The organism is Devosia geojensis, assembly GCF_000969415.1.
Taxonomy (GTDB): Bacteria; Pseudomonadota; Alphaproteobacteria; order Rhizobiales; family Devosiaceae; genus Devosia; species Devosia geojensis.
This window is the reverse complement of sequence record NZ_JZEX01000108.1, coordinates 55,827-162,662: the sequence shown is the minus strand read 5'-3', so window position 1 is coordinate 162,662 and position 106,836 is coordinate 55,827. Positions and strand designations below refer to the sequence as shown.

General features: G+C 65.3%; 96 protein-coding genes (1 of these 96 cut by a window edge). 57 read left to right on the top strand and 39 right to left on the bottom strand.

Translation table 11 applies throughout. The annotated features are described in order from the left end of the window. The first annotated feature begins 190 nt into the window (after nt 1-190). Nucleotides 191-913 (top strand): AbiU2 domain-containing protein, encoded by a 723-nt coding sequence (locus VE25_RS22740; protein ID WP_152664593.1) that lies wholly within the window; start codon nt 191-193, stop codon nt 911-913. Between the two features lie 75 nt (nt 914-988). On the opposite strand, the gene VE25_RS11540 is transcribed toward VE25_RS22740, so the two are convergent. Next, nucleotides 989-2,125, bottom strand: coding sequence for an MFS transporter (locus VE25_RS11540; RefSeq protein WP_046108782.1), 1,137 nt, complete (start codon nt 2,123-2,125; stop codon nt 989-991). Nucleotides 2,126-2,411: 286 nt separating this feature from the next. On the opposite strand from VE25_RS11540, the gene VE25_RS11535 reads away from it, so the two are divergent. From VE25_RS11535 to VE25_RS11490, 11 genes are all read left to right on the top strand, one after another. Next, complete coding sequence (locus VE25_RS11535; protein ID WP_244466909.1) at nt 2,412-3,995, top strand: ABC transporter substrate-binding protein; 1,584 nt, start codon at nt 2,412-2,414, stop codon at nt 3,993-3,995. Beyond that, complete coding sequence (locus VE25_RS11530; RefSeq protein WP_046108749.1) at nt 3,995-5,035, top strand: ABC transporter ATP-binding protein; 1,041 nt, start codon at nt 3,995-3,997, stop codon at nt 5,033-5,035. The genes VE25_RS11535 and VE25_RS11530 overlap by 1 nt, the downstream gene beginning before the upstream one ends. Further along, complete coding sequence (locus VE25_RS11525) at nt 5,032-5,874, top strand: ATP-binding cassette domain-containing protein (RefSeq protein ID WP_046108781.1); 843 nt, start codon at nt 5,032-5,034, stop codon at nt 5,872-5,874. Before VE25_RS11530 ends, VE25_RS11525 begins: the two co-directional genes overlap by 4 nt. A gap of 35 nt (nt 5,875-5,909) precedes the next feature. Further along, a complete protein-coding gene (locus VE25_RS11520) occupies nt 5,910-6,635 on the top strand; it encodes a glycerophosphodiester phosphodiesterase (RefSeq protein ID WP_046108748.1) in 726 nt (241 codons plus the stop codon). Continuing rightward, a complete protein-coding gene (locus VE25_RS11515; RefSeq protein ID WP_046108747.1) occupies nt 6,632-8,068 on the top strand; it encodes an alkaline phosphatase family protein in 1,437 nt (478 codons plus the stop codon). The genes VE25_RS11520 and VE25_RS11515 overlap by 4 nt, the downstream gene beginning before the upstream one ends. Next, on the top strand, nt 8,065-9,006 hold the full coding sequence (locus VE25_RS11510; RefSeq protein WP_046108746.1) for an ABC transporter permease: 942 nt from the start codon (nt 8,065-8,067) through the stop codon (nt 9,004-9,006). Before VE25_RS11515 ends, VE25_RS11510 begins: the two co-directional genes overlap by 4 nt. Next, nucleotides 9,003-9,902, top strand: coding sequence for an ABC transporter permease (locus VE25_RS11505; protein WP_083988884.1), 900 nt, complete (start codon nt 9,003-9,005; stop codon nt 9,900-9,902). Before VE25_RS11510 ends, VE25_RS11505 begins: the two co-directional genes overlap by 4 nt. Further along, the gene (locus VE25_RS11500) at nt 9,899-10,684 is read left to right on the top strand and encodes an HAD-IIA family hydrolase (RefSeq protein ID WP_046108745.1); all 786 of its coding nucleotides are present in this window, start codon (nt 9,899-9,901) and stop codon (nt 10,682-10,684) included. The genes VE25_RS11505 and VE25_RS11500 overlap by 4 nt, the downstream gene beginning before the upstream one ends. 99 nt (nt 10,685-10,783) lie before the next feature. After that, the gene (locus VE25_RS21865; protein ID WP_052731911.1) at nt 10,784-11,449 is read left to right on the top strand and encodes a TetR/AcrR family transcriptional regulator; all 666 of its coding nucleotides are present in this window, start codon (nt 10,784-10,786) and stop codon (nt 11,447-11,449) included. Between the two features lie 98 nt (nt 11,450-11,547). Further along, nucleotides 11,548-11,901, top strand: a complete 354-nt coding sequence (locus tag VE25_RS21860) for a hypothetical protein (protein ID WP_152664592.1) — start codon at nt 11,548-11,550, stop codon at nt 11,899-11,901. Next, complete coding sequence (locus VE25_RS11490; protein WP_052731909.1) at nt 11,898-14,024, top strand: pyrroloquinoline quinone-dependent dehydrogenase; 2,127 nt, start codon at nt 11,898-11,900, stop codon at nt 14,022-14,024. The genes VE25_RS21860 and VE25_RS11490 overlap by 4 nt, the downstream gene beginning before the upstream one ends. Before the next feature lie 67 nt (nt 14,025-14,091). Here VE25_RS11490 and VE25_RS11485 read toward each other — a convergent pair whose 3' ends face one another. Next, nucleotides 14,092-14,892, bottom strand: a complete 801-nt coding sequence (locus VE25_RS11485; protein ID WP_052731908.1) for a CpsD/CapB family tyrosine-protein kinase — start codon at nt 14,890-14,892, stop codon at nt 14,092-14,094. Nucleotides 14,893-14,900: 8 nt separating this feature from the next. Then, on the bottom strand, nt 14,901-16,451 hold the full coding sequence (locus VE25_RS11480; protein ID WP_046108744.1) for a GumC family protein: 1,551 nt from the start codon (nt 16,449-16,451) through the stop codon (nt 14,901-14,903). A gap of 149 nt (nt 16,452-16,600) precedes the next feature. Between VE25_RS11480 and VE25_RS11475 the strand changes: the two genes are divergently transcribed. After that, nucleotides 16,601-17,896, top strand: a complete 1,296-nt coding sequence (locus tag VE25_RS11475) for a polysaccharide biosynthesis/export family protein (RefSeq protein ID WP_046108743.1) — start codon at nt 16,601-16,603, stop codon at nt 17,894-17,896. Between the two features lies 1 nt (nt 17,897). Here VE25_RS11475 and VE25_RS11470 read toward each other — a convergent pair whose 3' ends face one another. Beyond that, a complete protein-coding gene (locus tag VE25_RS11470) occupies nt 17,898-18,572 on the bottom strand; it encodes a sugar transferase (RefSeq protein WP_046108776.1) in 675 nt (224 codons plus the stop codon). Nucleotides 18,573-18,770: 198 nt separating this feature from the next. Here VE25_RS11470 and VE25_RS11465 point away from each other — a divergent pair, with 198 nt between their 5' ends. After that, entirely contained in the window at nt 18,771-20,288 is a 1,518-nt protein-coding gene (locus tag VE25_RS11465) for an O-antigen translocase (RefSeq protein ID WP_244466908.1), read from the top strand. 141 nt (nt 20,289-20,429) lie between these two features. Here VE25_RS11465 and VE25_RS11460 read toward each other — a convergent pair whose 3' ends face one another. From VE25_RS11460 to VE25_RS11435, 6 genes are read right to left on the bottom strand one after another with little or no spacing between them, the layout of a single operon-like run. Next, nucleotides 20,430-21,656: a DegT/DnrJ/EryC1/StrS family aminotransferase gene (locus tag VE25_RS11460; RefSeq protein WP_083988881.1), complete on the bottom strand. Its 1,227-nt coding sequence runs from the start codon at nt 21,654-21,656 to the stop codon at nt 20,430-20,432. Then, nucleotides 21,653-22,633: an NAD-dependent epimerase/dehydratase family protein gene (locus VE25_RS11455; protein ID WP_046108742.1), complete on the bottom strand. Its 981-nt coding sequence runs from the start codon at nt 22,631-22,633 to the stop codon at nt 21,653-21,655. Before VE25_RS11455 ends, VE25_RS11460 begins: the two co-directional genes overlap by 4 nt. After that, nucleotides 22,630-23,349, bottom strand: a complete 720-nt coding sequence (locus VE25_RS11450) for an acyltransferase (RefSeq protein WP_046108741.1) — start codon at nt 23,347-23,349, stop codon at nt 22,630-22,632. Before VE25_RS11450 ends, VE25_RS11455 begins: the two co-directional genes overlap by 4 nt. Continuing rightward, nucleotides 23,339-24,442: a DegT/DnrJ/EryC1/StrS family aminotransferase gene (locus VE25_RS11445; RefSeq protein ID WP_046108740.1), complete on the bottom strand. Its 1,104-nt coding sequence runs from the start codon at nt 24,440-24,442 to the stop codon at nt 23,339-23,341. The genes VE25_RS11450 and VE25_RS11445 overlap by 11 nt, the downstream gene beginning before the upstream one ends. Further along, nucleotides 24,439-25,476: a Gfo/Idh/MocA family protein gene (locus VE25_RS11440; RefSeq protein WP_046108739.1), complete on the bottom strand. Its 1,038-nt coding sequence runs from the start codon at nt 25,474-25,476 to the stop codon at nt 24,439-24,441. The genes VE25_RS11445 and VE25_RS11440 overlap by 4 nt, the downstream gene beginning before the upstream one ends. Continuing rightward, entirely contained in the window at nt 25,473-25,976 is a 504-nt protein-coding gene (locus VE25_RS11435; protein ID WP_046108738.1) for an acyltransferase, read from the bottom strand. The genes VE25_RS11440 and VE25_RS11435 overlap by 4 nt, the downstream gene beginning before the upstream one ends. Before the next feature lie 253 nt (nt 25,977-26,229). Here VE25_RS11435 and VE25_RS11430 point away from each other — a divergent pair, with 253 nt between their 5' ends. Beyond that, on the top strand, nt 26,230-27,222 hold the full coding sequence (locus tag VE25_RS11430) for a glycosyltransferase family 2 protein (RefSeq protein WP_244466907.1): 993 nt from the start codon (nt 26,230-26,232) through the stop codon (nt 27,220-27,222). 10 nt (nt 27,223-27,232) lie between these two features. Then, nucleotides 27,233-28,348, top strand: coding sequence for a glycosyltransferase family 61 protein (locus VE25_RS11425; protein WP_046108736.1), 1,116 nt, complete (start codon nt 27,233-27,235; stop codon nt 28,346-28,348). Here VE25_RS11425 and VE25_RS11420 read toward each other — a convergent pair. Both VE25_RS11420 and VE25_RS11415 read right to left on the bottom strand, forming a co-directional pair. Further along, a complete protein-coding gene (locus VE25_RS11420) occupies nt 28,273-29,274 on the bottom strand; it encodes a glycosyltransferase family 2 protein (protein ID WP_052731907.1) in 1,002 nt (333 codons plus the stop codon). The genes VE25_RS11425 and VE25_RS11420 overlap by 76 nt on opposite strands. Nucleotides 29,275-29,279: 5 nt before the next feature. Then, nucleotides 29,280-30,734 carry a glycosyltransferase family 4 protein gene (locus VE25_RS11415; RefSeq protein WP_052731906.1) on the bottom strand — a complete coding sequence of 485 codons (1,455 nt, stop codon included), beginning with the start codon at nt 30,732-30,734 and terminating at the stop codon, nt 29,280-29,282. Nucleotides 30,735-30,897: 163 nt separating this feature from the next. On the opposite strand from VE25_RS11415, the gene VE25_RS11410 reads away from it, so the two are divergent. Further along, nucleotides 30,898-32,280, top strand: coding sequence for an O-antigen ligase family protein (locus VE25_RS11410; RefSeq protein WP_052731905.1), 1,383 nt, complete (start codon nt 30,898-30,900; stop codon nt 32,278-32,280). Then, a complete protein-coding gene (locus VE25_RS11405; protein WP_052731904.1) occupies nt 32,277-33,179 on the top strand; it encodes a glycosyltransferase in 903 nt (300 codons plus the stop codon). The genes VE25_RS11410 and VE25_RS11405 overlap by 4 nt, the downstream gene beginning before the upstream one ends. Before the next feature lie 7 nt (nt 33,180-33,186). Here the strand turns inward: VE25_RS11405 and VE25_RS11400 are convergent, their stop codons facing one another. From VE25_RS11400 to VE25_RS11390, 3 genes are read right to left on the bottom strand one after another with little or no spacing between them, the layout of a single operon-like run. Continuing rightward, complete coding sequence (locus VE25_RS11400; RefSeq protein ID WP_046108735.1) at nt 33,187-34,086, bottom strand: glycosyltransferase family 2 protein; 900 nt, start codon at nt 34,084-34,086, stop codon at nt 33,187-33,189. Beyond that, complete coding sequence (locus VE25_RS11395) at nt 34,087-35,043, bottom strand: glycosyltransferase family 2 protein (protein ID WP_046108734.1); 957 nt, start codon at nt 35,041-35,043, stop codon at nt 34,087-34,089. It abuts the gene before it with no gap. Beyond that, nucleotides 35,040-36,149 carry a WecB/TagA/CpsF family glycosyltransferase gene (locus VE25_RS11390; protein WP_046108733.1) on the bottom strand — a complete coding sequence of 370 codons (1,110 nt, stop codon included), beginning with the start codon at nt 36,147-36,149 and terminating at the stop codon, nt 35,040-35,042. Before VE25_RS11390 ends, VE25_RS11395 begins: the two co-directional genes overlap by 4 nt. 216 nt (nt 36,150-36,365) lie before the next feature. On the opposite strand from VE25_RS11390, the gene VE25_RS11385 reads away from it, so the two are divergent. The 19 genes from VE25_RS11385 (at nt 36,366) to VE25_RS11295 (ending at nt 57,703) form a co-directional block, all read left to right on the top strand. Continuing rightward, nucleotides 36,366-37,115, top strand: coding sequence for a helix-turn-helix transcriptional regulator (locus VE25_RS11385; protein WP_052731902.1), 750 nt, complete (start codon nt 36,366-36,368; stop codon nt 37,113-37,115). A gap of 47 nt (nt 37,116-37,162) precedes the next feature. Further along, the gene (locus VE25_RS11380; protein WP_046108732.1) at nt 37,163-38,821 is read left to right on the top strand and encodes an FAD-dependent oxidoreductase; all 1,659 of its coding nucleotides are present in this window, start codon (nt 37,163-37,165) and stop codon (nt 38,819-38,821) included. 13 nt (nt 38,822-38,834) lie between these two features. Then, on the top strand, nt 38,835-39,407 hold the full coding sequence (rfbC, locus tag VE25_RS11375; protein WP_046108768.1) for a dTDP-4-dehydrorhamnose 3,5-epimerase: 573 nt from the start codon (nt 38,835-38,837) through the stop codon (nt 39,405-39,407). After that, complete coding sequence (gene rfbB / locus VE25_RS11370) at nt 39,407-40,477, top strand: dTDP-glucose 4,6-dehydratase (RefSeq protein ID WP_046108767.1); 1,071 nt, start codon at nt 39,407-39,409, stop codon at nt 40,475-40,477. Before rfbC ends, rfbB begins: the two co-directional genes overlap by 1 nt. Beyond that, nucleotides 40,477-41,382 carry a dTDP-4-dehydrorhamnose reductase gene (gene rfbD / locus VE25_RS11365; protein ID WP_046108731.1) on the top strand — a complete coding sequence of 302 codons (906 nt, stop codon included), beginning with the start codon at nt 40,477-40,479 and terminating at the stop codon, nt 41,380-41,382. The genes rfbB and rfbD overlap by 1 nt, the downstream gene beginning before the upstream one ends. Continuing rightward, nucleotides 41,383-42,270, top strand: coding sequence for a glucose-1-phosphate thymidylyltransferase RfbA (gene rfbA / locus VE25_RS11360; protein ID WP_046108730.1), 888 nt, complete (start codon nt 41,383-41,385; stop codon nt 42,268-42,270). Between the two features lie 162 nt (nt 42,271-42,432). After that, on the top strand, nt 42,433-42,990 hold the full coding sequence (locus VE25_RS11355) for a cyclophilin-like fold protein (protein WP_160299981.1): 558 nt from the start codon (nt 42,433-42,435) through the stop codon (nt 42,988-42,990). 226 nt (nt 42,991-43,216) lie between these two features. Further along, a complete protein-coding gene (locus tag VE25_RS11350; protein ID WP_046108728.1) occupies nt 43,217-44,233 on the top strand; it encodes a zinc-dependent alcohol dehydrogenase family protein in 1,017 nt (338 codons plus the stop codon). Between the two features lie 269 nt (nt 44,234-44,502). Then, nucleotides 44,503-46,131, top strand: coding sequence for an ABC transporter substrate-binding protein (locus tag VE25_RS11345; RefSeq protein WP_160299980.1), 1,629 nt, complete (start codon nt 44,503-44,505; stop codon nt 46,129-46,131). Between the two features lie 67 nt (nt 46,132-46,198). Beyond that, nucleotides 46,199-47,230 (top strand): ABC transporter permease, encoded by a 1,032-nt coding sequence (locus VE25_RS11340; protein WP_046108726.1) that lies wholly within the window; start codon nt 46,199-46,201, stop codon nt 47,228-47,230. Then, complete coding sequence (locus VE25_RS11335) at nt 47,214-48,119, top strand: ABC transporter permease (protein WP_046108725.1); 906 nt, start codon at nt 47,214-47,216, stop codon at nt 48,117-48,119. Before VE25_RS11340 ends, VE25_RS11335 begins: the two co-directional genes overlap by 17 nt. Nucleotides 48,120-48,122: 3 nt before the next feature. Next, nucleotides 48,123-49,085: an ABC transporter ATP-binding protein gene (locus VE25_RS11330; RefSeq protein ID WP_046108724.1), complete on the top strand. Its 963-nt coding sequence runs from the start codon at nt 48,123-48,125 to the stop codon at nt 49,083-49,085. Continuing rightward, nucleotides 49,082-50,092, top strand: coding sequence for an ABC transporter ATP-binding protein (locus VE25_RS11325; protein ID WP_046108723.1), 1,011 nt, complete (start codon nt 49,082-49,084; stop codon nt 50,090-50,092). Before VE25_RS11330 ends, VE25_RS11325 begins: the two co-directional genes overlap by 4 nt. After that, complete coding sequence (locus tag VE25_RS11320) at nt 50,089-51,096, top strand: DUF6282 family protein (RefSeq protein ID WP_046108722.1); 1,008 nt, start codon at nt 50,089-50,091, stop codon at nt 51,094-51,096. Before VE25_RS11325 ends, VE25_RS11320 begins: the two co-directional genes overlap by 4 nt. Nucleotides 51,097-51,107: 11 nt before the next feature. Continuing rightward, on the top strand, nt 51,108-52,100 hold the full coding sequence (locus VE25_RS11315) for a DUF6282 family protein (RefSeq protein WP_046108721.1): 993 nt from the start codon (nt 51,108-51,110) through the stop codon (nt 52,098-52,100). Then, nucleotides 52,100-53,515 carry an allantoinase AllB gene (gene allB, locus VE25_RS11310; RefSeq protein WP_046108720.1) on the top strand — a complete coding sequence of 472 codons (1,416 nt, stop codon included), beginning with the start codon at nt 52,100-52,102 and terminating at the stop codon, nt 53,513-53,515. The genes VE25_RS11315 and allB overlap by 1 nt, the downstream gene beginning before the upstream one ends. Beyond that, complete coding sequence (locus tag VE25_RS21855) at nt 53,506-55,764, top strand: GAF domain-containing sensor histidine kinase (RefSeq protein WP_052731901.1); 2,259 nt, start codon at nt 53,506-53,508, stop codon at nt 55,762-55,764. The genes allB and VE25_RS21855 overlap by 10 nt, the downstream gene beginning before the upstream one ends. Further along, a complete protein-coding gene (locus VE25_RS11300) occupies nt 55,761-56,399 on the top strand; it encodes a response regulator (protein ID WP_046108765.1) in 639 nt (212 codons plus the stop codon). The genes VE25_RS21855 and VE25_RS11300 overlap by 4 nt, the downstream gene beginning before the upstream one ends. An 83-nt stretch (nt 56,400-56,482) precedes the next feature. Then, nucleotides 56,483-57,703: an MFS transporter gene (locus VE25_RS11295; RefSeq protein WP_046108719.1), complete on the top strand. Its 1,221-nt coding sequence runs from the start codon at nt 56,483-56,485 to the stop codon at nt 57,701-57,703. A gap of 53 nt (nt 57,704-57,756) precedes the next feature. Here the strand turns inward: VE25_RS11295 and VE25_RS11290 are convergent, their stop codons facing one another. From VE25_RS11290 to VE25_RS11270, 5 genes are read right to left on the bottom strand one after another with little or no spacing between them, the layout of a single operon-like run. Next, nucleotides 57,757-58,497, bottom strand: a complete 741-nt coding sequence (locus VE25_RS11290) for an ABC transporter ATP-binding protein (RefSeq protein WP_046108718.1) — start codon at nt 58,495-58,497, stop codon at nt 57,757-57,759. Continuing rightward, the gene (locus VE25_RS11285) at nt 58,494-59,336 is read right to left on the bottom strand and encodes an ABC transporter ATP-binding protein (RefSeq protein WP_046108717.1); all 843 of its coding nucleotides are present in this window, start codon (nt 59,334-59,336) and stop codon (nt 58,494-58,496) included. Before VE25_RS11285 ends, VE25_RS11290 begins: the two co-directional genes overlap by 4 nt. Then, entirely contained in the window at nt 59,323-60,225 is a 903-nt protein-coding gene (locus tag VE25_RS11280; RefSeq protein ID WP_083988876.1) for an ABC transporter permease, read from the bottom strand. Before VE25_RS11280 ends, VE25_RS11285 begins: the two co-directional genes overlap by 14 nt. After that, entirely contained in the window at nt 60,222-61,250 is a 1,029-nt protein-coding gene (locus VE25_RS11275; protein ID WP_046108716.1) for an ABC transporter permease, read from the bottom strand. Before VE25_RS11275 ends, VE25_RS11280 begins: the two co-directional genes overlap by 4 nt. Before the next feature lie 14 nt (nt 61,251-61,264). Further along, nucleotides 61,265-62,863 (bottom strand): ABC transporter substrate-binding protein, encoded by a 1,599-nt coding sequence (locus tag VE25_RS11270; RefSeq protein WP_046108715.1) that lies wholly within the window; start codon nt 62,861-62,863, stop codon nt 61,265-61,267. Nucleotides 62,864-62,991: 128 nt separating this feature from the next. Between VE25_RS11270 and VE25_RS11265 the strand changes: the two genes are divergently transcribed. The 3 genes from VE25_RS11265 to kdgD all read left to right on the top strand — a co-directional run bounded on the left by VE25_RS11265 (nt 62,992) and on the right by kdgD (nt 65,680). Further along, on the top strand, nt 62,992-63,699 hold the full coding sequence (locus VE25_RS11265; RefSeq protein ID WP_046108714.1) for a FadR/GntR family transcriptional regulator: 708 nt from the start codon (nt 62,992-62,994) through the stop codon (nt 63,697-63,699). A 71-nt stretch (nt 63,700-63,770) separates the two neighbouring features. Then, nucleotides 63,771-64,751 (top strand): mannonate dehydratase, encoded by a 981-nt coding sequence (locus VE25_RS11260; protein WP_046108713.1) that lies wholly within the window; start codon nt 63,771-63,773, stop codon nt 64,749-64,751. A 26-nt stretch (nt 64,752-64,777) separates the two neighbouring features. After that, nucleotides 64,778-65,680 (top strand): 5-dehydro-4-deoxyglucarate dehydratase, encoded by a 903-nt coding sequence (gene kdgD / locus VE25_RS11255; protein WP_046108712.1) that lies wholly within the window; start codon nt 64,778-64,780, stop codon nt 65,678-65,680. A 17-nt stretch (nt 65,681-65,697) separates the two neighbouring features. Here the strand turns inward: kdgD and VE25_RS11250 are convergent, their stop codons facing one another. From VE25_RS11250 to VE25_RS11230, 5 genes are all read right to left on the bottom strand, one after another. Further along, nucleotides 65,698-66,303, bottom strand: coding sequence for a histidine phosphatase family protein (locus tag VE25_RS11250; RefSeq protein ID WP_046108711.1), 606 nt, complete (start codon nt 66,301-66,303; stop codon nt 65,698-65,700). Beyond that, nucleotides 66,300-67,328, bottom strand: a complete 1,029-nt coding sequence (locus VE25_RS11245) for an ABC transporter ATP-binding protein (RefSeq protein ID WP_046108710.1) — start codon at nt 67,326-67,328, stop codon at nt 66,300-66,302. The genes VE25_RS11250 and VE25_RS11245 overlap by 4 nt, the downstream gene beginning before the upstream one ends. A gap of 13 nt (nt 67,329-67,341) precedes the next feature. Beyond that, nucleotides 67,342-69,087, bottom strand: a complete 1,746-nt coding sequence (locus tag VE25_RS11240) for an ABC transporter permease (RefSeq protein ID WP_046108709.1) — start codon at nt 69,085-69,087, stop codon at nt 67,342-67,344. Nucleotides 69,088-69,146: 59 nt separating this feature from the next. After that, nucleotides 69,147-70,286 (bottom strand): ABC transporter substrate-binding protein, encoded by a 1,140-nt coding sequence (locus tag VE25_RS11235; RefSeq protein ID WP_046108708.1) that lies wholly within the window; start codon nt 70,284-70,286, stop codon nt 69,147-69,149. Between the two features lie 122 nt (nt 70,287-70,408). Next, nucleotides 70,409-71,248 carry a MurR/RpiR family transcriptional regulator gene (locus VE25_RS11230; RefSeq protein WP_046108707.1) on the bottom strand — a complete coding sequence of 280 codons (840 nt, stop codon included), beginning with the start codon at nt 71,246-71,248 and terminating at the stop codon, nt 70,409-70,411. Between the two features lie 286 nt (nt 71,249-71,534). Here VE25_RS11230 and VE25_RS11225 point away from each other — a divergent pair, with 286 nt between their 5' ends. The 6 genes from VE25_RS11225 to VE25_RS11200 all read left to right on the top strand — a co-directional run bounded on the left by VE25_RS11225 (nt 71,535) and on the right by VE25_RS11200 (nt 78,787). Then, nucleotides 71,535-73,139 carry a peptide ABC transporter substrate-binding protein gene (locus VE25_RS11225; protein WP_046108706.1) on the top strand — a complete coding sequence of 535 codons (1,605 nt, stop codon included), beginning with the start codon at nt 71,535-71,537 and terminating at the stop codon, nt 73,137-73,139. A gap of 64 nt (nt 73,140-73,203) precedes the next feature. After that, complete coding sequence (locus VE25_RS11220) at nt 73,204-74,958, top strand: ABC transporter ATP-binding protein (protein WP_052731899.1); 1,755 nt, start codon at nt 73,204-73,206, stop codon at nt 74,956-74,958. Nucleotides 74,959-74,971: 13 nt separating this feature from the next. After that, nucleotides 74,972-75,901, top strand: coding sequence for an ABC transporter permease (locus VE25_RS11215; protein WP_046108705.1), 930 nt, complete (start codon nt 74,972-74,974; stop codon nt 75,899-75,901). After that, the gene (locus VE25_RS11210) at nt 75,898-76,782 is read left to right on the top strand and encodes an ABC transporter permease (RefSeq protein ID WP_046108704.1); all 885 of its coding nucleotides are present in this window, start codon (nt 75,898-75,900) and stop codon (nt 76,780-76,782) included. The genes VE25_RS11215 and VE25_RS11210 overlap by 4 nt, the downstream gene beginning before the upstream one ends. Before the next feature lie 3 nt (nt 76,783-76,785). Continuing rightward, entirely contained in the window at nt 76,786-77,985 is a 1,200-nt protein-coding gene (locus tag VE25_RS11205; protein ID WP_046108703.1) for an aminotransferase class V-fold PLP-dependent enzyme, read from the top strand. 70 nt (nt 77,986-78,055) lie between these two features. Next, nucleotides 78,056-78,787: a FadR/GntR family transcriptional regulator gene (locus tag VE25_RS11200; RefSeq protein WP_046108702.1), complete on the top strand. Its 732-nt coding sequence runs from the start codon at nt 78,056-78,058 to the stop codon at nt 78,785-78,787. Nucleotides 78,788-78,933: 146 nt separating this feature from the next. On the opposite strand, the gene VE25_RS11195 is transcribed toward VE25_RS11200, so the two are convergent. Genes VE25_RS11195 through VE25_RS11175 form a run of 5 tightly spaced genes read right to left on the bottom strand, consistent with a single transcriptional unit; the run spans nt 78,934 to nt 84,622 of the window. Beyond that, nucleotides 78,934-79,779, bottom strand: coding sequence for an ABC transporter ATP-binding protein (locus tag VE25_RS11195; protein WP_046108701.1), 846 nt, complete (start codon nt 79,777-79,779; stop codon nt 78,934-78,936). Next, a complete protein-coding gene (locus VE25_RS11190; RefSeq protein WP_046108700.1) occupies nt 79,776-80,795 on the bottom strand; it encodes an ABC transporter ATP-binding protein in 1,020 nt (339 codons plus the stop codon). Before VE25_RS11190 ends, VE25_RS11195 begins: the two co-directional genes overlap by 4 nt. Nucleotides 80,796-80,799: 4 nt before the next feature. Then, nucleotides 80,800-81,657, bottom strand: a complete 858-nt coding sequence (locus VE25_RS11185; RefSeq protein WP_046108699.1) for an ABC transporter permease — start codon at nt 81,655-81,657, stop codon at nt 80,800-80,802. Beyond that, nucleotides 81,657-82,661 (bottom strand): ABC transporter permease, encoded by a 1,005-nt coding sequence (locus tag VE25_RS11180; RefSeq protein WP_046108698.1) that lies wholly within the window; start codon nt 82,659-82,661, stop codon nt 81,657-81,659. The genes VE25_RS11185 and VE25_RS11180 overlap by 1 nt, the downstream gene beginning before the upstream one ends. A gap of 59 nt (nt 82,662-82,720) precedes the next feature. Next, nucleotides 82,721-84,622, bottom strand: a complete 1,902-nt coding sequence (locus VE25_RS11175) for an ABC transporter substrate-binding protein (protein ID WP_439328907.1) — start codon at nt 84,620-84,622, stop codon at nt 82,721-82,723. Between the two features lie 327 nt (nt 84,623-84,949). On the opposite strand from VE25_RS11175, the gene VE25_RS11170 reads away from it, so the two are divergent. Further along, nucleotides 84,950-86,551 carry a GH39 family glycosyl hydrolase gene (locus VE25_RS11170; protein ID WP_046108696.1) on the top strand — a complete coding sequence of 534 codons (1,602 nt, stop codon included), beginning with the start codon at nt 84,950-84,952 and terminating at the stop codon, nt 86,549-86,551. A 56-nt stretch (nt 86,552-86,607) separates the two neighbouring features. Here the strand turns inward: VE25_RS11170 and VE25_RS11165 are convergent, their stop codons facing one another. Both VE25_RS11165 and VE25_RS11160 read right to left on the bottom strand, forming a co-directional pair. Continuing rightward, complete coding sequence (locus VE25_RS11165; RefSeq protein ID WP_046108695.1) at nt 86,608-87,264, bottom strand: GntR family transcriptional regulator; 657 nt, start codon at nt 87,262-87,264, stop codon at nt 86,608-86,610. 39 nt (nt 87,265-87,303) lie between these two features. Continuing rightward, entirely contained in the window at nt 87,304-88,290 is a 987-nt protein-coding gene (locus VE25_RS11160) for a Gfo/Idh/MocA family protein (protein ID WP_244466906.1), read from the bottom strand. 224 nt (nt 88,291-88,514) lie between these two features. Between VE25_RS11160 and VE25_RS11155 the strand changes: the two genes are divergently transcribed. The 9 genes from VE25_RS11155 to msuE all read left to right on the top strand — a co-directional run bounded on the left by VE25_RS11155 (nt 88,515) and on the right by msuE (nt 97,729). Next, nucleotides 88,515-90,215 carry an IlvD/Edd family dehydratase gene (locus tag VE25_RS11155; protein WP_046108693.1) on the top strand — a complete coding sequence of 567 codons (1,701 nt, stop codon included), beginning with the start codon at nt 88,515-88,517 and terminating at the stop codon, nt 90,213-90,215. After that, a complete protein-coding gene (locus VE25_RS11150; protein ID WP_046108692.1) occupies nt 90,208-91,068 on the top strand; it encodes an amidohydrolase family protein in 861 nt (286 codons plus the stop codon). The genes VE25_RS11155 and VE25_RS11150 overlap by 8 nt, the downstream gene beginning before the upstream one ends. 22 nt (nt 91,069-91,090) lie before the next feature. Continuing rightward, nucleotides 91,091-92,023 carry a dihydrodipicolinate synthase family protein gene (locus tag VE25_RS11145; RefSeq protein WP_046108691.1) on the top strand — a complete coding sequence of 311 codons (933 nt, stop codon included), beginning with the start codon at nt 91,091-91,093 and terminating at the stop codon, nt 92,021-92,023. Continuing rightward, on the top strand, nt 92,020-92,805 hold the full coding sequence (locus tag VE25_RS11140; protein WP_046108690.1) for an SDR family oxidoreductase: 786 nt from the start codon (nt 92,020-92,022) through the stop codon (nt 92,803-92,805). Before VE25_RS11145 ends, VE25_RS11140 begins: the two co-directional genes overlap by 4 nt. A 184-nt stretch (nt 92,806-92,989) precedes the next feature. Further along, nucleotides 92,990-94,018, top strand: coding sequence for an ABC transporter substrate-binding protein (locus VE25_RS11135; protein ID WP_046108689.1), 1,029 nt, complete (start codon nt 92,990-92,992; stop codon nt 94,016-94,018). Nucleotides 94,019-94,050: 32 nt separating this feature from the next. Continuing rightward, nucleotides 94,051-94,929, top strand: coding sequence for an ABC transporter permease (locus VE25_RS11130; RefSeq protein WP_046108688.1), 879 nt, complete (start codon nt 94,051-94,053; stop codon nt 94,927-94,929). After that, a complete protein-coding gene (locus VE25_RS11125; protein WP_046108687.1) occupies nt 94,905-95,642 on the top strand; it encodes an ABC transporter ATP-binding protein in 738 nt (245 codons plus the stop codon). The genes VE25_RS11130 and VE25_RS11125 overlap by 25 nt, the downstream gene beginning before the upstream one ends. Nucleotides 95,643-95,705: 63 nt before the next feature. Further along, nucleotides 95,706-97,070, top strand: a complete 1,365-nt coding sequence (locus VE25_RS11120; protein ID WP_046108686.1) for an LLM class flavin-dependent oxidoreductase — start codon at nt 95,706-95,708, stop codon at nt 97,068-97,070. 29 nt (nt 97,071-97,099) lie between these two features. Continuing rightward, nucleotides 97,100-97,729 carry an FMN reductase gene (gene msuE / locus VE25_RS11115; RefSeq protein ID WP_244466905.1) on the top strand — a complete coding sequence of 210 codons (630 nt, stop codon included), beginning with the start codon at nt 97,100-97,102 and terminating at the stop codon, nt 97,727-97,729. Here msuE and VE25_RS11110 read toward each other — a convergent pair whose 3' ends face one another. The 7 genes from VE25_RS11110 to VE25_RS11080 all read right to left on the bottom strand — a co-directional run bounded on the left by VE25_RS11110 (nt 97,730) and on the right by VE25_RS11080 (nt 105,645). Beyond that, a complete protein-coding gene (locus VE25_RS11110; protein ID WP_046108685.1) occupies nt 97,730-99,076 on the bottom strand; it encodes an MFS transporter in 1,347 nt (448 codons plus the stop codon). Nucleotides 99,077-99,162: 86 nt separating this feature from the next. After that, the gene (locus tag VE25_RS11105; RefSeq protein ID WP_046108684.1) at nt 99,163-100,245 is read right to left on the bottom strand and encodes an ABC transporter ATP-binding protein; all 1,083 of its coding nucleotides are present in this window, start codon (nt 100,243-100,245) and stop codon (nt 99,163-99,165) included. 15 nt (nt 100,246-100,260) lie between these two features. Next, nucleotides 100,261-101,247 (bottom strand): glycoside hydrolase family protein, encoded by a 987-nt coding sequence (locus VE25_RS11100; RefSeq protein WP_046108683.1) that lies wholly within the window; start codon nt 101,245-101,247, stop codon nt 100,261-100,263. Nucleotides 101,248-101,270: 23 nt separating this feature from the next. Further along, the gene (locus VE25_RS11095) at nt 101,271-102,146 is read right to left on the bottom strand and encodes a carbohydrate ABC transporter permease (RefSeq protein WP_046108682.1); all 876 of its coding nucleotides are present in this window, start codon (nt 102,144-102,146) and stop codon (nt 101,271-101,273) included. Beyond that, the gene (locus tag VE25_RS11090) at nt 102,146-103,231 is read right to left on the bottom strand and encodes a carbohydrate ABC transporter permease (protein WP_046108681.1); all 1,086 of its coding nucleotides are present in this window, start codon (nt 103,229-103,231) and stop codon (nt 102,146-102,148) included. The genes VE25_RS11095 and VE25_RS11090 overlap by 1 nt, the downstream gene beginning before the upstream one ends. A gap of 75 nt (nt 103,232-103,306) precedes the next feature. After that, the gene (locus VE25_RS11085) at nt 103,307-104,563 is read right to left on the bottom strand and encodes an ABC transporter substrate-binding protein (RefSeq protein WP_046108680.1); all 1,257 of its coding nucleotides are present in this window, start codon (nt 104,561-104,563) and stop codon (nt 103,307-103,309) included. Beyond that, complete coding sequence (locus VE25_RS11080) at nt 104,560-105,645, bottom strand: LacI family DNA-binding transcriptional regulator (protein ID WP_046108679.1); 1,086 nt, start codon at nt 105,643-105,645, stop codon at nt 104,560-104,562. Before VE25_RS11080 ends, VE25_RS11085 begins: the two co-directional genes overlap by 4 nt. A 387-nt stretch (nt 105,646-106,032) precedes the next feature. On the opposite strand from VE25_RS11080, the gene VE25_RS11075 reads away from it, so the two are divergent. Then, a protein-coding gene (locus VE25_RS11075) for an ABC transporter substrate-binding protein (RefSeq protein ID WP_046108678.1) crosses the window boundary here: on the top strand, nt 106,033-106,836 show its 5' portion. 684 nt of this gene lie beyond the right edge of the window; only the first 804 of its 1,488 coding nucleotides appear in the window; its start codon is at nt 106,033-106,035; the stop codon falls past the right edge of the window.

Genomic DNA, 106,836 nt, shown 5'->3' with positions numbered 1-106,836 from the left:
ACACAGGGCTGCTGCGCGCCGAAGCGCAGATGAAGGGCTACACCGGCGACCAGTGCACCGAGTGCCACAACTTCACCATGGTGCGGAACGGCACGTGCCTGAAGTGCGACACATGTGGGACGACGACGGGGTGTAGCTGAAGTAGATGGTCCACAGGACGCCCGCAGAAGCACTCGCTGAGGATCAGCGAGTGCTGGGTATTAAGTATGGCTCCGCATACTACCATTGCCTGCAAGAGTTTTGGCGCGTTTCCTCAAATTGGGACCGCTACGAAGCTCTGTTTGGCTCGGAAGAACGCGTCGAACTGCTAAATAGTAGTAGTGGCCATTTCTGGTACACGGTGCAGGACATGCTTTTTGACCATGTTCTACTGGGTATTTGCCGTTTAACTGATCCAGCCCGGATGATGGGACGGGAAAATATCTGTGTTGAAACACTGGCCCAACTGGATCCCACAAAGCACAAAGCGGAGCTAGTGCGCCGAGCGGCAAAAGCTCGTCAGAAAACTGAATTCGCACGCACTTGGAGGCACAAACGAATTGGTCACAACGACCTGGAGCAGCTTAGTGGTGTCGCCAACCTGTTAGCCCCAGCTACTCGGCGAAAAGTTTCTGATGCCTTGGTGGCCATTCATGATGTCTTACGCTGGGTGCGGGGACGTTATTTCGACGGCGATCTGTTACTCACGGAGATTGGCGATGACGACGCCAACCAACTTCTTATCGCGCTAGCGCGCGCTAAATCCCTACGTGAAACGGAACGCCATGAAATAGAGACCGGGAACTACAAAAGTGTACTTGATCGCAGAGCGCGATATCCATCGGCTGACTACGGCAGGGAACGACGATACGTGGACAGCACAAGACTTAAACAACCTCGAGCCTATCGCGGAAAGCTACCGCTTCCGACTTAGTATCATCCCATAAACAGTCGTGGATGCCGATGGGAAGAAGCATTACGATCGAGATTAGCCGTCAATCTATCATCGCTACCTCACCTTCCCCATGTCCGGCAGGAACACGGTGAGCAATCCGGCGAGGGGCAGGAAGGAGCAGAGCCAGAAGACGTGTTGGATGCTGGTGGTGTCGGCGAGGGCGCCGAGGGCGGCCGCCGCGATGCCGCCGGCGCCGAAGGCGAAGCCGAAGAAGATGCCGGCGATCATGCCTATGCGGCCCGGCATCAGCTCCTGGGCGAACACCACGATCGCCGAGAAGGCGGACGAGAAGATCAGGCCGACGAGAATGGTGAGGACCACCGTCCAGGTGAGGTCGGCATAAGGCATCGCGAGGGTGAAGGGCAGCACGCCGAGGATCGAGAACCAGATCACGAACTTGACCCCGAACCGGTCGCCGATCGGCCCGCCGAGGAACACGCCCACCGCCGATGCGCCGAGGAACACGAAGAGCAGGAGCTGGGCGTCCTGCACGCTGACCTGGAATTTATCGATGAGGAAGAAGGTGTAGTAGCTCGACAGGCTCGCCATATAGGCGTTCTTGGTCAGGGTGAGGACGGCGAGCACGGTCAGCGCGATGATCGTGGTGCGCTTGTCGAAGATCAGCGCGGTGCTGGCCGGCGCCCTGCCCGCATTGGCCCGCCGATGCTCGGCATACCAATTGCCGACGCGCCACAGGATGAAGATGCCGACGAGCGAGCCGACGGCAAAGAGGCTGACGCTCCATTGCCCGTGCCGCAGCACGACGAACGCGGCGAGCAGCGGCCCGATGGCCGAGCCGACATTGCCGCCCACCTGGAACAGCGATTGCGCCAGCCCGTGCCGCCCGCCGGACGCAAGGCGCGCCACGCGGCTCGATTCGGGATGGAAGATCGCCGAGCCCAGCCCGACGAACGCCGAGCCGACCAGCAGCAGCCAGTAGCTCTGCGCGAAGCCGAGGATGATCAGGCCCACCAGGCTCGAGGCCATGCCGACCGGCAGCGAATAGGGCAAGGGGCGCTTATCGGTATACATGCCGATCGCCGGCTGCAGGAGCGAGGCCACGCACTGGAAGGTGAGGGTCAGGAGCCCGATCTGGACGTAGTCGAGCCCGTAATTGTCTTTCAGGATCGGGTAGATCGCCGACAGCAGCGACTGCACCACATCGTTGATGAGGTGGCAGACGCTGACCATGATGATGATCGAGAGCGTGGTCTTGCCGGCGATGCTGGTCGCCGGGGCGCTGGCTATGGCGGTCAATCGAGCTGGTCCGAAAAGGCTGGAAGTAAAGGCGTCGGTATAGCCTTCAATAGCATGCCGGCCGCGGCCTGTCGTTATCACCTGCGGCGCAAAGCGTTCGGCGCGAACCGACACGACTTGGCGTTCTCCCCCGCTTTCACAGAACTGACATCGCTTCGTTGTCGAAGCGCAACATGCATGGCTTAGCCAGCCCCCCAATTCATCATCGAAGGGGCTCCAAGTGCCATTTTCCCGCTATCTCCCACGCAACCTGACGAAAGCAATGGTGGCGCTCCTCCTGGCCGCCAGCTCCTCCTTCGCGATGGCGCAGGAGCGCCGGGACCTGGTCGTCGGCGTCGCCGACCTGCCGGCAACGCTGGAGCCGGGCAAGGAGCTCTCCAATGTGGGCACCCGCGTCAACTACAGCATCTTCGACACGCTGATCCGACGCGATTTCCTCTCGGCCGAGGGCGGCGGCGGTTCCGCGCTGGTGCCGAGCCTGGCTGCCAGCTGGACGCGCCTCGACGACGTGACGCTGGAAATCAAGCTGCGCGACGACGTCACCTTCCACAACGGCGCGCCCCTTACCGCCGAGGACGTGGTCTTCACCTTCTCGCCCGAGCGCCTCAGCGGCGAGGATGCGCTGCTGCCCGAGGGCCCGGCCTATTTCTCGGTGCTCAAGGAAGTGAAGGCGATCGACGACACCACCGTGCACTTCGTCACCAAGGCGCCCGATCCGCTGCTCGAGCAGCGCCTCGCGTCCTGGGCGTCGTGGATCGTCAACAAGCAGGACTGGCTGGAGAAGGCCGAGACCGACGGCGGCGTGCCGATGTTCCCGGTGGGTACGGGTCCCTACATGCTCGACAGCTACAAGGCCGACGAATCCATCCGGCTCGTCGCCAATGACGACTATTTCGGCGGCACCCCGACGGCCGCATCGGTGACCTTCCGCGAAGTGCCCGAGCCCTCGACCCGGGTCGCCGGGCTCGTATCCGGCGAGTTCGACATCATCACCAATGTCGCGCCCGACCAGATCGGCCAGATCAACAGCTATGACGACATCGAGACCCGCTCGGTGGTGCTCGCGAACTCGCACGTGCTGGTCTACACCGTCACCGACCCGGCGCTGAGCGACGTGCGCGTGCGCCAGGCCATGAACCTCGCCATCGACCGGCAGCTGCTCAACGAGGCGCTGTGGGGCGGACAGGCCGTGGTGCCCAATGGGCACCAGTATCCGGAGTTCGGGGAGATGTATAACCCCGACCATGTCGGCCTCGAATACGATCCGGAACGCGCCAAGGCGCTCCTCGAAGAGGCCGGATACAACGGCGAGCTGATCCGCTACACCACCCAGCCCTACTACTACCTCAACGCCCTGCCGGCCGCGCAGGCGATCGTCGAGATGTGGAAGGCGGTCGGCCTCAACGTCGAGCTCAACGTGGTCGAGAGCTTCTCGGGCGTCGATTTCAAGACCCTCCAGGTGCGCACGTGGTCCAACTCCACCCGCTACCCCGACCCGGTCGGCGGCCTCTGGAACCTCTGGGGTCCGTTCGGCGGCCCGCAGCGCACCAACGAGAGCTGGATCGGCACCGAGAACCTCGCGCGCTTCAACGAGCTGGGGGCAGTCCTCGAAAGCACCGTCGATCTCAAGACGCGTCAGGACGCCGCCTGGGAAATGCTGGAAATCTGGAAGGACGACGCTCCCGGCACCATCCTCTACCAGCCGCTCGAGACCTATGGCGTGGCCAAGGACGTGAACTGGCAGCCCTACACGTTCTACTACATGGACCTGCGTCCCTATAATCTCAGCTTCGCCGGCAACTGATGGCCGAAGCAACGACCCAGGCAAGAGGCGGCATCCATGCCGCCTCCCATCCGCCGGCAGGCCGGCACGCAACCGAGCCGGTGCTCGAGATCGCCGGCCTCACCGTGTCGGCCGGGCCGGTCGACCTGGTGGAGCAGGTGAGCCTTTCCGTCATGCCCGGCGAGACGCTCTGTCTCGTCGGGGAAAGCGGCTGCGGCAAGAGCCTGACCTGCATGTCGGCGCTGGGGCTTCTCGACGACGGACTCAAGGCCACGGGATCGGTCCGGCTGTTCGGCACGGAAACGATGGGCGCGCCGGAACGCGTCATCAACGCCGTCCGCGGCCGCGACGTGACGATGATCTTCCAGAACCCGATGGCGGCGCTCAATCCGGTCAAGCGCGTCGGCGCGCAGATCGCCGAGGCGATCGGCGAGCATACGGAGCTGCGCGGGGCCGCCGTCGACCGGCGCGTCATGGACCTTCTGGAGCAGGTCGGCATACCCAAGGTCGAGCGCCACAAGAACTACTATCCGCACCAGCTTTCCGGCGGCATGTGCCAGCGCGTGATGATCGCCATGGCCCTCGCCTGCCGGCCGAAACTGCTCATCGCCGACGAGCCGACCACGGCGCTGGACGTCACCATCCAGGCGCAGATCCTGCGGCTGCTGCGCGACCTGCAGTCCGAACTCGGCCTCGCCATCGTCTTCGTCACCCATGATCTGGGCGTCGTGGCGGAAATCGCCGACCGGGTGGCGGTCATGTATGCCGGGCGCATCGTCGAGGCGGGACCGGTCGACGACCTGTTCGACGACCCGCGCCATCCCTATACGCGTGCGCTGATGGATTGCCGGATCGGCTTCAGCCGTGAACCGGGAACGATGCTGGAGGCGGTCAAGGGCACGGTGCCCGCGCCCTCCGCCCGCCCCGTCGGCTGCAATTTTGCGCCGCGCTGCCCGACGGCCGATGCGAGGTGCCAGGCGGAGCCTTCGCTTTCCTCGGACGGAGCGAGAGCCGTCGCCTGCCATTTCTTCGATCCGAGCGCCGGGGCGGTGCGGCAATGATCCCGGCCACGACTGAGGGGCTCGTCGCCACCGGCCTGGTGCAGACCTATCCGGTCGGACGGCGTCTTTTCGGTCCGGTCGAACATTTCCGCGCGGTCGATGGCGCGAGCTTCCACATCGCGGAAGGCGAGACGCTGGGGATCGTCGGGGAAAGCGGCAGCGGCAAGTCGACGCTCGGCCGCATGGTCGCCGGCATCGAGGCGCCGGCCGGCGGCAGCATCTCGTTCTGGGGCGAGAGCTATGCGCCGGTGGGTTCGCCCCAATGGCGCCGGCAGCGCCGCCAGGTGCAGGTCGTGTTCCAGAACCCGGCGGCGGTGGTCGACCCGCGCTGGACCATCCATGCGCAGGTGCGCGAAGCGCTGACCACCCATGAGACGCTGGCGCGTTCCGAAGCCGACGACCGGGCGCAAGCGATGCTCACGATGGTCGGGCTCGCCACCTTGGGCAAGCGCCTGCCGCACCAGCTCTCGGGCGGGCAGTTGCAGCGCGCGGTCATCGCCCGGGCCCTGGTGCTGCGGCCCCGGCTCGTCATCTGCGACGAGGCGGTCAGCGCGCTCGACGTCTCGGTGCAGGCGCAGATCATCAACCTGCTGCTCGAGCTGCGGGAGAAGCTGAAGCTGTCGCTGATGTTCATTTCCCACGACCTGTCGGTGGTCCGGCACATCAGCCACCGCGTCGGGGTGATGCATGCCGGCAAGCTCCTCGAAATCGGCGACTCCCGGACGCTGTTCGAGGCGCCGCAGCACGACTATTCCCGCCGACTGCTCGCCGCCATTCCCGCAGATACGCCGCGCCAGCGGCGCGAGCGCGACCTGCGCACCTTCGGCGCCCTGCCGTAGCGGCCAGGCGCCATCTCGTTTTCAAGGCTTACGACATGAAGATCATCGCACACCGAGGCGACAGCGCCAATTTCCCGGAGAACACGCCCGCCAGCTGGGATGGCGCGTATGCGGCCGGGGCGTTCGCCATCGAGACCGACATCCGCCTCTCCAGAGACGGGGTTTGCGTGTGCGCGCACGACCCCGACCTCAACCGCCTGTTCGGCCGGCCGGAGCCGGTGAGCGAGCTGACCCTTGCCGAACTCATGGAGCTCGGCAACGCGCAAGGCGGCCGGATAGCGCCCGCATCCGAGGCGCTCGCCTATGCACGCGACGGCAAGGCGGTGCTGCTCGACATCAAGGACGAAACGCCCGAAGCGCTGGCGCAGCTGTGGCAGGCGATCGCGGATGCGGTTTCCGGCCCGCAGCGGCGTCTGGTCTTTGCCGGGTGCCACACGCTCGATGCGGTGCGATTCTTTGCGGTGCAGGGCGAAGTCGAGATCCTGGGCTTCATTCCGACGCCCGACGATGCGGTAGGCTTCTGGGTGGCAGGTGCGAAAACCATCCGGCTGTGGGAGCGGGACGCCTCGCGCGAGCGAGTGGCGGAGCTGCGCGGGCTCGGCGCCGACGTCTGGGTGACCGTCGGGGGGCGCGGCACCGACTTCGAGGTCGGCGGCGAGACCTCGGCGGCAAACCTGACGAAACTGGCAAAATTCGGCGCCGGCGGCGTGCTCGTCAACGACGTCAAGTTCGCCGTGGAGACGATGGAGGGCCTGCAATGAGCACCGGATCGACGCTTCTCATCACGTTCGACGGACTGCGCCGTGACCGCGCAACGGCCGAACTGATGCCGAACCTTGCCCGGTTCATGGCCGAGGGCAGCAATTTCGTGAATTCGCGGTCGATCTTTCCCAGCGAAACGCGCGTCGCCGTCACCTCGACGATGACCGGGTGCCCGCCGGGTGACCATGGGGTCGTCGCCAACCAGTTCATCCACCCCGTCCGGCCTGAGGGTCTGTTCAGGACGGCGGAATGGGAGGACCTGGAACTGGCGGCACAGGCCGGGCAACTGCTCGACCGCGAAACCATGGGCCAGCGCATGGCGAACGCGGGGCGCACCATGGCAGTCGTCAGCACCGCCACCAAGGGCGCCTCGCGCATGATGAATTCGAGCGCTCATGATCTCGCCCAGCCGGTCTTCTCGATGCACGGCGCTCCGGTTTCGAGCCCGGACCTGCATGAAGCCGTCCTCGCCCGTCTCGGCGATATCCCGGAGCCCGGCGCGCCGAACGGCTCGCGCATGACCTATGCGACCAGTGCGCTCATCGAGGTGGTCTACCCGCGCCACAATCCGGACTTCTGCGTGTTCTGGATGAACGAGCCGGACATGAGCTCGCACCGTTTCGGCGTCACCGCGCCGGAAACGCAGGAGGCGCAGCGCATCTGCGACGAGAATTTCGGGCGCATACTCGAGTGGTGGAAGGCCGGGAACGGCCCGGAAAACATCCTGGTCATGTCCGACCACGGACAGATCACAGGGCGGCGTCAGCTCGAAACGCTGGACATCATTCCCGCCGAGTTCGGGCGCGTAGCGATCGGCTCGTTCAGCAGCATCTATCTCGATGACCGCTCCGATGCCAACAAGGCGCGTGTCGTCGACTGGCTGGTGCAGCAGGATTTCTGCGGCCTCGTCTTCGTGACGGGGGAAAATGGCGAGGCGACTGCGGGCGCCCTGCCCTGGGCCGCGGTGCGCAACAATCATCCACGCGGCGCCGACGTCGGGTTCACACTGCGCGCCACCGACTGCTCGCAAAGCTGGGGCCCCACGGTCGACAGCTGCCGCTTTGCGGCCTGGATATCGGACGGCGGCGGCATGCATGGCGGGTTGAACCGGGGCGAGCTCTCGACCGTACTGGCGGCCCAGGGGCCGGCCTTCCGCGCCGGTTTCGTTTCAGAAACGCCTTGTTGGCTGCCTGATATCGCCCCCACCATCTTGACCGCCATGGGGTTGCCGCTCGACGGCACCGAGGGCCGGCCACTGGTGGAGGCGCTGGTGGGCGAGGATCCGCGCTTCGGCATCGCGCCGCAGGTGGAAATCCGCACCTTGCAGGCCGAACATCGCGGCCATGAGCAATATCTGCGCCAGTGGGTGGTCGAGGGACAAACCATCGTCGACTGCGGCTGGACCGCCGGCACGGGAGCCTGGGACAGGTGAACCCGCAATTCGTCATCACCAAGCTGGTGCGCGGCACGCTCACGCTGCTGTTGACCGTCACCTTCGTCTTCATCGTGCTCCGGGCCTCGGGCGATCCGGCCCAGATCATGCTCTCGGACGAAGCTTCGCCCGCAGCCGTGGCCGCATTCCGCGAGCGCTGGGGGCTCGACCGCTCGTATATCGAGCAATACCTGGCTTATCTGACGGCCATCATCCAGGGCGACTTCGGCACCTCCTTCCGCGATGGCCGGCCAGCGCTCGAGGTGGTGATGGAGCGGGTGCCGGTGACGCTGCTCCTGGGGTTCACCGCGCTGCTGATCACCCTCGCACTGGGCATTCCCTCGGGCATCATGGCGGCGCTGTTCCGCGGCCGATGGGTGGACCATGCCACCATGTCCTTCACCATCCTCGGACACAGCATTCCCAACTTCTTCCTCGGCATCATCCTGATCCTGGTATTCTCGATGACGCTGCGCTGGCTGCCGAGTTCGGGCACGGGCAGCATCTGGCACCTGCTGATGCCGGCGGTGACGCTGGGCACGGCAGCCGCCGCTACCGTCGCGCGCTTCACCCGCTCCTCGGTGCTGGACGTGCTCCATCAGCCCTTCATGCGCACGGCCAAGGCCAAGGGCATACCCTATGACCGGCGGATCCTGCGCCATGCGCTGCCCAACGCGGCCATTCCGGTGGTGACCGTCGTCGGCATGCGAATCGGCGGTCTGATCGGGGGCGCGGTGACCATCGAAACGGTCTTTGCCTGGCCGGGCGTCGGCATGCTCCTCGTCAACTCGGTCAACCAGCGGGACCTCGCCGTCGTGCAGGCCGTGGTGCTGCTCATCGCGCTCACCATGGTGCTCGTCAACCTCATCGTAGACCTCACCTATGGCTGGCTCGACCCGCGCATCGAGCTGCACAACAGGCGGGCGGCGAAGACATGACGACCACCGATCTCTCCTCGGCACCTCTCAGGCGGCGCGGCTGGCTCACCAGGATCTGGAAATCCAGGCCGCCGCTGGTGATAGGACTGTCGCTGTTCTGGCTGGCCGTGGTGGTCCTGATGGCCCTCTTCGCCGAGTTCCTGGCCCCGTACGGCTATGCGGAGCAGAGCCTGCTGAAGCGCCTGCAGCCGCCGGGCTTCCTCGGTGGACTGCCCGAATACCTGCTGGGCACCGACAATCTGGGACGCGACGTGCTCAGCCGCGTCATCTACGCAATGCGCACCAGTATCCTCATCGCCTTGATGGGCACGGTGATCGGCGCGAGCGTCGGGACGGTGCTCGGCATCGTCGCGGCCCATTTCCGCGGCTGGGTCGACGACGTGATCATGATGCTGGTGGATTTCCAGGCGGCCATCCCGTTCCTCATCGTGGCGCTGGCGGTGCTGGCGTTCTTCGGCAACAACTTCGTGCTGCTGGTGGTGCTGATCGGCCTCTTCGGCTGGGACGGCTATGCGCGCATCGCCCGCGGTCTCGTGCTTTCCACTAACGGCCAGGGCTATGCCTTCGCCATCCGCACGCTTGGCGTGCATCCGGCAAAGGTCTACATCCGGCACGTCCTCCCCAATATGATGGGGGTCATCATGGTGCAGATCACGCTCAATTTCCCCGAGATCATCCTGCTCGAAACGTCGCTCTCGTTCCTCGGCCTCGGCGTGCAGCCGCCGGGCACCAGCCTTGGGCTGCTGCTCGGCGAAGGGCGCAACTACCTGGCGACGGCCTGGTGGATCGGCATCCCGGCCGGTGTCGTCATCTTCCTGACGACGCTGGCCATCAGCCTGCTGGGGGACTGGCTGCGCGACATGCTCGACCCGAACCTGAAAGGCAAGGATGCATGACCGCACTCGTCTCTCCCGTGCGTCTTGCCTCCATCGAGGAGCTCGAATTCTCCGCCGTGCTTTCAGATCTCGACGGCATCGTCTATCGGGGCGAGGAAGCGGTGCCGGGCGCGGCCGAGCGGTTCAACCGCTGGCATGCGCAGGGCGTGCCCTACTGCTTCATCACTAACAATGCCGAGAAATCCCCGATCGACTTCGCCGACAAGATCCGCCGGCTCGGCATACCCTGCTCCTCGCAGCAGGTGGTGACCTCCGGCGACGTGGCCCTCGACTTCCTGCGTTCGCGATATGGGGCGGGCGCCCGGCTCTATGTGATCGGCTCGCAATCCCTCAAGGATCGCGTGGCCGACGCCGGCTTCATCCTTGCCGAAGAGGCAACGGAGGCGGTGCTGGTCGCGCTCGACCGGCGGTTCGACTACGCGATGATGAAGGCGGCGGTGCGCAATGTCCTGGCGGGAGCGGAGCTGATCGGCACCAATCCAGACCTCATCCGTCCGATCGCGGACGGCTTCGAGCCCGGCGCCGGCGCCATCGTTCAGTCTATCGCGGCCGCGGCCGGCGTTTCGCCAATCTTCATGGGCAAGCCGGCTCCGACGATCGTGCTCACCGCGATGGAACGCCTGGGGGTCCAACCCGGCGCCGCGATCATGCTCGGCGACCAGCTCGACACCGACATCCTGGCCGCGCAGCGGGCGGCGGTCCGGGCCGTATTCGTGGAAACGGGCGTGCCCATCAACCCGCGCAGCATCGTGCGGGCGGACTATGTCCTTCGCCGGCTCTAGGGGGGGCACGACCCGGCCGGCAGCGGATTTAGTGAATTGCGCTCCCGCGTGGTGCATACATAAAAGCCCATGCGATTGTCGCGATGAAGGGAATGCTGCGTGCCGAACACCGTTGGCTCCGTGCGGAAAGACCTGTCGGATGGGAAGAAGCGCCGAGGGCGGCCCAAGGATGCCGACAAGGGCGCCATCCCCCTCCTCATCCTCCAGGCCGCGCTCCTGATGTTCAAGAAGCAGGGCTTCGATGCAACGTCGGTCGAGCAAATCGCCGCGGCCGCCGGCGCTTCCAAGACCACCATCTACCGCCATTTCCGGACGAAGGAGGCATTGGCGGAAGCCGCCGTGGTCCAAGACGGGCAAAACGTGCTCGAAACCATCCGCGCCATCGACAATGCCGATCCGGACCCGCTGGTGCGGCTGCGCACCCTGACGTTCGGCATTGCCGATTTCGCGGCCCTGCCGAACAACGCCGATCTCTATCGGCTTTCCCTTGCTGCCGTGCCGCGCGTGCCGGCGATCGGCCGCGCCTTTGCCGCCACCGGCGCGGCCCTGCGGGCGCTGATGCAACCGCATGTGGAGGCGGCACAAGCGGCAGGCCTCCTGCGCCAGGGCGACTCCGAGCAACTGGCGCGCCAGCTCTACGACGCCGTCGTCAACCCGATCTGGAGCGACGCCCTGCTGCTGACGCCTTACGTCGACGACGAAGCGCAGCGCGCCGCGGTCATGCAGGCGAACTGGGAGAGTTTTCTGCGCGGGGCCAGAGCCTAAGTCTCCAACCACAAAGAAACGAAACGGTATCGTTTCATTCTTGTCCAGCTCGATGCGATCTGCCATCACAGGGATGTCATCTGGCATGGAGGAGTGAAATGCCTACTGCATCCTTGCAGCGTCCAGTTCCGCTGAACTGGGCGGTCTGGATCGCCATAATCCTTTTTATTCCCATCGGTCTTTTCCTGTTCGGCGGCGGCATCTGGCTGATCGCGCTTGGAGGCTCCTGGTACTACGGCATCACCGGTGCCGCCGTGCTCGCCAGCGCCTTCCTGCTTTGGCGCGGCAGCCGGCTGGGCCTCTGGGTCTATGCGGCCATGATCGTCTGGACCGTCGCCTGGTCCATCTGGGAGGTCGGATTCGATTTCTGGGGCCTGCTGCCACGTATCGCGGGCCCGGCCGTCCTCGGCCTCTGGCTCTGCCTGCCGCTCGTCTGGAGGAAGCTGAAATGAGCCGCGCGCTTATCCATCCCGCCCTGCCGGGCCTGATTCTGGCCGCACTGGCCTCGACCGCCCTGGTCGCGCAGGAAACCACCATTCCGCCCGCCGAGCAGACGCCACTGCCGACAGCGCCCGTCGAAGCGCCGACCGCACCGGCCGAAACCGCGCCGCCGGCCGACGAGCCGAGCCCGGCGCCCGAGACCGCCGCGGAGACGCCCACGGTGCCCGCGAGCAATGTCGACCCCGGCTACCAGGGCTACGCGATGGTGCCCGAGAGCGGCGATTGGGTCGACTGGGGCCGCGACATGGGCGGTACACGCTACGTGCCCTATGACGAGATCACCCCGCAGAACGTCGGCGACCTGGAGGTGGCTTGGACCTTCCGCACCGGCGGAGCCGGTCCCAACCAGGCCACGCCGCTCCAGGTGGGCAACACGCTCTATGTCTGCACCCGCGACAACCGCATCTTTGCGCTCAATGCCGAAACGGGCGAGGAGCTGTGGAACTTCGACCCGGTGCTCACCAACCTCGCCAATGGCGGCGGCTGCCGCGGCGTTTCCTACTTCCAGGCGTCCGAGGGCGAAGAGCTCTGCGCGGCCCGCGTCATCACATCGACCCGCGATGCACGCCTTGTGGCGGTCGACGCACGCACCGGCGAACGCTGCCCGGGTTTCGGCACTGACGGCGAGGTCGACCTGCGCGTCGGCATGGGACCCGACGAAGCCGGTTTCCAGTACAACACCTCGCCCGCCAAGGTCGTCAACGGCATGATCGTGGTCGGGGCGGCTATCTTCGACGGCCAGTCGGTCGACGAGCCCTCGGGCGTGATCCGGGCCTATGACGCCGTCGACGGCAGCTTCCGCTGGGCCTGGGACATGGGTCGTCCGGGCATCAACACCGAGCCAGCCGAGGGGGAAATGTACACGCCCGGCACGCCCAATGTGTGGAGCGTGATGAGCGCCGACCCGGAACTGGGCATGGTCTACCTGCCGATCGGCAACGCCACGCCCGACTATTTCGGCGGGCATCGTACCCCGGAAATGGAGGAATACTCCTCGTCCGTGGTCGCGCTCAACGTCGCCGACGGAAGCGTCGCCTGGCATTTCCAGACATTGCACCACGACATCTGGGACTATGACGTGGCATCGCAGCCGGTGCTGATCGATTTCCCCAGCGCAGACGGGCCGATTCCGGCCCTCGTGCAGCCGACCAAGCGCGGCGAGCTCTTCGTCTTCAACCGTGAGACCGGCGAGCCGTTGACGGAGATCGAGGAGCGTCCGGTAACGCAAGGGGCGGTCGAAGGCGACTACACGGCCGAGACCCAGCCCTTCTCGGTCGGCATGCCACGGCTCGGCTCCAACCATATCGAGGAAAGCGACATGTGGGGGCTGACCCCGCTCGACCAGCTGATCTGCCGCCTGCAGTTCCGCCAGTCGCGCTACGAAGGCACCCTCACCCCGCCGTCCGATCAGGCCTATACCATCTTCACCCCGGGCTATTTCGGCGGCTCCAACTGGGGCAGCGTCTCCTACGATCCGGAGCGCAACATCCTCATCGGCACCTCGGTCGACGTGCCCAACCGCATGCGCCTCATTCCCACCGATTCTCCCGAAGCTGCCCGCTTCCACGAGGTCGACGAGCGGGGCATGCCGATCATCGGACCGGGCGTCGGCGCGCCGCAGCGCGGCACGCCTTATGTGCAGGACGGCGGCACGTGGCTTTCGCCACTTGGCGTGCCCTGCACCCGTCCGCCCTTCGGCAACATGACGGCCATCGACATGGAAACCCAGGAAGTGGTTTGGGAACGCCCGATCGGCACCGCCCGCAACGGCGGTCCGTTCGGCTGGAAGCTCGGCCTCGACATCGAGATGGGCATGCCGCTCAATGGCGGCTCGCTCGTCACCGGGTCCGGCCTCGTCTTCTTTGCCGGCTCGCAGGACGGCTACTTCCGTGCCCTCTCCACCGAGACCGGCGAAGAGCTGTGGCGCATCGACATGCCGACGGGCGCGACGGCCACTCCGATGTCCTATATCGGGGCCGAAAGCGGCGACCAGTTCATCGCCCTTACGGCAGGCGGGACGTTCCAGACGACGGAACGGGGCGACTACATCATCGCCTACCGCCTGCCCCGGTAGCAGCCCATCCCCTGCCCTCCGTGCCGCCGGGATCCGTTCCGGCGGCATTTGTTTCATCGGAGCCGGGTCAGAACCCGTATCGGGCCGGGCCGTGCCGGCACTTGTTGAGCACGATGCCCAGCAGGTTGGAGCGTTCGGACAGCTCGCGCTCGCACACATCGATCTCGCCGAACGAGGTCTTTTCGGCCTCGGCCACGAGCATCATGCAATCCACCAGCGGCAGACAGGCGAGCACCCCGTCGCTGCCGATCATGGCCGCCAGGTCGAGGATCATGATGTCGGGTTTGAGCTGCCGGCGAACGTCGGCCAGCGCCAATTGCACGCCGGCATCGAGGAGCAGTTCGGATGCCCGGCTTTCCGGCCGCGTATTGCAGCCGATGGCAAGGCTGTTGCTCACGCGTATGAAGCTTTGCTGCACCTTGGTCGCTCCCGAGAGGAAATCGGCGAACGGAAGGCTACGGTCGACCTGCAGCAGAGCCGCCATGCCGGCCTTGCGCAGATCGAAATCGAGCAGCACCACCCGGCAGTTGTTTTGCCGGGAAAGGCCGAGGGCGAGGTTCAGGGCTACGGTGGTCCGCCCGCACCCCGGCGTGGGTGAGGTAATCCCCAGAACGCTCCAATGGTTCTGCGCCATGGTCAGGGCCGTGCGCGTGCGCAGCTCGTCCCACGCCGGCGAGGGTGCGCGTTTGGCGTCGAGGACGATGCGATGGTCCCTGCCGATCGACTGCTTGGGCGCCATCAAATGCAGCCCCTGCCACACCGCGTCGCCTTCGATCTCGCCTGCCGGCGCATCGGATAGATGCGGCGGAGCCAGGATATCTGCCGGGCCCGGATCGAAGGTCATCAGGTCAATGCGCGTGTTCTTCATCTTCGACCTCAGGGATTGCCGGATCGCGCCGCCGAGATCGAATTTGTCAGCACGCTGCCGAGCTCGTTCAAGGGCGGATTGAGGCCGACAAGCATGGGCGTGATCGCGAGAGCTGCCGTCACCATCACGGAAGCGGCCACCACAAGGCGCCTGCGGCGGCGATCGGAAGCGCCCCGGACATAGGGGATGGTCACCATCGGCTGGATATCGAGGCGCCGCTCGAGCTCGACCGGGCGGCGGACGCGCCGGTTCAGCACTTCCAGCCCCAGGATCAGCGCCAGCGCTGCGACGAGGCCGCCCGCTAATGCGCCACCGACGATCAGCCGGCGCTTGGTCGGCAGGGGGTTTTCAGGCGGCAACGCAGCTTCCACGAGCAGGAGCCGCTCGCCCTTGAAACGAGCTTCGATCTCGGCGCCGGTCGTTGCTTCGGCAAGGCGCGCCAGGGCAAGGGCGTGCAGAGCCTGCACATTGGTGCGGTCGCGCTCCAGCACGTCGAGGGCGGTTTCGTTCTGCGGGGTTGCTTCGATGGAGGCCGCGAGCTCGGCGAGCGATCGCTCGATCGCGTTTTTTTCAACAGCAATGGCGGCCAGTTGATCCTCGACGTCGGCAAACTGCAGCTCGAGGTCGGAAACGGGGCGCGGCAGCGCTGCGCCGGCGGCCGCGGTGGCCGCGTCGGCACTCGGTTGCAGCGCGGCGATGCGCTGGCCGAGGGCCCTGACCGAGGGGCTATCCGGCCCAAAGACGGTGCTCTGCGCAAGCAGGGCCTGCTGCAGCTCCGCGAGGAGCTTGCCCTGGGGTGTTTCGATATCTCCGCCCGGAAATTGCTCCTTCGTTTCCAGCACCAAGGCGAGATTGGCGCGCCGGCTGCGCAGGGTGACGGCCTCACGCTCGAGCAGAAGCAGACGCTCCTCGAGGTTGCCCTGCCGCAGCCGGCGGAACTCCAGGCTGTCGGGCAGGTCTTCGAGATGCTCGCTCTTGAAGAGCTGGATGGTCTGGTCGAGACTAGCCAGCTGCGCAGTCAGGCGGGCGACGTCCTGCTTGAAGAACTCCAACGTCTCGGACGCCCGGCTCGCCCGTCTCTCGTTGCCGCGCTGCAGGATGGTGGACGCCAGATGGTTGGCGACATCGGCGGCCAGTTGGGGCGTCGCAGCATCGAACGAAATCTTGAACGCCGTCGCGGACCTGTCGCCGTCGCCGAGGTCTCCCCGCTCGACCGAGACCCGTTCGCGCATGTCCTCGGCAATGTCCGACGAGGACAGTTCCGGTTCGGGCGGGTAGACGTCGAACCGGTCGGCGAGCGCCGCCAGGGAGCGGTCCGTGAGCAGTTGCTGTTCGATGATCTGGACCTGCACGATCGCGTTCTCGAGCACCGTGGACCGAGCCAGGTCAGCCGGGATCTCCGGAGACTCCACCAGGATCGTCGCAGTCGAGCGATATTGCGGCTGCTGGGCAAGCGCGAGCCATAGTCCGCCGGCACCGGCAAGGAGCGTGATGAACAGGATCACCGGCAACCGCCGCAGCAGCAAGACGCCATAAAAATATAGATCGGTGACGAGCATCGTGAACCTCGCAACCCCGGAATTTCCGGGCCTTTCGAGGGTATTTTCCTGTCCCCGCCGAGCAATAGACTGGATGAGCTAGTTCCGTGTGCGTGCAATTGGTCTACTCCCAAGGGACATCGTTCCGCTGGACCAATAGGGGTGCGAAAATGCTGGAACTGTCCAAGGTGGCTAGGTGGGGAGCAGCGCTTGCGTGGACCTCGGTCGCCGCCATGACCTTGGCTTCAAACCAGGTGCGGGCGGACGATCTCGTCTCCCAGACAAAGCTGCGCCTGACGGTGCTGCACTGGCTGCCGATGGAAGGAGAATTCCGTCGGTGGGACGCGCTCAGCGGAGAGTTGCAAGTCTCGGCCGACGGCCAGTTGTCCCTGCCCCTGCTCGGAGCCGTATCGACCGAAGGGCTGGGCGCCGACGCCCTCGCCGACGACATCGCGGACCGCTTGCAGGAGAGGATGGGGCTTCTGGAGCGGCCGGAGGTTCGCCTGGAAGTGATCGAGCAGCCGCCGATCTATGTCGTCGGCGCGGTCGAAAGTCCGGGCGAATATGCGTTTCGGCCGGGACTGACCGTATTGCAGGCGTTGGCCCTGGGCGGCGGTCCCCTGCGCTCGCAGGATGTCGACGCGCCCCAGGAACGGATAGAGCTCCTTTCGCGGCTGCAGATCCTGAACGGCGACATCCACAATGTGCTCGCGCGGCTTGCCCGCCTCGAGGCCGAAGCCTCGGGCAGCGTGGCGATCACGTTTCCGGCAGAAGTGACCGAGTCGGCAGAGGGTCCCAGCATCACCCTGCACGAACAGAGCCTCTTCACCGCACGGGTCGGGGCCCTGCAACGGCAACGGACCGCGCTGGAGGAACTGCGCGAGCTCTACGATGCCGAGATCGAGGTGCTGCAATCGCGCGTCACCAATCTCGATGACCGGATCGCGGCCACGGAAGTCGATCTGGAGCGGGTGGCGACCCTGCTCGAGCGCGGGCTCGCCACCACGTCGCAGCGGACCGAGCTTGAGGTCCTGCTGGGCGACCTGCGATCCGACCGGCTGGATCATCTGACCGCCATCATGCGCGCCCGGCAGTTCCTCAGCCAGGTCGGGCGGGACCTCACGGGATTGCAGGACACGCGGCAATCCGAGATCGCGCAGGGGCTGCTGACCGAACGGGCGACCCTGGAGCGCCTGCGGACCGAGCAGAACACGACGCGCAAGCTGCTGGAGGAGCTCGATCGGAAGCTCATGACGCCGGGCGCCGGCGCAGCACAGACCGCCGCGACCCTGGCCTATACGATCATCCGCACAGGCGAGAACGGCAGCAGCGAGGCGAGAGCCGACGAGCTGACGCAGTTGCAGCCGGGCGACGTGGTTCGGGTGGCGGTGCAAAGCAGCGTCCAACCCCGTCCTTCAGATATGGCAAGCGCTGCGTTGACGGCGTCGGACCCGACAGTTCCCTGAATCAGCAGCCGGTGCCGCGGAAGACCACGCTGATGGTCCTCAGGAGGATCATCATGTCGAGCTGCAGGGAAAGCTCGTTGACGTACTGCTCGTCATAGCGGGCGCGTTCGGCGAACGAGGAGATGTGGCGATCCGACACCTGCCAGAGCCCGGTGATGCCGGGCCGCAGACGGAAGCACGCATTGCCCGGATAGAGCGCGCGCTGCTCCGGCAGCATGGGGCGCGGACCGACGAGGCTCATATCGCCGTTCAGGACGTTCCAGAGCTGAGGCAACTCGTCGAGCGAGTATTTGCGCATGAGGCGCCCGACGGGAGTGACCCGTGGGTCCTTCCGGAGCTTCTGCGTGCGGTCCCATTCCTCGCGCGCGGCGGGATCGGCAAGGTGCAGCTCGAGGCAGCGATCGGCGTCGACGACCATGGAGCGCAGTTTCCAGATCCGGAACTCCCGGCCGTCGCGGCCAAGCCTTCGCTGACAATAGAACGCGCTGCCACCGTCGGCCCGAACAATCAGTACGAGCGCAATAATGAGCGGCAGAAAGAACAAGCCTAAAAAGCAGGCAGAAAGTATGTCGATGCCCCGCTTCGCCACGAGAAGCGAAACGGAAAAACGATCCCGAGGACTTTCGGATAAAACGGAGGTCGTTTTGGCAACGGAGATTTGCTCTATGTGAGACATAGTCAAGCGAACCTCGGGCATTGGGGGCGATAGGGACCGAGCTTCCTCGAAGTTCACAATTTGGACGTCCCGACGCAATCGCTCCGCGTAGTCAATTCGGTCTATCGTTCCCGGCCCCTGCTCCGCCTAGCCTGTCCTCTTCCCGATGCCATGACCGGCACACCTGTATGCCGGGCATCGCGCTGCGAGGTGCGGACAGTGATCAACACGAGCGACACGAGCACCACGGCCGGAGAGGACGTCACCCGCAGCTACCGCGAAATCCTGCGCGCCACGGCGATGACCGGAGGCGCGTTCGTCGTGGTGCTGTGTCTTTCCATGCTGCGCATGAAGCTGGTAGCCTTGGCGCTCGGGCCGGACGGCATCGGGTTCGTCGGGCTGCTCACTGCCGTGCTGGATGTGGCGATCGCCGTTGCGGGACTCGGCATCCAGGCGAGCGGTGTGCGTCAGATCGCCGAATCCGTCGGCAAGAACGACCAGCGCTCGATCGCCTCGGTAGTCCGGGCCGTTCGCTGGGCCAGCTGGGTAACAGGTCTCGCCGGCGCAGGATTGGTGGCGCTTCTGGCTCTGCCGATCTCGTCCCTGACGTTCGGCACGCCGGCCCATGGCACCGACATGATGGTGCTGGCGTTGGCCGTGCTGCTGCGCCTGCTCGCGGCCGGGCAAGCGAGCGTGCTGCAGGGAAGCCGGCGCATCGGAGACCTCGCGATCATCAACATATTCGGGGCGCTCGCGGCCACCGTCGCCATGGTGCCGGCCGCCCATTTCTGGGGGGAGGCCGGCATGGCGGGCGCGCTGCTTGCGGCCTCGGCCGGCCACCTCGCCGTTTCGGGCTGGTTCGCCCGCAAGGTGCAATTCGCCGAGCGGCCGAGCTGGGGGGAAACGCGGAGCGAACTGCCCGCCCTGCTGAAAATGGGCGCTGCCTTCATGGTCAGCGGGCTGGTGACGTTCGGCGTCGCCTATTTCATGCGCATCATCGTCCTGCGGCATGGCGGCATCGCGGAAGCGGGCCTTTATCAGGCCGCCTGGGCGATCGCCAGCCTCTATGCGAGTTTCGTCCTGCAGGCCATGAGCACGGACTTCTATCCGCGCCTGACCGGCTTGCAGAACGCGACGGACGCCAACCGGCTGGTCAACGAACAGGCGCAGGTGAGCGTGCTGCTGGCGGGCCCCGGCATGATCGCGACGATCACGCTTGCCCCGCTGGTGCTTGCCCTATTCTATTCCCCAGAGTTCGGGGAAGCCGCAGCGACCTTGCGCTGGATGTGCCTCGGCATGGCGCTCCGCCTAATCGCCTGGCCGCTGGGGTTCATCGTGCTGGCAAGGGGCGCCCAGCGCATCTTCTTCTGGACCGAGATCGCCGCCGGCGCGGTTCATGTCGGGCTCGCCCTGGTGCTCGTGCCGATCTGGGGAACGACGGGTGCGGGCATGGCCTTTTGCGGGCTCTATGTCTGGCACGCGGCGCTGATCTACTTCATCGTCCGCCGGTATTTCGGCTTCGAGATCGATGAAAGGACGCTTCGGTTCAGCGCCGAATGCCTCGGGGCGACGATCGTCGCGTTCGCAGGGGTTTGCCTGCTGCCGTTCTGGCCGGGGATCGTGCTGGGCCTCCTCCTGCTCGGCTGGTCGAGCCTGCGGGCGCTCCGGACGATCTTGCCGTTGCTGGCGCCTCTCGCCGGGCTGTCGCGCAAACTCGGCCGCGTGCGCCCGAACTAGGTTGTGTGGACATTTAGGTGATGGCGGCCTGCAAAGGGCGGTTTTCTGCGCTTGCCGTGCTCACGTACCCGAACGTACGCTGCGCGCCGGTTCTCAAAAACCACCCTTTTCGGCTCACCCTGACCTAACTGTCCACACAACCTAGACGGCCGGATAACCCAGCGGCATGTCGTGCTGGCCATGCTGCAGCCGGTAGTCCTGGCGGCCGGCCTCGATGGCGAACTGCAAGGCTTCGCACACGGCATCGACCTCTTCCGGCAGCATCTGGGCAAAGAGCGGGAGCATGATGCAGCGGGCCTGCGCTGCTTCGGAGACGGGCAAGGCCGGCTCGGGCGGCGCCCCGTTCTTGGACGAATAAGGGTCCTCCAGGTGGGCGTTCATGACGCCTCGCCGGGTAGATATCCCCTGATCGAGCAGACCCTGCATCACGGCGAGCTGGTCGATGCCAGGCGGTAGCCGGACGCAGTAGCTTTGCCAGTTGCTGCGCGCCCATTCGGGCTCCGCCGGCAGGCCGAGGCCTTTGATCCGGGCGAGGCGCACGGCATAGCGCGCGGCAACCCGGCGGCGCGCCTCGACGATTCCAGGCAGGCGCTTCAGCTGCTCGCGGCCGATGGCCGCCTGCATGTCGGTCATGCGGTAGTTGAAACCGACCTCGTTGTAGCGCTCGAAGATCACCTGCGGCGAACCGTGCCGCACGGTGTCGGGAACGCTCATGCCGTGCTGGCGCCAGAGCCGGAAGGCTTGGTCGAGCAGGCTGTCGGATGTGGTCAACGCGCCGCCCTCGCCCGTCGTGATCACCTTGCGCGGATGGAAGGAGAAGCAGGCGATGTCGCCATGCGGCTTGCCGATCTTCTCCCAGCGGCCGTGCCAGTTGATCTCGCTGCCGATGGCGCAGGCGGCGTCCTCGATGACGAGCAGGTGATCGCGATGCGCGATCTCGATGATGCGCTCCAGATCGCAGGGCATCCCCAGCTGGTGAACGCAGACCACGGCCTTGGTGCGCGGCGTGATGGCGACCGCCAGCTTGGCCGGATCCATATTGAAGCCACCCTCGCCGATGTCGACGAAGACCGGGGTGGCGCCGGAATAGAGGATGGCGTTCGCGGTGGCGATGAAGCTGTGGCTGACCGTGATGATCTCGTCACCGGGCTGCGCACCAATCCCAAGAAGCGCCAGATGAAGCGCGCTGGTGCAGTTGGAGACGGCGCAGACGTGGGAGGCGCCGACGAATTCGGCGAACTCGTTCTCGAACGCGGCAACCTCGGGGCCCTGGGTCAGCCAGCCCGAAGCGATGACGCGGCTCGCGGCCTCCGCCTCGCTGTCGCCGACCAACGGCTTGGCGACGGGGATTGTACGGTGGGACGTCATTCGGCAGCCGCCTGGGCGGACGAGCGTTGCCGCTCCTCACGCCACCATGCGACAAGATCGCGAAGTCCCTGGTCGAGGGTAATCGACGCGTCGAAGCCGAGCATGCGGGACGCCCTGGCGGTATCGGCGAGGCGCCGGGGCACCGCGTTGACCTTGCGCGAAGCGGTGTATTCCGGCTGCAGTTCCGACCCCATCACCGACAGCAGTCGCTCGGCGAGCTGATTGAGGCTGGTTTCGACGCCCGAGGCGACGTTGAAGACATCGTCGTCGAGGTCGGACATGGCGGCCAGCACGTTGGCGCGCGCTACATCGCGAACATCGATGAAATCCATGGTCTGCAGCCCATCGCCGTGGATCATGGGCGGGCGCCCGGCCTCGATGTTCTCCATCCAGCGGATGAGGACCTCGGTATAGGCGCCGTGGACGTCCATGCGGGGGCCGTAGACGTTGAAATAGCGAAGCGCCACATAGCGTAAACCGTACATCTCATTGAAACTGCGGAGCAATCCTTCGTTGAATGCCTTGGCGGCTCCGTAGAGGGTGCGATTGTTGTACGGATGGTGACTTTCGGGTGTGGGGAATTGTTCGGCCATGCCCAGCACCGAAGCCGAGGATGCCGCGACGACCTTCCGCACCTTGGCCGCCACGGCCGCCTCCAGCACGTTGAACGTGCCGCCGACGAGAACATCCATGGCGGTGCGCGGCTGCTCGGCGCACTGGGTGATACGCAGGGCGGCCTGGTGGAAGACGATGTCCACGCCCTCCATGATCCGCGCCAACAGGCGGGTATCGGAGACGTCTCCCGCGACAATGGTCATGGGATAGATCCGGCCGGCGGCTTCCAGGTTCTCCCGACGGCCGCGGACGAAATTATCGAGGATGATCACCTCGCGCGGAGACTGCCCGGCGACCAGCTCAGCAATGTGGGAACCGACGAGCCCCGCGCCGCCGGTGATCAAGATGCGCTTATCCCTCATTCCGACGCTCCCAGTTTGAGTTCGCTGACCGATCTGTCGGTATCCTGACGCCAGCGCAGGAAGCGCGCCGGGGCGCCGACCACGATGGAAAAGGCCGGCACGTCCGCAGTTACGACTGCCCCAGCCCCCACGATCGCGCCGCGCCCAACGGTGACACCGGGCAGAAGCACGGCGTTGGTGCCGATATCGGCCCAAGCCTCGACCACGACCGGGCGGATCAGCAGGTCCGTTGCGATGATCGGCTGGTCCAATGGAAAACCCGAGTGCTCCGAGCCCAGAACGCGTGCGCCGGGGCCCCAGCCGACGTGATCGCCGAGGAAGAGATCGCGCGCATCGAGAAAGGCCTGCGGGCCGATCCATACCTTGTCGCCAATGACGCAAGTGCCATCATGCCGGCCCTGGATGTACGCCTGCGGCCCGATATGAACGCCGACGCCGAACTCCATGGTCCCGAGGTCGCGGAACCGTGCGCCGGGACCAACGGTCAGGCCTGCCCCGCATTTGCGCGCACAAGCTTGCACGATGGCCCTGCGCATATGGCCGTCAACCCGGCCTTCGCCCATGACGAACCGGCCGTAGAGATCGAGGAGGTCCGGCGGGGAAAACAGCTGGCGCAGGGCTGTCGCAAAATCCTCCTCAACTGGCGTTTCGGGGATCTTCCCGAGACCGTGGGAGGCGGCGACCTGGCGTGCGGTGGCATCGGCTCTATGCGGCATAGGCGTCGCTCCGAACAGCGGCCGCGACGATATCGATCTGCCGCTCGCTCAGTTCGGGATAGAGCGGGAGCGAGAGCACCTGCTCGGCGGCGGTTTCGGCGCAGGGAAAATCTCCCTCGCGATATCCCAGGTCCGCGTATGCCTTCTGCAGGTGCACCGGGCGGGGATAGTGCATGCCGGTGTCGACGCCCCGGCTCGCCAGCGCGGCACGCAGCAGGCCGCGGGCGGCCGAACGAACGGCGTAGACGTGATAGACGTGCCGACAGCCGGAAATCTCATGGGGCGTTTCGACCGCGCTGCCGCGCAGCAGGCTGTCGTAGCGGCGGGCGTGGGCGCGGCGGGCTTCGGTCCAGGCCTCAAGATGACGCAGTTTCACGCCGAGGATCGCGGCCTGCAGCGCATCCATGCGGTAGTTGAAGCCGCGCATCACGTGGTTGTATCGGCCTTCCTGGCCCCAATCGCGCAGGCACCGGATGTGCGCAGCCTGATCGTCATCGTCGGTGACCACCATGCCGCCCTCCCCGGCCGCGCCGAGGTTCTTGCCCGGATAGAAGCTGAAGCAACCGGAAATCCCCATGCTGCCGGCCCGGCGGCCGTGATAGAGAGCACCATGCGCCTGGCAGGCATCCTCGATGACGTGAATGCCCGCCTGGCGCGCGATCGAGAGGATGGGGTCCATGTCGGCCGTCATGCCATGGAGATGCACCGGCAGTATCGCCCTGGTGCGCGGCGTGATGGCCGCGGCGATATGGGTGGGATCGAGGTTGAGGCTCACCGGATCAATGTCGACGAAGACGGGTCGCGCGCCGGCCAAGCAGATGGCCGCGGTGGTGGCGACGAAGGTGAACGGGGTGGTGATGACCTCGTGCCCCTGCCCCACTCCTGCCGCCAGCAACGCCAGATGCAGGGCGCTCGTGCCGCTGTTGACCGCTATGGCATGGCGGACGTTGCAGTAGCCGGCGAACGCCTGCTCGAACGCTTCCACCTCGGGTCCCATCACATATTGTCCCGAGGACAGCACCCGCAGCGCCGCCGCTTCGATTTCGTGGCTGACGCCCTGATACTGGGCCCTGAGGTCGAGAAGCGGGATCATGCCGGAACTCCCTCGGAGTCGAATTCGACGATGCGCCCGCGTTCGGAAAGCGACCGGCTCGCGGCTTCGAGCAGCCGCACCACGCGCAGTCCGGCGTTGCCGTCGGCCAGCGGCGAGCGGGCATTCTCGATGCAGGCGACGAACTCGCGAAGTTCGCGGGCAAGAGCCTCGCCGATCTCGAGATGGGGGGCCGTCATGTCGCCGCTGCGGTAGCCGATGAGCTGCTGGCGCCGCGCCTCCCCCCGCCGCGCACGCGCGTCCGAGAGGGTTATGCCCTTGTCGTAGACCTTGATCTTCTCGCTGGGCTCGAGATCGTCGTAGACGATCATCTTCTGGCTGCCGCCGAGGAGCGTACGGCGGATCTTGACCGGCGCGAGCCAGTTGACGTGCACGTGCGCGATGAGATGGCCCGGAAAATAGAGCGTCAGGTAGGCGATGTTGGCGGGGCCGCCAGGGATGTGGCTCATCCCGGTCGCGGCGAGGGCGACGGGCTTCTGCGGAAGGACATAGTCCATGATCGACAGGTCATGGACGGCCAGGTCCCAGACGACGCTGACGTCCTGCTGAAAGAGGCCAAGGTTCACCCGCACGGAGTCGTAGTAGTAGAGCTCGCCCAGCGCGTTCTCGGCGAGATCGCGCATCATGCGCACCGCGCCCGTGTGGATGAAGGTGTGATCGACCGCAAGAACAAGGCCCCGTTTCGCCGCTTCATCGACCAGGCGCTGGGCGCGGACACTGGAATCGGCCAGGGGCTTTTCGACAAAGACGTGCTTGCCCGCGCGCAAGGCCCGCATGGCGAGATCGTAGTGCGTGGCGACGGGCGTAGCGATCGCAACGGCATGGACGGCCGGGTCCGCCAGAATGTCATCGGCGTTTTCCGTCACGGCGACGGCCGGATAGCGCGCGCGGATGCCGGCGAGCCTCTCGGTCTGCAGATCGCAGACGTAGCGCAGCTGGGCATGAGGAATGTCCACGATGTTGCGGACGAGGTTGGGACCCCAGTAGCCGTAGCCGATGACCGCCATGCCGATCATGACAGTGCTCCCCGGCGTTTGCGGGCCACGGGCATGTCCGTCACCTGCCCGACGATGCGGGCGGGAACGCCGGCCACCACGGCGCCCGGCGGAACGCTGCGCGTCACCACCGCGCCGGCGCCGACGAGCGCGTACTCGCCGATCGTCACGCCCGCGAGGATGGTGGAGTTGCTGCCGATCGAGGCGTTGCGGCACACGAGGGTCCGGGTCAGCGTCCAGTCGTCCTTGCCCTTCAGTTCGCCATCGACACCGACCGCACGGGGATAGAGGTCGTTGGTGAACATCACCCCATGACCGAGGAACACGCCATCCTCGATGGTGACGCCCTCGCAGATGAAGCAATGGCTGGAAATCTTGCACCGTTCTCCGACGACAGCGCCCTTCTGGATTTCGACGAACGTGCCTATGCGCGTCTCGTCGCCCACGTCGCAGCCATAGAGGTTGACCAGTTCCGGATGCTGGATGACCACATCCCTACCCAATGCCGATCCTACAATCATGGTGCCCCTCGATCTGCCTTGGGTGGAATTAGTTCAATGTTGCCAAATGGATGGGTGTGGAACCGATCGTCTTCCGAGATTACCAGCCGCTCGTTGGCGCAAAATACATCGTTCGATGGAGCGGGAATCCGGGGCAGCGCTCCTCTCCAGACTGCCGGCCGACTAAACCCTACGGTCTATGTGCTCTCCGCATGTGTGCCGGTATTCGAGACCTGCGGGTCGAATGCGCCGGCCCGACAAGCAGGAGCAGGCTGTGCTTCCCACCGTCGACGTCGTCATTCCCTGTTATTGCTATGGACGGTTCCTGCGCGAGTGCGTGCAGAGCATGCTGGAGCAGGCGGACGTCGCCGTCCGGGTACTGATCATTGACGATGCATCGCCGGACGGTTCGGGTGAGATCGCCCGGGATATTGCGCTCGGCGATCCGCGGGTGACGACCCTGGTGCACGCCAGCAATCGCGGACACATCGCGACCTACAACGAAGGCATGGACTGGGCGGAGGCGGATTGCTTCCTGCTGCTCTCGGCGGACGACTATCTGCTGCCCGGCGCGCTGGCGCGTGCCGCAGGCCATATCGCCGCCGATGGGGCCATAGCGTTCTGCTTCGGCAATGCGCAGCTGCTGGACATCGACGGCCACGCAACCCCTATCCGCCCCCTGCCCAAAGCTCGCGCCGATACTGTCCTCGAGGGTATCCGCTTCATCGAGCTGTCGGGGGCGAGCAATATCGTGCCGACGCCCACGGCCGTGGTGCGCACGGCGATGCAGAAGGCGGCAGGACACTACAGGCCCGAGCTCCACCACTCGGGCGACATGGAGATGTGGCTGCGGCTGGCCGCGCTCGGACGGGTCGCCTTCGTCAATGCGGACCAGGCCGTCTACCGCCGGCACGCCGCCAACATGTCTCTGTGGACGGCCGATGCCGCGCTGCCCGAGCTGCGGCAGCGGGAAGCGGCCATCGAAGCCTTCATCCTCAACTGCAAGGCGGCAGCGGCCCGCAGTCATGCGGTGCAGCTCCGCTTCGACCGCGCCCTGGGACAGGAGGCGTTGCGCATGGCCCACATCGCCTTCAACGCCGGCGAGATGGCGGCATGCCAGGAGATCACCGCTTATGCGCGCCAGATCGATCCTGGCATCGAATGGTCCCTGCCATTCCTGAAACTTTCCACCAAGCGGGCCATCGGCCCCACCGCATGGCGGCGGCTGGCCTCGGCCCGGCGCATGATGTCGCCGCGCCATCCATAGGGCCGAGAAATTGAACGGCTTCTCGCGCTCCTTCGAAATCGTCAAGGGCGCACTGGTCACGCCCACCCATATCAGCGGCGTGCCGGGCGATCTCAGCGGCTGCGTCTATCGTGCCGACGGGAGCAGGGTCGCACTCTCCGAACGGTTCGGCGGCCATCATGGCGACCTGATGCGCACCCGCAATCCGGAACGGGCGACGGTGCGGACCTCTCCCCGGGCGATCGCCGGGCGCGGCCTCTATCTCGGTCATTTCATGGGCGGCCACTACGGCCACTTCGTCACCGAGACGCTGTCGACCTTCTGGATCTTCGCGGGGCTCGACATTGCGAGCTTCGACTATGTGCTGTTCCATCCATTCGTGTTCGGCTCCGCGCGGCCCGAATACACTCATCACTGCCTCGCCCGCTTCGGCATCGCGCCGGAGCAGGTCCGGCTCGTCCCGGACGAGGTGCTGTGCTGCGCGCACCTGACGGTCCCCGAACGGCTGCTGCGCCTCAACCACTCGGTCGATCCCCGGCTGCGATGGGTCTACCAGCAGATCAACACCGATGCTGCGCGCCGGGCGGATCAGCCGGAACGTCTCTATCTGTCGCGACGGCAGTTCAGCCGCCGCAACTTCGACCGAGTGATGGCCAACGAGGTGCTGGTCGAGGACGCGTTCCGGAACCGCGGGTTCGAGATCGTCTATCCGGAGACCCTGCCCTTTCTTCACCAGATCGGCCTTTATCGTCACTGTACGGTGCTGGCCGGCTTTTCCGGTTCGGCTTTGCACAACGCGGTGTTCATGCAGGAGGGCGCGACGCTAATCGAGCTCGGAGATCCTCGCTACGAGGGCAGGCCCGCCCCGACGCAGGTTCTGTGCAACGTCATCAGCGGCGTTGATGCCCGCTTCATTCCCTTCAGCGGCCGAACCTTCGGCGGGCGGCAAACCATGTTGTTCGATATCGATGCGCTGGAATCCGGTCTCGACCAACTGGGCTGGCCTCAGCAGCCCCAGGGTTGGCGGACGCGCAAACGCCGCACGCTAGCAGCAAGCCTTCCGGAGATCGCCTATCGCTCGCTACGCCCGGGCCTCGGCGAAATGGCGCGCCGCCTCCTGAAGAGACCGAGCCGCGAAGCCGGATGAACGGCGGAGGACGCGAAACCTCTCAGGGCGACGAGACCCGCCATCGCCAGAAAGCGGGGATCTATCGGGCGCAGGCCCAGCGCCTTGCCGAGATAGGCACGGGCGCCTGGCAGATCACCAAGCCTGCGGCAACCGCCCGCCAGCAGATAATAGTGCCGCGCCAGCACGTCCGGGTGCCGGGCGAAGAGGTCAGCGTGCTTCGCCAGCACTTGCTGCTGTGCCAGCAAAAGCTTGCGGTTATCGCGCGAGAGGCTGTTGGCGGAGAATTTCTGCAGCACCAGCGGTTCATCGATGAAGGCGAAAGATCCGTGTCGGGCGAGACGCAGGGCCAGATCCCAGTCCTCGACGGCGAGCAGCGTCTCGTCGAACCCGCCCACCGCGTCGAGGGCCTCGCGGCTGACGACGAGGGTCTGCGTGCTGACGAAGTTGCGCTCGAGCAGCGCATCGCCCAGTCCGCGCTCCACACCGACGATCGAGGAACCGGGCGTATAGTGAGGCGATGAGCGCTCGCCTGGCCGACAATCGATGGCGCTGACGGTGAGCAGCCCGCAATAGCCGGCGATGTCGCTGCTCCCCGGCGCCAGGAGCCGGGCCATCTGTTTTTCGAGCTTGGTCGGCAGCCATTCGTCGTCGCTGTCCTGGAAAGCGATCCAGCGACCGCGCGAGACTGCCACGCCCTGATTGCGTGCGCTGCTGCTGCCGAGGTTGCGCGGCGTCGATATGAGACGAAGACGGGTGTCACTCAGTGCCCGTACTGCACCCACCGTATCGTCGCCCGAGCAGTCGTCGACGACGATCACCTCGACGTTCGCATAGGTCTGTCGCAGTACGCTTTCGATTGCCGCCCGGATGGTAGCGGCGCGATTGAAGGCGGGGATGATCACCGAAACGAGGGGCAGCGATAGAGTGGCGGGAGCGTAAGACATTCCAGCTACCGACCCTGGCCGAGATCGACCAGTCCTTTGTTAGACCGGAGCCCGTGGCTCTCTTCCGCCGCGCAACGCAGCAGTCTCGCGTGCCCGGCAAGGGAGCTGTCGGGGTGGAATCTTTCGAGGGATTCCCGCCGCAGGCTCTCGCGCCGATCCGACCAGTCCGCCCGGTCTTCGTAGATGTCCTCGAATGCGTCCAGCAACTGCCGCCGGTTGGCCTGAGGCGTGTAGAGAACACTCCGGATCCTGTCCCAGTCGACCGCCATCGGATTGCCCAGCGGATTGTCGATGAGAATGCCGCGCCGGGCTTCGCCGATCTGTTCCCTTGCGCCGCCGACGTCGCTCATGATCACGGGTAGGCCGGCGCAGAGGGCCTCCATCGATGCCAGGGACCAGCCTTCGAAGAAGCTCGCGAGAACGAAGGCATCGGCCGCCGCCAGGATTGCGCCGGGCCAGCCAACGTGATCGCGCAGGTGTATCCGGTCGCCGCACGGCAGGCTGTCGCGCAGGTCCAGCACCTGGCGGGCGTAGGCGACATCGTCGCACCGGCCGGCAAGAAGCAGATGAACCCGCGGGTTGATCGCGGCAAATTCGCCGAAGGCGTCGACGAGGGCATAGCTGTTCTTCTGCAGCGCCAGGCGGGAGTGGGAGACGAAGAGAAAGTCGTTGTTGCTGAGGTTCAGCCATCGGCGGGCGGAGGCGCGGCTGGGAAGGCGCATGCGGTCGAGATCGACGCTGTTGGGAACGGTGCTTATCCGATCGCCGGCCAGCCTCGGGTTCATTTCGAGGTATTGCCTGCGCACGAGGTTGCTGACCGCGACGAACCCCCAGACGTGCTCGCTGCGGCTTTCCTCCGCCGTGCGGCCCGCGCCGTAGAGACCGTGCATGCCATGCAGGGTTTCGATGAACGGAACGCCACGGCGCCGCGCCGCGCGCAGCCAGCAGGGCGGCGGGACGTGGGCGCTGATAACGTCGGGACGCCACTTCTCGAGGAGAAGCTCGGCATCCTCTTCGCGCACCTCGGCAACCTCTATGCCTTCGGAGGCAAGCAGGCGCGGCACTCTTCCGCCGGTCGTCGATCCGGCGACAATGGCGCCCGTATGGCCAACCATGGTGTCGATGCCGAAGTGCGGTAGGTGACGGGCCAGGAACGCGACCACTTCGTCGCTGCCGCCGGCATCGAGGATGCCCGTGACGATGAGGCATTTCACCCGCCGCGCGCAGCCGGCGCCAGTTTGCGGCGCTATCGGGCTCGCAGGAACCGCGAGCGCGGCCGGCATCGGTCCGAGCGGCTGGCCACCCACCAGCGTCGTCGTCCAGGGGTCGACCGGAGACTGAGCAGAGAGCAGCGATTGCATAAGCTTGTGCGCCACCCACCGCATCGACTCGGGGGGCCGCAAGCCGCTGCGGCGGGCGCGCAGAAGCAGGGAAGCGATCTGATGTCGCATCTTGGGCATCCGGTGACGCTCCCCCATCAACACGAGCGATTGCGCACCGGCCGAGATTAGCGGTGGAAGAACAGGTCACCAACAACGGGCTTTAGTCCAATCGATCTAGTGACGGTTTCCGGCCTGCCGGGGATGTTCGGGCGGACGGCCGCGAACCGATCATGGATGGACCATGACATCAGAGGCGCTACATCCGTATCCACGAGGCCTGCGGGGCCGGAACGGGCATGCAAGTGCCGCGCCGAACGAGTCCTGCCTTCCCGTAACCCTGCTGCTGATCTCCCTTGCCATTCCCTGGCTGATCCCAGTCGGGCCGCTGGTCCTTTCGATATACCGCCTCTTCCTCCTCGCGATCACGGGCCCCTGCCTCGTCATGTGGTTCAGCGGGCGGGCCGGACGGGTGCGCATTGCGGATATCGCGGTTCTCTGCTTCTGCCTGTGGTCCGCGCTTGCGCTGTGGGTGGTGCATGACGAAGGCGTGGCGCTGGAAGCAGGCGGCGTGCTGTTCCTCGAAACGTTCGGCGCCTACCTGGTCGCCCGCTGCTACGTCCGGTCGGCGCGGCAGTTCGTGCAGATGATCCGGACGACGTTCATCATCATCGCCTGCCTGACGCCCTTCGCCTTCATCGAAATGACCACAGGCGTGAACGTGGCCCGCGCGATCTTCTCGTCCGTCCTGCCCACCTACCAGCCGGACACGGTGACCGACATGCGCGCCGGCATGACGCGGGCCATGGTGATCTTCGAACACCCGATCCTCTTCGGCCTCTTCGCCGGCAGCATGCTGGCGCTCGTCCACATGGGGCTGGGCATGAGGGACGGGATTGGCCTCCGCTGGCTGCGCAGCGGCATCGTCTGCGTGGCGACGGGGTGTTCGTTGTCCTCAGGGCCCCTGGGGATCCTGGTGATGCAGATCGCCCTCATCGCCTGGGACCGGCTGCTGCGCTCCAATCCCTACCGCTGGCACCTGATCTGGGCGCTGGCCGGCCTCGCTTACCTCGGCATCGATCTCGCGTCGAACCAGTCGCCCATACAGTTCTATATTTCCCGGCTCACCTTCAGCCAGGAATCGGCCTGGTACCGGTTCCTGATCTGGGACTACGGAACAGCCTCCATCATGAACCACCCGCTGTTCGGCGTGGGTTTCGGGGAGTGGGAACGGCCGTCCTACATGAGCACCAGCTTTGACATGTTCTGGCTGATCCTGCCACTCCGCCACGGCATGCCGGCCGGGTTTTTCATCTATGTCGCTTTCGCCGCGGTCTACTTCGGCGTGATGTTCAAGCGGCTGCCGGACCCGGAACTTGGACGGTATCGCGCAGCCTATCTGATCACGCTGACGGCGTTCTTCCTCATCGGCTGGGCCGTGCATCTGTGGGGTGCGACCTACGTGCTCCTCTTCCTGCTGCTGGGTGCCGGCGGCTGGTTTCTCGACCAGCCGCGCGATGCGGAGCCTCAAGGCTTGATCGGCGAGGGCACTCCGACCACAAGGCACCGCAGCGGCGCGGCGGTGCCGGTACGGCGGCGGCTATCGCAGGGAGGAGGCAAGCCGTGACCCCTCATGCCCTCACCGGCAAACCCAGCCGCAACCATGTGTTCCTCACACGCTTCAACATGCCGAGTGCCGGGGTCGAAAGCCTCATTCGCGCGCGGCCGAAATGGTTGCAGCGGCGGGTGGAACTGTTCGAGAGCTACTGCCTGCCGTCGCTGCGCGCCCAGACCGAGCGAAACTTCCACTGGATCATCTATTTCGACACGGAAAGCCCCTCATGGCTGCGCGACCGCATCCTTGCCTGGCAGACCCTGGCGCCGATACAGCCGTTCTTCCGCACGGCCGTCTCGGACGCGGAGCGGGTCGCCGACATCCGGGCCGTGGTCGGGCAGCCGGCCGACGAGTTGTTGACGACGAACATCGACAACGACGACGGCCTCTCCATCGACTTCGTCGAGCGGCTGGCGAACTACCGGCGTCGGCAGGAGCGCTGTGCGCTCTATTTCGAGTTCGGGCTCATCAAATCCGAGCAGCGGCTCTATCTGCAGCGCGACCCGGACAATGCGTTCTGCAGCGTGCTCGAGACATGGGACGTTCCCCTCACCTGCTGGGCCGCCGCGCACAACGAACTCGGCCGATTGATACCTCAGGCCACCATCGGCGGGGCACCCGCCTGGCTGCAGGTGATCCACGACACCAATGTCAGCAATCGCGTGCAAGGCCGGCGCGTTTCGGCCGGCGCCTATCTCGCGCAGTTCACCGGGCTCGCGACGCTTCCCGAGCCGAGCGGGCCGGAGCTGGCCATCGACTGCTGGATCGATCGGCCGCTGCGCTCGGCGCGAAGGCTGGTTCGCCGGACGGCCAAGGCGGCCATCATCCGGTTGAGCGGCCGCCAGGGCGGCGAACGGGTGAAATATCTCGTGCAGTTCATCCGGCGCCGCCTCCGCGCCATGGTCCAGTAAGCCGCTATTATTGCGGGCGCGGGGCGAAGCGACCCTGCGAGAGGGTCAGCGCCGCGCGCAGCGCCCGGTTGTGGATAGTCCCCTGCCCGAGCCGCAATACCAGTCCGGTCACCACCGCCAGCTGAAAGAGAGCAGCGCTTACGGGGCCGTGGCAGGACCGGTAGTAGCGGATCCGGTTGGCGGTCAGCAGCGCAAAGAGGTCCGGATCGCTGTTGGATTCGCCGCCGACGTGGCTAGCGACGGCCGCAGGCTCATAGACGATATCGAAGCCGAGGTCGCGCGCGCGGCGCATGTAGTCGACTTCCTCGCTGTAGAGGAAGAACCCCTCGTTCCACGGCCCGATCCGCGCGCGCAGGGCCGGCGAAATCAGCAGGGCCGCGCCGCTGGCGCATACGACCGGCCCTGCGCGCTCGTAGCGCCGACGTTCGGCGACGACTTCGCCGAGGCCGAGCTGGGAGGCGACCTCGCCACCGAGCAGCGCTTCGCTCCAGGCCGTGAGAAGCGAGGGCTCGCGCCGGATCGAATGGTAAAGCTGCCCCTCCGGGTCGACGAGGCGGGGCACCACGATCCCGGTGATGCCCTTGAGCCGCCGCATCATCGCATTCACGGCGTCCGGCTGTAGCTCAAGATCGGGGTTGAGGACGAGCACAGCGTTCTCGGACGGCACCAGATCCATGGCGGCATTGATGGCCGCCGAGTAGCCGGCGTTGCGCCCCATGGCGATGACCCTGGGGCCGAGTGGATGGGCCTTGGCTATCGCCGGGCTACCGTCCCGGGATTGGTTGTCGGCGATGACGACATCCGCGCCGGGAACGATGGCGGCGCGCAGGCTGTCGAGCAGACTGACGAGCACGTCTGCGCTGTTGTAGGTGACAATGACGACGGTGAGCCTTTCCAAAGCGTGCATTCAGCGCTCCGCCGGCTCGTCGATGGGCGCGGACCTGTTCCACCCGTCGAGTTGCCGGCCGCTCCAGTCATGGAAGAGCAAGGCGATCATGCGCCATGCGCGATGGAGCCGGATGCCGATGAGACAGCGGGCGGCGCCCAGCCGCTCGCGCAGGCGCGAGACCTCCGGCGAACGCATGATGGCGGCGATCTGCACGAGCGGTGACGCCGCAATGACCAGCGCCAGCATCGCCCAGCGGGCGCGGGCGCCGACACCTGGAGGCATATCGGCAAAGTCATGGGCGACGTGGATGTCGGTGCGCCGGGCCAGGGCCTTGAAGCTGGCGCTGCCACCGGTGAGCACCCGGGCCGCCGGCACATAATCCAGTTTGAGGCCCATGCCGACCGCCTTGTGCCCCCAGACGCGATCTTCGTGCCGCGCGATGCCGGCGAACGGACCGACCTTGAGGAAGCTCTCCCGCCGGACGGCCATGTTGCCGGTCGGCGCGAACCTCTGGCGCTGGACGAGCAAGGCGGTGCGGTAGCTGAAAACAGCTTCATAGGCTTCGACGGCTGTGAACCCGTCGCCGGCGGGAAGCACGCCGATGGAGCCGCCGATGAAATCCGTTTCCGGATTGTGCTCGAAATAACCGGATATGACGCGAACCCACCCCGGCTGCGCAACGCAGTCGGCATCGATGAAAGCCAGGATGCTGCCGCGGGCGACGGCGGCGCCGCGATTGCGCGCCGGTCCCGGTCCCGGCGTGGTCTCCACGATGAGGCGCGTGCCGGAAAACAGCGTGCAGATGGCGGCAGGGCTCTGCGTCGAACCGTTGTCGGCCACGATGATCTCGAAATCGACGCGATCCTGGCGCTGAGCATCGAGCGCCGTCAGGCACCGGTGCAGGGCCACCGGCTCGTTGAGATGGGGGATGACGACGCTCAGCGCCGGCATCGCGGGTTCCGAGCTGCCGCTCATATCAGCCAGCCTGCCGCATCGAGTTGCAACCGGCGCCGGATGCGCGGCCGCATGTGGACGAGCCGCAGTTCACGCCCGGTTCGCGCGAGGTCGCGGCGCAATCGCATGATGGATCCGATGCCGGCGATGTCGATGCTTGCAAGGTTGCGCAGATCGAGCGCCACCGGAGAGGCCGCCTCCACGGCAGCCGCGAAAGGGGCGGCCAGCGCCTTGACGCAATCGCCCGTCGCGCAGCCGTCAAGGGAAATGACGTAGTTGCCGAAAACGGTCGCGACCGACACCCGCAGGCGGCCGGCGGCAGGTCGGGCGACGATCCGGTCCAGTGCCTGCATCGCAGCCAGGGGGAGGACCTTGCCTGCCACCAGCTGAGCCAGCAGCATGGCATCGTCATAATAGCGGCGCGTCAGGCGCGGCTCCTGGGTGATGCGCCAGAGCCATTCCAACCCCAGCTGCTGGTAAAGCGGCGGCGCTCTGCGGATCTTGCCGGTGAGGAAGTTGATGGCGGCCCCGAGGTGGGTCCGCACGGGCACCCTCAGGCGCTCCGCGTTATGGAGCAGCCAGGCCTGCCCGCGCTCCGCGCCGAGGGCGAGGACCAGGAGGTCCGGATGCGCGTCGTTGATCTCCTCGATCCATTCGGGCCGGCTTAGCTCTTCCATCGTGCCGAAGCCGGGGCTGATCGATCCCACACATTGCACCGCCCGCGAGGCGATTGCGTTGACTCGGCGACGCGCGGCTTCCGCAACACCCGCCTCGCCACCGAAGAAGAACACGCGCAACGGCCGGCCTATCCGCGTTTCCGTCCGGGCGCAGAGACGCTCGAGAATATCGGCGCCCGAAACACGGCTGAGGGCATTGATGCCCAGCAGCCGGCACAGCAGCAAAACGCCTACGCCGTCTGCCGTGCAGAGGTCGCTTTCGACGAGGGAGGTGCGGAACGTTTCGCTGCGCTGGCTGGCGGCCAGGAAGTTGGCATTGACGGTCGAAATCATCATCGGCTGCTGGCTGACGGCGGCGCGATCTACGAGGTCGAGCACAGCTTCAAGGCGTACCAGATCAACCGGCACCCCAAGTATTGCGAAAGTGGTTCTGCCCGCTTCTAAAGACATGCGTTTCTCCACCGTATCGCGCCCAAGGGAACAGAAGCAGTCGGCACCGGATAGTGCTAATTCGATCTAGTCACTTCGGTAGTAATTCGATCTGCTCAGTTGGCAGGTCTAGACCCGGGGAGCTACTTTTCAGGCGCTGGAGGTACCTATCCATCAGGGGAGGCGGTAACCGGCGAGCAAGCCACTCGGGCAGGATCGAAGAGAAGGACAGGCCAGATGCGTCATTTCAGCGGCAGCCAGATACGAACCACCTTCTCGCGCAATCTGCAGACGAACCGCGAGCGAACGATCCTGTTCGTCACCTGCGGCGAGGATATTCCGGACAGGCTTCGATACGCCATCGAGCGGGAATTGCCCTGGGCGACGATCGCGGTGTGCGACAGCGTCGCGGCAATCGCCCCATCCTACCGAGACATGCTTGCGCTGGTGGTGCTCGCGCCCCAGCACTTGTCGGACATCGAGCGGCGCGCGGGAGAGGTCTTGCGGTTCCATCCCCTGGCGCTGGTTGCGGTGATGGCCGGGGTTCACCCGCTCGATGCCGAGACAATCCGCCAGCTCCAGACCTCGAAGATCATCCGCGGCGTATTGCCGATGCAGGCCAAGCTCGACCAGCTCACCCCGATCATCGCGCTGATGATGCGGGGCGGAGACTACTACCCGAGGCACCTGGTGCAGGACGAGCAAACCTTTCCGAGCCCGGCCGAAGTCACGCCCGCTCCGCCCCGTCCGTCAATCAAGCCCGGCCCCGACTGCCTCAGCTATCTGACCAAGAGAGAACGGCAGGTTCTGGCGATGGTGTCGCGCGGGTTGCAGAACAAATCCATCGCCTCCGACCTCAACCTGTCGGAGCACACCGTCAAGATCCACCTGCACAACATCATCACCAAGCTTGGCACGCACAACCGAACGGAAGCGGCGGCCGTCTATCGCGACAGCGGCGGCGGAAGCTCCATGCTCTTGTCCTGAGGGCGCAACGCCTCGCTGGCGGGGGGCAGGTATCGACGGAGGGCCACATGGCCGTGTTCGACCTTTTGAGTCATGCCGAAGCCCCTACTTCGCTCCAGGCTTCAGTCTGCGTCATCGGGGCCGGCATGGCGGGCCTGACCGCAGCCAGACGGCTGGCGAGGTCGGGACAGCGCGTCATCGTCCTGGAAAGCGGCGGCAGGGCTTTCGATCAGTTGGTGCACGAGCTCAATCGACTGGAGGACGTTTCCGGTCGCTACACCCGCGCCATGACCGGCCACTATCGGGGCCTCGGCGGGAGCTCCACGCGATGGGGCGGTCGCATGCTGCCGATATCGATCGGTGAAACGCGCAACCGCGTGCCGGAACTGCCCGAGTGGCCGTTCGCGATAGAGGACCTTCAGAGATATCACGGCGAAATCGAAAACATGTTCGGGATCGACGGCGGTTCCTACGACGAGGCGGCGCTCGCCGATCTCGACAAGGACGCCATCGTGCCGCGCAACGATCCCGACTTTACCGCGCGCATGGCCAAATGGCCGAAGCTGCGCAATTGCAACCTGGCGCACGTTCTCGGCGCCGAGCTGCGCGCCGCATCGAACGTCGAGATCTGGCTCCATGCCACGGTCTGCGACTTCGAGCCGGACAGCGAAAGCGGGAGGCTCTCGAGCGTTATCGCGCGCAACAGCGTCGGGCGCGAACTGACCGTTCGCGCCGATCGCTTCGTGCTCGCGGCGGGAACCATCGAAGCTACCCGGTTGCTGCTCTGGATCAAGGCCAAAACCGGTGACAACGCCTTTGCGCGCGCCCCTGCCCTCGGCCGCTACCTGCAGGACCACATCAATGTGCGCGTCGCGCGCGTGTCACGCCGGGATACGGTGTTCAGCAACCGGTTCTGCGCCTACAGGTTCCACAAAGGAACGAGGCGCAGCCTGCACCTTGAGCTGACACCGGCGGTACAAGGCCGCGAGCGGGTGGCCGGCGCCTTCGCCTATTTCACCATGGATTTCGCGGATACCGCGCTCGACTCCATCAAAACGGCGGCGCGCAGCTTGCAGACGGGCGACTTCGGCATCGGTCACGCGTCCGGAATCGCCCGCCAATTGCCCTCGATGGCGCGCTTGGCATGGTGGCACTACGCAAGGCACCAGTTGTTTCTGTCGCCCGAGGTGCCGATACACCTCGAGATCTGCGCCGAACAGGTTCCCGACGAGCGCAATATGATAACCTTGAGCGCGCAACGCGACGCGCTTGGGCTGCCGAGAGCACGGGTGGCTTGGCGGCCGATGAAGGCGGACGAGCGGACGCTGCGCGCCGCCGCACGGAGGCTCGCCGGCTACTGGTCGCGCCATGAGCTCGATCGACGGATGCCGCTGGACTGGATCGCGCCCTGCCGGGACCCGGACGGCAGCATTGCCGAGGTGGCGGTGGACTACGCCCATCCGTCGGGGACCGCCCGCATGGGGACAGACGCGACCAGCTCCATCGTCGACCCCGATCTGGTCTGCCACGACATCCCCAATCTCAGCGTCATGAGCGCGGCGGTGTTCCCGTCGGCGGGGAGCGCAAATCCCACTTTTACGCTTCTGGCTCTGGCCCTGCGCCACGCCGACTACCTGTCGCGGGCGGAGGCGCGCCGCCCGGCAACGTCGGTGAGGCCGGCACGGACGAGCTTGCCGGATACGCAGCTGGCCGGGGTCACCCATTGAGGGAGTAATGGTCATGAAAGCGAATGCCTTGCCCCTCGCGGGGGTCGTCGAAATCACCCCAGACAGGCACGTGGACGACCGGGGGTACTTTTCCGAAACGTTCCGCGACCGATGGTTCCGGGACGAGGTGGCGCGGGTAACCTTCGTGCAGGAGAACCAGTCGCTCAGCCGGGCGCCGGGCACGGTGCGGGGCCTGCATTTCCAGACGGCCCCCTTTGAACAGGGCAAGCTGGTGCGCTGCCTTTCGGGCGCCATCTTCGATGTCGCCGTCGACATCCGCGAGGGCTCGCCGAGCTACGGCAGGTGGCTCGGCCTGACATTGACAGCCGAGGCCGGCAACCAGCTCTGGGTGCCGCCGGGATTCCTGCACGGCTTCTGCACGCTGACGCCCGATACCCTCGTCAGCTACAAGGTCACGCAATACTACAGTCCCTCCCACGATGCGGGCGCCGCCTGGGACGACCCCGATATCGGCATCGCCTGGCCCAGCATCGCCGATTCCGGCCTGCTTTCGCCCAAGGACCGCAGGCATCCGCGCCTGCGGGAGCTGGTCACTTCCCTCGACGCCGCGATGGAGCGTGGATGATGCGTGTCCTCATCACCGGCGGCGCGGGGTTCATCGGTTCGGCACTGGTCCGCCGGCTCGTTCTCGAGCAGGGCTACGAGGTGCTCAACGTCGACAAGCTGACCTATGCGGGGAACCTCGCATCCCTCGCGAGCGTCAGGGGGCGTCGCAACTATCGTTTCCTCAAGGCCGACATCGGGGACCGGTCCGCCATGGCGGCAGCGTTCGAGAGCTTTCGGCCGCAGCGCGTCATGCACCTGGCCGCCGAAAGCCATGTGGACCGTTCGATCTCTCATGCCGAGGACTTCTTGCGTACCAACGTCCTCGGCACCTTCGTGCTGCTGGACGTCGCACGCGAATACCATGCGGGGCTCACGCCGGCCGAGCAGGAGCAGTTCCGGGTCCTTCATGTTTCAACCGACGAGGTCTACGGCTCGCTTGGCGCAGATGGCCTTTTCTCGGAGCGGACGGCCTACGATCCGAGCTCCCCCTATTCCGCCAGCAAGGCGGCTTCCGACCATCTCGCGCGGGCCTGGGCGCGCACCTACGGCCTGCCGATTATCGTTTCCAACTGCTCGAACAACTACGGGCCCTACCAGTTTCCCGAAAAGCTCATCCCCCTGACCATCCTCAACGCAATGGAAGGACGGGCGCTGCCGGTCTACGGGCGCGGCGAGAACGTGCGCGACTGGCTGTTCGTCGACGATCATGTCCGCGCGCTCGACATGGTCATCGAGCGGGGGCGCGTCGGAGAAACCTACAATATCGGCGGGCGCAACGAGCGGCGCAACATCGACGTCGTCCGCAGGATCTGCGACGTGCTCGACGCGCTGGCCCCCAACGGCCGGTCCCACAGCGAGCGCATCACCTTCGTCGCCAACCGCCCGGGGCACGATGCGCGCTACGCCATCGATGCCACCAAGCTCGAGACGGAACTCGGCTGGCGGGCGGAGGAGAGCTTCGACAGCGGCATCGAGCGCACGGTGGAATGGTATCTGGGCAACAGCTGGTGGTGGGATCCCCTGAGGGTCCGCTACGACCGGCAGCGCCTCGGATTGTTGTCCCAGCCGTCGCTGGTGGCGGTGCCGTGATGCGGATCGCAGTCACCGGACGACAGGGGCAACTGGCGATGGCGCTCAGTGAACGCGCGCCGCATGACATGGCGATCATACCCTGCGGCCGGCCGGATCTTGACCTGACGCAGCCCGAAACGGTGTACCGGTGCCTGCAGGCCGTCGCGCCGGATCTGGTGATTTCGGCCGCCGCCTATACCGGCGTCGATAGGGCCGAGAGCGAGCCGGACCTCGCCTACGCCGTCAACCGGGAGGGCGCCGCGGCCGTGGCGCAATCGGTCGCGGCCCTGGGTATCCCCCTCATCCACATCTCCACCGACTACGTGTTCGAAGGCACCAAGAGCGAACCGTACGACGAAGACGACCCGCCGCTTCCGCTCGGCGTCTATGGCGCATCGAAGCTGGCCGGCGAACGGGTGGTTCGGGCGACAACCGCAAACCACGCTATTCTACGGACGGCATGGGTCTATTCGCCATTCGGCAGGAACTTCCTCAAGACCATGCTGCGGCTGGCAAAGGACCGCCCGACGTTGCGGGTCGTATGCGACCAGGTGGGTTCGCCGACCTCCGCCCTCGATCTTGCCGACGGCGTCCTTGCCGTCGCGCGCAACCTGCTGCAACGCCCACGGGAGGAGGACCTGCGCGGCACCTTCCACATGACCGGCGCTGGCATCGCGAGCTGGGCCGATTTCGCTGCCGAGATCGTTGCGGCCGCGGGCCGTCATGGCGGTCCCGGCGCCGCGATCGAGCGCATCGCGTCATCCGACTATCCGACCGCCGCACACCGCCCGGCGAACTCCATCCTGTCCAACGCCAAACTCGGCCGGGTCCACGGAGTGTACCTCCCCGACTGGCACCAATCGACGAACACCGTCGTGCGGTGGCTCATTGCCGCCGACACACTGCTGGAAGAGGACGCGTAAATGAAGGGCATCATTCTGGCCGGCGGCAACGGCACCCGTCTTCATCCCATCACCCGGGCAGTCTCGAAGCAGCTGATGCCGGTCTATGACAAGCCGATGATCTACTATCCGCTGACCACGCTGATGCTGGCCGGCATCAGCGACATCCTCGTCATCACCACACCGAAGGATCAGGATGCCTTCATGGACCTGCTCGGGGACGGCTCGAACTGGGGAATATCGCTGAGCTATGCGGTGCAGCCGCGTCCCAACGGATTGGCCGAGGCGTTCATCATAGGCGCCGATTTCGTCGCAGGTGAGCCTTCGGCTCTCGTGCTCGGGGACAACATCTTCTACGGCAACGGGCTGTCCACCAGCCTGCAGTCGGCGGCCCGCCGAAAGTCCGGAGCTACGGTTTTCGCCTATCAGGTCGCCGACCCCGAGCGCTATGGCGTCGTGGAGTTCGACAGGGACATGCGGGCGGTCTCGATCGAGGAAAAACCGCAGCGCCCCAAGTCGGACTGGGCAGTCACCGGGCTCTATTTCTACGACGAGCAGGTCGTGGACATCGCCGCCAACCTCAAGCCGTCCGCGCGCGGCGAGCTCGAAATAACCGACGTCAACCGTGTCTATCTGGAACGCGGGCAGCTCTCGGTCGAGCTGCTGGGGCGCGGGTTCGCCTGGCTCGATACGGGGACGCCCGAAAGCCTGCTCGATGCCGCCGAGTTCGTCGGCACCCTGGAAAAGCGCCAGAGCGTCAAGATCGCCTGCCCGGAGGAAGTCGCTTTCCGCATGGGCTATATCGGCCGCAACCAGCTCGCCGATCTGGCCGCGAACATGGGCAAGAGCCGCTACGGCGCCTACCTTGCGAAGGTACTCATGACCGGTATGGAAGAGGCCCTCTTTTAGGTAGGGACAGCCTCGCCGAGCTCGCTCTCCGCCTCGTGCCGGACCTGCTAGTCCTTGAGGCTGACCGCTCCTGCCTCCCCCGAAGGTTGCCACCACTCAGTCGATTAATATCAGAGATCGATAGGTCCAAGCGAATTGCACCGGCTAATCCGGTGAGCGCCCATGGCTTATATCGTCTCCTCAACCCTCACCATCCCCCGCGTTTTTCGCTCCCGGCGTTCGTCGCATGGAGATCAGGTCAAGGAATCTTCCGTGAGAGAACGGTCCATCAATCGACGCCTGTTGCTCGGTGCCGCCATCGCCGCAGCGGTGGGACAGGGGCTGGCCCACGGGCAGCAGGATAGCGATCCGGCCAGCCAGGAGCCGACACACATGAGAGTGCGCCTGACGTTCAACGGCCAGACGATGACCGCTACCCTCTATGACAATCCTTCGGCCCGCGACTTCCATTCCATGCTGCCGCTGGACCTGACGATCGACAACTACGCCAACAACGAGAAAATCGCCTACCTGCCGCGCAAGCTCACCGAGGAAAGCAGCGGACCGTTCGGCAACGAGCAACCCGGAGATCTCTGCTATTTCGCGCCGTGGGGCAACCTCGCCCTGTTCTATGCCGGCTACCGCTGGTCCAGCGGCCTCATCCGTCTCGGGCGGCTCGACGACGGCTTCGAACCTTTGCTCACCCGCGGCGAGTTCCCGCTTCGAATTGAAGCTCTCTAAATAGAAAATCCGCGGAGATGAGAGAATTACTGAAGATGCTGCTTCGCATCTTCGACAGCCACGAAGAGCGAATTCCTGTTTCGAGACTGGCTGAAAACCTGAACAGTCACACCCTACTCGATTTAGGCCTGCCCACGACCCGCGCTCATCATGAGCAGGAGAACCCGGGCGTACGGGGCGCTTCCATCAAGATCGCCCCATGGTTTCGAGATAACTGGAGTATAAAATGCGCGCTACCGTACTGCACGCTCCCGGTGACGTTCGCTTCGAGGACGTCGCGGAGCCAGAGATCCTTGAGCCGACCGACGCCATCATCAAGCTCTCGGCCACCTGCATCTGTGGTTCGGACCTCTGGCCCTATCGCGGGCTTCAGCCCGTCAATGACCCCCAGCACATGGGCCATGAATACTGCGGCGTGGTCGTCGAGGTCGGCAGCGAGGTCAAGACCGTCAAGCCCGGCCAGTTCGTGGTCGGCTCGTTCGCGACGTCCGACAACACCTGCCCGCACTGCCGGCGCGGCTTCCAGTCATCGTGCGAGCATCGCGAGTTCATGTCGGGCGCGCAGGCGCCCTATGCCCGCGTCCCCAATGCCGACGGCACGCTGGTGGCAACCGCCGAGATGCCTGCCGAAGACCTGATCCCGAGCCTGCTCGCGGTCTCCGACGTATTGGGCACCGGCTGGTTCGCTGCCGATGCCGCCCGCGTGCAGCCCGGCTCGACGGTTGCCGTGGTCGGCGATGGCGCCGTGGGCCTCATGGGCGTGCTCTCGGCCAAGCAGATGGGCGCAGAGCGCATCATCGCCATGAGCCGCCACAAGGCGCGCCAGGAGCTGGCTCTCGAATATGGCGCCACCGATATCGTCACCGAGCGGGGCGAAGCTGGCGTTGCCCGCATCAGGGAGCTGACCGGGAACGTCGGCGCCGACTCGGTGCTCGAATGCGTCGGCACGAATGAATCCATGCTGCAGGCGATCAACTGCGCCCGGCCGGGCGGATCGATCGGATTCGTCGGCGTGCCGCACGGCGTCGAGCTCGACGGCGAGTTCCTGTTCTTTTCGCAGAAGAACCTGTTGGGCGGCCCTGCCCCGGTACGCCGCTTCCTGCCGCACCTCATGGACCTCGTCCTTACGCGCAAGATCAATCCCGGCAAGGTCTTCGACCTGGAGCTGCCGCTGGCGGAGGTGGCCGAAGGCTACCGCGCCATGGACGAACGGCGCGCCATCAAGACGCTGCTGCGCGTATAACCTCACGCACTGCATGAAGTTCTAGAATCATGACATGGAGCCGCCGCGGTAAATCGCCGGGGCGGCTCCGTGGCTATCGACTTCCCGGCCGTCAGCAGGCATTATCCGATGCTGGCCCGCCCCGCCATTCGATACAATCGTATCGGCGATTGCGCCGAAGTTGAACTAGGCGCGCGGACGCCGTCCCTCCACCATCCTCTACGCCCCAGGACCGACGCCCAAGAGCGTTCCCACTTGGTTTTCGGCCGTTCAGACGATGGAAGATGGCAATGCACCGATCCCGTTTCCTGCCGCCGCTGGCAGCTCTTCTGGCCGCATCCATATTCAGTGGACCGGCCCTGGCACAGTCCGCATTCGCGCCTGCTCCACTCAGTCCCGACGAAGTGGGAGCCGGACCGCGCCTCATCTACCTGCACCACGAATATCCGGCCACGCTCGACCCGCAGAACACCTCGGCGTTCGTCGGGCAATTGGCGATGGAGATGTTCGACACCCTCGTCACCTACGAGATCGACCCTGAAACCGGCATCGCCGACCAGACCAGGATCGTACCGCGGCTCGCCGACTCCTGGGAGATTTCCGAGGACAACAAGGTCCTGACCTTCCATCTCGATCCCGACGCCAAGTTCTGGGACGGCTCGCCGGTGACGGCGGAAGACGTCTTCTGGTCGATCGAGCGCGCGCTGGTGGGCCGCATGGGCTGGGGCACGACGCAGATCGAAACCGGCGGCATCTTCGAGGTCGACCAGATGAGGATTGTCGATCCCCAGACCATCGAGATCACCTACCCCGACGGCCTGGGCCGCTATTCGCTTCGCAACTTCGCCTCGATGTCGCTGACCGTGATGTCCAAGGCCGCCTGCGAAGCGGGACGGACCGAGGCAGACGAGTGGTGCGTGGACTGGATCAAGTCCAACGCCATGGGTTCCGGTCCTTATATGCTCGGCGAGCGCCAGAGCGGGGAATACATCATCGCCGTCGCCAACAAGGACTACTGGGGTGAAGCCAAACCCTACTATTCGGAAGTCATGTTCCGGGTCGTACCTGACGTGCAGACGCGCATGCTGCTGCTCGAGAGCGGAGAAGCCCACTTCGCATTCATGACTCCCAACGAGTACTCGGTCCTCCAGAACTCACCCAATGCCAAGGTATTCAGCGTGCCCTCGCAGCAGGATGTGGCTGTCCTGCGCTGGAAGCCGGACGTGCCGCCCTTCGATGACCCGAAAATCCGCGAGGCAGTTATCAAGGCCGTGCCCTATGAACGTCTGGTGACCGAGGTCTGCCGCAACTTCTGCACGCCCGTGCAGAACCTCGTCGGCGTCAATACGCCGGGCTACGAACCCGACGAGCTCTTCACCACCGACATCGAGGCGGCAAAGCAACTCGTCTCCGAAAGCAAATATGCCGGCAACGTGCCTTCGTTCGACGTGCCGGTGGTCAACGGTTCGACCAACATGGCCGCCGGCGTCATCATCCAGGATGCGCTGCGCGAGATCGGCATCGACATGCAGATCCGCCCGCTCACCCAGAACGCCTTCGACGATATCGCCTGGGGGCGACGCGAACTCGAGGTCTCCATCCATTCGATGGGACCCTGGTGGAACGACTTCATGTACTGGGCCTATTGGATGTACCGCACCGACAGCGCGACCAACCACATCCAGTACTCCAACGAAACGCTCGACAAGGACGTGCTCGACGCCCTGCTGATCCCGCAGGAGAACGAAGCCGAATACATGGTGCTGCAGGACGAGGTGCTGGGCATTCTCAACGGCGAGCGCATGGCCGCGCCCCTTTACCAGGTGAACTGGAACGCCGCTGTCTCCAGCCAGATCTGCAACGTCAACAAGTTCCCATGGGGCACCATAGCCTTCTCCTGGCTGCGCCCCTGCAGCTGACGTCCTTCCAAGACGTGCGAGGCCGCGCCGGCTCCTTCGGCGCGGCCCCTCAGCCCGGAGACTGCCGATGCGCTTGCCGCCCCTGACCCTTTATATCCTGCGCCGGCTGGCGATCAGCCTGATCGTCCTTTTCGGGGTCAGCGCGGTCGCCTTCTCGATGGCGTACCTCCTGCCCTCCGATCCGGTGACCAGCCGGTATCCGGACATCACCAACGAGCAGCGCGCCGAGATGCGCAGGCAGATGGGACTCGATCAGCCGCTCGTCGTCCAGTACGTGCGCTACATGGAGTCGGTCTTCCGCGGGGACTTCGGCCGATCCTTCGGCACCGGCAACACCGTCGGGCAGGATCTGGCGCTACGCATTCCGGCGACGCTGGAGCTCGCGACCTTCGGGATCACGTTCGGCGTTCTCGTCGGATTGCCGCTCGGCATGCTGGGCGCGGTCTACCGCGGCAGCTGGATCGATCATCTGGTGCGCGTGTTCAACCTCGCCGCACAATCGATACCGGCCTTCTGGCTGGGGGTGGTGCTGATCTTCTACCTCTATTTCCAGCTTCGGCTGGTCCCGTCTCCGATCGGCAGGCTTTCCGCGCTCTATACCGCGCCTACCGGCGTCACCGGATTCTATACCATCGACGCGGTGCTCGCGGGGCGCTTCGACGTGGCACTGGCGGCCCTGCGGCAAGTCATGCTGCCGGCCTTCGTCCTCGGGCTCGGGGTGGTTTCGCCGATCGCGCGCATCACACGAGCCGCAATGAGCCAATCCCTCAAAGAGGACTACATCACATTCGGACGCGCATTGGGGCTGCGCTCGCGGCAGCTGGTGCTCGGCGATGCCCTGCGCGGGGCTCTCGTGCCGATCGTCACCACGCTCGGCTTCATCGTCGGCAATGTGCTGGCCGGCGCCGCCGTGGTGGAAACGGTCTTCGCCTGGCCGGGTCTCGGGCGCTACGCGGTGACCGCCATCACCACCAGCGACATGGCGCCGGTCTCCACCTGCATCCTGCTCATCGCCTCGAGCGTGGCCGTCACCAACCTTCTGGTGGACATTTCCTATGCCTTCATCGATCCGCGGATCCGCCATGAATATGCGCGTTGACCCGATGCCGACCACACCCGCCCTGCCCCGGCGGCCTGCCGGCCCTACACCCTGGCGCCGTTTCTACTACGGCATTTTCGGAGGCGATGCGCTGGGCCTTGCCGGCACGGCAATGCTCGCGGCTCTGCTCGCCATCGCCATCGTCGGGCCCTGGCTCGTCACCCACGACCCGCTGCTGACGACGCCGCAGACGCTGTTGCCGCCGACCGCCGAACACTGGCTGGGCACCGACCACTTCGGCCGGGACGTGTTCTCGCGCACCATCACGTCACTGCGCATCGACTTCATCGTGGCAGGGCTCGGCGTTTCCGGCGCAATCCTCATCGGCTCGCTGCTGGGGCTGGTCTGCGGCTATGTCGGCGGCTGGTTCGACGACCTGGTGATGCGGGGCGTGGACATCGTGCAGTCCTTCCCGCTCCTTCTCATCGCGATGGTACTCATCCTCGTCATGGGTCCGGGGCTGGAAAGCATCGTGATCGTCACCGTCCTCATCAACATCCCGATCTATGCCCGCGTCATCCGCGGCGAGACGCTGAGCCGCAAGACCCTCGAATACATCGATGCGGCGCGGTGCTCGGGAGCGAGCGAGATGTCGATCCTCTTCCGGCATCTGATGCCCAACACGCTCTCGCCCATCATCGTGCATGGAAGCCTCAACCTCGCCGCGGCCGTCGGAAACGTCGCCGCCCTCTCCTTCCTCGGCGTCGGCATCAGGCCGCCGACGCCCGATCTCGGCGTCATGGTGGCCGAAGGCACCAACTACCTCGTCCAGGGCGCCTGGTGGATGAGCATCGGACCCGGCCTGGTGCTGGCCCTCACCATCTTCAGCCTCAACCTGCTCGGCGATTGCCTCGAAGGCCGGCTCGATCCGCGCCGCACGGAGGCCTGAGGCATGGCGGACGTACTGTTCTCGATCGAAGGGTTGACCATCGACAGCGTGCGCGGCGGCGTGCGGCGGCGTATCGTCGACGACATCTCGCTGAGCGTCGAGCGCGGCGAGCTCTATGGGCTCGTCGGAGAAAGCGGCTCGGGCAAATCCATCTCGATGATGGCCAGCGTCGGACTGGCGGCGTCGGGCCTCGAGGTGATGGCCGGGTCCGTCGCATTCTCCGGGCGAGCGCTGCCGGCACGAAACCAGCGTGGCCTGCGCGGCAATCTCTCCCGCGGCGTTTCTCTGCTCTTCCAGAACGCCAAAGGGGCGCTCAATCCCTTCAAGACGGTCGACAGGCAGGTTGAGCGGGCGCTCCGGAGATCCGGCCGGCAAACCGATCCGCGTGCGGAAGTCGAGGTGCTGTTCCGCGTCGTCGGGCTCAACTACCGGGACTTTCGCGGCAAGTACCCCCACCAGATCAGCGGCGGACAGGCCCAGCGGGTCGCGATGGCCTGCGCGCTCGCAACCGAACCGGCGCTGCTGATCGCCGACGAACCGACGACCGCCCTTGACGTCACCACGGAGCGCGAGCTGCTGCGGTTCCTGGCGCGCCTCTGCGAGGAGCGCGAGATGGCCATCGTGCTCATCGCCCACAACCTGTCGCTCGTTTCCGAGTATTGCCGGCGCCTCTCGATCATGCATGCCGGGCAGGTGGTCGAATCCGGGAACCTCAAGACCATCTTCGCCGACCCGCTCCATCCTTACACGCGTGGGCTGATCGCGGCGGTGCCGGATGTCGACCAGCCGCGCGAGCTTGTGCCGCTCATCGGCAACGTATGGGGCGGCCCGGAAGGGATCGAACGGTGCAGGTTCTCGCACCGCTGCCAGTTCGCGACTCCCGTATGCGAGGCGAGACATCCGCCCGCGATCGAGCGCGCTGGCCGAGCCGTGCATTGCGTCCTCTACGAGGAGGTGCCGGCATGACCGCCAGTCCAGTGCTTTCCGTGCGCAAGCTGACGAAGCTCTTCGGCGACCGGACACGGCCGGAAGCCGTCAATGTCGGCGTGCGCGGTGTCTCGTTCGATGTCGAAGGGGGCGAAGTCGTCGGTCTCATCGGCGAGAGCGGCTGCGGCAAGACCACGCTCGGGCGCTGCGTCGTCGGCCTTCAGAAACCTGACGACGGCCACATCGTCATCAACGACACCGATCTTGCCAGCCTCTCGCCGGCGCGGATGCGCACGTTCCGCAAGGCGGTGCAGATCGTCTTCCAACGGCCCGAGACATGCCTCAACCCGCGCATGTCCGTCTTCACCTTCGTCAAGCAGGCGATGCGCAACTTCGATACGGTCCCACGAGGCCACGAGCGCGCCCGCATGATCGAGCTCGCGCAACTGGTGGGCCTCAAGGAGGAAGCTCTCGACCGCTTCCCGCACCAGCTTTCCGGTGGCGAGCGGCAGCGCGTCGCGATCATGCGGGCGCTCGCCTGCGAACCCTCGCTGATCGTGCTCGACGAGCCGACCTCCGCGCTCGACGTCTCGGTGCAGGCCCAGGTACTGCGCACGCTCAAGGATCTGCAGCGGGAAGTGGGCACCAGCTTCCTCTTCATCAGCCATGACGTCGCGGTCGTGCGCTACATCTGCTCGCGCGTGATGGTCATGTATCTCGGCGTCATCGTCGAGGAAGGGCCGAGCGAGATCGTTCTGGGGCACCCCGTTCACCCCTACACCCAGGCGCTGCTGGCGGCGGCGCCGCGCATCACTCCGAAGCCCGGTCCGCACCCGTCTCTCAAGGGCGAGCTCGTGCTCGCCGACGTCGGCCCCGGCGAATGCCCCGTGCGGGCGCGCTGCCCGATGGCGCATGAGCGGTGCCGCACGGCGCCGCCCGTGACCCAGCTGCCCGAAGGACATCGAGTCGCCTGCTGGCTTGCCGCCGATGCGGCAACCGACGGCCCAATTTCAATCCAGACCCCTTCCAAGAAGGTACCGCAATGACGACGACCGAGACTTTCTACACCCGCTCGATGGAGCTTCCCGACGAACTGCTCGTTGGCGCCATCGACAGCCATGTCCACGCCGGTCCCGTACTGCGGTCCAACCCGGGCCACCAGGACCCGTTCGAGGTCGCCATAGAGGCGCGCGAGGCGGGCATGCGCGCCATCGTCTACTACGACGTCTTCGGCTGGGCTTCGGGCACGGCCTGGATGGTCAACCGGCATGTGCCGGGCATCAAGACCTTCGGCGGGTACCTGATGAACTCGTGCCACGGCGGGCTCAATCCACGCTCGGTGCGCACCGCCCTCTACATGGAGGACGGCTGCCGGTTCATCAGCTTCGGCTCGCACTGCACCTATTTCTCGGCCAGCCGCGAGTCGACGATCATCGATGGCGAACTGGTGCCGTTCAAGGACGCCTATCCCGAGTTCGCCCGCGAGGAGCTCTCCCGGGCCGTCCGCATCCCGACCGAGGGGGCGATCTCCGACGAGCTCGCCGAAATCCTGCAGATGGTCGCCGATCATCCGGACGTCTACCTCAACACGGGCCACGTCTCGGGACCGGAAGTCCTGCGCATCCTCGACCTTGCCGAGGAGTTCAAGATCCAGAAGGTCCTGATCGCCCATCCGGCGCGCCAGCAGCTTTCGATCGAGCAGCAGAAGGATGCGGCCAAGCGAGGATTCTTCCTAGAGGGATGCCTCGTCGACTGGCTCTACCCGCACGCGCCGCGCACGCATTACTATGTCGAAAAGAAGTACATGGACCGCTCGGGCGACCTGCCGCGGCCCCGGCGCACGGCTGCGCAATGGATGGCCGACATCCGGCAGGTGGGCCCCGAATACTTCGTGCTCGGCACCGACTACGGCATCCGCGCCGCCTCGAGCCCGGTGCAGGGCATGCGCACGATGATCACCACACTGCTCGACTACGAGTTCACCCCGGCCGAAATCCGGGCCATGACCGCCGACAACCCCGCCCGCCTGATCGGGCTGGATCCGTTGTGAGGGAGGGGGCGATGGCAACGTACGAACCCTTCTACAACCGCACGATGGAACTGCCCGAAGAGTTGCTGGTAGGGGCAATCGACAGCCATGTGCACGCAGGGCCGGTGCTGCGCTCCAATCCGGGCCACTATGACCCCATCCAGGTCGCGGAGATGGCGCGGGCCGCGGGGATGCGCACCATCCTCTACTATGACGTTTTCGGATGGGCCTCGGGCACGGCCTGGATGGTCAATCGCTACCTCAAGGACTTCCGTACCTTCGGCGGATACCTGATGAATTCCGGCCATGACGGGATGAACCCGCGCGCCGTGCGCACCGCGCTGAACCTCGGCGAAGGGTGCCGCATGATCAGCTTCGGCTCGCACTGCACCTACCATTCGGCCAGCACGGAATCGACGCTCGTCGACGGCAAGCTCGTGCCGTTCAAGGACGCGATCCCGGGGTTCGCCGAAAAGGAGCTGGCCCGCGCGATCCGCATCCCCCTTGAGGGGCCGGTGCCCGATGCGCTCAAGGAAATTCTCGACATGGTGGCCGAGCACCCTGAGGTCTACCTCAACACGGGCCACGTCTCGGGACCTGAAGCCCTGCGCGTCGTCGAGCTGGCGCAGGCGGCGGGCATCAGAAAGATCCTCGTTGCGCACCCGGCGCGGGCGTTGCTCAGCGTCGAGGAGCAGAAGGGGCTCGCCGCCAAGGGCGTCTTCCTCGAAGCATGCGCGGTGGACTTCGGCGGTCCCTGGATGCCGCAGACGCACTACTACGTCGAGCGGGAGCTGATGGACATGGGATCGGTCATCCATGGCCGGGCGATGAGCTGGCTGCAAGGCATCCGCGATGTCGGACCCGAGCAGTTCGTACTGGCGACCGACTATGGCGTGCGGGTGTTGCCCTCGCCGATCGAGGGCATGCGCATGATGATCTCGATGCTCCTCTATTTCGGTTTCTCGATCGAGGAAGTCCAGCTCATGACCGCTCACAACCCGGCGCGGCTGATCGGGCTGGATTGATGGAAACAGCCGACCTCTATGTCCGCAATGGCAGGATCGTCACCGCCGAGAGCGATTTTCCCGGTGGCGTGGTCGTCGCGGGTGGCCGGATCGTCGATATCGTCCGTGGCAATCCGGACCGTGCTGCCCGCGAGGAGATAGACGCCGGCGGCCTTCTGGTGCTGCCAGGGCTCATCGACCCACATGTGCATTTTTCGGAACCCGGCCGGGGGCACTGGGAGGGGTTTGCTACCGGCAGCCGCGCTGCTGCTGCGGGGGGTATCACCACGGTGGTGGAGATGCCCCTAAACGCCTCGCCCCCGACGATCAATGCCGACGCCCTGCGCCGCAAGCGCGCGGCGGCCCGGCAGAGCATCGTCGACTATGCGCTTTGGGGCGGGCTCGTCACTGACAACCGCTCCGAGCTATACGATCTCCATGCGGGCGGCGTGCTCGGTTTCAAGGCCTTCATGTGCGCAGGTTCGTTCGACTTCCCGCGGGCCGACGACCTCGTTCTCGAAAGCGGCATGCGCGATATCGCGCGCTTCGGGTCTTTGCTCGCGGTCCACGCCGAAGACGAGGAGATGACCCGGCGCTTCACCGCGGACCTGCGCCGAAAAGGACGCAAGGACCGGAGGGCCTGGGGCGAGGCGCGACCGATCGCCGCCGAACTGGCGGCCATCGCCTCGGCTATCGCCTTGGCCGAAAGGACCGGGGTGCGCCTGCATATCGTCCATGTTTCATGCGCCGCCGGCATCGATCTCATCTCGGCGGCCAAGCAGCGCGGGGTGCCGGTCACCTCCGAAACGTGTCCGCACTATCTCTTTTTCTGTGAGGACGACCTTGAACGCCTTGGCCCTGCAGCCAAGTGCGCGCCTCCCCTGCGCTCATCGGAGGAAGTCGAGGCGCTCTGGGACAGGGTGCTGGATGGCGCGGTCGATATCATCGCCTCGGACCATTCGCCCTGCCTGTTGGAGGAGAAGACCGCCGGCGAGGCCGATATCTTCGATGCATGGGGCGGGATTTCGGGCCTGCAATCGACGCTGCCGGCCCTTGTCACCGAAGGCGTCCACAACCGCGGACTCTCCCTTGCCGCGCTCGTCCGCATGACCGCCGCCAATCCGGCGCGCATCTTCGGACTCGATCAGCGCAAAGGGAGCATCGCGGTCGGCGCGGATGCCGATCTCGTCATCGTCGATCCGCAGGCAAGCTTCGTATTGCAGGCACAAGACCTTCACTATCGCAACCGGCACAGCGCCTATGTCGGATCAGCCATGCGCGGGGTGGTGGCGCGAACCATTCGTCATGGCTTGACGATCTTCAACGATGGAAAAATCATGGACGATCCACCCGAAGGGGAATTCCTGCCGGGCGGCGGACTGAACACGGCGATGTCCCTATCGCCGCAGGAAGGATTGCCGAGCCGATGGGCCTAGGCGGCACCACGGGCGAAAACCAACCGGCGACGAGCGCCGTGCGCCCACTTTATCGCGACGACGAAGACGGAGCGCTAGCGCTGCGGCTTCGCCGTTTTCGATCGGTCGAGGTGCCCCCCGAGGCACGCAAGCAACTGCTGTTCCGGCTGGAGCGCGCCACTCGGGTCACCACGGCGGGCTGGGCCGTGCTGCTCCTGTCGGCCAACCAGGGCGCCGATGTCGTGGCGACAGCCGGCACCCCGGCGCCCATCCATCGTTCGCTGGCGGAAATGCGATACGCCGCCGGCACCATGACAGGGTTACCGCCCTACCTCGTCCAGCGTGCCGCCAGCCAGGGCTTCATCGTCGAGGTGCAGCCCGTCCGCACTTCGGGAGAGGTACAAGGGCACCTGTTGCTCGGCTTTGCCTACGCCAGCCGGAACGGCGGGAACACCAAGGACAGCGTCGGCCTCGTCGCCGACGACCTCTCCGCATTTCTCGAATCGCTTGCTCTTTCCGGCCTCATAGAGCGCATCCGCAGCCACCTCTCGCTCATTCACCGGCTCGGCCAGCAGGTCACCTCGATCCGCGAGCGCGAAGCGCTCTTTGCCGAGATCACCCGGCTCGTCTACATCTCGCTCGGCTACGAGCATGTCCAGCTGCTGCTGACCGATCCGGACGCGCGCAGCATCTCGCTTGTCCATGCGGCGGGAACCCATGCCGAAAGCCTGTTGGCCGCTGGGTTCAGCGAAGCGGTCGGGCGCGGAATCATCGGGCGGGTGGCCGAGACCGGCCGCATGTGGATGAGCCAGGACGTCACGCAGGACGCGCATTTCGTTTCCAACGCGCTCCTGCCCAACACTGCTTCCGAGCTGGCGCTGCCCCTGCGGCTCGGCCGGCGGGTCGTCGGCGTGCTCGACATCCAGAGCGACCGGCGCGACGCCTTCCGCCCCGACGAAGTGGTTCTGCTCCAGACGGTGGCCGACCAGATCGCCCCCGTCATCGAGCAGCATCGCCTGCTTGCGGCCGAACGGCGGGAGCGAGAGCTGGCCGATACTCTTGCGGACGTCTCGCGGATCATCTCCTCGCGGCTCGAACCCAACCATGTGCTCGAAGCCGTGCTGCACCAACTCGGCCGCGTCGTTCCGACCCGCGGCTGTCGCGTCACGCTTCTTGGCGACGACGGACGGATGCGGGTGGTCGCCGCCAAGGGGTATCCGGACAACGGCAAGGTCAAGCGCCACAGCTTCCTGCCGGGCGAGGCTCCGCTCAGTCGCCCGGTGATGGAATTCCACCGCACGCTCATCATCGCTGATGTGCGCAGGGAAGCCGACTGGGTCTGGCAGCCGGGAACCGAGCAGATCGTCTCCTGGTGCAGCGCTCCGCTCGTGCACGGCAACGACTGCATCGGATGGCTGTGCGTCGATTGGCCCGAACCGGATTTCTATACGGCTGAGCATGGCCGTGTCGTGCGTGCGTTCGCCGACCAGGCAGTCGTGGCCATCGAGAATGCGCGCCTCTTCGAGCGCACACGCGAGCTGAGCGATATCCTCGAGTATAAAGTGAACGACCGCACGCGCCTGCTGCGCGAGGCCAACGCGGAAATCGTACGCAAGGCCGGCGAACTGCAGGCGCTCTGGCGGCGCGTGGTGGAGGTGCAGGAACACGAGCGGCAACGCATCGCCTACGACCTGCACGACAGCGTCGCGCAGTCGATCCTGGCGGCGACATACCAGTTGCAGTCCATCCGCCGGCGGATCGGCGACACACCGGACCTCGATCGGCGCGTCACCGAATGCCAGGCCACACTCGATTCCTCGCTGAGCGAGATGAAGCAGATCATCTATGCCCTGCGCCCCAACGTCCTCGACGAACTGGGGCTCGTGGCGGCGCTCGAGAACTACGTCGCCGCGCTGCCGCGGAATGGGCAACTGGAGGCCTCGTTCGGGATCGCCGGCAGCCCCTGCCCGCTCAAGCCGGACGTGGAACTCGCGATTTTCAGGATCGTGCAGGAGGCTTGCCAGAACGCGATCCGCCACTCGCAGGCCAGCAGCCTGACGCTGCGCATGAGCTACTCGGAAAAGAAAATCGAAGTCGGCATCATCGATGACGGCCGCGGTTTCGTGTTCGACGATGCCAAGCTCGGCCTCGGCCTGCTCGCCATACGTGAACGTACGCAGGTGGTCGGCGGACACCTCATCGTCGAAACGGCGCCGGGCGCAGGCACCCGGATCGCCTTCTCCATTCCCAAGGAGGCATGCGCGGCATGAAAATACGCGTGATGATCGTCGATGATCACCAGATCTTCCGTCGGGGCGTGCGCAGCCTCCTCGAGGATGAGGACGACATCGAAGTGGTGGGGGAGGCCGGGAGCGCGCAGGACGCCCTGGCGATGGCGGAGCGGCACAAGCCCGACGTCGTCACCATCGACATCCGTCTCGGCGGCATGGACGGAATTCAACTGGTTCGAGCGCTCAAGGCCCGCCCGTCGGCACCGCGCTGCATGATCCTCTCGACCTACGAGGATCGCCAGTATCTGGTCGGCGCGCTGGAGGCCGAGGCGGATGCCTATCTGCTGAAATCCAACTCGTACGAGACCCTCGCCGTCGCCATTCGGCAGGTGCACGCCGGAGCCCCCATGCTCTCGCAGGAACTCATCGCCACGATGATCGAGGAATACAGGAAGGTGGCGACGCAGCAGATCCAGCGCGATAGTGGATTGACGCCGCAGGAGGTCCGGGTATTGCGGCTCCTCGCCAAGGGCGGCCGTTCGCAGGACATCGCCAACGAGCTCGCGCTGACCGAGATCACGGTGAAACGCAAGGTACAGGAGATCACGACCAAGCTCGGCGCAGCCAACCGGGTTCAGGCCGTCGCCGAGGCGATCCGGCGAGGCGTGATCTAAATGCAGAAAAAATACCCACCGCGTGTCGAAACGGCCGTGCCCGGTTCGTCGAGTAGCAGGTGTATCCGGAGGGAGCCTGTGAAATGGAAAGACACTATGGCTGGGTGATCGTCGCGGCGGGCGCGGTCATTACCTGCGTTGCGATGGGCGCCATGTTCGCCCTGCCCGTCTATCTGCAGCCGATCGCCACCGAGACCGGTTGGACGCGGGCCGGCATCTCCGGCGCGATGACGGTGGGGTTCATCGTCATGGGTATCGCCGGATTCCTCTGGGGCACGCTCACCGACCGCATCGGGGCGCGACCCGTCATCATGATCGCGGCGGTGATCCTGGGACTGGGGCTCTTCATCGCCAGCCGCTCCTCCGACCTTCTGGTCTTTCAGCTCGCCTATGGCGGCCTCGTCGGCGCTTCCGGCGGCGCATTCTTTGCTCCGCTCATGGCGACGACCGTCGCCTGGTTCGACAAAAACCGCAGCCTCGCCGTGTCGCTGGTCTCTATCGGGGCAGGCGTCGCGCCCATGATCGTGACGCCGCTCGCCACCGTGCTCATCGAGGCCCAGGGCTGGCGCAATGCGATGATGCTGACGGCGATCGTTGCAACAGCGCTCATCCTGCCGGCCGGATTCCTCATCCGCCGCGCGCCGACGGCCCTCGCCTCGGCTCCATCTCCCGCCAGCGACGTCGCGCCGGCCGAGCCCCGGCCCACCAGCGCGGGCGCAGCGCTACGCACACCGCAGTTCATCGTGCTGGCCGGAACCTTCTTCTTCTGCTGCGCGGCCCATTCCGGACCGATCTTCCATACCGTGAGCTACGCGATGCTCTGCGGCGCCTCGGCGCTGGCGGCGGCGAGCATCTACAGCGTCGAGGGTGTTGCAGGACTCTTCGGCCGGCTGATCTTCGGCGTTCTCGCCGACCGGCTGGGCGTCAAGCGCGTGCTGATCGCGGGCCTCGCCCTGCAGGCGATCGGCATCTACAGCTATATTTACGTCACTCAACTGACAGAATTCTACATGCTGGCCGTGGTGCTCGGCATGGCCTATGGCGGCGTGATGCCGCTCTACGCGGTGCTCGCGCGCGACTATTTCGGTCCGCACGTGATGGGCACCGTGCTGGGGGCGGCCACCATGACGTCGAGCATCGGCATGGCCTTCGGGCCGGTCGGCGGCGGGTGGCTCTACGACACCTTCGGCAGCTATCACTGGCTTTATGTGGCCTCTGCAGCGGTGGGTCTGGCCGCGGCGGCCATGGCTCTCGCCTTCCCCCGGCCGAGTGGCCAGCAACCCGAAAGACTGCAGCCAGCCTGAGACGTATATGGACCGGCGGAGCACATGCTCCGCCGGTCGAATGCCCCGGGGCGCTAGGCCAGGAAGCTCGCCTCGAACAGGTCCTTCGAGTACTGCGCGTGCGTTCGACCGGCCTTCAGATCGTCCTTGGTCAGCTCATCGACAAAACGCCCATCCTGCATGACCAGCACCCGGTCGCACATATGGGCGATGACAGCCAGGTCGTGGCTGACGAGCACATAGGTCAACTGCCGCTCATCGCGCAGGTCGCTCAAGAGGTTGAGGACTTCGGCCTGCACCGACACGTCGAGTGCGGAGGTCGGTTCGTCGAGCAGCAGAATTTCGGGCTCGAGCATCAGCGCACGGGCGATGGCGACGCGCTGGCGCTGGCCGCCGGACAACTCATGCGGAAAGCGGCCGGCAAAGGCCGCGGGCAAGCCGACCTGCTCCAGCGCGGATGCCACGCGGTCCCACCCGTCGCCCTTCTTCATGGCCTGCACCGGCTCGGCCAGAACGCGCTCGATGCGATGACGCGGGTGGATAGAGCCATAAGGATCCTGGAACACCATCTGCGCCAGCATGAGCTGGTCCCTGGTGCGGCGCTTGTCGACCGGCCGGCCTGCAAGGGAAATGCGTCCCTGCCAATGCCGGTCGAGGCCGGCGAGCGAACGCAGCACGGTGGACTTGCCGCAGCCCGATTCCCCGACAATGCCGAGCGTTTCGCCCCTGGCGACGGAGAAGGACACGGACTTCACCACCTGCCTGCGCGCATCACCCTCCCCGAAGGCAACGGCGAGCTCCTCGACTTCGATCATACGCGCACCTCCGCGGCTTCGATGGCCAGGCGATCGAGGGTCTGGAGCCGGTGGACGGGATGGCGTGGATCGGGCAAGGCGGCGATCAGGCCGCGCGTATAGGGATGCTGGGCATCCTCGAGCCGAGTCAGCGTTTCCACGACATCGCCCTTGTACATCACCAGAATGCGCTGGCAGAAGGCGGCGACCATGCGGATGTCGTGGCTGATCAGCAGCAGGCCGGAGTTGTTCTCGGCGACCAACTCGTCGAGGAGCTTCAGCACATCGCCGCGTACACTGACGTCGAGAGCCGAGGTCGGTTCATCGGCAATCACCAGGCGCGGCTTGGCAAGAAGCATCATGGCAATCATGACGCGCTGGCCCATGCCGCCCGAGATCTGATGCGGATAAAGCTCCATGGTGCGCCCGACATCTGCGATGCGCACGCGCTCAAGCATGTGAGCGGCGCGCTCGCGGGCTTCGCTCTTGCTCACCTTGAGGTGCAGCAGAGCGGCCTCTGCGACCTGCCGGCCCACCGGCAGGACGGGGTTCAGCGAATAGCGCGGATCCTGCATGATCAGCGCCATGCGGTTGCCGCGCAGGTTCCGCATCTGCCCGGCGCTGCAGGAGAGGAGCGGCGCGCCCTCGAAATCCAGGATGTCCGCCTCCACCCGAGCAGAGGGCGGCAGCAGGCGCATGATCGCACGGCCGACGGTGGACTTGCCCGAGCCGGATTCGCCGACGACGCCCAGGCGCTCGGCTCCGAGATCGAAGCTCACGCCGTTGACCGCGCGCACCTGCGAGCGGGCGAACCGGACCGACAGGTTGTGGACCTTGAGGACGGGATCAGGAGCGGACATGGCGCGGGTCCAGAATGTCGCGGAGGGCGTCCCCCACCAGATTGAACGCCAGGCTCGTCATGAGAATGGCGATGCCGGGCATGACGGCGACCCACCAGTTGTCGAGCATGAACCGGCGACCGTTCGAGATCATCGCGCCCCATTCGGGCGCCGGCGGCTGGGCGCCGAGGCCCAGAAAGCCGAGGGCCGCGGCGGTGAGGATGATGCCGGCCATGTTGAGCGTCAGGCGCACGACGACCGAGGGCACGCACATGGGCGCGATGTAGAGGAACAGCAGCCTCAACTGGGAAGCCCCGTAGAGGCGGGCCGCCGCCACATAGTCGGTGTTGCGCACGATCAGCGTCTCGGCGCGGGCGAGACGGGCGATCGGCGGCCAACCGGTCAGCGAGATGGCGACGATGGCCGTTTCGAGCCCCGCCCCCAGCGCAGCGGCGAACGCGAGCGCGAGGATCAGCGAGGGGAAAGAGAGAACGATGTCGGTGATGCGCATCAGGATCGCATCCGTGCGCCCACCGACGAAGCCGGCGACGATGCCGACGACGAGCCCGACCGGGCCGACGATCAGTGACACGGCCAAGACCGTCTGGATGGTGATGCGCGCGCCATAGATGAGGCGCGAGAGGATATCGCGGCCGAACTCGTCCGTGCCGGCCCAGTGCGCCGCGCTCGGCGGCTGCAAGGCCTGGGAGAGGTTCTGGGCGGTAGGGCTATAGGGCGCGATCCACGGCGCGAAGATCGCGACGACCACCAGAATGATTAGAACGGCAAAACCGAACATACCCAAAGGCTCGCGCGCCAGCTTGGCGAGTGCGCCGCGCAGCCCCTCGCCGAGGCGGGCGAGGAACACGGCGGGCTTGGACGGCTTCGGCAAGGCCTGGCTCGTGCTCATGCCGTCACCTCGCGGGTGCGCGGATCGAGCAGGAGGTAGGCCATATCGGAGAGGAAGTTGAGGGCCATGAAGATGATGCCAATGATGAGCGTGGCGGCAAGAACCGCGTTCATGTCGCCGATCATGAGCGCGTTGGTCATGTACTGACCGATGCCGGGCCAGGAAAACACCACCTCGGTGACGACGGCGCCTTCGAGCAGACCGCCATACGAGATCGCCAGGACCGTCACCAACTGCACCGCTATGTTGGGGAGGAGATGCCCGATCACGATGCGCAGGTCCGAGGCTCCCTTGGCGCGAGCGGCGACGACGTAGTCCTGATTGAGCTGCTCAAGCGTAAAGCTGCGCGTCATGCGGGTGATGTAGGCCATGGCCGAATAGGCCAGGATGCAGGCCGGCAGGATGATGTGATGGACCGCGTTCCAGAAGACTTCCATGTCCCCGGCCAGCAGACTGTCGACAAGCAGAAGACCGGTGCGCGGCTCGACCAGGCCTTCGAGATAGACATCGACCCGGCCCGGTCCGCCCACCCAGGAGAGGACAGCATAGAAGATCACCAGCCCGACGATGCCGAACCAGAAAACCGGGATGGAATGCCCGATCAGCGAGATCACGCGGGCGAACTGGTCGAACCAGCTATCCCGGAAGAACGCGGCCAGCATGCCAAGCGGCACACCAATAAGGGTCGAGATGAGGACGGCGAGCGTCGCCAGCTCGAAGGTTGCGGGGAAGGCCTGGCTCAAATCCTGAGCCACCGGATTGCCGGTGAGGATCGCCGTGCCCAGATCGCCGCGCAGGAGCGACGTGAAATAAATCCAGAACTGCTGGTAGATCGGCAGATCGAGGCCGAGCCTTTCGCGCATGGCGGCGTATGTCGCGGGATCCGCCAGCTCGCCAACGATGGCGCCGACCGGATCGGTGGGCAGGAGGCGGCCGATCACGAAGGTTACGACCAGCAGGGCGAACAAGCTGACAAGGAGCTGTCCGACCCGCTTGCCGAGTGCGATTAGGGAAAGTTCCTTCATGACCGGCCGACTGCCTAGTTCGCGTCCGTCTTGGTGACCGCGTCGACGCGGGTGAGCGACCACGGGTGGCCGCTATAACCCTCGACGCGCGCGTTCACAACGATGGGCTCGAAGCGCTCGAACATGGGGAACACGGCGGGGCTCGCCGCGATGAAATCTTCCTGCAGCTGGCGCGCCATTTCGAGACGCGTGGCCGGATCGCGTTCGCGGTTGGCTTCCTGGCGCAGGGTATTCAGCTCAGGAATATCCCAATCCGAGCGCCAGACGAAGTTGCCGGCGTTGTTTGCTTCGACCGAGTTGTCCGGATTGTTGGTGAAGTTGTCCAACGCACCAAGCGCAGTCGGGTCGGCTGCCGAGGTCTGCGGAATGAGCAGGTCGAAATCGCGGGCGCGATGGGCCGCGACGATGTCGGAACCATTGCCCTGGATCACGCGGGCAGTAATGCCGATTTCGGCAAGGTTCGCCTGGATGGCGGTCGCCATATCGACACGCGGAGCCTGGGCGATTGTCTTGATGGTCAGCGAGAAGCCGTTGGGATAGCCGGCCTCGGCGAGCAGAGCCCGCGCTTTTTCCGGCTGCAGCGACCAATCCGGGTTCGGGATCGCGCCTTCCCAATCCTCGGGGACGGGCACGTTGCGGGGCCGACCATAGGGGCCAAGGATCGCATCTCCGATGCCCTGGTAGTCGATGCCGTAGGCGATCGCCTGGCGCACCAGCGGATTGTCCAGCGGCTCGTGGCCGGCGTTCATGGCCAGCGCGTAAAAGCCGCCGGTCTTGACCTGATCGATGACGAAACCTTCCTTGCCGTCGAAGTAGCGGACGTCCGCAGCCGTCAGGGCATTGGCGATGTCGATGTCGCCGCGCTCGAGCATCAGGCGAGCCGCCTGGCTTTCGGGCACGTGACGGAACAGCACGCGCTTGAGGGTCGAGGGCTCGCCCCAGAAGTTCGGGTTGGCTTCGAGCATCACGATGTCGTTCGGCGACCAGCGGCGCAGCACGAACGGGCCGGAACCCGCGGTATTGGTGCGCAGCCACTCGTTGCCGTAGTCGTTGTTGACGACGTGCTTCATCACCTCGACGCTGTCGACCACGCTGCCGACACCGCCCGACAGGCGATAGAGCAGCGCTTCGGGCACCACGTCATCGGTCAGATCGATGCGCACGGTCTTTTCATCGACGGCGGTAATGAGGCTTTCGGCGGTTTCAGCGTTGTAACCGAAGGTCTTGAGGCCGGCGGCAGCAGACTGGTCGAGCTTGAACAGGCGAACCAGCGAGAACACCACGTCGTTGGCAGTCACCGGATTGCCCGAGGCGAACTGGGCGTCGCGCAGGTGGAAGGTGATGCCGGTGTCGTCGACGTCCCAGCTCTCAGCCAACTGCCCCTGCAGCTCGTTGGTCTTGCTGTCGAACGAAATGAGCCGGTCGTACGTATTGGCCAGGATCTCCTGGGTCTTGACCTCGGTGCCCTGCTGCGGATCGAGCGACAGAACCTGGGCCAGCGACGTGCCGATCACCAGCTGATCGTTGGGCGTAGCGGCAAAGACAGCGGGCGCGCTTGCCAGCATGACGGCCAGGGCAGCACCCGCCATCATCCGCGAATGGAAATGCTTCATTAAGTCTCCTCCAGAATAACCCGACGTGATACGTTGGTTGTATGTCGTATTATGATTATGGCCTTTTCACGAGTATGGCAATAGGGTGATAAAAGACACCTGAGAGCGGCATCCGGGGGAGAAGGAAAATGGAACCGACAGCCACGCGAAGACGACCACGCCTGGCCCAAACGCTTGTCGACGATCTACGCCGGCAGATCGAGGCCGGGGCGCTGCCGGTGGGTGCGCAATTGCCGACCGAACCCCAGCTCGAAGCTCAGTTCGATGTCAGCCGCACCGTAGTTCGCGAAGCTATTGCCGAACTACGAGCTGCCGGCCTCGTGATTCCCATACAAGGCAAGGGCATGTTCGTGACTGACCTTGCCACGGCGCCCGCGATCACCCTCACTCCGAGGGAAATCCAGAGCATTCCACACACCCTCGAAACGCTCGAGTTCCGGATGGCCGTGGAGACGGAAGGCGCCGCGATTGCGGCCTACAGGCGCTCCGCCATGCAAGAGGAAGCCATTCGCGCCGCCAATCACGAGATGGCCGATCGCATACAGAACGGCGGTTCGACCGTCGAAGCCGATTTCGCCTTCCACCAGGCCATCGCCGCGGCGACCAACAACAGCCATTTCGTCGATGCGATGACCCGATTCGGTCCGCGCTCGATCCCTCGCGGGCAGTTCCCTACCCTCCCGAGCGCCAACGACACGCAATACCTGCTAGGCGTGCTGGCCGAGCACGACCGTATTCTGGAGGCCATTGCCGACCAGGATCCCGAGGCGGCCCGGGCCGCCATGCGCGAGCACCTGACGGCCAGCCAGAAGCGGTATCGCCAGCTTTCGCGCTAGCGGCCCACCCGAGTCGGACCTCGACAGTTTCAAAAATTCATATTATGTCATACGTTACAAGGAGGATGGCAATGTATGTAGGTACTCAGCTTGCCGCACGTGACGACGACGACTACCGCGTCTGGGCCCAGCTCGGCATCAAGCACATCTGCGCGGATCCGGAAGGCAAGCCCGGCACGTGGACGCTCGACGACCTGAAAAGGCTGCGCGAGAAGGTCGAGAGCTTCGGGCTCGTGCTCGATATGATCCAGATCCCCCTGCCCTCGAATCCGATCGAGATGGCGACTTATCCGGATATCCTCCTGGCCGGCCCCGAGCGCGACCGGCAAATCGACGCCATCTGCCAGCTCATCGAGAATCTTGCCGTCGCCGGCATTCCCGCGGCCAAGTACAATCTCAACCTCATTGGAATTCCGCGCACGCCCGACGAACCGGGCCGCGGCGGCTCGATGAACGCCTCGTTCCGCTGGGACAAGACCGACCAGAATGCCCCTCCAGGCCTGGCGGGCACGCTGTCCGAAGACGAGAACTGGGAGCGCATCGACTATTTCCTCGAGCGCGTGGTGCCGGTCGCCGAATCGAACCGTATCCGTCTCGCCTGCCATCCGCACGACCCCTACACTCCGCCCGGCTACAAGGGCGTGACCCGCGTGCTCGGCACCGTCGAGGGGCTGAAGAAGTTCGTCTCCATGCGTGAGAGCCCCTATCACGGGCTCAATTTCTGCCAGGGCACCGTCGGCGAGATGCTCGACAACCCACGCGAAGAGATCGACGACGTCATCCGCTGGTTCGGCAGCCGCAACAAGATCTTCAACCTGCACTTCCGCAACATCCGCGGCAAGAAGCTCTCGTTCATGGAGACATTCCCCGACGAGGGCGACATGGACATGGCCCGCTCGCTGCGCGTCTACAAGGAGGTCGGCTACCAATACATGATCATGCCCGATCACGTGCCGACCATCTCAGGACGCGATCCGCAGGGCGTCGCCTTCGCCTTCTGCTACGGCTACACGACAGCCCTTCTCCAGGCGCTCGACGCGTACGCCGGCTGACTTCACTTCCATCCCAGGACAAAGCGATGACCCCCAACGAACTCAAGGCCGCGCTCGGAAGCGGACTGCTCTCGTTTCCAGTAACCACCTTTACACCCGACCTGCAGTTCGACGAGGAAGCCTACCGCGCCCATATCGATTGGCTCGACAACTATGGCGCGGCGGCGCTGTTTGCCCCCGGGGGGACCGGCGAGATCTTCTCGCTCACCCCGGCTGAGGTGGACCGCGTCACCCGTGCGGCGAAAGCGAGCGCCGGCAAGACCCCGATCCTGGGCGGGGCCGCTTACGGCACGGCGATCGCCGTCGAAATGGCCAAGGCCGCCGAGGTGGCCGGTGCCGACGGCATCCTGCTCCTGCCTCCCTACCTAATGTTCTGCGAGCAGGAGGGTCTGGTCGCCCACGTCAGGGCGGTATGCGACGCGGTGGGCATCGGCGTCGTTGTCTACAACCGCGACAACTGCCTGCTCTCGGCCGACAGCATCCGCGAGCTCGCCGACAAGTGCCCCAACCTCATCGGGTTCAAGGACGGTCACGGGGAAGTCGACCGGGTGATCGAGATCACCACCCGGCTCAAGGACCGGCTGGTCTATATCGGCGGTATGCCGACCCACGAGCTCTACGCACAGGCCTATTTCTCGGCCGGCGTGACCACCTATTCATCGGCCGTGTTCAACTTCGTCCCCGAACTCGCCCAGCGCTTCTACAAGAGCCTGCGCGCCGGCGACACCGTGCAAACGGACAAGATCCTCGAGGATTTCTTCTTCCCGCTCGTGCAGCTTCGCAATCGGCGGAAGGGCTATGCGGTCTCGATCATCAAGGCCGGTCTGGAAGCGCGTGGACGCAAGGCCGGGCCCGTCCGGCCACCGCTGACCGACCTGACCAGCGATGAAATCGACCAGTTGAAGGGGCTGATCGCCCGCGTGGCGTAACCGCCTCGACACTCCAATCAGTCCGGTGCGTCGAGCACGGGCCCGAGCGGGGAATAGTTGAAAAGCTCCAGACGCATGTCGTCCCGGCCGTCCGATTTCGCCGCGAGGATCGTGACGCTTGCGGGACCCACGGGGATGATGCGGGCCGGCGGCAGGCCTATGAAGGCTTCGAGCAGAGCGCGGATGACACCGCCATGGCAGACGACGAGCAGCCGCTCCGCACCCGCCGACGCGTCGAATACAGCCCCGCTGGTCCGGCTCTTGAACTGGTCCCAGCTTTCCCCGGAGGGCGGCGTAAAGCTGCCCGCCCGCCAGGAGCGGTAGGCTTCGCCCTGCCCTGCGATCAGGTCGGCGATCTCCACCCCCGTCCAGGCCCCGACATCTATCTCACGCAGAGCCGGCATGGGTTCGGCTTCCGGATAGCCGAGCAGCGTGGCGGTCTCGCCGGCGCGACGCAGGTCGGACGCGACAGTCCTGTCCGGCCGCAGGCTCCTCACCGTTTCCGCCAGTGCGGTCGCTTGTTGTCGTCCGGTTTCGGAGAGCGAAATGTCCGCCTGGCCTTGAAGACGGCGCGTGGCGTTCCACTCCGACTCACCGTGGCGAACGAGCAGCAACCGTTTCATTTGAGACGCTCCCCGCTGGCCGCGAAAATCGCGGCGGGCTCGCTGGGCAGAGCGAAATAGATAGTATCGCCAACGGCAAGATCGGGCGCTTCGTCGACGACGGCGGTCAGACGCGTGGCCCCGCGCGTGCCGGTGATCATAGTGCGCCCGGCCATCGGGCTCGCCTCGGCAAACTCCAGCGCGATGGCTCCTGGCCTCGGTTTGTCCGAGACACGCAGGTGCTCGGGCCGGAACATCGCCTGGGCGCCGGTTGGGACACCCACAAGTTCGAGATCGGGCCCGACGGGAATCAGGTTGGCGGGCGGCGTGCCGACGAAGGTCGCCACGAACGCCGTTGCCGGATCACGCACCAGGTCGTGGGGCGAGCCGAACTGCTCGATCTCGCCATTATTGAGGACGGCAACGTGGCTTGCCATGGTCATCGCCTCCACCTGGTCATGCGTGACGTAGACCGAGGTCGCGCCGGTCGCCCGGTGCACGCGCAGGAGTTCGGTGCGCATCTCCACGCGCAGCTTGGCGTCGAGGTTGGAGAGCGGCTCGTCGAAGAGCAGGATGCCTGGGCGCGGCGCGATCATGCGCGCGATGGCGACGCGCTGCTGCTGGCCGCCGGAAATCTCGTTGGGATAGCGGGCGCCGAGCGCCTCGATGCCGAGGAGCTTCAGCACCTCGGTAACGCGCGCCTGCCGTTCCGCCTTGGCTAGGCCGGCGACCTTCAGCGGCCAATCGACATTGCCGGCGACGGTCATGTGCGGCCAGAGCGCATAGGACTGGAAGACGAGCCCGGCATTGCGCTTCGATGGCTCGACCCCCCAGCCGGCATCGCCGTCCGACACGACTTCATCACCAAAGGCGATGGTCCCGGCGGTGGGCGTTTCGAGGCCGGCGAGCATGCGCAACATCGTCGATTTGCCGCAGCCGGAAGGACCGACGAGCACGAGGAACGCACCCTTCGGGACCTCCAACGAGACGGACCTGACCGCCTCGAAACTGGCGAACCGCTTGGAGAGGGATTGGATTCTGATCATTGGGCAATTGGCCTCAGGACTTGAGCCAGGGCTGCGACTTGGCCTGCAGGCGATTGGCCAGCAGGGTCGCGGCGATCGAGATCACGAGAATGACGACGGTTATGGCGTTGGCGAACTGGGTAAAGCCTTCCGACGCATAGCGGTAGGCCAGGACCGCGAGCAGCGGCGTGGTGGGCGTAAAAAGCAGCACGACGAGCGAGAGATCGCGCATGATCTTGACGAAGACGATGAGCGCGCCGGCAGCAAGGCCTCGGATGGCGAGGGGGACCGTGATCGCGCCCATGCGCCTGAAGAAACCCGCGCCCGTCAGCCGTGCGCTCTCGTCGAGATCGCCCGAGACCTGCTGGATGACCGCGCGGCCGGTCTGCACCGCGAACGGCAGGAGATAGGCGGTGCCTGCGATAACCAGCAGGGGGAACGTGCCGTAAAGCGCCGGGAGCGGCCCGATGGGCGCGCCGAAGAGCGCGATATAGGCGGCGCCGAACGCTATGCCGGGCACCAGCAGCGGCAGGAAACTCAACTGGTTGATGGCGCCGGCGAGCGGTCCGCGCCCGTGACGGGCGAGAACGAAGGCGACGATGAGGCCGAGGGCCGTGCCGGTGACGGCGACGGTCACGCCCAGCCCGACCGTCAGGCTCGTCGCCGAGAGTATGAACGGGTTGTGCCAGACGCCCGCCTGGCCCTGCGCGATGGCCGGATCTGAGGCGCCGAACCAGTAGTGCAGCGTCCAGTTGGAAAAGAGGGCTGAGGAAGACGGCGCCATCGAGGAGGCGATGAGGATCAACACCGGTACGATCGTGGTGAGGACGCAGATCGCCAGCGCCACTGCAAAGAGCGGCAGGCGTGCTCCGGCGAGCTCGAACCGCTTGGCGCGGCCGCCCTTGCCGGTGATGGTGGCATAGGAGCGGCGACCGGAAATCACCTTGTTGCCGAACCAGAGGAAGAGCGCGGAAACGGCGATCAGCAGGATGGCGATGACGTAGCCGCGCGCCGTCTGCCCGACTTCGATGAGGCCGAAGAGGCGCGTCGCCAGCGTCTGCATGCGCACCGGAAGGCCCAGCAGCGCAGGCGCGGCGAAGTTGGAGACGGCGCCGGCGAAGGTGAGAGACGCGCCGGCGACGATCGCCGGCAGCGCCACCGGCAGGATGATGCCCATGAGGATGCGCCCGCGCTTCGCCCCAGCGATCTGTGCGGCCTCGACGAGGTCGGAATTGACCGTCGCGAGCGCGGCCGCGATGACGGTGAATGCCAGAGAATAATAATGTGCGATGAGGACGATGAGGGTCGGCACGATTCCCCAGGCGAGCCAGTCGGGGACGGCAAGGCCCAGCCCCTCAAGGAAGCCGACCTGCCCGCCGACGCGCGAGTTGCGGAAAAGCGAACCCCAGGCGAGCGCCGTGGCAAAGCTCGGGATCATGAACGGGAGCGTCGCCATCAAGCCGATGGTGCGACGGAACGGGATGTCCGTCATGACGACGAGCCAGGCAAGGTACCCGCCGATCAGCACGCATCCGGCGGCAACCCCGAAGCCGAGGATCATGGTGTTGGCGAGCGGCAGCCAGAGGAGGTTGCGCGAGAGGCGGCTGGCGGTGACGTCCGTCCAGGCCGCGATCGCGTCGGGGCCGAGGGTCTCCAAGAAGATGCGCAGCAGCGGGGCCGCCACCAGCACGCCGAGCGCCAGGAGCACGGCAAGCTTGAGGGCGAGCCCGCCCGAGGCCCAACGTTGTGACGCGGCCTTGAGGGAAAGAGCGTGGGTCATGATCCGATCGATCGTTTGAAGCGCCTCCGGGCACTTTGGCCCGGAGGCATTGTTATCGCCTACTGCAGCTCGAGCACGAGATCGCCGACCGCCTGCCGGATGCTCGAGGTCGCGACCGGGTCGACGCTCCAGGCGGAGAACTCGGCAAGCGGCACGGCATCGGGATGGTCGACGATGTCGCCGCGCGTCGCGTAGTCGCCGGGCACGTAGAAGGGCGCATAGCCCGGCCCACCGGTATCGCTGTCGTCGCCCATCAGGAAGTCGATGGCGAGGCGTGCGGCAGCCGGGTGCTGCGTCGTCGCCGAGACTGCAAGCACCGCCGGGAAGATGATGCCGTTCGAGGGCACTACATCGTTGGCAACCTGCAGCGCCCAGCCCTCGTCCTCGTTGTCGCGACGGTCCGAGTAGGAGGTGAAGCCGATGGGCGGGTTCTCCTGCCCGACGGCGCCGATGGCGGCGTTCACGTCGTCGGTCGAGGAGACGAGGATCACGTCGTTCTCGAAGAGATCGACGATGAACTGCTCGCCGGCATTCTCGATGCCGTCGTCGAGGGCGATGGGGCTGCCGAACTGCGCCTCATAGGCGGACGCCATCTCCTCGGCGCGCAGCACGAATTCGGTCATGAGATCGAGGTAATCGCCGCGCTGCAGCGGATCGACCATGATGACGCGGCCGGTCCAGTCCTCGGTCGTCAGCTCCCAGAGATTGGAAACCGGCGCACCATCCGGATACGCTTCCTCATTGTACATCAGCACCTTGGTCGAGAGGCGCTGGCTGAGGAGAGGCGCCTTTTCGGCGTCGTCGAGAGCGTCCGCCACCCGCGGCGGCACATAGGCGGTGAGGAGCCCTGCCCCCAGGAGCTCCGTATAAACCACGGGAGCATCGGAGATGTAGATGACGTCGACATTGTTGATGCCCGCGGCCGCTTCGGCCTTGATACGGGTGATCTGCTCGGTCGAGCTCATGTCGTAGCCGATCATGTCGATGCCGGGATAGGCAGCCTCGAACGCCGTCTCGACTGCCGCGATGCGGCTGGTGAAGGCATAGACGGTAACGGTGCCTTCTTCCTGCGCCAGCGGCAGAAGTTCCTCGGGCGTCATCGCATCGAGGAAGGCGCCCATGTCGGCATCCTGCGCCATGGCCCCACCGGCAGCCGCCATCATGGCGGCGACCGAAATCGCTAGTCTCGTCTTGTTCATTGGTCTTTCCTCCAGAGAGGGCGCCATGGCGCCCGTTGAGTGCACGTCCTTTTGCAATTGTTATGTAACGTGCATATGAACTTGCAGAACACGGGCGCACGAGGACGCCTGCCTGGCACCTCCTACCCTTCGAACGCAGCGATGAGCTGCCCGAGCGTTTCGAGCTTTTCCAAGGCCCCCCGCTTGTCTTCAGCGGCCATCGCCAGCACCAGGGCGTTGGCAATGGCCATGGGAACAGTCAACGTCTGGAAACCTTCCTGCGACCCCGAACGCGGGGCGAACAGGAGGTGATCGGACTTTGGCGCAAGCGACGGGCCGATGCTGCCGGCGATGATGATCGACTTTGCGCCGACGGCACGCACATGGTCGAGCAGCGGTGCATAAAGCTTGGGCTGGCGACGGAAGACGCAGCCGATCAGGGCATCACCCTTTTCCATGGCCAGCACCTGTTCGGCGCTGTCACGCGCGTCACCGCGCAGCGCAAAGACCTGAAGGCCCATGCGACGCAGACGCCGCTCGACCTGCACTCCCAGAGCCTCGGCGTTCCCGCGGGCGAATACGAAGATCCGGCGCGCATCGAGGAGGACCCTGGCGGCTTCCGACAGCCGGGCCATGTCGACATAGCGCGGCAGCGCCGTCAGCGCTTCGATCTCGCGGCCGATGAGATCGGCCAGCAGATCGCCGCTCGTCGTCTGATCGAGCGTATTGCGCACGCGCACCGCCGGATCCGTCTTGACGATGAATTCCTGCTGGATGGCGTTGCGGAATCCGGAGTAGCTCGGATATCCGAGCTTGCGCGCCAGGCGCGAAGCGGTCGCCTCGTGCACGCCCACGCGGCTTGCAAGCTCGCTTGCCGTTGCCAGGGCGATATCCCGCGGATTAGCGATGAGCTGCTTGACCAGCTGCCGCTCCGACGGCGTCAGCGTTTCCGCCGCCTGCTGCACGCGTTCGAGTACCGACATGATTCCTCCACTAGATGTGGGGTATCATGCTGCGATTTAACTTGCAATAGTTTACATTGCTGCAAGTTTTCTTGCGTTGGCCATTTTCCTGCACGCTCATATCATGTGCATATTTTGGCGACTGCACATTGCTAAGCCAGCGCAGATTTGTCAGACATATGGCATTAGCGGTTTCGAGGGGAACCGCTCATGGCGGCGAGTGCCGTCAAACAAAGCGATCGGCCGGGCTTTGCGCTCGAGTCCGACGCGTCAGGGAACGTCCATCTGCTCTGCAAGGAGGGAGCTCATGACCTTTGTGCGCAAGCTGGCCTGGGGGCTGGCCACCGTTACCGCGCTGACTTTGCCGGCGCTGGCCCAAACGACGGTGGTCGCCCCGTTCGGGACCACAACCGGCACCTACATGGACTACATGAAGACGGTCTATGACCGCGGCACCGGCGCGGAACTGCTGCAGGTTCCGATCGCAACCTTCGACAAGGAGTTCGAGCTGACGCCGATGGCGGCCGAGAGCTGGAGCCAGTCGGAAGACGGCCTCACCTGGACGTTCAAATTGCGAGAGGGACTGGTGTGGTCGGACGGAGAGCCGCTGACGGCCGAGGACTACGTCTTCGCCCTGCAGCGCGCCGCGACCTCCGGCTACGACTTCGCCTGGTATTGGGATTTCGCCGGCGGCATCAAGGGTTGGAAGGAAGTCACCGAGGGAACGGCGGACGTTTCGACCTTGGGCCTCGAGGCAGTGGACGACCTCACCATCGAAGTGACGACCACGGCGCCCAAGCCCTACTTCCCCTCGGTCACCAGCCTCTGGTACCCCGTGCCCAAGCACAAGGTCGACGAACTGGGCGACGACTGGGCGCTCAATGTCGAAAGCATCGTGTCCTCCGGCCCCTTCGAGATCGAGAGCTGGGAAAAATCCAACAACGCCGTCGTCTATACCAAGTCCGATACCTATACCGGGCCTTGGCAGCCGACAATCGACCGGCTGGAGCTCGATCCGACCCTTGCCGCGCCGGAAGTCGGCCTGCCGGCGTTTCTCGCGGGTGATGCGGACTACTCGTTCCTCAACACCGGACAGGTGCCGGTCGCCACCCAGCGCTATCCCGACGGCATCCGCAAGAACGCGGTCTTTGCCACGTCCTACATCTCCTTCGACCTCGAGGCCGAGCCGTTCGACGACGTCAACGTGCGGCGCGCCTTCTACTACGCGATCGACCGGGAAGAGCTGACCTCGACCGTCCTTAAGGACATCGCGATACCGGCCGGCTCGATCCTGCCGCCGGGCTACCCCGGATACAATGAGGAGGTGGTCGCGCAGGCGGTATTTGATCCCGAACGCGCCAAGCAGTTCCTGGCAGACGCAGGATATGCCAATGGCGAAGGCTTCCCTGACATCGAGATCTGGATCCGTGACGAGGGCGGCTACAACGGCGCGATCATCCCGGCCATGGCGCAATATCTTCAGGCCGAGTTTCGCGAGATCCTGGGCATCAACATGAACATCCGCGCGCTTCCCGGCGCGGACTGGATGGACGGGCTGCGCAACAAGCGCAACAACATCTTCATCTCGCCCTACGAGTACGACTACCTCGACCCGTCGAACTTCTACGGCATCTTCTACAATGGCGGCCGGCATGGTTACTTCATCCCCGAATATGACGCGCTGGTGGCGCAGGCCGACTCCGAATCCGACTGGGACACGCGCGTCGACCTCTATGCGCAGGCCGAGCAGATCATGATCGACCAGGGGCTGATCGTTCCCCTGGTCCATCCGATCACCATCGCGGTCGTCTCCGACCAGCTCGGGGGTGAAGGATCGCAGCCCAACGCCCTGGGCTTCACCCCGCTCGACCGCCTCGCCCATTACTTCTTCACCCACATGACGAAGCAGTAGCGCGATCGACCGCGCTTCCCGGCGCCCTTCCGGGAAGCGCCCTACTCCTGCCAGGGCAGAACGCATGCCTCTCGTCGAGATCGAAGACCTCAAGGTGAGCTTCCGCCAATATGGCGGCGCGGTGGACGCCGTGCGTGGCATCAGTTTCACCCTCGAAGAAGGGGAAAGCCTCGGAATCGTCGGCGAGTCCGGCTCGGGAAAATCGGTGAGCTGCAGCGCACTCCTGCGCCTGCTGCCGGCGACGGCTGAGGTCACCGCAACGAAGCTGCGCCTCGACGGGACGGACGTCGCAAAAGCAGGCAAGGAGGACCTCTCGCGTCTGCGCGGGCGGGCGGCGGCGATGATCTTCCAGGATCCGATGACGGCGTTCGACCCGGTCTTCACCATCGGGCATCAGATCGCCGAGACCATCCAGGCGCATCGCCGCGTCAGCAAGCGGGAGGCCCGGGCAGAGGCGCGACGGCTGCTCGAACGGGTCGAGATAAAGAATGCGGCGGATGTTCTCGACTACTATCCGCATCAGCTGTCGGGGGGAATGCTGCAGCGGGCGATGATCGCCATGGCTCTCTCCTGTCGGCCGAAGGTGCTGATCGCCGACGAGCCGACGACGGCGCTCGACGTCACCATCCAGGCGCAGATCCTGCAGCTCATCAAGGAGATCCAAGCCGAATTCGGCATGGCGCTCATCATGATCACCCACGATCTCGGCGTCATCGCCGAGACGGTGGACCGGGTGCTGGTCATGTATCGCGGCGAGATCATGGAGGAAGGCCCGGTCCAGCAGATCTTCGATGCGCCCCGGCACGACTACACCAGGCAGCTGCTGGCAAGCCTCGAGGCGAGTTTCGAACCTGCGCCCGGCGGTGCCGACCCCACCCCTGCCCTGGAGCTGCGCGGTCTTTCCAAATCCTACCGCATCCGGCGCCGTGCGGGCCTTTTCCATGAGTACGGCGACTTCCATGCCGTGCGCTCGGTGGACATCGTCCTGCCGCGAAACCGCATCGTCGCCATCGTCGGAGAATCGGGCTCGGGCAAGACCACGACCGGCCTGATGGCCATGCGCCTGACCGATTCCTCGAGCGGTGAAATCGTCGTCGACGGCAAGGATATCTCGGGCCTTACGCCCGAAGCGCTCAAGCCCTACCGCCGGCGCATGCAGATCGTCTTCCAGGACAGCTATTCGGCCCTCGATCCGATGATGACTCTGGCGCAGATCATCGCCGAGCCGCTGCACATCCACGGGATCGGCACACCGCGCGAGCAAACAGGGAAAGCGCTGGAGTGGCTGGAGCGCGTCGGGCTCGAGCGCAGCTATGCCACGCGCTACCCCCACGAGCTTTCCGGCGGGCAGCGCCAGCGTGTCGCCATTGCGCGCGCGTTGATCCTCGGCCCGAGCGTACTGGTCGCCGACGAGCCGACGTCGGCGCTCGACGTCACCGTCAAGACGCAGATCATCGGCCTGCTGAAGCGACTGCAGGCCGAAATGGGCCTGTCCATGCTGTTCATCAGCCATGACCTCTCGACGGTGAAGTCACTCACCGACAGTGTCGTAGTCATGTATCGCGGCCGGGTGGTTGAAGAGGCGCCGACCGCGCGCATTTTCGCCGATCCGCAGCACCCCTATACCCGCGCCCTGCTCGATGCCATTCCGGCCACCAATCCGCGCGAGCGGCGGCAGCGCAGCTTTCTTTCGGCTGAAGAGATCGCGGCGGCTACCCCCCGGTACACCGTCATCCAGACCGGGGCTGCCCCTCGCGCGGAGCCGCAGCTGGTGACGATCGCACCCGACCATCGCGTCGAAGCCTATGTGACGCCTTAGGAAGGAGGAACCGATGCTGCCCTATGTCCTGCGCCGCCTGCTCTCGGTAGCCGTCACCTTCTTCGTGGTCTCGCTCATCATCTTCCTGATGATGCACTCCATTCCGGGCGGACCGTTCGACGCCAACGACATGCCGGTCTCCGCGGCCGTGCGGGAAAAGCTCATGGCGCAGCTGGGGCTGGACCAGCCGCTGCATGTCCAATACCTGCGCTACATGTGGGGCGTGCTGCACTTCGATTTCGGCGTGCCTTACCAGAGCCCGGGTGAAACGGTTATCCAGCTGTTGTCACGCGCATGGGTGCCAAGCCTGGTGCTCGGCGGGCTCGGTGTCGTCATCGGTGCGCCGCTGGGCATCCTCCTCGGCATGGCCGCCGCGCTCAACCGCAACACCTGGATCGACTATTTTGCCTCAACCGTCTCGACGATCGGCCTTACCATCCCGGTCTTCGTCACCTCCATGCTCCTGATTCTCGTGTTTGCCGTCTGGCTCAACTGGCTGCCGGCGAGCGGCTGGCCGCAACCGGAGCGCTGGATCCTGCCGATCGCCGCCTATGCGGCGATCCCGATGGCGACATATGCGCGCTACACCCGCTCGGCGATGCTGGACACCCTCAGCCGTCCTTTCGTCACGGTGCTGCGCGCCAAAGGGCTCTCGGAAAACCGCATCGTCTTCCAGCATGTGCTGCGCAATTCAGCCATCCCTCTCGTCACCGTGTTCCTGCCGATGTTCATCGGCACCGCCACCGGATCGATCTTCGTCGAGGCGATGTTCCGGGTCCCTGGGCTCGGCGCTTACTTCGTGTCTTCCATCGAGAAACGCGACTATCCCCTTGAGATGGCGCTGATGCTGATGATCACCTTCATGTACTGCATCGCCTACCTCCTCTCCGACATCGTCTATGCGCTGATCAATCCGCGTATCCGCATGGGAGGCTCCGAATGACCGAGGTCGCCGTGCCCATTGCCGACCTGCCCCAGCGAAGCCCTATCTGGTTCGCCTGGCAGCGGTTCCTCTCCAACAAGGCGGCCGTCGCCGGGGGGCTGGTGCTTGCCGTCCTCATCCTGATGGCGCTGTTTGCGCCGCTCATCACTCCGGTACCTCCCGAAGCGCAGCTGTTCCTGACGGAATCGCTCGCCTTCCCTTCCGCGCAGCACTGGTTCGGCGTCGACGGGCTGGGGCGCGACTTCTATACGCGCATCGTCTACGGCGCGCGGGTGTCACTCTCGATCGGGTTCATCGCGGCAGCCTTCAGCGTCGTCATCGGCATTCCGGTCGGTGCGCTTGCCGGATACTTCGGCGGCCGGCTGGACTGGTTCGTCATGCGCATCATCGAGTTGTTCTCGGTGGTTCCGCCGCTGCTCGCGGCCATGTTGCTGGGTGCGCTGACCCGGGGTGGTTACTTCACCATCGTGCTGATCGCCGCGCTCTTCGGCTGGGTGCAGGTGTGCCTGCAGGTGCGCGCACAGGTGAAGGCGTTCCGCGAAAGGGAGTTCGTGCGCGCGGCGCAGGCGCTGGGCGCCTCGCCCTGGTATATCATCCGCCGGCACCTGATCCCCAACTCCGTCAGCCCCATCATCGTCGGTTTCGTGCTGGCCATACCGCTCGCCATGATGCTCGAAGCCAGCCTGAGCTTTCTCGGCATCGGCGTGCCGCCGCCGACGCCCACCTGGGGCCAGATGATCAACGAGGGCATCGACTATATGTTCTTCTACTGGCATATGGCCGTCTTCCCCACGGCCGCCCTCGCCATCACCGTGCTGGCGACCTCGCTCTTCGGCGATGGCCTGCGCGACGCGCTCGATCCCACCCTGAAAGGCCGCTGAATCGTGTCCGACAATCTCGCCCGGCATTTCCTCCTGCGTGAGGATGTCGTCTTCCTCAATCACGGTTCGTTCGGCGCCTGCCCGCGCCCGGTCTTCGAGACCTATCAGGCCTGGCAACTGGAGCTGGAGCGTGAGCCAGTCGATTTCCTCGGCCGCCGGCTCAACGAGCTCATGCGCGTTCCCCGCGAAGCGCTGGCCGCCGAGCTCGGCGCCGGCGCCGGCGACATCGTCGGCCTGACCAACGCCACTACCGGCCTCAACATCGTCGCCCAGTCGCTCGACCTCAAACCCGGCGACCAGATTCTCACCACCGATCACGAATACTCGGCGCTGGAGAAGACCTGGGCTTATGTCTGCCGCAAGACCGGGGCCGAAGTGGTGGTCGCCAAGATACCCATGCCGCTGGTGAACGAGGCGCAGTTCACCGATGCCATCCTTGCCGGCATGACCGGCCGCACCCGCGTGCTCTTCCTCAGCCACATCACCTCGCCGACCGCGCTCATCTTCCCCATCGAGAGAGCCGTTGCCGAGGCGCGTCGGCGGGGCATCTGGTCGGTCATCGACGGCGCCCACACCCCAGGGCATCTCCGGCTCGATCTCGATGCGCTCGGGGCCGACTTCTATTCGGGCAATTGCCACAAGTGGCTGATGACGCCAAAGGGGTCGGCGTTCCTCTATGCCCGGCCGGAGGTGCAGCATCTGCTCAATCCGCTGGTCATAAGCCACGGCTGGACGGCAAAATCCAAGGAACCGGGGGCCAGCGGCGCCTTTGGCAACTCGCCCTTCATCGATGAAGTCGAGATGCAGGGCACCCGCGATCCCTCTGCGTGGCTCTCTGTGCCCTCGGCTCTCGCCTTCCGCCGCGAGCATGACTGGGACGGCGTCGCCGCTCAATGCCGCGCCCTGGCGCAGGAGACCGCGATGCGCCTTGCCGAGCTGACGGGGCTCGATCTCCTGAGCGCTCCGGAATTCTGCGCTCCGCAAATGGTGGCCATGGCCCTGCCGGACTGCGATACCGCCGAAATTCATCGGACGCTGTTCGACACCTACAGGATCGAAATCCCCGTCTTCAGATGGCAGAAGACGTGTATCGCACGCCTGTCGGTCCAGGGTTACAACTCGCGCGCCCAGATGGACCGGCTGATCGAAGCGTTGACGGAATTGCTCGACTTGCGCTCGCCCGCCCGGCAAGCGGCGCGATGACGCGAGGCTGACAAGACGCGCGAAACGTGGTGTGTGGGGGTAAAGCCACCATACGGGAGGACATGGCGCGGTGAGAGGACAAGACGCCCTGCGCTATCTGGAGCCGCTGGAGCCGCGCACGCGCGGCGTCGCCGTGCTCGACGCCCTGGCGGAAATGATCGAGCGCGCGGGGCTGCGGATCGGCGACAAGCTGCCGCCGGAGGTTTCGCTCGCCGCCACGCTCGGCGTCGGACGCTCGACCATCCGCGAGGCGCTCAACCGGTGGGAAGGCCTCGGCATCATCAAGCGCCGGCGCGGCGACGGCACCTATCTCACCGCCCGCGTCCAGGCTTCGCGCGGGCTGGTGCCGACCATGGTGCGTCTGGAGGGCGAGGCGCTGCTCCGCCTCATGGAGATCCGCCGGACGCTGGAAAACGACGTCGTGCGCAAGGCAGCGATCAATGCCACCCGCGCGCAACGCGAGGAAATCTCGCGGCTTTGCGATCTGTTGCTGCTCGAGGTCAACTCCGGCCGCCCGTGGCGCGAAGCCGATCATGCCTTCCACGGCGCGATCTACGATGCGTCCGGCAACCCGATGTACGGCCAATTGCTGATCAACCTCGACCACGCCCTCGAACGCGGCGGGTCCTCGCCGTTCTCTGCGGACGCGTTCGGCCTCGATTCGTTTCCCATCCACCGTGAGCTGGCCGACGCCATTCTCGCCGAAGATCCGCAGCTCGCGGTTGTCGTCATCAACCGCCTGCTCGATACGGTGGAAGCGGAAGTACGCGCGATCATAGACGGACGTAGACTGCAGGAGTGACCCCTCTCAACCGAAGCGCCGTTCAAGTTCTTGGACCTCTTCTTTGGTAAGGGCCTCGGACCGTAGGGACGCACGAGGCAACATCGGCAGGAATTCAGTCAATGCCTCGTCAGGAAGGAGGTATCGTTTCGTAGCGACTGGAAGGCTTAGACTGCCGAAACTGCCGAGCGGCGTCTTTCGAGGGCGAGTCGTGCCGCGGTCGGATCGGGGGGCAGCACCGCGTTCTTGAGAGCCAGTGAGTACGCTTGTTGCGGATTGTCGAGAACGGCCCTGGCCTCTCCCGCCTCTATGACATCGCCTTTGTGCATGATGATGACGCGGTCCGAGATGTAATAGGCCGTCGCCAGGTCATGGGTGATGTAGATGATCGATACGCCCAGATCGTCGCGTAAAGTGCGGAAAAGATTGACGATCGACATCCGCAGCGACGCATCGACCATCGAGACCGGCTCGTCGGCGACGATAAGCTTGGGACCGGGGATCAGCGCCCGCGCGACGGCAATGCGCTGGAGCTGGCCGCCGGAAAGCTCATGGGAATAGCGTCCCTTCACCTCGGCAAGGGAGAGACCGACATGGTTGAGGGCCTTGTCGAGCGCTTCGTCGGCGGCGGCGCCACGCACACCCAGGAAGCGTCTCGCGGTGGAATAGAGATAGTAATCGAGGGTGGTCAGCGGGTTGAACGCCTCGAACGGGTTCTGAAAGATCGGCTGCACCCTGGCCATGAACGCAAGGCGCCGGCGACGGCTGCGCAGCTGCGACACGTCTTCGCCCATGAAGCGGATGGTGCCGGTCGTCGGCGTTTCGTTGCCGAGGATCATGCGGGCAATGGTGGTTTTGCCGCTGCCGGACTCGCCGACGATGGTGAATATCTCCGGCCGCGTGTCGTCGAGGGCGAAGGTCGCGCCCTTGACCGCCTGCAGCTTGCTGCGGTCGAAGAAGCCGCCGATGGAGAAGGTCTTGGTGACCGACTGGAGTTCGAGAAGCACGCTCATGCGACCTCCACCTCCCCTGCCCGCCAACATGCGACACGTCCGGTGGCGCGCGAGACGAGCGGAGGATTTTCGACCTTGCACCTGTCGATCGCGAGCGGACAGCGCGGGTGGAAGCGGCAGCCCGATGGCGGATCGCTGAGGTTGGGCGGCTTGCCGGGCAAGGCCTTGCGCCGCGAGACGTCGCCGAGGCGCGGCAGGCTCGATATGAGGTGCGCGGTATAGGGGTGCTGGGGCCGCGCGAAAGCGTCGTCGGTCGGTCCCTCCTCCACCAGCCGGCCGGCATAGACGATGCCGATGCGATCGGCGATGGCGGCGTGAACAGTCATGTCGTGGGTGACGAAGACGACCGACGAGCCCAGGCGCTGCTGCACGTCCTTGATGAGAGCCAGCACGTCCTGCTGCACGAGCACGTCGAGGGCGGTCGTCGGCTCATCGGCAATGATGAATTCGGGCTCGCAGACGGTCGCGAGCGCGATGGTCAGGCGCTGGCGCATGCCGCCGGAGAGCTGGTGCGGGTAGGATTCGAGCACCCGCGGATCGAGGCCGAGGCGCTTGAGGTGTCCCTCGACCCGGCTGCGGAACTGCGCCGGCGAAAGCCCCATATGCCTGAAGGCGAAGTCGTCGAAGGCGTGCCGGACCTTGCGGACCGGGTTCAACACGTTCATCGAGCCCTGCATGATGTAGGAGAGGTGCCGCCAGCGGGCGGCCTTCATCGCCTTGGGTCTGGCATAGACATCAAGCTGCGACCCGCCGAAATCGAACTTGACCGAGCCGGAGACGACCCGGAGCGGCGGCGTGATGGCGCCGGCGATGGTCTTGATCAGCGTCGACTTGCCCGACGAGGATTCTCCGGCGATGCCATAGATCTCGTTGCGGTTGATGGTCAGCGTCACGTCGTCGACGGCGCGCACTTCGCGCGACACGCCGAAATAGTTCATCTGGTAGTAGGCCTTGAGGTTCTCGACCTCGAGGACCGGGCGGGTGCGGGTCGGTGCGTCAATGGTTGCTGCGAGCATTGGTTCAGCCTCCCATCCGGCTCAGTCGGCTGCGCGGGTCGATGTATTCGTTGACCGAGATCGCGAGCAGGAAGAGGCCGAGGAACAGGATCACGATGGCGATGATGGGGAAGGCGATCCACCACCAGATGCCGGCGATGATCGCCTGGTGCTGGTTGGCCCAGTAGATCATGCCGCCAATGGTCGGCCGGTTGATATCGGAAAAGCCCAGGACCGAGAGGGTGACCTCGAGGCCGATCGCCCAGATGAGGTTGTTCATCGCGGTGAAGAACACCACCGGCATCACATAAGGCAGATGCTGGCGGATGAGGATCTGCGGCACGCTCATGCCGGCGAACACGGCATGGCGCGTGAACTCGCGATGGCGGAGGCTGAGGACCACAGAGCGGATGAGCCGCGCGTCGTGGTTCCAGCCGAGGAGCGCGGCGGTCAGCGCGAGCACGGGCCAGTTCATCTGGTCGCGCATGACGAAGTAGACGAGCAGCAGGATCGGGATGTTGGGCAGCGCGATCAGCGTATCGTTGACCGTCATCAGCGCCTCGTCCCATTTGCCGCCCAGATACCCCGAGACCATGCCGACGGTGACGGCGAGCAGGCGGCTGAGGACTGTGACCGTCAGGCCGAAAGTCATTGTGTTCCAGATGGCCGAGCTCATCTGCCAGAGGACGTCCTGCCCGCGCGAGGTGGTGCCGAGCCAGTATTCGGGCGACGGCGGCATGTCGGGCGGCAGCAGGTAGATGGCGGTATCGGGGTAAGGCGCGAAGAAGTGCGCCAGCGCAAAAAGGAATATCCCTGCGGTCAGCACGAAACCGATGAGGAACTCGACATTGTAGCGCAGGAGGTCGCGGAGGATCTTGAACATCAGCCGAGCCTCACGCGCGGGTCGATCAGGGGATAGATGAGATCGATGACGAAGACGGCGATGGCGACCGCGATGATCGACATGGTGGTCACTCCGAGCACGAGGCTGTAGTCGCCGCGATAGATGCCCTGCACCAGGAGCCGTCCCATGCCGGGATAGTTGAAGAGAAACTCGGTGATGACCGCGCCGCCGAACACGCTGCCGAGGCTGAGCGCCAGCCCCGTGACCTGCGGCAGCAGGGCGTTGCGCGCCACGTACTGGCTGAAGATCTTGCTCGAGGAGACGCCGCCAAGTTCGGCATAGACCACGTGATCGTCAGTGACGATGTTGGAGACCAGCGACCGCATGGAGATGAACCAGCCGCCGATGCCCGCCAGCACCAGCGTCATCGCGGGCAAGGTACCGTGGAGGATCAAGGACCGGATGTAGTCGAACGTCAAACTCGGCTGCAGGTTCATCTGTGCGCCGCCCGAGATGGGCAGGACCGGCCACGCGTAACCGAAGATGAGCAGCAGGACGAGGCCGAGGATATAGGCCGGCACGGGATGGAGCGCCATCACAGTCGCGCCGGCGAGCTTCAGCATCAGGTTCGAGCGAAAATAGCCGGCGAGCGCTCCGAGCAGATTGCCGAGTATCCAGGTGATGACGACGGCCAGTGTTAGAAGTCCGATGGTCCAGGGCAACGCGCCCATGATCAGCGACATGACGGGCGTCGGGAAGGACGAGAGCGAAGGGCCGAAATCGCCGCGCACCACCCTGCCCCAGAACGAGAGGTATTGATCGAGAAACGAGCCTTGGAGGCCGTAGAGCTCAGCCAGCGCCTCGCGCATCAGCTCGACCGAGCGCGGATCGGTCGCGCCGAAATTGGTCATCAGCGAAACCGTCTGCTCGACCGGATCGACCGGCGACAGGTTGGTGATGAGAAACGTCAGCGAAACGCCCAGGAACACCACGAGGATGAACTGGAAGAAGCGCCGGACGAGATACTTGGCAAAGCCGTCCATCTGCTCACCGCTGCTTGGGATGAAAAGCCGGGCAGCTGTGAAGCCGCCCGGCCGAAAGGTCAGGATTGCGGGGCGTTCGGGTTGGCCTCGAGTGCCACGATCATGTAGCGCAGGTTCGACCAGAACGGACCGGAGGCCGCATAGGGGTTTGCCGCGCTCGGGTATCCGGTCCAGTAGGTCGTATCGAACGGGGCGAACTTGTTGTAGGCCATCAGCGGGATGAACGGCATCTCCTCGACGGCGAGTTGCAGGTACTCGATACCGAGCTCGGCAACCTTGGGATCGTCGAAAGCGACGGTCCGGTTGGTCTCGATGATGGCATCGAGCCGCTCGTCCTGCCAACGTTGCAGGTTGCGCGGCGGCTGCACCTCGCCCAACGGCTTGATGAAGTCCGAGTGGTAGCTCTCGAGGAAGAACGAGAGGTCCGGGTGGCCGCCCCAGGTCTCGACGGTCCAGTATATGGCCGCCTCGAAGTCGCCGGCGCCGAGGCGCTGCCCGTTGGTGGGGCCGGCGACGTCGACCGTCGTCTGGATGCCCTCCATCGACCATTGCTGAGCGATGATGGTGCCGGCACGCGCCAGCGTCGGGATATTGTCGCCCTCGACCATCAGGCGGATGGTGAACGGCGTGCCGTCCGGCTTCATCCACTGGTTGCCCTGCTTGGTGAAGCCAGCCTTCTGCAGGAGCTCCGTCGCTGCCTGGATGTCCTGCTTCCACCAGCCGAAGCCGAACATGCGCTTCAGGAGGTCCGGGTCGTCGGGGATGTCGTCGCCCCATTGCGGACGCACGAGAGCGGCGATCTGGTCGGCGGTGGTCGGATCATAGGGCCGGATGCTGCGCGAGCCGGTATCGAGTTCGAAATCGGTCAGCCATTGTTGCATCGGCTCATAGTAGTCCACGATCGCCGTGCCGGTCGGGGGCGTCGAGAGCGCGGCAAGGTTGGCAGCCCCGCGATAGGAGCCCATCGCGACGGCGCGGATGTCGATGAGCAAGGCCAGCGCCCAGCGCACGTCCCTGTTCTCGAACGGCTCGACCTGGTGGTTGAAGAGGACCGACGGCAGGGTCGGGTCCGGATGGGCAAAGGGGAAGCCGTCGAACCAGTAGGCGCTGTTGGCGCCGGCCTGGCGGGCGATGGTGAACATGCCCTCGGGCGCGATGTCGTTGATGACGTCGAGATTGTGGTTCATCTGCTCGATGACGCGCGCGTCCGGATTGCCGGCGTTGCGGTAGACGACGTATTTGACCTGCGGCGCTTCCTCGAGCTCCTGGCCGATGGAGGTGCGCTCCCAATCGTCGCGCAGCTTCCAGATCACCCAGTTGCCGGCCGTGTCGTAGCTGTGCAGCACATAGGCCGAGAGCGACACCGGCGGGTTGTTGTTGAAGGCCAGCGGGTCCTCGACACCCTCGAACACATGCTTTGGCATGATCCAGGCGGCGTTCCAGCGCACGGTAAAGAGCGTATGGAAGCGCGAGTTGGGTGCATTGAGATTGAATACGACCGTGCGCGGATCAGGCGCCTCGACGCTTTCGACATTCACGGTGAACGGCGCGCTCCAGCCCATGCCGGGATTGGCGATCTGCGTCTCGACGGTAAAGACCACGTCGTCAGCGGTGAACTCGACGCCGTCGCTCCAGTAGATGCCTTCCTTGAGCTTCACCGTCATCTGGGTGAAGTCCTCATTATACTGCGGACGGTCGGCGGCGAGCGCGTTGGTCCAGGCCGAGTCCCCGGTTCCTTCCGGGTTGATGAACCAGAACGTGTCGGCGGTCAGCTGCTGCAGCCCGTTGTTGCTGGCCCCGCCACCCGGAGCCCACAGATTGAACCACTCGGCGTTCTGCGCCGCCGGTCCCTGGATGATCAGTGCTTCGTTGCGCGGTATGCCGGCGATGAAATCCTGCGCGGCGGCGGGCAGGACCGTCATGGCAAGGCCCAGTGCTGCCGCGACCAATGTCTTGAACATCATGGTCGTTCCTCCTGTCGCCCGCACCCGGCGGGCTGGGCGGCGTCCGGGCATCGCACCCTCGCCGCTCCCCTCTGTTGGAGACGCGGCGCCATTATCCTCCATGGCGCCGGTCCACCTTCTTTATCGACAATTCTCAATTGAATGGCAATACGATTATCGACAAAACACGGAGGAAAATACGCCATAGCAGCGGTGCGACCGAACTTTCGCCGATAATACCGGCTCGTATTATTGACAAAAGTAGCGACTGGGTTACGTTGCGACCATGGCGCGGCCGGCACGGAGCCGTCGACGCGACCGACTCAACGAGGCTGGAGAAACCGGATGACTACGACGTATGACGTCACCATCGACGTCGACGCAGGCACGAGCCGAGGCGCCTATCGGCCGCTCTGGAACTGGTTCGGGTACGACGAGCCCAACTACACCTATACGGCGAACGGCAAGAAGCTGCTGAAGGAGCTCACGGAACTCAGCCCCGAGCCGGTGCGCGTGCGTACCCATAATCTCCTGACCTCGGGCGATGGCAAGTATGCCCTCAAGTGGGGCTCGACCAACGCCTATACCGAAGATGCGAACGGCAATCCGGTCTACGACTGGACGATCATGGACAATATCTTCGACGCCTATGTCGAAGCCGGGAACATTCCCCTCATCCAGGTCGGGTTCACGCCGGAGGCTCTCTCCGACGATCCGGGGCCTTACCGGCACAAATGGTCCATCGGCGGCGACTACGGCACGATCACCACCGGCTGGGCCGCGCCACCCAACGATCTCAAGAAGTGGGGCGGGCTGATCCATGCCTGGGCGCGGCACCTGGCCGACCGTTACGGTGAGGAAAAAGTGCTGTCATGGCCGTGGGAGGTGTGGAACGAGCCGGACGGAGCCTATTGGAAGGGAACCGTGGCCCAGTTCTGGGAGCTTTACGACGTCACTGCCAAGGCCATCAAACGCGCCCTGCCCGGCGCCCGCGTCGGCGGCCCGCATACTTGCGGCGCGTTCTCCAACCCGCGCGCGCAAACGTTCCTGCGCGAATTCCTGCGGCTCGTCGTCGAGAACGACAGCCCCATCGACTTCATCGCCTTCCACGCCAAGGGCAATCCGGTGATCTGGAAGGACCACGTGCGCATGGGCGTCGCCAAGCAGCTGCGGGACATCGAGACCAATCTTTCGATCGTCAACGAGTTTCCGACCCTCAGGCATCTGCCGACGGTGATCGGCGAGTCCGATCCGGAAGGGTGCGCAGCGTGTTCGGCGCGGATTCACCCCCAGAACGGTTACCGGAATGGTCCCCTTTACGGGGCATATGTCGTTGAAAGCATGCTGCGCACGTACGAAATTTCACAGCGTGCGGGGATAGAGATCGAGGGCGCGGTGACCTGGGCCTTCCTCTTCGAAGAGCAGCCCTGGTTCGACGGCTTCCGCGACCTCGCGACCAACGGCGTCGACAAAGCGGTGCTCAATGCCTTCCGCATGCTCGGCATGCTCAAGGGCGAGTGGATCGAGGCAAAGAGCGACCACGCCCTCGACCTGCAGACCATTCTCGAACACGGCGTGCGCGAGCAGGCCGACGTCAACGCCGTCGCCACGCGCGACGACAAGGGCGTCAGCGTTCTCGTCTGGAACTATCATGACGACGATGTCGAGGATGGAGCAGCGAACGTGTCGGTGGCATTGGCGGGGTTGCCGGCCGGCAACCTCTCGCTCAGTCATTACCGCATGGACAAGGATCATTCCAACGCCTTCGGCGTCTGGAAACAGATGGGCTCGCCCCAGGACGTGACGGGCGCCGACTACGCGCGGCTCGAGGCCGCGGGCAAACTGGCAACCCTGGAAACGGGCACGGTCGAGGCGAAGGACGGCAAGGCGGTCCTCTCGGTCCAGCTGCCGCGACAAGGCGTGTCGCTCCTCCGGCTCGAGTGGTGATACTCGCGCCTGCGGCACCCGGCGCCCGCCCTCCTCCCGGGCGGGCGCCTCGTTTTTCAGGTTTCGACGAGTTCGATGTAGCGCTTCTTGCTCGGCTGGAGGTGGTCGACGCAGAGCTGGGCGAGGACCCAGTTATCCCGGCCTTTCAGCATCTCGATCATCAGGGCGTGCTGGCTGTGGGCGATATCGAGCGCCGACCGATCGGACATGGAGTTGGCGCGGACCGGCAGGCTGAAGCGCATGTAGAGCTCGATCGTCTGAACCAGGTACTTGTTGCCGCACGCCCCGAACAGGGTGAGATGGAAGCGGTCATTGGTCTCGTGCACGCCGCGCAGATATCCGGATTCGATGTGCTCGCCATGCTCCTTGTGGATCGCCAACAGTTCGTCGATCAGCGATTGCCGAGCGGGCAGAGGAATGAGCAAGGCCGCCTGTCGTTGCACCAGTTCGCGAACGGCATAGATCTGGCGCACTTCGTCGGCCGTGAGCGAGCGGACGGTCGCGCCCTTGTTGCGCTCGCGCACCACGACGCCCATCTGCTCGAGCTGCACCAGGGCCTGGCGCACGAAATGGCGGGTAACCGGAAACCGCGAGAGCAGGGAATCCTCGGTCAGCCGCGTGCCGGGCGCCAGCCGGCCGAAGATGATGTCTTCTTCCAGCGCGCGCACGATGCGCTCGTCCTCGTGCTCGGTGCGGTCAAGCTCGCTCATCATCGGCACATCCAGGGTGCAGGGTTTACTGTCGCGTTTCTATCAGCTTTGCCGGGTAGCTTGAAATCCACTCGTGGCGTAGGCCGCCTCGACGATGCGCAGCGTCTCCAGATTGTCCACCGGATTGGTCTCGAACGGACTGCCCTCGCGAAGGCAGTCGAGGAAATGGGCGATGGCATCGCTATAGGCGGCCTGATAGCTCGTCGCGGGATCGAACCGCTCCGTCCTCTCCTTCGGCCCGATCAAACGAAGGTCCGTCCCGTCGAGCTGCGCCGTTGCTGCCTCTCCATGGATCCACAGCCGATCGACGGGCGCGGGCGGGGCTCCGTGAACGGCAAGGTTGCCCCAGATATCGACTGGAGCCCCATCGATGCGCCGCCTGAGGCGCAGGATCGCCACGTCCTCGCCCACGATCTCGTCATTGCTGCGCGACAGCCACGCGCTCTCGAGATCGAGCTCTCCCAGAAGGAAGCGCAAGGTGTCGATGTGGTGGATCAGCACCTCCATCACCAGCAGCCGCTCGAGCCGACGAAAGAAAGGTTGGCGCACAAGCGCCGGCCGTGCGCCCGTCTCGTCGGGCAGCATGCCGCTCGAGTGGAATTCGAGCCGCACCGCGCGAACCGAGCCGACCGCCCCCTCGCCCAACCATCCGTGCAGCCGGCGATAGTAGGGCCGGAAGCGCCAGTTCTCGTGAACCATCACGCGGGCATCGCCGATCTCGGCGACGAGTCGCACCGCTGCAGGCAGCGTCGGGGCCAAGGGCTTCTGGCAGAGCACGGCAAGTCCGTTCGCCAAGCCGCGACGCACGTCGGCGGGGTGGCTTTCGCGCGGAGAGCAGACATCGAGGCAATCGAGCGCCTCCCCGGCCAGCATCGCATCGGCGCTCTCATAAACCGCCGGTATGCCGAACGCTTCGGCGCGCGCCTGCGCGGCGGCGATATCGGGATCGCAGATCGCAACCACGCGCGCATCCGGGCGCGCCCGCCATCCGGGCAAGTGGTACTGTGTCACCCAGCCTGCGCCGATCACTCCAACCTTCAAAATCCGACTCCGTGATTTTTATCAATAATATTGCACAGACAGTGCACATCGCCAATCCCAACGGAGAGGCAGGAGTCAAGAATTTTCCGGCGATTTTTCGAGAGGGTATATGGCCTCGGGAAATGCCTATCCGGGTTTTTTATTGACAATCTGAGATGCCCCTGTTGGAATGCCCGGGACATGAACAGCGGAGATCCGCCGGGAGGTATGGTTTGACGCGCGGACTTCGCAGGCGACTGACGAGCTATGGGGACGAGGAATTCTCGCTCTTCCTGCGCAAGGCCTTCATTAAGGCCATGGGGTATTCCGACGACGCGCTCGACAGGCCGATCGTCGGCATCGCCAACACCTATTCCGACTACAACCCATGCCACGGCAACGTGCCGCAACTGATCGAAGCGGCCAAGCGCGGCGTGATGCTGGCGGGCGGCATGCCCATGGTCTTCCCGACCATGTCGATCCACGAGAGCTTCGCGGCGCCTACGTCCATGTTCCTGCGCAATTTGATGGCCATGGAAACCGAGGAGATGGTGCGCGCCCAGCCCATGGATGCGGTCATCCTGATCGGCGGGTGCGACAAGACCATCCCCGCCCAGATGATGGCGGCGGCCAGCAGCGAGGTGCCGGCCATCATCCTGCCCACCGGGCCGATGGAGACCGGCAACCATCGCGGCGAGCGGCTGGGGGCCTGCACCGATTGCCGGCGCATATGGGGCCAGTACCGCGCTGGCACAATCGACGGCGAGGAGATCGGCGAGATCAACGGGCGGCTGGTGAGTTCGGTCGGCACCTGTACCGTGATGGGCACGGCTTCCACCATGGCCTGCCTCGTCGAAGCGATGGGGTTGGCGCTTCCGATGTCCGGGTCGGCGCCGGCAACTTCTGCCGAGCGGGTGCGCATCGCAGAAGAAACCGGCCGGGCCGCGGTGGCCATGGCGCATGATGGCCCGACGGCGGCCGAAGTGCTGACGCCGTCTGCCCTGCGCAATGGCCTTGCCGTGCTGCAGGCGCTCGGCGGATCGACCAATGCGGTGGTGCATCTGGCGGCCGTCTACGGTCGACTTGGCCGCAAGCTCGACATGGCCGAACTCGACAGGCTGGGGCGCGAGGTGCCCGTGCTGGTGGACCTCAAACCTTCGGGCGTCGCCTATATGGGCGAGTTCCACGCAGCCGGCGGCGTGCCGCGGCTTCTCTCCGAGATCGCGGACGTACTGGACCTTTCCGCGCCGCGTGCTTTCGGCGGGACCATCGCGGACGCCGTCGCGAAACTGCCTGCCCGCCACGAAGAGCACATCATCCGCCGCCGTACGCAGCCCGTGTCGGAAACCGGCGCGATTGCCGTGCTCTCGGGCAATCTTGCCCCGCGCGGCGCCGTCATCAAGCATTCGGCGGCGTCTCCCGCCCTGCAGGTCCATGAAGGCCGTGCGGTCGTCTTCGAATCCGTCGAGGACATGACGCGCCGTCTCGACGACGACGAAACCCTCGCCATCGCCGCCGACGACGTTCTCGTGCTGCGCAATGCCGGCCCCAAGGGCGCGCCGGGGATGCCCGAGGCCGGTTACATCCCCATTCCTCGCCACCTGGCGCGGCAAGGCGTCAAGGACATGGTGCGCATTTCCGACGCGCGCATGAGCGGCACCGCCTTCGGCACCGTCATTCTGCACGTCACGCCCGAGGCCGCCGACGGAGGGCCGCTGGCCATCGTCAGGACCGGCGACCGCATTCGCCTGGACGTGCCGGCGCGCCGGCTCGAGCTTCTGGTTCCCCCCGAAGAACTGGAGGCCCGCATGGCGGCGCTGGAGCCGCGCCCCTCCGCTGAGCGTCGGGGCTACGCCCGTCTCTACCAGGAGCACGTGATGCAGGCCGATGACGGCGTCGACTTCGATTTCCTGCAGGACGGAGTCGATGGCTAGCTTGACCGAAGCCGCGCTCTGCCTGCCGCCGAGGCCGCTACGCAACCGCGCGGGCATCAAGCTGCCCGACGGCACCTGCGACAGCCATCTGCACGTCTTTGCCGCAGACGCCCCCCTGGCCGCCGTGCGCAGCTATACGCCGCGACCCGAGACACTGGCGGGCTGGCTGGCGCTGGCGGAAAGCTTCAACATCGCGCGCGGCATCGTCGTGCAACCGAGCGTCTACGGGCTCGACAACAGCGTGCTGCTGACCGCGCTCGCGGCCGAACCCAAGCGCCTGCGCGGCGTCGTCGTCATCGACGGAACGGCGGGCGATGCCGAACTTGCCCGCCTTCGCCGCCTCGGCGTGCGCGGCATCCGGATCAACCTGACCAACAAGGCAGGCATCGGGCTGGAGGCGATCGAGGCTCTTGGTCCCCGCATCGCCCGGCACGGATGGCATCTTCAGTTCCAGGTCAAGCCGAACAGCCTCGATGTGGTCGCCGGCATCGGGCGCCGGACGGGTCTGACCGCCGTGATCGATCACCTTGCCTTCATGCCACTCGATGAGCCAGGCAATGTTTTGGCGGCCCTGCGGCGCGTGCTGGACGGCGGAACCGTGCTTCTCAAGATCACCGCGCCCTATCGGCTGCGCGACAATACGCGCCGCGACGGCTATCGCGAGGTCGTTGCGGGTCTTGCCGCCACCCACCCCGAGCGGCTGCTCTGGGGCAGCGACTGGCCGCATACCGAGCTCTTCGAGGCGATGCCCGAGGAGGATGACCTCGTCGCGCTCGCCCTCGACGCCCTGCCCCGGCATTGCCACGAGACCGTTTTCGTGCGCAATCCGGATGCCCTCTATTGGTCCGACTGACCTTAATGCCTGGAGACCAGCCATGCCGCTGCTGACCGAAGACGCCAAGGGCGTCTACATCATCGCCGTCACGCCGTTCGGCGACGACGGAGCCGTCGATCTCGCCAGCATCGACCGGATGGTCGATTTCTACGCGGAAGCAGGCGCGACGGGGCTGACTATCCTCGGTCAGCTTGGCGAAGCACCCAAGCTCACCGCCGCCGAATCGCGCGAACTTGCCCAACGGGTGGTCGCGCGCGCCGGGGACCGGCTGCCGGTGGTCGTCGGGGTCTCGGCGCCGGGCCTGGCGCCGATGCGCGAGCTGACCGACGCGGTGATGGACATGGGTGCGGCCGGGGTGATGGTCGCGCCGCCATGGACGCTTTCGACCGACGACCAGGTCTACAATTACTATGCGTCCGTCGGCGAGGCGCTTGGGCCCGTGCCGTTCGTGCTGCAGGACTATCCGCTGACCACCAACGTCACCATCGCACCCAAGGTTATCGAGCGGATCGTGCGCGACGTGCCGACCTGCGTGATGCTCAAGCACGAGGACTGGCCGGGCCTTTCCAAGATCAGCGCGCTGCGCGCCTCGAGCGACAAGGGGGAGACGCGGCGCATCTCCATCCTCTGCGGCAATGGCGGGTTGTTCCTGCCCGAGGAGATGGGACGCGGCGCCGATGGGGCGATGACGGGGTTCTGCTACCCTGAAATGATGGTCGGCGTCGTTTCCGAGTACCAGAAGGGCGATGCGGAGCGGGCGCATGACATCTTCGATGCCTACCTGCCGCTTGCCCGCTACGAGCAGCAGCAGGGGATCGGCCTCGCCTGCCGCAAATACGTGCTGGCCAAGCGGGGCGTGATCGCGACAGGCAAGCTGCGCAAGCCGGGAGCCGCGCTTTCGCCTGCCGACGTCGCCGACGTCGAGCGGCTACTGGCGCGCCAGGAACGCCGGCTGCAGGAGATCGGCGCATGAAACTGGGGCTGGACGGCAAGCGCGCACTTGTCATCGGGGCAAGCAAGGGGCTCGGCGCGGCGATTGCCGTAGCGCTGGGCAACGAGGGCGCTCACGTCATCGGCGCGGCGCGTTCGACCGACGCCATCGGAGCGCTCAACAAGGAGCTCGAAGCCGGCGCGACGGGAGAGATCGTTGCCGCTGCGCTGGACCTGGCGGACTCCGGATCGGTCGCGCAACTTATCGCCTCCCTCGCAGCACAAGGCGGCGTCGACATCGTCGTCAACAATTCGGGTGGGCCGCCTCCGGGCGAGGCGCGCGAGATCGAAGCGGCAACATTCGAGAAGCAGTTCGGCGTGATGGTATCGCCCCTCATCGCCATCACGCAGGCAATGCTGCCCGGTATGGTCGAGCGCAAATGGGGGCGCGTCGTCACGCTGACCTCCTCCGGCGTCGAATCCCCCATTCCGCGCCTCGCCCTTTCCAACGCGTTGCGGCAATCGCTGGTCGGCTGGAGCAAGACGCTGGCGAGCGAAGTCGCGGCGGATGGCGTGACGGTCAACGTCGTGGTGCAGGGGCGCATCCATACCGATCGCGTCGACGAGCTCGACGCGGCGACCGCCAAGCGGCTCGGCAAATCCGTCGAAGACGTGCGCAAGGCCTCGCTCGCGACGATCCCGGCGGGCCGCTACGGCAGGCCGGAGGAGCTCGCCGATGTCGTGGCGTTCCTCGTCAGCGAACGGGCATCCTACGTCACCGGTTCGCTGGTGCGCGTAGACGGCGGCACGATACGTTCGATTTGAAGCTCGTGCGCATTGCTTTCACGTGCCCGTGATGGCTTCTTTCTAATCGGATCGCGAGGAGCGAAAGCTTCTTTCTCACCGCGTGGCCTCTTGTTGGACACTTAATTCTACTAAATCTATAGAATTTAACAGCACCCAATTCTATCCTTCTCATCCTCGCTGCCATTCGGGATTGGAAGGGAACATGACTTTGAAGTTCACGCGGATCGGCCCCCTCGCCGCGCTCGCTTTCGCCGCTGCATTGGGCTTGGACGCAGCCCACGCGAACGACCCGGCGCCGCTGCTTTCGGAGATACCGCCCGGCACCAAGCTCGTCATCGGCGATCCCCAGACACAAAAAGCCCTGGAGGTTTCCGGGCTCATCGACGAACTCACCTTCGAGGTGGAATGGGTCAACATCAGCGGCGGGCCGCAGACCTCCGAGGCATTCCGCGCGAGGGCGCTGGATGTCGGATCAGTGGCGGAAATCCCATCGATCTTCGCCAACTGGAACAACCTGCCTGTGCGCAACATCGCCTACCGCGAGCGGCGCGACCCGATCGCGCACCCGATCTATCAGTTCGGCATTGCGCCGGGCGTCGAGGTCAAGACCCTCGAGGATTTCCGCGGCAAGCGCATCGCCTTCAGCCCAGGCCAGGCGCAGGGTGCGCTGGTGCTGCGCGCATTGCAGGCGGCGGGGCTGAGCAAAAGCGACGTGACCCTTGTCGAGCTGCCTTCGACCGGCGACGTCTATCCGGTGGCGCTCGCCAGCAAGCAGGTCGACATCGCGCCGATCGGCGGCGTCAACATCCGGCGCTATCTGGCTCAATACGGCCGGGACGGCGCCACTACCATCTCGCACGGCCTGCGGGACGATCCGGGCCATCTCTATTCCCCGCAATGGGTGCTGGACGATCCGGCCAAGGCCGCCGCTCTCGCCCAATATGTGGGGCTCTGGGCCCGGGCCACCCGCTGGGTCAACGAGAACCCGCAGGTCTGGATCGACGAGTACTACGTCAAGGACCAGGGCCTGACGCGGGACGACGGCGAATACATCGTCGAGCAGACCGGCGAGCAGGTCGTACCGACCACCTGGGACGAGGTTGTCGCCCGCCATCAGCAGACCATCGACCTCCTCGCCGAAGAGCTCGGCTACCAGCCCTACAGCGCCGAGCAGATCTTCGATCGCCGTTTCGAACCGATCGCGGGGGCGGCGTTCGCTGCCGCCCGGTGAGTTCCCAGAACCCCTGACCCAGGAGATTTGCGATGACCTATGTGAGCGCCGGCGAACGTCGGCCGGTTCTAGCCGTCGAGCGCGAAACCGCCCCGGCGGGCCGATTTTCGACCGGCGCGGGACGACCCCGCACACGGCGCCGGCTCGGCCCCGGCCCCGCCATTCCCTTCGGCCTGCAGATCGGCCCTGCCCTACTCGTCGTCATCTGGACGCTGGGATCGGCCTTCGGCCTGATCGACCCGCGCATCCTGCCCGCGCCGTGGACGGTCATCGCGACCTTCGGCACGCTGATCGCCGACGGGCGGCTGCAGAGCAACTTCCTTACCTCGTCGGTCCGGGCCATCCTCGGCCTCAGCACCGGCATCGTCATCGGCACCGCGCTTGCGGTCATCGCGGGACTCTCCCGGGTCGGCGAAGCGCTGATCGACGGGCCGATCCAGATCAAGCGCGCGGTGCCGACCCTGGCGCTCATCCCGCTGCTCATCCTCTGGCTCGGCATCGGCGAGACGATGAAGGTCACCATCATCACCCTCGCCGTGATCGTACCGATCTACATCCACACGCATAACGCGCTGCGCAGCATCGACAACCGCTATGTCGAGCTCGCCGAAACCGTGCGCATGAGCAGCCGCGACTTCCTGAGGGAGGTAGTACTGCCGGGCGCCCTGCCGGGGTTCCTCCTCGGGCTGCGGTTCGCCGTGACCCTTTGCTGGGTCTCGCTCGTCGTCGTCGAGCAGATCAACGCCACCAGTGGCCTCGGCTACATGATCGAGCTCGCACGCACCTACGGGCAGACCGAGATCATCCTCGTCGGCCTCGTGGTTTACGCCATCCTCGGCCTCGCCTCCGACGGCCTTGTCCGTCTCATCGAAAGGAAGCTCCTCTCATGGCGCCGAACCCTGGCAAGCTGAACGCCGTCGAGGTGCGTGGCCTCACGCGCCGCTTCGGCAGCACGACCATCCTCGATGGCGTCGACCTCGACATCGCGCAGGGTGAGTTCGTCGCCCTGCTCGGCAAGAGCGGATCGGGCAAGAGCACGTTCCTGCGCGCCCTCGCCGAGCTCGACCACGACGTCCAGGGGACGGGCACCATCGCGACGCCCGAAAAGCTCTCCGTCGTCTTCCAGGACGCGCGACTCCTGCCCTGGCGCAACGTCATCCAGAACGTGACGCTCGGACTCTCGGGAGCCGCCGGGCAGGAGGCGGGCCGCAGGGCGCTCGCCGAAGTCGGCCTAGCCGGCCGCGAGGACGCCTGGCCGATCCAGCTCTCGGGCGGCGAGCAGCAGCGTGTGGCGCTTGCCCGCTCGCTGGTGCGCGATCCCGCGCTCCTCCTAGCCGACGAGCCGTTCGGGGCGCTCGATGCGCTGACTCGGCTCAAGATGCACGACCTCCTGCGCGAGCTCTGCGCGCGGCACAAGCCGGCCGTGCTGCTCGTCACCCATGACGTCGACGAGGCCATCTCGCTTGCCGACCGCATTCTCGTGCTCGATCGGGGCCGGTTCATCGAGGACCTCAAGATCGAGCTGCCCGCCCCACGCGACCATGCGGACCCACGCTTCGCTCAGGTCCGCACGCATCTCCTCAACCGACTTGGCGTCGAAGTTCCCGGCCGCAGGGCCGCCTGACCAACGGAACCATCCACCTGCGCCGCGCCTCGGCGTGACGCAAATTCATCCCGGAGACTCACTATGACTTCAAGCAAACGGCAGATGCGGCTCGGCGCCTTCATCATGGCGACCGGGCATCACGTGGCGGCCTGGCGGCACCCCGCCTCCCAATCCGATGCCGGGCTCAACATCGACCACTACCGCGAGCTGGCGCAGACCGCGGAGCGGGGCAAGTTCGACCTTGTCTTCGTCGCCGACAGTCCGGCCGGCTGGGAGCGGGCCAAGGATCCGGAAGCGCTGCGCCGGTCGAGCCGGGGGGCGCATTTCGAGCCGGTGACGCTCTGGGCGGCGCTCTCGCAAGTGACGAGCCATATCGGGTTCGTCGCCACCGCCTCGACGACCTACGAGGACCCATACCTGCTCGCCCGCAAGTTCGCTTCCCTCGACTACATCAGCAAGGGCCGGGCGGCCTGGAACGTGGTGACGACGGGCGCGGACGTCTCGAAGAACTTCACCATTCCCGGCCATCCGGCCCATGCGGATCGCTACGAGCGGGCCGAGGAGTTCGTCGATCTCGTCAAAGGCCTCTGGGATTCCTACGAGGACGACGCCTTCATCCGCGATAAGGAAAACGGCATCTACCTCGATCCGGACAAGGTCCACCAGATCAACCACCGGGGGAAATTCTTCACCGTGAGCGGGCCGCTCAATGTCGGCCGGCCGATCCAGGGCTATCCGGTAATCGTGCAGGCGGGCGCCTCCGAACCGGGGCGCGAGCTCGCGGCGCGCACCACCGAGATGATCTTCACCGCCAACCAGACGCTGGAAGACGCCCAGGAGTTCTATTCCGACGTCAAGGGTCGGCTCGCCCGTTACGGGCGGCGGCCCGAGGAGCTGCTGATCAGCCCCGGCATCTTCCCGGTGCTCGGCGGCACCGAGAAAGAGGCGCAGGAGAACTACGACTATATCCAGTCGCTCATTCATCCATCGATCGCATGGACCATCCTGCAGCGGCACTACAAAGGCGTCGACCTTTCCGGCTATTCGCTCGACGACCGGGCGCCGCCGCTGCCCGAGAACACCGAGCTCAACAAGAGCCGGCTGAAGCTCGTGACCGACCTCGTCGAGCGCAACAATCTCACGCTGCGCCAGTTCTATCTCGCCGTCGCAGGAGCCCGCGGCCACCGCACGGTCGTCGGCACGCCCGAGCAGATCGCCGATGCCATGCAGGAATGGTTCGACAACGGCGCGGCCGACGCCTTCAACATCATGCCACCCATCCTGCCGACGGGTCTGACCGATTTCGTCGACCAGGTCGTGCCGATCCTTCGCCGTCGCGGACTTTTCCGCAAGGACTACGAGGGCACGACACTGCGCGAGAACCTCGGTCTCGCCCGCCCCGCCAACAGCTTCGCCCTCGCCCGGGCGACCCGCACGGCAGTTTGATCCCCATCCCCCTTTCGCGGAGCAATACCATGACCGCTCTCACTCTTCCTCGCGTGCCCCATGTCGTTCTTCTGTCGGGCAACACCCATCGGCCCTCGAAATCGCGCGGCCTTGCCGAATTCCTCGGCGACAAGCTGGCCGAGCGCACGGCCATCCGCCTCACCCAGCTCGACCTGATCGACGCCGGGACAGGACTGGGCTCGGCCTATTTCCGCTCGCAGCTCAACCAAGAAGCGCGGGGCGTGCTGGAGACGATCGAGGAAGCCGATGCGCTTATCGTCGCGACGCCGGTCTACAAGGGCTCTTATCCCGGCCTCTTCAAGCACCTGATCGACCTCGTCGAGATCGACGCGCTCATCAACAAGCCGGTGCTCGTCGGCGCGACGGGCGGCGGACACAGGCATGCGCTCGTCGTCGAGCACCAGCTGCGGCCGCTCTTCGGTTTCTTTTCCGCACTCGTCAGTCCGACGACGATCTACGCCTCCGACGCCGAATTCACCGAAGGCGTACCCGCCCATCCGCAGCTTCTTGAACGCATCGCGCAGGCCGTGACGCAGTTCGCCGGCCTCATCGAGGCGCGGGCAGACGCGTCTGCGGAGGTTGAAGGATCGGTTGCAAGATCCGCGACGCTTCCGCTGGTGACAACCCTTCGCGCCTGACTATGCCGGGCTCGGCTCCGGCATGCCGCCGGGCTCGTCGTCGTCCGGCCCGTTCGCATAAGCGGCGGACAGCTCACGGTAGTAGCGCGAGTTGAATGCGATGATCGTCACCAGCACGCCGATAAAGCCGGCGAGCGTGAAGACCAGGGCGATGCCGCGTTCCGGCCCCGTGCCGAACCAGCCGCCGATGGCGTCGGCGCCAGCACCATCGGTCATGAACGGGATGAAGATGAACTGGGTCAGCGGCCCTATGAGGAAGGCGGTCAGCGGCGAGGCCGCCTGCTCGACGGACTGAGCAAAGCCGAAGACGCGGCCCTGCCGCTCGAGCGGCACGACCTTCTGCAGCGTCGTGTGCTCGGCGGCTTCCGCATAGGGGCCGAGCAGCATCCAGATGAAACAGCCGGCCGCCAGCAGCCAGATGGAGGACTGGATGGTGAAGACGCAGCAGACCGACCAGGTGATGAGGTTGACCAGCAGCAGGGTCCGCAACGGGTTCTTGCCGAGGCCGGTCTTCGAAATGATGATGCCGCTGACGATGAAGGCCGTCGACAGCACGCCGAACAGCAGGCCCCAGACCTGGACCGAGACCAGCGAGAGCCCATAGGCGTCGAGCAGCGCCATGAAGATGCCGCCCAGGAAATTGTTGAACGTGGCAAAGAAGATGAGCGCGAAGAGCCCCGGCACGGCGGCAATCACCCGGATGGTGCCGGCTATGTCGACGCGTTTGGGCTCGGCAGGGGCATCCGGCGACACGGGCGCGCGGCCTTCGTCGATCCGGACGAAGGACAGGTGCACGAAGACGAGCAGCGTGCAGGCGAGCGCCAGCACGAGGGTCGCCAGCATGCCGCCCCAGGCGACCAGGAAGCCGCTGATGACCGACGTCGTCAGAAAGCCGATGCCGGTGACCATGCCGACGAGGCCGTTGGCCTTGTCCCGCCGGTCCTCGGGGATGAGGATCGTCACCAGCGTCGGCAGCGCGATGCTGCGGATGTTGCCGGCAATGACGCCGAGCATGACCAGCAGCACGAAGGCCCAGAGATAGGGCCCGTACGGATCGGTGAACGCGCCCTCCGGTTCCAGCAGGACCATCGCGAGCGAGAGCCCGTAGAAAACCAGCGAGACCGCGCTGGAGCCCAGCATCGCCACCTTCTTTGTGTTGTGGTCGACGATGCTGCCGAACCAGAAGCCGAAGCCGGCGGTGAACACCAGATAGACGCCGGCGATCATGCCGGTGGCGAACACCGAGTGCGTTTCGAGGTAGACCCAGAACGTTATCGCGAACCACACCGTGAAATTGGTGATGTTGGCGACCAGATTGTTGCCGAGAATCTGGTGGAATGGGGTCATCTGCGCACAGTTCGTTGCTGCCTGCCGGGCCAGCGAAGCTACTTCACGCCTCTGTGATCCTCAACCCATTCGATTGTCGAGCGCGATCAAATCACTGCCTCGTCCAGCGCCCTGCCCGAGGCATCGAAGAGGATGGCGTTCTGCGGCGCAAAGCCGAGGGATAGCGAACTGCCGCGCTCGATGGTGGTGTCGCCGTCGAGCGCGGCAATGAGGGCATTGCCGCCCGCAACCTCCAGATTGACGATTGTTTCATTGCCGAGGCGCTCCACCAGGGCAACGGTGCCGGTGAGGGCTTCACCGCCAAGCGTCAGGTGATGGGAGCGCAAGCCGAGCGTCAGGGTATCGCCGGGCTTGACCGCGCCGATCGCCGGGATGGCGACGGGATCGAGAGTCTGCGAACCCACGGTGATCATGCCGGAGGCTGTCTCCTTCACCTCGACCTCGATGAGGTTCATCTTGGGCGAGCCGATGAAGGTGGCGACGAAGAGGTTGGCCGGACGGTGGTAGAGTTCCATCGGCGTGCCGACCTGCTGGACGATGCCGCCGTTGAGCACCACGATCTTGTCGGCCAGCGTCATGGCCTCGACCTGATCGTGGGTGACGTAGATCATGGTAGCGCCGAGATCCTGGTGGAGCTTGGAGAGCTCCATGCGCATGTCCATGCGCAGCGCCGCGTCGAGGTTGGAAAGCGGTTCGTCGAAGAGGAACACTTCCGGATTGCGCACGATGGCGCGGCCGATGGCGACGCGCTGGCGCTGGCCGCCCGAGAGCTGGGCGGGCTTCCTGTCGAGCAGGTGCTCCATCTGCAGGATACGCGCGGCTTCGCGGATCTTGGCGTCGCGCTCGGCCTTGGGCGTCTTTGCCAGCGTCAGGCCGAATCCGACGTTCTCGTAGGCGGTCATATGCGGATAGAGCGCATAGGACTGGAAGACCATGGCGATGCGGCGGTCGCGCGGCTGCACCTCGTTGCAGAGCTTGTCGCCGATCCAGAGCTCGCCGTCGGTGATGTCCTCGAGGCCGGCGATCATGCGCAGGAGCGTCGACTTCCCGCAGCCCGAGGGGCCGACGAAGACGACGAACTCGCCGTGCTCGACCGTCAGGTCGACGCCCTTGATGACGTCGACTTTGCCGAAGCTCTTGTGGATATTCTTGAGAGCCAGACCCGCCATGGTCGTCAGCCTCCTTTAGATCTTGGCGCCGGGCGCGACGCGCTCGGGATGGAGGTGGAGGAGCCCGTTCTCGTCGACGCTGACGGGAATCGGGTCGCACACCTCGCCGACGAACTCGCCGTCCGCGTCGTCGTGGATGAAGCCGAGGTACTTGAGGCCGTCGGCCGTCTTCACGACCTTGCCGGCGTAGCGGTTGCCGGAATCGAAGAACGGACCGGGAGCGACTTCCCAGGGGCCAAGGGGATTGTCGGCGATGAGGTAGTGGCTGCCGCGCGTCGGCGTCTGCGGATTGAAGGCCTTGTAGGCGTTCGACCAGTGGCTGCCATCGGTGCAGAAGAGGCAATACCAGCGTCCGTCGACCTCGAAGACTTGGGGTACCTCCATCTGGCCGAACATGCCGCCGCGGTAGACCGGAGGCTGGAGCGTCCAGGTGTAAAGGTCTGGGGAGGTCGCGAAACCGACGGACCCGCCCGCGTTAGGCTCGGCGATGCCGGGCACGCGGGCGACCATGTACATGAGCCAGCCGTCGCCATTGGGGTTCTTCATCACCCACGGATCGCGGAAGGCGCGGTCGTGCCAGTGGCCGGGGGTGAACTCCTCGTAGTCAGGGCCGGAGATATCGAGGGCGAGCCCGTCGCCGACGCGCTGCCAGTTGTGCATGTCGGTGGAGGTTGCGTGCCCGATGCGCTGCTTCATGCCGTCCTCGGCATGGGGCGTGCCGGTGTAGAAAAGGTGCCAGAGGCCGTCATCATCCTTGAGGACCGAGCCGGTCCAGGTGGTCCAGTCATCCCAGGCAGGCCCTTCGGACGGCTTGAAGCCGGTGCCGAGATGGGTCCAGTCGCTCAGGTCCTTGCTGACCGCATGGCCCTGGGTGACGTTGCGGTGGCGCAGGTCCGGATCGATGAGGGACTTGTCCGCTTGGAGGAAATAGATGTGCCAGTCGTCGCCGTCCTGGGCGAGCCAGAAATCCCAGATCCACTTGTCTTTGAGCGCGAGTACCAATTCGTAGTCCTACAGTTGGAGAGTTAGCCCTTGATCCCGGTCGAGGCGATGCTGGCGATGAAGGCGCGCTGCAGGGCCAGGTAAAAGACGAGGACCGGAAGGGTGATGAGCGAGAGGTAGGCCATGACCTCCCCCCAGGCGACGTTGAGCTGGAAGAAGTATTGCAGCCCGACCATGACCGGGCGGAACGCCTCGGACTGGGTGACCATGAGCGGCCAGAGATACTGGTTGTACATGGCCAGGAACTTGAGGATCGCGGCGGTGGCGATGACCGGGCCGGAAATCGGCACGATGACGCGTGCATAGACCTGGAACCAGGTGGCGCCGTCGATACGCGCAGCTTCGACAAGGTCCTTGGGCAGATCCTTGAAGTACTGGACGAAGAGGAAGATCGTCAGCGCATCCGCGATCCAGGGGACGATCTGCACGTGGTAGGTATTGAGCCAGCCGGTCGTCAGTCCGTTGGGGCCGATCCACGGCAGGTTGTTGACCACCAGCAGCAGCGGAATGGCGATGGTCTCGAAGGGAACGATGAGCGTCGCGATGACCGCGGCGAGCACCACGTCCCTGCCCTTCCAGTTGAGGAAGACGAATGAGAACGCCGCCATCGAGCAGAGGAAGAGCGAAACGGCGACGGTGATGCTGGTCACCAGGATCGAGTTGAAGACGAAGAGCGCCACCGGCGCGCGCCGGAAGGCAGCGAAGTAGTTGTCGAGCGAGATATCGCCGACCGGGAGGAACGCGTTGAACGAGGTCGTATCGCGCAGCAGCTGCAGGTCGGGTTTGAGCGACGACATCACCATGAAGACGATGGGAAAGACGAAGACCAGGGCGACCGCGACCAGCAGCGCGTAGCGCAGGGCGGTCGACAATCGGGACCGACGGGTGGTGAGGGCCATCAGTTGCGCTCCCGGGTTAGCCAGCGTTGAAGAAGCGAGATCGTCAGCACAATGAGGAACAGCAGCACCGAGATCGCCGAGCCGCTGGCGATGTCCTGCTGGACATAGCCGCGCTGCACCGCCTGGAAGACGATGGACTGGGTCGAATCCACGGGACCGCCCTTGGTCATCACGTCGATCTGCGAGAAGAGCGAGAAGGCCTGCATGGTGATGACGATGAGGATGAGCACGGCGGTATTGCGCAGCCCCGGCCAGGTGACGTAGCGGAACTTCTGCCAGCCGGTCGCGCCCTCGATGTCCGCGGCCTCGTAGAGGGATTCCGGAATGGTCTGCAGGCCCGAGAGCCAGATGACCATGTGGAAGCCGACGCCCTGCCAGACGGACATGGCGAGGATCGACCAGAGCGCCGTGGCTGGATTGCCTAGCCAGTCGACGGGCTGGAAATTACCCAGGGTCAGGAAGCCCAGCAGCGTGTTCAAAAGGCCGCTCTGGCCGGCATAGATGAAGCGCCAGAGGAGCGATACGACGACGATCGAGACGACCACCGGCATGAAGTAGATCGTGCGGAAGACGTTTATGCCGCGCAGCTTCTGGTTGATGAGCAAGGCCAGGAGCAGCGCGAGCCCGGCTTGCACGGGCGCGACCACCGCGACGAAGGCCAGGGTGTTGAGGACGGCCTTGATGAAGACGACGTCCCGCGCCAGGAACACGAGACGGTTCTCGCCCCACGACATTGCCGCAAGTTCGCGCATGCCGCTCAATTGCAGATAGTCGGGATTGTTGCGCGTGTAGTCGCGCACGCGCGGGTATTCCGGCTCGCCTCGCGCATCGCGGACGATCGCGCCGGCGTCGTCCCGCTCGGGCTCCAGCATCAGCGTGCCGACGCCGAGAAGCTGCTCGAAATTGCTGAGCCCCACAAACTGGGTCGGATTGGGCGAGACCAGCCGTTGGTTGGTGAAGGAAAGGACGAAGGCAAGGAGGAACGGCACCACCAGGAACAGCGTGATCAGCCCTACCGCGGGCGTGGCCATCAGCCAGCCGGCAAGGGTGTGCTTCTGCAACTTCGACGTGGATTTTGCGGACATGGGATTCCTCGGCGTGCCGGAAAAAGCGACCCCACCCACGGGAGCGGGATCGCCAGGTTCGGGAGGAGAAGGAGGCTAGAAGCCGTAGTTGTTGTTGCGCGCGATATCGGCGTCGATGGCGTCGGTCGCCGCATCGAGCGCGTCGGCCGGATCGGCGCCGTTGGCGATGTCGGCCAGCGCCTTGCGGAAGAGCGGCGACATGACGATGTAGCCGGGCGTCACCGGACGCAGCTCACCCTGCTGGGCCGAAAGCTCATAGAAGACCTCGAGCTGGCCGCCGGGCTTGTAGTTCTCGGTCAGCGCCGCGGCGGTCGAGGTCGCGGGGATCAGGCCCGTCGCGTTGGAGAATGCGGCCAGGTACTTGTCCTGGATCGCGAACTCGATGAACGCCGTCGCGCCATCGGGATGATCGCTGTTGGCCGAGACGCCGAACTGCCAGGAGGCGGCGCCGATCTTGGGGCCGTTGCCGAAATCGGGCGCCGGCAGGAACAGCATGTCGTCGCCATACTTCTCGATGGCGGGAAGAGCGGTCCAGTTGCCGTTCCATTGCAGGGCATATCGCCCGTCGAGGAAGCCCGTTTCGCGCGCGGCCATGTCCTGCGAGGTGCCGGGGGCCAGGTCGTTCTGGAAGAGGCCCTGCCACCAGTCCCCGAACTCGAGAGCCGCGTCGCCGTTGAGCACGCCGTCGGCGCTGGTGTAGGTCTCACGATCGATCAGATCGCCGCCGAAGCTCTGGAGGAACGGGCTGAACGCGTACGGATACCACTCGCTCTGGTCGGCCATGCCGAGGTCGAGCGGATAGTCGAAATCGCCGGTCGCTTTGAGGGTGTCGAGGGCGGCGTTGAACTCGTCGCCCGTCCAGGGCTCGTCGAGGGTCGGCACGCGGATGCCGTTCTCCTCCAGCACCGAGCGGCGCGCGAAGATGGCGACGGCCGCGTCCCATAGACCGATGGAGTACAGCTCGCCCTGCCAGCGGCCGATGGCGCCGGGCAGGAAGTTGGCGATGGCGTCTTCCGAAAGCTGCAGCGGCTGCATGTAGCCGGACCAGGCCCAGTTCGGCATGTTGGGACCGTCGACATCGAGGATGTCGGGCAGATTGCCGGCGAGCGCGGCGGCGGTGACGGAATCGTTATAAGCTGCCTGCGGAAATTCCTGGAGCCTCACCACCCAGTCGGACTGCGAGGCATTGAAATCGTCGATGATGCCGACCAGCACCTCGCGCTCGGCGGGGTTGCCGGCGCCGTGATACCACATGCTCAGTTCCGTCTGGGCCATGACGCCCGTGCTGAGGGCCGTCGTCAGCCCCAGCGTGCCAAAGAATGCGAGCTTCATAAGTCTCTCCTCCGGGTTTTGAACGACGTGACGGTCTCTTTGAGATCCTTGACGGAATGCCGCCACGCCAGGGGGCCCGAGACGAGTTCCTTGAGGGGCTCGTTGGGCCGGGTGGTGCCGCCGATAAGGCGCATGAGCTTTTCGGCTCCGCGCATGCCCATGGCGGCATAGGGCAATTCGGCGCTGGTCAGCGCCGGATCGATGTGTTCGGTGATGATGCGATAGTCGTCGTAACCGGCGACCGAGATGTCTTCGCCGACCTTGAGGCCGCGGTCGCGCAGCAGCGCATAGACGCGCATGGCCATCTTGTCGTTGGCGCAGCAGATGACCGTAGGCTTCGGATCGAGGTTGAGGACACGATCGAGCGCGTCCCAGAGGTAGTCGAACTCGTGCGCAGGGTCGCTGATGGCGGCGGTGACCACGAGATCGTCGTCATAGGCGATGCCTGCCTCCCCCAACGCCCGCCGGTAGCCGGCAAGGCGCAGGCCCCGCGCCACCAGGCTTTCGGGCAAGGTGAGGAAGGCGATACGCCTGTGGCCACGGGCGACAAGGGCGCTGACCAGCGCGTGCTGGCCGCCTTCGTCGTCGGGCACGACAGAGGGCGTGCCGTGAGAATCGAAGCAGTTGACGAGGACGGCATGACGCCCGCCCAGAAGGCCGGCGAAGTCGACTTCCTGATGCCATTCGGCGACATAGATCAGGCCCTCGACCCGGTGTTCGAGCAGCGTCTTGATAAGGGTCGGCACACGGTCCCGGTGGCCGCCCGTATCGGAGATGAGCAGGGTCATGCCGTTCTCGGCAAGCACCCGCTGCACGCCCTGCACGAGGAAGATTTCCGGCAGGCCGATAGCCTCGGCGGCGCTTGGAGACGCACTGATGGCGCCGGTGATCATGCCGATGAGGCCTGATTTCTGCGAGCGCATGGAGCGCGCGGCGCTCGAAGGAATGTAGTTCAGCTCGGCCATGGCGGCATGGACCGCCTCCCGGGTCTTCTCGTTGACCGGAGCATCCCCGTTGAGGACACGGCTGACGGTCTTGGGCGAGACACCCGCTTTCTTTGCAACATCGTAGATGGTGGCCACTGAAACCTCCCTGGCGCGCCTGATGAAAACCGCTTCGAGCTTGCCCGATTGCGCCTCTTAGCGCTTCAGGCAAGTCGCAGTTTTCCCTCCTGCGCGATGTCGGTTCGGCGTTATGACACCGATGTCACGACACCGATGTCGTAGATGCACGAAGGGCCCGAGTCAATGGGTCGAGGGTCCCGCGTCGGCAGCCCCGCGCTGTTGCGCCACGGACTGAAATGCTAACATTCTGGGGATGAAAATCTTTTCCGCTGCGCGCGACATGCAGGGGCATGGCAAACGCAGGCAGACCGGTTCTATAGAGCCGAATCCCTAGTCGCCAACTAGAGTTAGATCGCCAGGCTCGCTATGCTTGAAGACCCCTAGCGTCAACGGAGTAGGCATTCCATGAGACCCACCAAAATCCTTCTGACCGCCGCGCTGCTGGCAAGCGTCGCCTTCGGGCCGGGCGCGCTGGCGCAAGACTACGATCCGGGTGCGACCATCCGCATCGGCTCGCTCTACGAACCGCAGAACCTCGACAACACCGCCGGCGCCGGCCAGGGCATCAACGAGGCGTTCAACGGCAATGTCTACGAGGGTCTCTTCACGCTGACCGATGCGGGCTCCGTCGAGCCGGTGCTGGTCGAGGACTACGCCGTCTCCGAGGACGGCCTCACTTATACGTTCACCCTGCGCGAGGGCGTAACCTTCCACTCGGGCGAACCGCTGACCTCCGCCGACGTCAAGTATTCCATCGAGCGGGTGACGGCCGAGGACTCGCGCAGCTCACGCAAGCGCAGCCTTTCGACCATCACCGGCATCGAAACGCCGGACGAGCGTACGGTCGTCATCACCCTCTCGGCCCGCTCGATCTCCCTGCCCTACAACCTCTCCTATGTGTGGATCGTCAACGATGCGGCCGGCGACATCACCAGTGCAGAGGACGGCACCGGGCCCTATACGCTCGATGAATGGCGGCGCGGCTCCGCTCTCGCCCTCACCCGCTTCGACGACTACTGGGGCGAGGCGCCGACCAACGGCGCCGTGCTCTTCCAATACTTCACCGACGCCACGGCGCTCAACAACGCGCTGCTGACCAACGCAGTCGACATCGTCACCTCGGTACAGAGCCCGGATTCGCTGGCCCAGTTCGCCGGCAACCCGCAGTTCACCGTCACCGAGGGCGCCTCGACCACCAAGGAGCTGCTC

What these genes read in the sequence shown, in the direction of transcription:
- VE25_RS11540 (WP_046108782.1), bottom strand. Translation starts at nt 2,125, where the DNA reads ATGGTCAGCGTCTGCCACCTCATCAACGATGTGGTGCAGTCGCTGCTG.
- VE25_RS11530 (WP_046108749.1), top strand. Translation starts at nt 3,995, where the DNA reads ATGGCCGAAGCAACGACCCAGGCAAGAGGCGGCATCCATGCCGCCTCC.
- VE25_RS11525 (WP_046108781.1), top strand. Translation starts at nt 5,032, where the DNA reads ATGATCCCGGCCACGACTGAGGGGCTCGTCGCCACCGGCCTGGTGCAG.
- VE25_RS11520 (WP_046108748.1), top strand. Translation starts at nt 5,910, where the DNA reads ATGAAGATCATCGCACACCGAGGCGACAGCGCCAATTTCCCGGAGAAC.
- VE25_RS11515 (WP_046108747.1), top strand. Translation starts at nt 6,632, where the DNA reads ATGAGCACCGGATCGACGCTTCTCATCACGTTCGACGGACTGCGCCGT.
- VE25_RS11505 (WP_083988884.1), top strand. Translation starts at nt 9,003, where the DNA reads ATGACGACCACCGATCTCTCCTCGGCACCTCTCAGGCGGCGCGGCTGG.
- VE25_RS11500 (WP_046108745.1), top strand. Translation starts at nt 9,899, where the DNA reads ATGACCGCACTCGTCTCTCCCGTGCGTCTTGCCTCCATCGAGGAGCTC.
- VE25_RS21860 (WP_152664592.1), top strand. Translation starts at nt 11,548, where the DNA reads ATGCCTACTGCATCCTTGCAGCGTCCAGTTCCGCTGAACTGGGCGGTC.
- VE25_RS11490 (WP_052731909.1), top strand. Translation starts at nt 11,898, where the DNA reads ATGAGCCGCGCGCTTATCCATCCCGCCCTGCCGGGCCTGATTCTGGCC.
- VE25_RS11485 (WP_052731908.1), bottom strand. Translation starts at nt 14,892, where the DNA reads ATGAAGAACACGCGCATTGACCTGATGACCTTCGATCCGGGCCCGGCA.
- VE25_RS11480 (WP_046108744.1), bottom strand. Translation starts at nt 16,451, where the DNA reads ATGCTCGTCACCGATCTATATTTTTATGGCGTCTTGCTGCTGCGGCGG.
- VE25_RS11475 (WP_046108743.1), top strand. Translation starts at nt 16,601, where the DNA reads ATGCTGGAACTGTCCAAGGTGGCTAGGTGGGGAGCAGCGCTTGCGTGG.
- VE25_RS11470 (WP_046108776.1), bottom strand. Translation starts at nt 18,572, where the DNA reads ATGTCTCACATAGAGCAAATCTCCGTTGCCAAAACGACCTCCGTTTTA.
- VE25_RS11460 (WP_083988881.1), bottom strand. Translation starts at nt 21,656, where the DNA reads ATGACGTCCCACCGTACAATCCCCGTCGCCAAGCCGTTGGTCGGCGAC.
- VE25_RS11455 (WP_046108742.1), bottom strand. Translation starts at nt 22,633, where the DNA reads ATGAGGGATAAGCGCATCTTGATCACCGGCGGCGCGGGGCTCGTCGGT.
- VE25_RS11450 (WP_046108741.1), bottom strand. Translation starts at nt 23,349, where the DNA reads ATGCCGCATAGAGCCGATGCCACCGCACGCCAGGTCGCCGCCTCCCAC.
- VE25_RS11445 (WP_046108740.1), bottom strand. Translation starts at nt 24,442, where the DNA reads ATGATCCCGCTTCTCGACCTCAGGGCCCAGTATCAGGGCGTCAGCCAC.
- VE25_RS11440 (WP_046108739.1), bottom strand. Translation starts at nt 25,476, where the DNA reads ATGATCGGCATGGCGGTCATCGGCTACGGCTACTGGGGTCCCAACCTC.
- VE25_RS11435 (WP_046108738.1), bottom strand. Translation starts at nt 25,976, where the DNA reads ATGATTGTAGGATCGGCATTGGGTAGGGATGTGGTCATCCAGCATCCG.
- VE25_RS11420 (WP_052731907.1), bottom strand. Translation starts at nt 29,274, where the DNA reads ATGTCTTACGCTCCCGCCACTCTATCGCTGCCCCTCGTTTCGGTGATC.
- VE25_RS11415 (WP_052731906.1), bottom strand. Translation starts at nt 30,734, where the DNA reads ATGCCCAAGATGCGACATCAGATCGCTTCCCTGCTTCTGCGCGCCCGC.
- VE25_RS11410 (WP_052731905.1), top strand. Translation starts at nt 30,898, where the DNA reads ATGACATCAGAGGCGCTACATCCGTATCCACGAGGCCTGCGGGGCCGG.
- VE25_RS11400 (WP_046108735.1), bottom strand. Translation starts at nt 34,086, where the DNA reads ATGCACGCTTTGGAAAGGCTCACCGTCGTCATTGTCACCTACAACAGC.
- VE25_RS11395 (WP_046108734.1), bottom strand. Translation starts at nt 35,043, where the DNA reads ATGAGCGGCAGCTCGGAACCCGCGATGCCGGCGCTGAGCGTCGTCATC.
- VE25_RS11390 (WP_046108733.1), bottom strand. Translation starts at nt 36,149, where the DNA reads ATGTCTTTAGAAGCGGGCAGAACCACTTTCGCAATACTTGGGGTGCCG.
- VE25_RS11385 (WP_052731902.1), top strand. Translation starts at nt 36,366, where the DNA reads ATGCGTCATTTCAGCGGCAGCCAGATACGAACCACCTTCTCGCGCAAT.
- VE25_RS11380 (WP_046108732.1), top strand. Translation starts at nt 37,163, where the DNA reads ATGGCCGTGTTCGACCTTTTGAGTCATGCCGAAGCCCCTACTTCGCTC.
- rfbC (WP_046108768.1), top strand. Translation starts at nt 38,835, where the DNA reads ATGAAAGCGAATGCCTTGCCCCTCGCGGGGGTCGTCGAAATCACCCCA.
- rfbB (WP_046108767.1), top strand. Translation starts at nt 39,407, where the DNA reads ATGCGTGTCCTCATCACCGGCGGCGCGGGGTTCATCGGTTCGGCACTG.
- rfbD (WP_046108731.1), top strand. Translation starts at nt 40,477, where the DNA reads ATGCGGATCGCAGTCACCGGACGACAGGGGCAACTGGCGATGGCGCTC.
- rfbA (WP_046108730.1), top strand. Translation starts at nt 41,383, where the DNA reads ATGAAGGGCATCATTCTGGCCGGCGGCAACGGCACCCGTCTTCATCCC.
- VE25_RS11355 (WP_160299981.1), top strand. Translation starts at nt 42,433, where the DNA reads ATGGCTTATATCGTCTCCTCAACCCTCACCATCCCCCGCGTTTTTCGC.
- VE25_RS11350 (WP_046108728.1), top strand. Translation starts at nt 43,217, where the DNA reads ATGCGCGCTACCGTACTGCACGCTCCCGGTGACGTTCGCTTCGAGGAC.
- VE25_RS11345 (WP_160299980.1), top strand. Translation starts at nt 44,503, where the DNA reads ATGCACCGATCCCGTTTCCTGCCGCCGCTGGCAGCTCTTCTGGCCGCA.
- VE25_RS11340 (WP_046108726.1), top strand. Translation starts at nt 46,199, where the DNA reads ATGCGCTTGCCGCCCCTGACCCTTTATATCCTGCGCCGGCTGGCGATC.
- VE25_RS11335 (WP_046108725.1), top strand. Translation starts at nt 47,214, where the DNA reads ATGAATATGCGCGTTGACCCGATGCCGACCACACCCGCCCTGCCCCGG.
- VE25_RS11330 (WP_046108724.1), top strand. Translation starts at nt 48,123, where the DNA reads ATGGCGGACGTACTGTTCTCGATCGAAGGGTTGACCATCGACAGCGTG.
- VE25_RS11325 (WP_046108723.1), top strand. Translation starts at nt 49,082, where the DNA reads ATGACCGCCAGTCCAGTGCTTTCCGTGCGCAAGCTGACGAAGCTCTTC.
- VE25_RS11320 (WP_046108722.1), top strand. Translation starts at nt 50,089, where the DNA reads ATGACGACGACCGAGACTTTCTACACCCGCTCGATGGAGCTTCCCGAC.
- VE25_RS11315 (WP_046108721.1), top strand. Translation starts at nt 51,108, where the DNA reads ATGGCAACGTACGAACCCTTCTACAACCGCACGATGGAACTGCCCGAA.
- allB (WP_046108720.1), top strand. Translation starts at nt 52,100, where the DNA reads ATGGAAACAGCCGACCTCTATGTCCGCAATGGCAGGATCGTCACCGCC.
- VE25_RS21855 (WP_052731901.1), top strand. Translation starts at nt 53,506, where the DNA reads ATGGGCCTAGGCGGCACCACGGGCGAAAACCAACCGGCGACGAGCGCC.
- VE25_RS11300 (WP_046108765.1), top strand. Translation starts at nt 55,761, where the DNA reads ATGAAAATACGCGTGATGATCGTCGATGATCACCAGATCTTCCGTCGG.
- VE25_RS11295 (WP_046108719.1), top strand. Translation starts at nt 56,483, where the DNA reads ATGGAAAGACACTATGGCTGGGTGATCGTCGCGGCGGGCGCGGTCATT.
- VE25_RS11290 (WP_046108718.1), bottom strand. Translation starts at nt 58,497, where the DNA reads ATGATCGAAGTCGAGGAGCTCGCCGTTGCCTTCGGGGAGGGTGATGCG.
- VE25_RS11285 (WP_046108717.1), bottom strand. Translation starts at nt 59,336, where the DNA reads ATGTCCGCTCCTGATCCCGTCCTCAAGGTCCACAACCTGTCGGTCCGG.
- VE25_RS11280 (WP_083988876.1), bottom strand. Translation starts at nt 60,225, where the DNA reads ATGAGCACGAGCCAGGCCTTGCCGAAGCCGTCCAAGCCCGCCGTGTTC.
- VE25_RS11275 (WP_046108716.1), bottom strand. Translation starts at nt 61,250, where the DNA reads ATGAAGGAACTTTCCCTAATCGCACTCGGCAAGCGGGTCGGACAGCTC.
- VE25_RS11270 (WP_046108715.1), bottom strand. Translation starts at nt 62,863, where the DNA reads ATGAAGCATTTCCATTCGCGGATGATGGCGGGTGCTGCCCTGGCCGTC.
- VE25_RS11265 (WP_046108714.1), top strand. Translation starts at nt 62,992, where the DNA reads ATGGAACCGACAGCCACGCGAAGACGACCACGCCTGGCCCAAACGCTT.
- VE25_RS11260 (WP_046108713.1), top strand. Translation starts at nt 63,771, where the DNA reads ATGTATGTAGGTACTCAGCTTGCCGCACGTGACGACGACGACTACCGC.
- kdgD (WP_046108712.1), top strand. Translation starts at nt 64,778, where the DNA reads ATGACCCCCAACGAACTCAAGGCCGCGCTCGGAAGCGGACTGCTCTCG.
- VE25_RS11250 (WP_046108711.1), bottom strand. Translation starts at nt 66,303, where the DNA reads ATGAAACGGTTGCTGCTCGTTCGCCACGGTGAGTCGGAGTGGAACGCC.
- VE25_RS11245 (WP_046108710.1), bottom strand. Translation starts at nt 67,328, where the DNA reads ATGATCAGAATCCAATCCCTCTCCAAGCGGTTCGCCAGTTTCGAGGCG.
- VE25_RS11240 (WP_046108709.1), bottom strand. Translation starts at nt 69,087, where the DNA reads ATGACCCACGCTCTTTCCCTCAAGGCCGCGTCACAACGTTGGGCCTCG.
- VE25_RS11235 (WP_046108708.1), bottom strand. Translation starts at nt 70,286, where the DNA reads ATGAACAAGACGAGACTAGCGATTTCGGTCGCCGCCATGATGGCGGCT.
- VE25_RS11230 (WP_046108707.1), bottom strand. Translation starts at nt 71,248, where the DNA reads ATGTCGGTACTCGAACGCGTGCAGCAGGCGGCGGAAACGCTGACGCCG.
- VE25_RS11225 (WP_046108706.1), top strand. Translation starts at nt 71,535, where the DNA reads ATGACCTTTGTGCGCAAGCTGGCCTGGGGGCTGGCCACCGTTACCGCG.
- VE25_RS11220 (WP_052731899.1), top strand. Translation starts at nt 73,204, where the DNA reads ATGCCTCTCGTCGAGATCGAAGACCTCAAGGTGAGCTTCCGCCAATAT.
- VE25_RS11215 (WP_046108705.1), top strand. Translation starts at nt 74,972, where the DNA reads ATGCTGCCCTATGTCCTGCGCCGCCTGCTCTCGGTAGCCGTCACCTTC.
- VE25_RS11210 (WP_046108704.1), top strand. Translation starts at nt 75,898, where the DNA reads ATGACCGAGGTCGCCGTGCCCATTGCCGACCTGCCCCAGCGAAGCCCT.
- VE25_RS11195 (WP_046108701.1), bottom strand. Translation starts at nt 79,779, where the DNA reads ATGAGCGTGCTTCTCGAACTCCAGTCGGTCACCAAGACCTTCTCCATC.
- VE25_RS11190 (WP_046108700.1), bottom strand. Translation starts at nt 80,795, where the DNA reads ATGCTCGCAGCAACCATTGACGCACCGACCCGCACCCGCCCGGTCCTC.
- VE25_RS11185 (WP_046108699.1), bottom strand. Translation starts at nt 81,657, where the DNA reads ATGTTCAAGATCCTCCGCGACCTCCTGCGCTACAATGTCGAGTTCCTC.
- VE25_RS11180 (WP_046108698.1), bottom strand. Translation starts at nt 82,661, where the DNA reads ATGGACGGCTTTGCCAAGTATCTCGTCCGGCGCTTCTTCCAGTTCATC.
- VE25_RS11175 (WP_439328907.1), bottom strand. Translation starts at nt 84,622, where the DNA reads ATGTTCAAGACATTGGTCGCGGCAGCACTGGGCCTTGCCATGACGGTC.
- VE25_RS11170 (WP_046108696.1), top strand. Translation starts at nt 84,950, where the DNA reads ATGACTACGACGTATGACGTCACCATCGACGTCGACGCAGGCACGAGC.
- VE25_RS11165 (WP_046108695.1), bottom strand. Translation starts at nt 87,264, where the DNA reads ATGATGAGCGAGCTTGACCGCACCGAGCACGAGGACGAGCGCATCGTG.
- VE25_RS11150 (WP_046108692.1), top strand. Translation starts at nt 90,208, where the DNA reads ATGGCTAGCTTGACCGAAGCCGCGCTCTGCCTGCCGCCGAGGCCGCTA.
- VE25_RS11145 (WP_046108691.1), top strand. Translation starts at nt 91,091, where the DNA reads ATGCCGCTGCTGACCGAAGACGCCAAGGGCGTCTACATCATCGCCGTC.
- VE25_RS11140 (WP_046108690.1), top strand. Translation starts at nt 92,020, where the DNA reads ATGAAACTGGGGCTGGACGGCAAGCGCGCACTTGTCATCGGGGCAAGC.
- VE25_RS11135 (WP_046108689.1), top strand. Translation starts at nt 92,990, where the DNA reads ATGACTTTGAAGTTCACGCGGATCGGCCCCCTCGCCGCGCTCGCTTTC.
- VE25_RS11130 (WP_046108688.1), top strand. Translation starts at nt 94,051, where the DNA reads ATGACCTATGTGAGCGCCGGCGAACGTCGGCCGGTTCTAGCCGTCGAG.
- VE25_RS11125 (WP_046108687.1), top strand. Translation starts at nt 94,905, where the DNA reads ATGGCGCCGAACCCTGGCAAGCTGAACGCCGTCGAGGTGCGTGGCCTC.
- VE25_RS11120 (WP_046108686.1), top strand. Translation starts at nt 95,706, where the DNA reads ATGACTTCAAGCAAACGGCAGATGCGGCTCGGCGCCTTCATCATGGCG.
- msuE (WP_244466905.1), top strand. Translation starts at nt 97,100, where the DNA reads ATGACCGCTCTCACTCTTCCTCGCGTGCCCCATGTCGTTCTTCTGTCG.
- VE25_RS11110 (WP_046108685.1), bottom strand. Translation starts at nt 99,076, where the DNA reads ATGACCCCATTCCACCAGATTCTCGGCAACAATCTGGTCGCCAACATC.
- VE25_RS11105 (WP_046108684.1), bottom strand. Translation starts at nt 100,245, where the DNA reads ATGGCGGGTCTGGCTCTCAAGAATATCCACAAGAGCTTCGGCAAAGTC.
- VE25_RS11095 (WP_046108682.1), bottom strand. Translation starts at nt 102,146, where the DNA reads ATGGCCCTCACCACCCGTCGGTCCCGATTGTCGACCGCCCTGCGCTAC.
- VE25_RS11090 (WP_046108681.1), bottom strand. Translation starts at nt 103,231, where the DNA reads ATGTCCGCAAAATCCACGTCGAAGTTGCAGAAGCACACCCTTGCCGGC.
- VE25_RS11085 (WP_046108680.1), bottom strand. Translation starts at nt 104,563, where the DNA reads ATGAAGCTCGCATTCTTTGGCACGCTGGGGCTGACGACGGCCCTCAGC.